Origin of the sequence: Vibrio sp. B172a (assembly GCF_030248355.1) — a bacterium.
Lineage (GTDB): Bacteria > Pseudomonadota > Gammaproteobacteria > Enterobacterales > Vibrionaceae > Vibrio > Vibrio owensii.
In genome coordinates this window covers 1-115,343 of the sequence record NZ_JAHGAC010000015.1, presented here as the reverse complement: position 1 = coordinate 115,343, position 115,343 = coordinate 1, and the positions used below count along the sequence as shown (strand labels likewise).

The 115,343-nt window shown below is 44.7% G+C and carries 97 protein-coding genes (1 of these 97 running past the window's edge); 54 read left to right on the top strand and 43 right to left on the bottom strand.

What is annotated here, in order from left to right:
• On the bottom strand, positions 1-544 hold the 5' portion of the coding sequence (locus KIT90_RS16295; RefSeq protein WP_020196319.1) for a hypothetical protein. The gene continues 95 nt to the left of window position 1, outside the view; only the first 544 of its 639 coding nucleotides appear in the window; its start codon is at positions 542-544; its stop codon lies off the left edge, out of view.
• 290 nt (positions 545-834) lie between these two features.
• Complete coding sequence (locus KIT90_RS16290) at positions 835-1,011, bottom strand: DUF6435 family protein (protein WP_009704518.1); 177 nt, start codon at positions 1,009-1,011, stop codon at positions 835-837.
• Between the two features lie 465 nt (positions 1,012-1,476).
• On the opposite strand from KIT90_RS16290, the gene KIT90_RS16285 reads away from it, so the two are divergent.
• From KIT90_RS16285 to KIT90_RS16240, 10 genes are all read left to right on the top strand, one after another.
• Positions 1,477-2,703, top strand: a complete 1,227-nt coding sequence (locus tag KIT90_RS16285) for a DUF819 domain-containing protein (protein ID WP_285377560.1) — start codon at positions 1,477-1,479, stop codon at positions 2,701-2,703.
• Between the two features lie 248 nt (positions 2,704-2,951).
• Positions 2,952-4,028 (top strand): low specificity L-threonine aldolase, encoded by a 1,077-nt coding sequence (locus KIT90_RS16280; protein ID WP_285377558.1) that lies wholly within the window; start codon positions 2,952-2,954, stop codon positions 4,026-4,028.
• 82 nt (positions 4,029-4,110) lie between these two features.
• Positions 4,111-4,371: a DUF5062 family protein gene (locus KIT90_RS16275; RefSeq protein ID WP_005376453.1), complete on the top strand. Its 261-nt coding sequence runs from the start codon at positions 4,111-4,113 to the stop codon at positions 4,369-4,371.
• A gap of 224 nt (positions 4,372-4,595) precedes the next feature.
• A complete protein-coding gene (locus tag KIT90_RS16270; protein WP_285377556.1) occupies positions 4,596-5,090 on the top strand; it encodes a YcxB family protein in 495 nt (164 codons plus the stop codon).
• Between the two features lie 242 nt (positions 5,091-5,332).
• Positions 5,333-6,529, top strand: a complete 1,197-nt coding sequence (locus tag KIT90_RS16265; protein ID WP_285377555.1) for an MFS transporter — start codon at positions 5,333-5,335, stop codon at positions 6,527-6,529.
• A 144-nt stretch (positions 6,530-6,673) separates the two neighbouring features.
• Positions 6,674-6,967 carry a putative quinol monooxygenase gene (locus tag KIT90_RS16260; RefSeq protein ID WP_285377553.1) on the top strand — a complete coding sequence of 98 codons (294 nt, stop codon included), beginning with the start codon at positions 6,674-6,676 and terminating at the stop codon, positions 6,965-6,967.
• A 29-nt stretch (positions 6,968-6,996) separates the two neighbouring features.
• Positions 6,997-7,698, top strand: coding sequence for an SDR family NAD(P)-dependent oxidoreductase (locus KIT90_RS16255; protein ID WP_285377552.1), 702 nt, complete (start codon positions 6,997-6,999; stop codon positions 7,696-7,698).
• 87 nt (positions 7,699-7,785) lie between these two features.
• Positions 7,786-8,226, top strand: coding sequence for an ankyrin repeat domain-containing protein (locus tag KIT90_RS16250; protein ID WP_285377550.1), 441 nt, complete (start codon positions 7,786-7,788; stop codon positions 8,224-8,226).
• Positions 8,227-8,241: 15 nt separating this feature from the next.
• A complete protein-coding gene (locus KIT90_RS16245; RefSeq protein WP_285377548.1) occupies positions 8,242-8,721 on the top strand; it encodes a hypothetical protein in 480 nt (159 codons plus the stop codon).
• A 284-nt stretch (positions 8,722-9,005) separates the two neighbouring features.
• Positions 9,006-13,709, top strand: a complete 4,704-nt coding sequence (locus KIT90_RS16240) for a DUF3320 domain-containing protein (RefSeq protein ID WP_285377546.1) — start codon at positions 9,006-9,008, stop codon at positions 13,707-13,709.
• 131 nt (positions 13,710-13,840) lie between these two features.
• On the opposite strand, the gene gcvP is transcribed toward KIT90_RS16240, so the two are convergent.
• From gcvP to KIT90_RS16225, 3 genes are all read right to left on the bottom strand, one after another.
• Positions 13,841-16,705: an aminomethyl-transferring glycine dehydrogenase gene (gcvP, locus tag KIT90_RS16235; RefSeq protein ID WP_285377545.1), complete on the bottom strand. Its 2,865-nt coding sequence runs from the start codon at positions 16,703-16,705 to the stop codon at positions 13,841-13,843.
• 129 nt (positions 16,706-16,834) lie between these two features.
• Entirely contained in the window at positions 16,835-17,215 is a 381-nt protein-coding gene (gene gcvH, locus KIT90_RS16230; protein WP_005451648.1) for a glycine cleavage system protein GcvH, read from the bottom strand.
• A 51-nt stretch (positions 17,216-17,266) separates the two neighbouring features.
• Positions 17,267-18,562, bottom strand: a complete 1,296-nt coding sequence (locus KIT90_RS16225; protein WP_005451650.1) for a serine hydroxymethyltransferase — start codon at positions 18,560-18,562, stop codon at positions 17,267-17,269.
• 379 nt (positions 18,563-18,941) lie between these two features.
• Here KIT90_RS16225 and KIT90_RS16220 point away from each other — a divergent pair, with 379 nt between their 5' ends.
• Both KIT90_RS16220 and gcvT read left to right on the top strand, forming a co-directional pair.
• Positions 18,942-19,565 carry a helix-turn-helix domain-containing protein gene (locus tag KIT90_RS16220; protein WP_005431308.1) on the top strand — a complete coding sequence of 208 codons (624 nt, stop codon included), beginning with the start codon at positions 18,942-18,944 and terminating at the stop codon, positions 19,563-19,565.
• Between the two features lie 267 nt (positions 19,566-19,832).
• Positions 19,833-20,951: a glycine cleavage system aminomethyltransferase GcvT gene (gcvT, locus tag KIT90_RS16215; protein WP_020197065.1), complete on the top strand. Its 1,119-nt coding sequence runs from the start codon at positions 19,833-19,835 to the stop codon at positions 20,949-20,951.
• A 152-nt stretch (positions 20,952-21,103) separates the two neighbouring features.
• Here the strand turns inward: gcvT and KIT90_RS16210 are convergent, their stop codons facing one another.
• Positions 21,104-21,829, bottom strand: coding sequence for a TetR/AcrR family transcriptional regulator (locus KIT90_RS16210; RefSeq protein ID WP_285377529.1), 726 nt, complete (start codon positions 21,827-21,829; stop codon positions 21,104-21,106).
• A gap of 163 nt (positions 21,830-21,992) precedes the next feature.
• Between KIT90_RS16210 and KIT90_RS16205 the strand changes: the two genes are divergently transcribed.
• The 4 genes from KIT90_RS16205 (at position 21,993) to KIT90_RS16190 (ending at position 28,159) form a co-directional block, all read left to right on the top strand.
• Positions 21,993-23,066 (top strand): efflux RND transporter periplasmic adaptor subunit, encoded by a 1,074-nt coding sequence (locus KIT90_RS16205; protein WP_285377528.1) that lies wholly within the window; start codon positions 21,993-21,995, stop codon positions 23,064-23,066.
• Positions 23,066-24,127 carry an efflux RND transporter periplasmic adaptor subunit gene (locus KIT90_RS16200; protein WP_005441949.1) on the top strand — a complete coding sequence of 354 codons (1,062 nt, stop codon included), beginning with the start codon at positions 23,066-23,068 and terminating at the stop codon, positions 24,125-24,127. The genes KIT90_RS16205 and KIT90_RS16200 overlap by 1 nt, the downstream gene beginning before the upstream one ends.
• The gene (locus KIT90_RS16195) at positions 24,127-27,186 is read left to right on the top strand and encodes an efflux RND transporter permease subunit (RefSeq protein WP_285377526.1); all 3,060 of its coding nucleotides are present in this window, start codon (positions 24,127-24,129) and stop codon (positions 27,184-27,186) included. The genes KIT90_RS16200 and KIT90_RS16195 overlap by 1 nt, the downstream gene beginning before the upstream one ends.
• Positions 27,187-27,445: 259 nt before the next feature.
• Positions 27,446-28,159: a hypothetical protein gene (locus KIT90_RS16190; protein ID WP_285377525.1), complete on the top strand. Its 714-nt coding sequence runs from the start codon at positions 27,446-27,448 to the stop codon at positions 28,157-28,159.
• A gap of 138 nt (positions 28,160-28,297) precedes the next feature.
• Here the strand turns inward: KIT90_RS16190 and KIT90_RS16185 are convergent, their stop codons facing one another.
• Complete coding sequence (locus KIT90_RS16185) at positions 28,298-28,855, bottom strand: porin family protein (RefSeq protein ID WP_041053116.1); 558 nt, start codon at positions 28,853-28,855, stop codon at positions 28,298-28,300.
• A 303-nt stretch (positions 28,856-29,158) separates the two neighbouring features.
• On the opposite strand from KIT90_RS16185, the gene KIT90_RS16180 reads away from it, so the two are divergent.
• Both KIT90_RS16180 and KIT90_RS16175 read left to right on the top strand, forming a co-directional pair.
• Entirely contained in the window at positions 29,159-29,992 is an 834-nt protein-coding gene (locus KIT90_RS16180; RefSeq protein ID WP_285377524.1) for a winged helix-turn-helix domain-containing protein, read from the top strand.
• Entirely contained in the window at positions 29,983-30,477 is a 495-nt protein-coding gene (locus KIT90_RS16175) for a hypothetical protein (RefSeq protein WP_285377523.1), read from the top strand. The genes KIT90_RS16180 and KIT90_RS16175 overlap by 10 nt, the downstream gene beginning before the upstream one ends.
• A 133-nt stretch (positions 30,478-30,610) precedes the next feature.
• On the opposite strand, the gene fruA is transcribed toward KIT90_RS16175, so the two are convergent.
• From fruA to fruB, 3 genes are read right to left on the bottom strand one after another with little or no spacing between them, the layout of a single operon-like run.
• The gene (gene fruA / locus KIT90_RS16170; RefSeq protein ID WP_285377522.1) at positions 30,611-32,356 is read right to left on the bottom strand and encodes a PTS fructose transporter subunit IIBC; all 1,746 of its coding nucleotides are present in this window, start codon (positions 32,354-32,356) and stop codon (positions 30,611-30,613) included.
• A gap of 19 nt (positions 32,357-32,375) precedes the next feature.
• Complete coding sequence (pfkB, locus tag KIT90_RS16165) at positions 32,376-33,350, bottom strand: 1-phosphofructokinase (RefSeq protein WP_285377521.1); 975 nt, start codon at positions 33,348-33,350, stop codon at positions 32,376-32,378.
• A gap of 11 nt (positions 33,351-33,361) precedes the next feature.
• Complete coding sequence (gene fruB / locus KIT90_RS16160) at positions 33,362-34,495, bottom strand: fused PTS fructose transporter subunit IIA/HPr protein (RefSeq protein WP_285377520.1); 1,134 nt, start codon at positions 34,493-34,495, stop codon at positions 33,362-33,364.
• 425 nt (positions 34,496-34,920) lie between these two features.
• Between fruB and cra the strand changes: the two genes are divergently transcribed.
• Complete coding sequence (cra, locus tag KIT90_RS16155) at positions 34,921-35,916, top strand: catabolite repressor/activator (RefSeq protein WP_038894853.1); 996 nt, start codon at positions 34,921-34,923, stop codon at positions 35,914-35,916.
• On the opposite strand, the gene KIT90_RS16150 is transcribed toward cra, so the two are convergent.
• Entirely contained in the window at positions 35,906-36,859 is a 954-nt protein-coding gene (locus tag KIT90_RS16150) for an endonuclease/exonuclease/phosphatase family protein (RefSeq protein WP_285377519.1), read from the bottom strand. The two genes, cra and KIT90_RS16150, sit on opposite strands and share 11 nt — an antisense overlap.
• A gap of 126 nt (positions 36,860-36,985) precedes the next feature.
• On the opposite strand from KIT90_RS16150, the gene KIT90_RS16145 reads away from it, so the two are divergent.
• Positions 36,986-37,525, top strand: a complete 540-nt coding sequence (locus tag KIT90_RS16145) for an RNA-binding S4 domain-containing protein (protein ID WP_005441925.1) — start codon at positions 36,986-36,988, stop codon at positions 37,523-37,525.
• A 113-nt stretch (positions 37,526-37,638) separates the two neighbouring features.
• Here the strand turns inward: KIT90_RS16145 and KIT90_RS16140 are convergent, their stop codons facing one another.
• The 7 genes from KIT90_RS16140 to KIT90_RS16110 form a co-directional block, all read right to left on the bottom strand.
• Entirely contained in the window at positions 37,639-38,457 is an 819-nt protein-coding gene (locus tag KIT90_RS16140) for an EAL domain-containing protein (RefSeq protein ID WP_285377518.1), read from the bottom strand.
• 93 nt (positions 38,458-38,550) lie between these two features.
• Entirely contained in the window at positions 38,551-39,471 is a 921-nt protein-coding gene (locus tag KIT90_RS16135) for an amino acid ABC transporter permease (RefSeq protein WP_285377517.1), read from the bottom strand.
• A 76-nt stretch (positions 39,472-39,547) separates the two neighbouring features.
• Positions 39,548-40,366: a transporter substrate-binding domain-containing protein gene (locus KIT90_RS16130; RefSeq protein ID WP_038894847.1), complete on the bottom strand. Its 819-nt coding sequence runs from the start codon at positions 40,364-40,366 to the stop codon at positions 39,548-39,550.
• 9 nt (positions 40,367-40,375) lie between these two features.
• Positions 40,376-41,173, bottom strand: a complete 798-nt coding sequence (locus KIT90_RS16125) for an amino acid ABC transporter permease (protein WP_009704484.1) — start codon at positions 41,171-41,173, stop codon at positions 40,376-40,378.
• 3 nt (positions 41,174-41,176) lie between these two features.
• Entirely contained in the window at positions 41,177-41,911 is a 735-nt protein-coding gene (locus tag KIT90_RS16120; protein WP_009704483.1) for an amino acid ABC transporter ATP-binding protein, read from the bottom strand.
• A 135-nt stretch (positions 41,912-42,046) separates the two neighbouring features.
• A complete protein-coding gene (locus KIT90_RS16115; protein WP_009704482.1) occupies positions 42,047-42,685 on the bottom strand; it encodes a lysoplasmalogenase in 639 nt (212 codons plus the stop codon).
• 267 nt (positions 42,686-42,952) lie between these two features.
• The gene (locus tag KIT90_RS16110; RefSeq protein ID WP_285377516.1) at positions 42,953-44,101 is read right to left on the bottom strand and encodes an iron-containing alcohol dehydrogenase; all 1,149 of its coding nucleotides are present in this window, start codon (positions 44,099-44,101) and stop codon (positions 42,953-42,955) included.
• Positions 44,102-44,282: 181 nt separating this feature from the next.
• Between KIT90_RS16110 and KIT90_RS16105 the strand changes: the two genes are divergently transcribed.
• On the top strand, positions 44,283-45,164 hold the full coding sequence (locus KIT90_RS16105; RefSeq protein WP_020197048.1) for an AraC family transcriptional regulator: 882 nt from the start codon (positions 44,283-44,285) through the stop codon (positions 45,162-45,164).
• 277 nt (positions 45,165-45,441) lie between these two features.
• A complete protein-coding gene (locus tag KIT90_RS16100) occupies positions 45,442-48,606 on the top strand; it encodes a chitinase C-terminal domain-containing protein (protein WP_285377515.1) in 3,165 nt (1,054 codons plus the stop codon).
• 99 nt (positions 48,607-48,705) lie between these two features.
• Here KIT90_RS16100 and glgC read toward each other — a convergent pair whose 3' ends face one another.
• The 4 genes from glgC to KIT90_RS16080 form a co-directional block, all read right to left on the bottom strand.
• Positions 48,706-49,920, bottom strand: a complete 1,215-nt coding sequence (gene glgC / locus KIT90_RS16095; RefSeq protein ID WP_285377514.1) for a glucose-1-phosphate adenylyltransferase — start codon at positions 49,918-49,920, stop codon at positions 48,706-48,708.
• A gap of 381 nt (positions 49,921-50,301) precedes the next feature.
• Positions 50,302-52,050 (bottom strand): formate--tetrahydrofolate ligase, encoded by a 1,749-nt coding sequence (locus KIT90_RS16090; RefSeq protein WP_285377513.1) that lies wholly within the window; start codon positions 52,048-52,050, stop codon positions 50,302-50,304.
• A gap of 237 nt (positions 52,051-52,287) precedes the next feature.
• Positions 52,288-53,592 (bottom strand): inosine/guanosine kinase, encoded by a 1,305-nt coding sequence (locus KIT90_RS16085; protein WP_199483151.1) that lies wholly within the window; start codon positions 53,590-53,592, stop codon positions 52,288-52,290.
• A gap of 129 nt (positions 53,593-53,721) precedes the next feature.
• A complete protein-coding gene (locus KIT90_RS16080) occupies positions 53,722-54,195 on the bottom strand; it encodes a CreA family protein (protein WP_005441905.1) in 474 nt (157 codons plus the stop codon).
• Between the two features lie 213 nt (positions 54,196-54,408).
• Here KIT90_RS16080 and KIT90_RS16075 point away from each other — a divergent pair, with 213 nt between their 5' ends.
• The 3 genes from KIT90_RS16075 to KIT90_RS16065 all read left to right on the top strand — a co-directional run bounded on the left by KIT90_RS16075 (position 54,409) and on the right by KIT90_RS16065 (position 57,657).
• Positions 54,409-54,918: a hypothetical protein gene (locus KIT90_RS16075; protein ID WP_039986342.1), complete on the top strand. Its 510-nt coding sequence runs from the start codon at positions 54,409-54,411 to the stop codon at positions 54,916-54,918.
• 71 nt (positions 54,919-54,989) lie between these two features.
• Entirely contained in the window at positions 54,990-56,744 is a 1,755-nt protein-coding gene (locus tag KIT90_RS16070; RefSeq protein WP_285377570.1) for an HD domain-containing phosphohydrolase, read from the top strand.
• A 244-nt stretch (positions 56,745-56,988) separates the two neighbouring features.
• A complete protein-coding gene (locus KIT90_RS16065; protein ID WP_285377511.1) occupies positions 56,989-57,657 on the top strand; it encodes an HAD-IA family hydrolase in 669 nt (222 codons plus the stop codon).
• Positions 57,658-58,126: 469 nt separating this feature from the next.
• On the opposite strand, the gene KIT90_RS16060 is transcribed toward KIT90_RS16065, so the two are convergent.
• Positions 58,127-59,557, bottom strand: a complete 1,431-nt coding sequence (locus KIT90_RS16060) for a methyl-accepting chemotaxis protein (RefSeq protein ID WP_285377509.1) — start codon at positions 59,555-59,557, stop codon at positions 58,127-58,129.
• Positions 59,558-60,164: 607 nt separating this feature from the next.
• On the opposite strand from KIT90_RS16060, the gene KIT90_RS16055 reads away from it, so the two are divergent.
• Both KIT90_RS16055 and KIT90_RS16050 read left to right on the top strand, forming a co-directional pair.
• Positions 60,165-60,761 (top strand): ACP phosphodiesterase, encoded by a 597-nt coding sequence (locus KIT90_RS16055; RefSeq protein ID WP_285377507.1) that lies wholly within the window; start codon positions 60,165-60,167, stop codon positions 60,759-60,761.
• Positions 60,762-60,836: 75 nt separating this feature from the next.
• Positions 60,837-62,090: a DEAD/DEAH box helicase gene (locus KIT90_RS16050; RefSeq protein WP_285377505.1), complete on the top strand. Its 1,254-nt coding sequence runs from the start codon at positions 60,837-60,839 to the stop codon at positions 62,088-62,090.
• 30 nt (positions 62,091-62,120) lie between these two features.
• Here KIT90_RS16050 and KIT90_RS16045 read toward each other — a convergent pair whose 3' ends face one another.
• Positions 62,121-62,909, bottom strand: coding sequence for an EAL domain-containing protein (locus KIT90_RS16045; protein ID WP_005441895.1), 789 nt, complete (start codon positions 62,907-62,909; stop codon positions 62,121-62,123).
• Positions 62,910-63,103: 194 nt separating this feature from the next.
• Entirely contained in the window at positions 63,104-63,736 is a 633-nt protein-coding gene (locus KIT90_RS16040) for a hypothetical protein (protein WP_285377503.1), read from the bottom strand.
• Between the two features lie 130 nt (positions 63,737-63,866).
• Between KIT90_RS16040 and KIT90_RS16035 the strand changes: the two genes are divergently transcribed.
• The 3 genes from KIT90_RS16035 to KIT90_RS16025 all read left to right on the top strand — a co-directional run bounded on the left by KIT90_RS16035 (position 63,867) and on the right by KIT90_RS16025 (position 65,389).
• Entirely contained in the window at positions 63,867-64,109 is a 243-nt protein-coding gene (locus tag KIT90_RS16035) for a DUF2164 domain-containing protein (RefSeq protein ID WP_005441892.1), read from the top strand.
• A gap of 174 nt (positions 64,110-64,283) precedes the next feature.
• Entirely contained in the window at positions 64,284-64,823 is a 540-nt protein-coding gene (locus tag KIT90_RS16030) for a cytochrome b (protein WP_285377501.1), read from the top strand.
• Positions 64,820-65,389 (top strand): YceI family protein, encoded by a 570-nt coding sequence (locus KIT90_RS16025; RefSeq protein WP_009704468.1) that lies wholly within the window; start codon positions 64,820-64,822, stop codon positions 65,387-65,389. The genes KIT90_RS16030 and KIT90_RS16025 overlap by 4 nt, the downstream gene beginning before the upstream one ends.
• 123 nt (positions 65,390-65,512) lie before the next feature.
• Here KIT90_RS16025 and focA read toward each other — a convergent pair whose 3' ends face one another.
• Entirely contained in the window at positions 65,513-66,964 is a 1,452-nt protein-coding gene (focA, locus tag KIT90_RS16020) for a formate transporter FocA (RefSeq protein ID WP_005441889.1), read from the bottom strand.
• Positions 66,965-67,250: 286 nt separating this feature from the next.
• Here focA and KIT90_RS16015 point away from each other — a divergent pair, with 286 nt between their 5' ends.
• Positions 67,251-68,156 (top strand): LysR substrate-binding domain-containing protein, encoded by a 906-nt coding sequence (locus tag KIT90_RS16015; RefSeq protein WP_005441888.1) that lies wholly within the window; start codon positions 67,251-67,253, stop codon positions 68,154-68,156.
• A 297-nt stretch (positions 68,157-68,453) separates the two neighbouring features.
• Complete coding sequence (locus KIT90_RS16010; protein ID WP_005441887.1) at positions 68,454-68,933, top strand: DUF1097 domain-containing protein; 480 nt, start codon at positions 68,454-68,456, stop codon at positions 68,931-68,933.
• A 126-nt stretch (positions 68,934-69,059) separates the two neighbouring features.
• Here KIT90_RS16010 and KIT90_RS16005 read toward each other — a convergent pair whose 3' ends face one another.
• Positions 69,060-70,694 carry a DUF2813 domain-containing protein gene (locus KIT90_RS16005; protein WP_285377499.1) on the bottom strand — a complete coding sequence of 545 codons (1,635 nt, stop codon included), beginning with the start codon at positions 70,692-70,694 and terminating at the stop codon, positions 69,060-69,062.
• A gap of 273 nt (positions 70,695-70,967) precedes the next feature.
• Here KIT90_RS16005 and KIT90_RS16000 point away from each other — a divergent pair, with 273 nt between their 5' ends.
• The 4 genes from KIT90_RS16000 to KIT90_RS15985 all read left to right on the top strand — a co-directional run bounded on the left by KIT90_RS16000 (position 70,968) and on the right by KIT90_RS15985 (position 75,566).
• The gene (locus tag KIT90_RS16000) at positions 70,968-72,710 is read left to right on the top strand and encodes a bifunctional UDP-sugar hydrolase/5'-nucleotidase (RefSeq protein WP_285377498.1); all 1,743 of its coding nucleotides are present in this window, start codon (positions 70,968-70,970) and stop codon (positions 72,708-72,710) included.
• 529 nt (positions 72,711-73,239) lie between these two features.
• On the top strand, positions 73,240-74,259 hold the full coding sequence (locus tag KIT90_RS15995; RefSeq protein ID WP_285377497.1) for a TerC family protein: 1,020 nt from the start codon (positions 73,240-73,242) through the stop codon (positions 74,257-74,259).
• A 279-nt stretch (positions 74,260-74,538) separates the two neighbouring features.
• Complete coding sequence (locus KIT90_RS15990; RefSeq protein WP_005451745.1) at positions 74,539-74,730, top strand: hypothetical protein; 192 nt, start codon at positions 74,539-74,541, stop codon at positions 74,728-74,730.
• Positions 74,731-74,867: 137 nt separating this feature from the next.
• Entirely contained in the window at positions 74,868-75,566 is a 699-nt protein-coding gene (locus tag KIT90_RS15985; RefSeq protein WP_285377495.1) for a DUF1223 domain-containing protein, read from the top strand.
• Positions 75,567-75,571: 5 nt separating this feature from the next.
• Here the strand turns inward: KIT90_RS15985 and KIT90_RS15980 are convergent, their stop codons facing one another.
• The 5 genes from KIT90_RS15980 to KIT90_RS15960 all read right to left on the bottom strand — a co-directional run bounded on the left by KIT90_RS15980 (position 75,572) and on the right by KIT90_RS15960 (position 81,525).
• Positions 75,572-76,477 carry a homocysteine S-methyltransferase family protein gene (locus KIT90_RS15980; protein ID WP_285377493.1) on the bottom strand — a complete coding sequence of 302 codons (906 nt, stop codon included), beginning with the start codon at positions 76,475-76,477 and terminating at the stop codon, positions 75,572-75,574.
• A gap of 194 nt (positions 76,478-76,671) precedes the next feature.
• Positions 76,672-77,229 carry an alkylphosphonate utilization protein gene (locus KIT90_RS15975; protein WP_285377492.1) on the bottom strand — a complete coding sequence of 186 codons (558 nt, stop codon included), beginning with the start codon at positions 77,227-77,229 and terminating at the stop codon, positions 76,672-76,674.
• A gap of 279 nt (positions 77,230-77,508) precedes the next feature.
• Positions 77,509-77,718: a YgdI/YgdR family lipoprotein gene (locus tag KIT90_RS15970; RefSeq protein WP_005435119.1), complete on the bottom strand. Its 210-nt coding sequence runs from the start codon at positions 77,716-77,718 to the stop codon at positions 77,509-77,511.
• A gap of 134 nt (positions 77,719-77,852) precedes the next feature.
• The gene (locus KIT90_RS15965) at positions 77,853-80,261 is read right to left on the bottom strand and encodes a VolA/Pla-1 family phospholipase (protein ID WP_285377490.1); all 2,409 of its coding nucleotides are present in this window, start codon (positions 80,259-80,261) and stop codon (positions 77,853-77,855) included.
• A gap of 22 nt (positions 80,262-80,283) precedes the next feature.
• Complete coding sequence (locus KIT90_RS15960) at positions 80,284-81,525, bottom strand: outer membrane protein transport protein (protein ID WP_005435122.1); 1,242 nt, start codon at positions 81,523-81,525, stop codon at positions 80,284-80,286.
• A 412-nt stretch (positions 81,526-81,937) separates the two neighbouring features.
• On the opposite strand from KIT90_RS15960, the gene KIT90_RS15955 reads away from it, so the two are divergent.
• A complete protein-coding gene (locus tag KIT90_RS15955) occupies positions 81,938-82,966 on the top strand; it encodes a site-2 protease family protein (protein WP_285377488.1) in 1,029 nt (342 codons plus the stop codon).
• A 105-nt stretch (positions 82,967-83,071) separates the two neighbouring features.
• On the opposite strand, the gene KIT90_RS15950 is transcribed toward KIT90_RS15955, so the two are convergent.
• On the bottom strand, positions 83,072-83,857 hold the full coding sequence (locus KIT90_RS15950; RefSeq protein ID WP_285377487.1) for a M48 family metallopeptidase: 786 nt from the start codon (positions 83,855-83,857) through the stop codon (positions 83,072-83,074).
• Positions 83,858-84,049: 192 nt separating this feature from the next.
• Here KIT90_RS15950 and KIT90_RS15945 point away from each other — a divergent pair, with 192 nt between their 5' ends.
• From KIT90_RS15945 to cutA, 5 genes are all read left to right on the top strand, one after another.
• Entirely contained in the window at positions 84,050-84,487 is a 438-nt protein-coding gene (locus KIT90_RS15945) for a hotdog fold thioesterase (protein ID WP_199458408.1), read from the top strand.
• 12 nt (positions 84,488-84,499) lie between these two features.
• Positions 84,500-84,733, top strand: coding sequence for a DUF3389 domain-containing protein (locus KIT90_RS15940; protein WP_020196912.1), 234 nt, complete (start codon positions 84,500-84,502; stop codon positions 84,731-84,733).
• A 79-nt stretch (positions 84,734-84,812) separates the two neighbouring features.
• Entirely contained in the window at positions 84,813-86,519 is a 1,707-nt protein-coding gene (locus KIT90_RS15935; RefSeq protein ID WP_285377484.1) for an SgrR family transcriptional regulator, read from the top strand.
• Positions 86,503-86,754 (top strand): hypothetical protein, encoded by a 252-nt coding sequence (locus KIT90_RS15930; protein WP_009704455.1) that lies wholly within the window; start codon positions 86,503-86,505, stop codon positions 86,752-86,754. Before KIT90_RS15935 ends, KIT90_RS15930 begins: the two co-directional genes overlap by 17 nt.
• A 9-nt stretch (positions 86,755-86,763) precedes the next feature.
• Complete coding sequence (gene cutA / locus KIT90_RS15925; RefSeq protein WP_009704454.1) at positions 86,764-87,096, top strand: divalent-cation tolerance protein CutA; 333 nt, start codon at positions 86,764-86,766, stop codon at positions 87,094-87,096.
• On the opposite strand, the gene KIT90_RS15920 is transcribed toward cutA, so the two are convergent.
• Positions 87,058-87,654 carry a DUF2238 domain-containing protein gene (locus tag KIT90_RS15920; protein ID WP_005435133.1) on the bottom strand — a complete coding sequence of 199 codons (597 nt, stop codon included), beginning with the start codon at positions 87,652-87,654 and terminating at the stop codon, positions 87,058-87,060. The genes cutA and KIT90_RS15920 overlap by 39 nt on opposite strands.
• Positions 87,655-87,876: 222 nt before the next feature.
• On the opposite strand from KIT90_RS15920, the gene KIT90_RS15915 reads away from it, so the two are divergent.
• Complete coding sequence (locus KIT90_RS15915) at positions 87,877-88,716, top strand: isopenicillin N synthase family oxygenase (RefSeq protein ID WP_009704452.1); 840 nt, start codon at positions 87,877-87,879, stop codon at positions 88,714-88,716.
• A gap of 113 nt (positions 88,717-88,829) precedes the next feature.
• Positions 88,830-89,450, top strand: a complete 621-nt coding sequence (locus tag KIT90_RS15910; protein WP_041053053.1) for a DNA-J related domain-containing protein — start codon at positions 88,830-88,832, stop codon at positions 89,448-89,450.
• Positions 89,451-89,555: 105 nt separating this feature from the next.
• Here KIT90_RS15910 and KIT90_RS15905 read toward each other — a convergent pair whose 3' ends face one another.
• The 4 genes from KIT90_RS15905 to tesA all read right to left on the bottom strand — a co-directional run bounded on the left by KIT90_RS15905 (position 89,556) and on the right by tesA (position 95,269).
• On the bottom strand, positions 89,556-91,211 hold the full coding sequence (locus tag KIT90_RS15905) for an ABC-ATPase domain-containing protein (protein WP_285377480.1): 1,656 nt from the start codon (positions 91,209-91,211) through the stop codon (positions 89,556-89,558).
• Between the two features lie 72 nt (positions 91,212-91,283).
• Positions 91,284-93,194, bottom strand: coding sequence for an EAL domain-containing protein (locus KIT90_RS15900; protein WP_285377478.1), 1,911 nt, complete (start codon positions 93,192-93,194; stop codon positions 91,284-91,286).
• A gap of 189 nt (positions 93,195-93,383) precedes the next feature.
• On the bottom strand, positions 93,384-94,583 hold the full coding sequence (fabV, locus tag KIT90_RS15895) for an enoyl-ACP reductase FabV (RefSeq protein WP_285377476.1): 1,200 nt from the start codon (positions 94,581-94,583) through the stop codon (positions 93,384-93,386).
• Positions 94,584-94,666: 83 nt separating this feature from the next.
• A complete protein-coding gene (gene tesA / locus KIT90_RS15890; protein ID WP_285377475.1) occupies positions 94,667-95,269 on the bottom strand; it encodes a multifunctional acyl-CoA thioesterase I/protease I/lysophospholipase L1 in 603 nt (200 codons plus the stop codon).
• On the opposite strand from tesA, the gene KIT90_RS15885 reads away from it, so the two are divergent.
• The 3 genes from KIT90_RS15885 to KIT90_RS15875 all read left to right on the top strand — a co-directional run bounded on the left by KIT90_RS15885 (position 95,268) and on the right by KIT90_RS15875 (position 100,200).
• Positions 95,268-95,969 carry an ABC transporter ATP-binding protein gene (locus KIT90_RS15885; RefSeq protein WP_005435141.1) on the top strand — a complete coding sequence of 234 codons (702 nt, stop codon included), beginning with the start codon at positions 95,268-95,270 and terminating at the stop codon, positions 95,967-95,969. The genes tesA and KIT90_RS15885 overlap by 2 nt on opposite strands.
• Complete coding sequence (locus KIT90_RS15880; protein WP_285377472.1) at positions 95,960-98,413, top strand: ABC transporter permease; 2,454 nt, start codon at positions 95,960-95,962, stop codon at positions 98,411-98,413. The genes KIT90_RS15885 and KIT90_RS15880 overlap by 10 nt, the downstream gene beginning before the upstream one ends.
• Positions 98,414-98,766: 353 nt before the next feature.
• The gene (locus tag KIT90_RS15875) at positions 98,767-100,200 is read left to right on the top strand and encodes an FAD-dependent oxidoreductase (RefSeq protein ID WP_285377470.1); all 1,434 of its coding nucleotides are present in this window, start codon (positions 98,767-98,769) and stop codon (positions 100,198-100,200) included.
• A 32-nt stretch (positions 100,201-100,232) separates the two neighbouring features.
• Here KIT90_RS15875 and KIT90_RS15870 read toward each other — a convergent pair whose 3' ends face one another.
• The 3 genes from KIT90_RS15870 to KIT90_RS15860 are packed head-to-tail and all read right to left on the bottom strand — an operon-like array spanning position 100,233 to position 102,603.
• Positions 100,233-101,168 carry a biotin-dependent carboxyltransferase family protein gene (locus KIT90_RS15870; RefSeq protein WP_285377469.1) on the bottom strand — a complete coding sequence of 312 codons (936 nt, stop codon included), beginning with the start codon at positions 101,166-101,168 and terminating at the stop codon, positions 100,233-100,235.
• Positions 101,165-101,848: an allophanate hydrolase subunit 1 gene (locus tag KIT90_RS15865; RefSeq protein ID WP_285377467.1), complete on the bottom strand. Its 684-nt coding sequence runs from the start codon at positions 101,846-101,848 to the stop codon at positions 101,165-101,167. The genes KIT90_RS15870 and KIT90_RS15865 overlap by 4 nt, the downstream gene beginning before the upstream one ends.
• Complete coding sequence (locus tag KIT90_RS15860) at positions 101,848-102,603, bottom strand: 5-oxoprolinase subunit PxpA (protein WP_009704442.1); 756 nt, start codon at positions 102,601-102,603, stop codon at positions 101,848-101,850. The genes KIT90_RS15865 and KIT90_RS15860 overlap by 1 nt, the downstream gene beginning before the upstream one ends.
• Positions 102,604-102,889: 286 nt before the next feature.
• Between KIT90_RS15860 and KIT90_RS15855 the strand changes: the two genes are divergently transcribed.
• Both KIT90_RS15855 and galE read left to right on the top strand, forming a co-directional pair.
• A complete protein-coding gene (locus tag KIT90_RS15855) occupies positions 102,890-104,848 on the top strand; it encodes a diguanylate cyclase domain-containing protein (RefSeq protein WP_285377568.1) in 1,959 nt (652 codons plus the stop codon).
• Between the two features lie 54 nt (positions 104,849-104,902).
• Positions 104,903-105,919, top strand: coding sequence for a UDP-glucose 4-epimerase GalE (gene galE / locus KIT90_RS15850; protein WP_045414118.1), 1,017 nt, complete (start codon positions 104,903-104,905; stop codon positions 105,917-105,919).
• A gap of 342 nt (positions 105,920-106,261) precedes the next feature.
• On the opposite strand, the gene KIT90_RS15845 is transcribed toward galE, so the two are convergent.
• A complete protein-coding gene (locus KIT90_RS15845; protein WP_285377465.1) occupies positions 106,262-108,400 on the bottom strand; it encodes a TonB-dependent hemoglobin/transferrin/lactoferrin family receptor in 2,139 nt (712 codons plus the stop codon).
• 236 nt (positions 108,401-108,636) lie between these two features.
• On the opposite strand from KIT90_RS15845, the gene KIT90_RS15840 reads away from it, so the two are divergent.
• Complete coding sequence (locus KIT90_RS15840; RefSeq protein ID WP_005435159.1) at positions 108,637-109,524, top strand: LysR family transcriptional regulator; 888 nt, start codon at positions 108,637-108,639, stop codon at positions 109,522-109,524.
• Positions 109,525-109,609: 85 nt separating this feature from the next.
• Here KIT90_RS15840 and KIT90_RS15835 read toward each other — a convergent pair whose 3' ends face one another.
• Positions 109,610-112,243, bottom strand: coding sequence for an acetate--CoA ligase family protein (locus tag KIT90_RS15835; RefSeq protein ID WP_285377463.1), 2,634 nt, complete (start codon positions 112,241-112,243; stop codon positions 109,610-109,612).
• Positions 112,244-112,479: 236 nt separating this feature from the next.
• Between KIT90_RS15835 and KIT90_RS15830 the strand changes: the two genes are divergently transcribed.
• The 4 genes from KIT90_RS15830 to yciH all read left to right on the top strand — a co-directional run bounded on the left by KIT90_RS15830 (position 112,480) and on the right by yciH (position 115,017).
• Positions 112,480-113,049 carry an SPOR domain-containing protein gene (locus KIT90_RS15830; RefSeq protein ID WP_009704436.1) on the top strand — a complete coding sequence of 190 codons (570 nt, stop codon included), beginning with the start codon at positions 112,480-112,482 and terminating at the stop codon, positions 113,047-113,049.
• Positions 113,050-113,199: 150 nt separating this feature from the next.
• Entirely contained in the window at positions 113,200-114,189 is a 990-nt protein-coding gene (locus tag KIT90_RS15825) for a D-alanine--D-alanine ligase (RefSeq protein ID WP_009704435.1), read from the top strand.
• Between the two features lie 128 nt (positions 114,190-114,317).
• The gene (locus KIT90_RS15820) at positions 114,318-114,701 is read left to right on the top strand and encodes a DUF3319 domain-containing protein (protein ID WP_020196894.1); all 384 of its coding nucleotides are present in this window, start codon (positions 114,318-114,320) and stop codon (positions 114,699-114,701) included.
• Between the two features lie 4 nt (positions 114,702-114,705).
• Positions 114,706-115,017 (top strand): stress response translation initiation inhibitor YciH, encoded by a 312-nt coding sequence (gene yciH / locus KIT90_RS15815; RefSeq protein ID WP_005435166.1) that lies wholly within the window; start codon positions 114,706-114,708, stop codon positions 115,015-115,017.
• Positions 115,018-115,343: the final 326 nt, after the last annotated feature.

Genomic DNA, 115,343 nt, shown 5'->3' with positions numbered 1-115,343 from the left:
ATAGGCCATTGGTTCGCGCGCCCATTACCGTAACCCGAGTATTTTCACCATAAGTTGTATTGTCCGTGCCAGATCCTCTACCAAAAGAGACTTGGAACTCCTTCTGGACAGCACGTTGTACTTCCATGCCGTTAAAGTCCCCCTTTGGCTGAACATGCAAAAACTCAAGCCCGCCTCCTTTTCCTTTACGGATTGCAAAGGTACAACCGGTCAATTGAGTGGTTACCAAGTAGTCAGCAGCATCATAATGGGTGACTTTAGAAATGGAGTCGGGTTTAAGTTGTTCAAAAGGAGAAACGGGGATATGAATACATTGAAGTGCTTTCGCGTTTTTAACTAACGATTTTGGACCAAGGCGGAAACGCATCTCCTTCATCTTTACCCCCTGATTTATCCCGAAAGCGGTATCGCCATGGCTATACAAGTAAAACCTCATAGCACCTTTCGATTGGCCCGCGCTGGTAATGGATAGTGGGAAGCGAAGTAAAAACTCCTCTAAATCTCGGTCTAAAACCTGAACAGCCTGATCTAACGTTTGTGGCATAACACAGTCCTTTGTTGTTATTTATAGATTGCGTGAAATCTTATTGATTATAGTTCACAGGCATAAGCATATATGAACATATCGAATCCAATGAAATTTCTTCTTCTTTCATCACGAGAACATGATATTGCTCGGAAGTAGGCACTGGTTATGTTGATGAAGTCGCCCGTTAGCAAAAAGAGATTGTCGCTTCGCCATTCAATAACAGAAAGGTGAACCGAACCGTTCACCTTCATCGTTTCATTGCTTAGCGCTTTGACCTAAATCGAGCATCAAACTCAGTTCGCACCTCAACTTTGGGGTTTGTGGGCCGTTTTTATCTGTTCGAAAAGCTCTTCCGCCTCCGCAGTTAATAGAGAGTAGGTACGTATATCGCCTCGTCTTTGGGCTTGCATCGCTTGTTCAAGCAGCATTGAGTGGCGTTTTTTGAGCTTCTTGACTGAATTGTTTTTGAAGAAAGAAAACATAAATAAATCCTTTACTTAGAACCTCCCTTTATTACGCGTTTTGTTTGCTTTTGGTTCAAACCATTAACACCACACTATTGTTTTGTTACGTCTTTCTTTTGTTCAATCTGCCGCCAAAAATGACGGTTTTCGGCTCATTGATGAGAGGGCTCTTGGGACAATTTTGACTCACTTTGCCATACAAAAACTTATCTGAATTCATGTGGCTAATTGTTTGTTATTTATATCGCTATTTCACATATGAACTACAGGGCATTATTGGCGAAATGAGGAGCGATCTTTTTTGAGTCAATAGTAAATAACGGTCAGGTCATGAAAATAAAGGCTTCAAAGATGAAGGATGTGATGTTGTAAGAGTATTTCAAAATGTTTCCGTTGTTACACCTTGTAACATTGGGGCGTTATCGGTATGGTTCGTCCCCTCAAAAAATAGACTTTTACGCTCAACTTAAAGGAAGAACTATAATGATTTCTAATGATGCGGTAATCATGGGCATGCTCGCTGTCATTCTCGGCGCTATCTTTATCACGGAAAGCAGCCAAAACAGCGCACTAAAAAGATTCTATTCGATCATTCCGGGTCTTTTACTCTGTTACTTCGTTCCTTCATTGCTAAACAGTTTCGGTATCATTGATGCGTCGAACTCTAAACTGTACTTCGTAGCAAGCCGCTACCTATTGCCAGCAGCGTTGGTGCTTTTGATCATCTCTGCTGATCTTCGCAAAATCATTGGTCTTGGCCCGAAAGCAGTCATCATGTTCTTGACCGGTACGGCAGGGATTATCATCGGTGGTCCTTTGGCGATCCTGATTATCGACCAAGTTTCTCCGGATCTCGTTTCCGGTGATGTATGGCGTGGCCTAACCACGGTTGCTGGTTCTTGGATCGGTGGCGGTGCAAACCAAGCCGCGATGAAAGAAGTCTTCGAGGTGAACGACGAGCTGTTCTCGGCGATGATTACGGTCGACGTTATTTGTGCCAACGTTTGGATGGCAATCTTATTGATTATGGTTGGCCGTCAGAAGAAGTTAGACGCATGGCTTAAAGCGGATACATCGTCAATCGAAGAGCTAAAAGAAACCGTTTCTAAGTACCAAGAAGAAAACGATCGCCCAACCACAACAACTGACCTCGTTAAGATTGCTTCGATTGCGTTTGGTCTAACCGGTCTTGCGCATTACTTTGCCGATATGATTGCACCGTGGATTTCGACTAACGCCCCAGAACTGGCGAAATACAGCCTGACTTCGGGGTTCTTCTGGCTAATCGTATTGGTAACAACATTTGCGCTTGTTGCTTCTTGCTTTAAATCAACACGCAGTCTTGAGCACGGTGGGGCATCGAAAGTAGGTTCAACCTTCATCTACATCCTTGTTGCAACAATTGGTATGCAGATGGACGTCACGGCAATCTTCGATAACCCAGGTTACTTCTTTATCGGCATCGTTTGGTTAACCATCCATGCTGTATTAATGATTGCTGTTGCGAAGCTGATTCGTGCGCCACTGTTCTTTATGGCGGTAGGTAGCCAAGCGAACGTTGGTGGTGCGGCATCTGCCCCTGTTGTTGCGGCAGCATTCCACCCAGCACTAGCACCAGTTGGTATTCTAATGGCCGTTCTTGGTTATGCATTAGGTACATACGGCGCCTACATCAGTGGTCTACTAATGCAGTTGGCTGCAGGTCAATAATTTAACCTCACAATTAAATCTAACGATACTTAAAGAAAAGTCCGGCATAGGAGCAACCATGCCGGACTTTTTGTATCTAGTTTGCTTGGATTAATTAGTAATGGTATCGGCGATTTAGCGATATTTATTTGCGTCGGTTATAGAAATAAACCTCTGAGGCATACGCAGAAAATACATCGCGAAAATGCAGTTTACGCCTCCGTTTTAACAAGTTACATTGTTGAAACTTTGATTCAAAGGACAGAACAATGAGTGCCCACCTAAAACAGCTTTGTCATACCCATCTCCCTGGTAATAAAGAAGATTCTCCAGCCGAACACTTTGCGAAAATGGCGAAGTGGTGCGAAGAAAACAACGTGAATCACGATGTCTACGGCGATGGAGAAACGATTCAAGCGTTCGAGCAAAAGGTTGCCGATATGCTGGGTTACGAGGCGGGGCTTTTTGTTGTAACAGGGACGATGACACAGCCAACAGTGCTTGAAATTGTCACAAGACAAAAGCGTAATCCTATTGTCGCCATGCACGCATCTAGCCATATTCCGGTGCATGAAAAACAAGGCTATCAGCTTCAACATCGTTTTAGTATTTTGCCAGTCGGGAACCCTTATCAAACATGGAAGCTTGAGGATCTCACTGCGTGGCCGGATGAAATCGCAGCCGTTCTATATGAGCTCCCGATGCGTGAAATTGGCGGTCAGTTACCTTCATGGCAAGAACTGGAAGAAATCAAAGCGTACTGCGCCGAAAATGACATTCATCTTCACATGGATGGCGCAAGACTGTGGGAAACTGCAGCTTACTATCAGAAAGAATACTGCGAGATCGCCGCTGGTTTTGATACGACCTATGTTTCACTTTACAAAGGCATCAACGGCATGGGTGGATCCATGCTACTTGGCTCAAAGGCGTTCATTGAACTAGCTTCAATGTGGATGAAGCGACAAGGTGGCAACCTGTATCACAGAACACCTTATGTGGTGTCTGCGGCAATGCAGTTTGATGAAAGGTTGGCACAAATGCCAGCTCTATTTGAACGAACAAAGCAGATCTACAAGATCATTGAAGAGTTCCCATCTTTGGCGGTAAGACCTACTCAGGCTCAAGCAAACATGTTGCACCTTATCCTGCCATTTAGCTGCGAAGAATTGAAAGAACTCCAACACACGTTTGCCACAGAAAAGGGCATTTGGTTTGGTAACCTGCAAGTCACGGCACATCCAAATCAATCCATTGTTGAATGGTATGTTGGCGACTACCTGCTAAACCTTGATGATGACGAATTAAGGTCATTTTTCAATCAGTTACTCGGTAATAAGGCATAAACTTATCAATATGCGAGCTTACTAACACGCCATACGTGACACTTCATGTATTCTTAATTGAAGCGAAGAAGAGGATTTATCAATGTCAAAAAGCTCCAAGCTTCACAATGAAGACAAACTGGTTAAGAAGGCACTAGAGATTGGTGGGAAGATGGCGAAGCTACAAGGTTTTGACCTTCCACAGTCACCACAACCTCTGAGAGTAAAAGCGATTTACCTATTCTTGGTCGATGCCAAACAGATCACGCCATTGCCGGAAAGCAAGCTAGATGGCGCAAGCATCAAACACCGACTGGCAGTCTGGATACACAGTGCATTGCCAGACAACGACCCTCTAAAGTAGAAAACCTCAAGAAGTCACATAGGTCATTAATTAACAAGGCGAGCTAAATGGTTCGCCTTGTTTGATCTTGGCAAGTGCACCAAGGTCTTTTAGCGTGGCGGTATCATTGATTTACAAAACAGAATCAAAAGGACTAAAGATAAATCGAGAGAAGCGCTACAATGCAGGCGTTGCGAGAGTGCAACCAAGATTACTCATTTACAGAAGCCTTGAAGTAACCATACATGTCTAAAGATTTCGAATTCACTACAGAATACATACTCGACAAACCTTTCTTTGCTGAGTGTTATGATCAAACTAGCAAGCCAACGAAGTTCCCACAAGCATACCTAAAAGGGATACTGTTTCTTATCTTTGGTGTGGTCTTATTGGAGTTTGAACTGCTACCTAACGGTTATGTCGGTTGGTTCTTTCTCGTATTGAGTGTGATTGAAGCGTGTAGCGTTTACTTCAAAAGAACTTGGTGGTTGTGGCGTCAAACCATCAGCTCAAGCCGTGGCAGCAAAGTGGTGTTTGATGTAAATGCAGAGGGCGTGCGCTACAAAAGCGGTAAAGTTGACCGCAGCCTCGCTTGGAATGAAATCGACCAACTCGAACAAACTGACTTGGGCTTTATCCTTCATCTTGGTAAACAACGCCAATACATCAGCAAATCTTGTTTAAACGAAGAAGTCATCGCGTTTATGGTAGAGCAGCACGCGGCATCAAAAGCGAGCTAACAAATCCCTACTAACAAAAAAGGCGAGCCAAGTGGTTCGCCTTTTTTGATCTTGGTTTTGAATAGCTAGATTGTTAGTTTTTGCCTAATAATAATTTAGCTATTCATCATCTAGTTCTAACTCATCTTATCTATATCATTTATTCCATAGACGCAGAGTGCGTAACTTATTGGAAAAGCACCTTGAAAAGTTCAGGGTGTAGATAGGACAGTTATTATGACGACAGCAACAAAACAGCCCCAATGACAAACAGTGTCGGGCTGACTCTTCTTGCAGGTTTACCTCTTTTCACTCTACTGCCACTTGGCTTAGACATCTTCTTACCTGCGGTATATCAAATCGGAGAGTTCTTCTCTGACCAAGGCGTGCCTTCAATGGCGATCAGCATCTACATGTTGTTCTGGGGGCTTGGCCAATTGTTCTGGGGCGGTATGGCTGACACCATAGGCAAAAAGAACATTGCGCTGATTGGTCTCGCTTTGTTTGCTTTCAGTTCTTTTATGATTTCAACCATTGATCGCGACCAAGCAATGCAGTTCTTGGCGTTTCGTGCGCTACAAAGCTTTGCTGGCAGCGCGTGCTTTACCGCGATCTTTGCTCTGATCCGCATGCGATTTGAAGGCGAGCACCTGAATAAAGCCTACAGCTACCTGAATGGTATTCTCGCTTTTGTTCCGGTTAGTGCTCCGCTGGCTGGTGCGTACATTGTCGAGACGAATTCTTGGTTTACGCTGTTCACGATCATGTCGGTACTTAGTGTCGTTAGCATTGTTTGGATATTCCTGACTCTACCAAATGACAAAAATGCGCAGCAATCATCGGTAGTAGAAGCATCGAACGTAACGAACACTAGCTTTATTCGTCGCTACGCAGCCGTTATTGTGAATACGCGCTTTAAGACATTCCTATTCTTTGCGCTGGTGGCTCAGAGTTTGTTCATCTACTTACTGACCGTTGCGCCAATGTACCTGATGGGCAAACTTGAAGTATCACAAGTCGCGTTTGGTCAAATGTTTATGGCAATCGCAATTGTCTTCATGCTTGGTAGCTTCTTATCGCCAGCCATTAACGCACGCTTAAGCATTAAATCTTTAATCGCACTTTCACTCGGATTGATTGTGACGGGCGGCGTACTCATGTTTGTTATGAGCGGCATTCAAGCTTGGTATTCTCTCATTGGCCCTATGGTGATTATTGCTATCGGTTGCACCATGCTTCTGTGCAGCTGTCCGGCAAATGCACTGGCAGATTTCAAAGAAAACGCAGGTGTAGCAAGCGGTTTATACACGGCGACAACATTCGGTGCTGGTGCGCTAATCTCAGCCTTGTTTACTCATCTGATTGATAGCACCGACCTTAGCCAAGTTTCTCTGGTTTACGCGTTGTTCGCACTGTTTGCCTTGGCGGTATTCTCAATAAATAAAACAGTGAAAGCATGAGTCTCTGAGCCAAGCCCATCTGTGCACAGAGTTACTAGCAATAAAGTACAAAAAACGAAGCAGGATTCTTCAATCTATTGCGACTCACACTAAGTAATCTAGAACCTATCGAAGCGCAGATTACACTAAGTAAGAGAGAAAATTATGATCATCGTTACTGTAGCAGGCAAAGTAAAACCTCAATTCAAATCGCTTTTCATCGAGCACATGGCGGAGCTGGCAAAAGTGGTTCGTGCGGAAGATGGTTGCATCACCTATCAACAAAACATCAGTGCTGACGACGAAAGTACGCTATTCCTTTATGAAGAATGGCAGTCAGAGCAACAATTACAGGCACATTTGGCTACAGCGCACATGATAGAGCACTTTGAGCTCGCTCGACCATGGTTTGATTCAGTTGAGATGAAAACCTTCGAAGCAACTGAAACCCAAGCTTAACCAGATAAAAAACTGACGAGGAACTCGACATGAAAAACACAACCCAGCGAGTCGCGATTGTAACCGGCGCAAACCGTGGTCTTGGTAAAGAAGTCAGTCGTCAATTGGCAGAGCAAGGCGACATAGTCATTGTTACGGCTCGTCAGTTGAGTAGCGCACAGCAAACAGTAGAAGAGTTGGGTTTGGACAACTTACTAGCGGCGCAACTTGATATTACTAACCAAGAGAGCGTTGACCAATTGGTTGAGTTTGTTCAGCAACGATTTTCTGCTGTCGATTTGTTAATCAACAATGCCGCCATTCACTATGACACTTGGCAAAACGTCGTGAACGCAGACCTCAATACAGTTCAAGAAGCGATGGACACCAATGTTTATGGAGCATGGCGGATGACACAAGCCTTCTTACCTTTGCTACAAAACAGCCAACAAGCTCGAATCGTTAACGTCAGCAGTGGTGCGGGTGCGATTAAAAACCAGACTGGCAGCACTCCTGCGTACAGTATGTCAAAGATCGCCCTTAACTCATTGACCTTAATGTTGGCCAATCAACTCAAAAGCAGTGGCATTTTGGTTAACGCTGTTTGTCCGGGTTGGGTCGCGACAGACATGGGCGGAAGCGGTGGTAGACCTGTAGAGCAGGGGGCAAGTGGCATAACTTGGGCTGCAAACTTGCCAGCAAATGGACCAACTGGTGGCTTTTTCCGAGATGGTGAAGAAATCGAACTCTAGTCGTTAATGGGTATAAGCTTTAATCAAGGTTACGGCTTCTCTGATGCATGGAAGCTGATAAAACAAGAAACCAAAATAGTGGGTAATATGAAAAAATTAATTGTCATTTTCTCGTTGGCAGCCGTTGTCATCACCGCAGCATTTCAAGCGTTTTGTGCAGATACCATTCACCTTGCTTCTTACAACGGTAATGAAGTTCAAGTGATTGAATTATTGAAAACCAATCCCGATCCGGATGAAAGAGATTCTTACGGCGGCACCGCGCTGCATGCCGCGATGTTCCAAGACAATACACGAATCGTCGAACTGCTGATTGAAGCAGGCTATGACGTCAACGCTGTTGGTCCTAGAAATGGTTATACACCACTGCATGATGCGGTATGGGCTAACAACCTGCCTGCACTAAAAATCTTGGTTGCCAATGGTGGTGATATCACGATTAAAGGCAAAGATGGTAATACGCCACTTGAAAAGGCAATCGCTGAAGACAAACCAGAAATCGTGGCTTACTTACAAAGCCTTAAATAGGGAGTAGGTGCCACAATGAAATATCAAAAGGCGGATTACGATAAGCTGATTCAGCAGTATGCACAGCACAAGTTTACCAAGAATGACATCAAGAGCTTTGTATATCGCGTGTTCTCAATGTATGAGCGTGCAACCGTAGGAAAGGTGCGAGTGCCAGCAGAAGCATTTGCCGATCTCGTCGATGAAAATGTCCAAGTCGACTTTCCCGACTACAAAATCCATTCTCGCCAAGAGTTTATGGAATGGCACCATTGGATACATGACTTATTGCTATCTGACGACCACGATATCGAGAGTATTGAAGTCTCTTACCTAGGCGAAGGTAAGTATGCTGCTGAGTTTGATGTCCGTTGGCGCGGTGACTTTAAGGATGGTTCGTTTACTGACCTCACCGTAGCCCAACGTTGGGTGATGTACGAATCGGAACAGTTCGCCCACCCAGTGATTGAGAGCTACCTTGCGGTGGTAAAGAGCAATAACCTGATTAGCGGCTAGGGGGAAATAGGAAGAACTTAGCAGAGATTAGCTTTGGTTAACACGCGAAACGTCTCCGTCCCAAATCAGTTATCTCATCCCGTACAAAAAAGGCGAACCACGCGCGCGGTTCGCCTTTTTTGTAGATGTAGTCTTTACATAAGCTAATTTCTTTAGACATAGTATCATTTTTGTTTCATACATTTAATGTTGGATTTGCTTCAGATCATTGATCTATTTTATGCTGCGTGAGCTAATTGTTGGTATAGAATGCGGTTAATCGAATGTAGGGTTGTTATTAAAAGATGAATTCAAATCTTAAAGATATTTTTGATAAAAGCCGCCAAGAACTCCTTGATATGGGGCTTAGAGGGAACACGCTACTTAATGTTGGCAAGGGAGCTAAAATTCTAGACATCGTTGATGAACGAGCTGAACAGGTTTTTGAACACTTGGTTGAAGACTCAAAAACGATGTCATTCCTTCCTGCACCAGACTCTCTTGATACAGAGGACAGCAAATCAATATCTTTAACTGATTTGACGGCTCATCTTGAAGAAGCCAATGGGGACAAGAGGCACGCTGATAATGCGCTGCAAACTCAGCTGTTTCGAAAGTCTCTTGATACTCGTCTGTTAAAACTCAGCACAGAAGCAACGACATTTGTCCAAGAACAGGGTGTTGACCTTCTTTATCTAGCTCTTGGTTTCGTGAAATGGTTTGAAGACGAAAACTCTGATAAACCAAGACACGCTCCACTAGTACTTATCCCTGTCGAAATCTTTCGAGCAGATGCTAGTGATGCATATAAAATTCGCTACACTGAGTCAGAATTAGGAACAAACCTGACGCTTGCTGCCAAACTAAAGATGGAGTTTGGTATTACTTTACCTGAATTTGAAGAGGGTGAGGACGGCTATGATCTCCAAGGGTACTTAGACTCAGTGGCAACTGCGATTGTCGGCGAAAAACGTTGGTCAGTCGAGAGTAATAAAATCGTTTTGAGTTTCTTTTCGTTTGGTAAGTTTCAGATGTATCAGGACTTATCTGATGATGTCTGGCCTAAGGGCAAGAAACCGTCGGAAAATAGCATAATTCAAAAGCTTTTCACCGAAGGGTTTGAACGTGATGCCACTTTACTAGAATCAAAACCAATGGACGTGAACCGTGTTGAAGAAGTCCAGTTGGTTTTAGACTCCGATTCAAGTCAGACAGAGGCCGTTCTTGCTGCAAAGTCTGGAGCAAACCTTGTGATACAAGGTCCACCAGGTACAGGTAAGTCTCAAACCATCACAAACATCATCTCTCAGGCTTTATCTGATAATAAAAAGGTACTGTTTGTTGCTGAAAAAATGGCAGCGCTTGATGTTGTTAAACGCCGATTGGATAACTGCCATATTGGTGATTCAGTGTTAGAGCTGCACTCACATAAGGCGAACAAAAAGTCTGTACTTTCTTCACTAGAGCACACACTGATGCAGCATGCTCCCATTACTCCTGAGAGAAGTGAAGATATTGATCGTTTAGTTTTCCTTCGTAACAAGTTGGACGATTACTGTCTCTCAGTGAATGAAAGCATCGCCAATACTGATGTTAGTTACCATGATGCTTTAGGTTATAGCTCTCAGCTAGAACGAACCATTACTGACGCTTCAATCGAGCTAGATGAACTACCGAAAATCGACTTTGACCTAAACGTATGGAGCAAGAGCTACTATGTAGCAGCCCTCGCTAAGATAAATGAAGTTGTTGATTATTTGACTGAGCACGCTGCACCAAACGTGAATCTATTTTCATCTACTCATCTCCAAGATTACTCACCATCAGATGACAAGGCTGCACAAAAACTTGTCACTGACGTAGTGCAAACACAGCAAGCGATCATTGACCAAGTTAAAGCCCTTCATGTTTGTGCTGGATACGTCTCACCGATAGCTACCTATACAGATTGTATTTCAGTGCTTGATGGTCTGTTTCTTATTGCAGATAGACCAGATATTCAGAGTGTCGATGCAATCTCATCTGCTTGGGAGTCAAAAGGCGATGCGATACTCGACTTCGCGCTTCAAGGTGCAACGTTGCAGGACCAAAAGTCAGAGCTATCAGAACACTTTGTCGATAACGCATTAGAATATGATTGGATGCCAACTCGTGGCTCGTTGCTTACAACGGGTCAAAAGTGGTGGCGATTCTTATCTGGTGATTACCGTAAAGCAAAAAGCACTTATGCAAGTATGTGTAAGAAAGGGCTTGTTGGTGGAGCAAGTGAATGGATTGAAAAGATTGACTCGGTAGTTGAATATCGTTCAGCTCAAAAACGTTTTATCGATTCTGCACAACTGGCAATCGATACCATCGGCAGTCACTTTAAAAATGAAAGTACTGATTGGAAAGCTGTGCTGAAACCACTTCAGTGGGTGCAACAATGTCATTCAGGTATTAAGTCTGGAGCACTGGATCATAGCGCCGCCCAGTACCTAAACCCATCAAAGGAAATTGCATTTGATACTGTAGAGCTTGATAAGGTTACGGCGCTTATCGAAAGACGCACGAAAGTAATCAATGAACTCGCATTACTGCTGCAACTAGATTCCAGCTCTTTTGTTGAACGATGTGACGCTCTTAAATGTGATGAAGTTGAAACGCTCGAAAGTGATATTCAGAAATTTTATCCATTAACACGTTTTAATCGTTTAGGGTCAGATCTAGATTCCATCGGGCTATCTGCATGGAGAGAGCAGGCATTTACTTGGACGAAAGAGTCCACGCTTATTCGAGATTGTTTTAAGTACACATTCTACAGTTCACTTGTTGATCACCAATATGATTCACGGGATGAAATCCGTTACTTTGATCGTGTTGAACATGAAAAACAGATTGAACAGTTCAGCTCTATTGACGGTCAATTGTTCCACTTTGCTCAAGAGTCGTTAGTAAAACTGCTTTACGATAATCTACCGAATCCATCAGCAAGAGGTGAGGTAGAAACGCTAAGACGTGAGTTTAATAAGAAGCGTCGTCAAATGCCGATTCGACGTCTGCTGAACAAATCGGGTCGAGTGATTCAACAGATCAAACCTGTCTTTATGATGAGTCCAATGTCGATTGCTACCTATTTAGAACCAGGTGTTGTTGACTTCGATTTGGTTATCTTCGATGAAGCATCACAGGTAAAAGTTGCCGATGCTCTCGGAGCCATTATGCGTGGTAAACAGGTCATCGTTGTTGGTGATACGAAACAGATGCCTCCGACAAGCTTCTTTGGTAAGCAGCTAGTCTTAGATGATGAAGAGGCAGAAGAGAGCCTAACTGCGGATATGGAAAGTATCTTAGGTATGTTCTTAGCGTCAGGTACCCCCGAGAAAATGCTTAAATGGCACTACCGTAGCCGTCACGAGTCGTTAATTGCAGTCTCTAACCAAGAATTTTATGACAACAAGTTAATGATTTTCCCATCATCAGGCATTAACCCTCATGCCAAGGGCTTAAGTTTCAATTACTTGCCGAACACGACGTATGACCGCGGTGGTTCAAGATGCAATATGGGTGAAGCTGCCGCAGTTGCTGAAGCCGTCATTAAACATGCTAAAACCACTCCAAAACAAACACTAGGTGTGGTCGCATTTAGTACGGCCCAACGTGATGCCATTCTCCTTGAGGTTGAACGTTTAAGAAAGGCGAACCCAGATCTCGAGCACTTCTTTGGAGAGCATGACGAGGGGGAAGACTTCTTCGTTAAAAATCTAGAGAACGTACAGGGTGATGAGCGTGACACCATCTATATCAGTATCGGTTATGGTAAGACTAGTGAAGGGCGTTTACCAATGAGCTTTGGTCCGCTAAATATCGATGGCGGTGAACGAAGACTTAACGTTCTTATCTCTCGTGCTCGTATGTGTATGGAAGTATTCAGTAACTTTAAGGGGGACGAGATGCCAACGACTGCTGCATCTCCATTCGGTGTTCGAGCGCTTAAGAACTTCTTACATTACGCTGAAACAGGTGACTTGGTTAAGAGGGAAGAGACAGGCAAAGGTCCTGATTCACCATTCGAAGAAGAAGTGATTTCTTCAATTCGTTCGCTAGGTTATCAAGTTCAACCACAGGTGGGGTGTGCAGGCTTCTATATTGATATTGCTGTGAGAGACCCCAATAAACCGGGACGATACATGCTGGCAGTGGAGTGTGATGGTGCAACCTATCATAGTTCCAAGAGTGCTCGTGACCGAGACCGTATACGCCAGAGTGTCCTTGAAGGACTTGGGTGGCGCTTTCACCGTATCTGGAGTACTGACTGGTTCCGTAATCGCCATAAAGAATCAGAAAGGCTCGATGATGCGATTAAATCAGCAATTGCATACTACGAAGCCTATGATTCAGAGTCATTAGCTGAAGAGGTGGTGAAATCAAAGTCCAAAGCAAAAGCTGCGATAGAAAGAGTAGAGGTTGAATATGAATCGTCTGCTGCAATCTATCAGGTCTACCCTACGGATCAGCTATACCTTGGGCTAGGTGATACAATTCCTGATGTAAGTACAGCAACTTTAGCTGAAGATATTCTTAAAGTTGTGGAGCGTGAGTCTCCTATACATGTGAAACAGCTTAGCATCCGTTTGTTATCAGCGGTGGGTAGTTCTCGAAGTGGTGCTCGAATCAACCGAGCAATTCAGGATGCTATTGGCTTACTTAATAGACAAGGTAAAGTCGAACTTGATGGTGAGTTCATTATTATTAGTCAAGGTGAGATCACAATTCGTAACCGAGCTGAACTGCCATCTAATGAGCGCAAGTATGACCTGATTTATGATGGTGAAATTGCAAAAGCCGCAATAGAGACTGTTAAGGATAGTTTTACTATATCAATTGGTGACCTAGTTAAGTCTATTACGGAAGTTGTGGGCTTTTCTAGTACAAGCAAAGCGATGAAAGATAGAACTGAAGCAATACTTTTTCAACAAGTTCAATTAGGTTATCTGCAAGTAAAAGGTGACACTTTCCAACTACCTTAAATGGGTGTGCAGGTAGGCGAAAAACTATTGTTTAGTTATTCAAATTGTTTGTAGTTATCTCAAGTTACTTAGTGAGTTCTTAAAAAGGCGAACCAATCGGTTCGCCTTTGTCTATTTAGATTCTACAAAAATTAATCTTCGTAGTTATCAATGCTTGGGCACGAGCAGATTAGGTTACGGTCGCCGTATACGTTATCTACGCGGTTTACTGTTGGCCAGTACTTCCAAGATTTGGTTGCTTTAGAAGGGAAGCAGCCAAGCTCACGAGAGTATGGGCGATCCCATTCATCTTTCGCTAGGTCAACTTGAGTGTGTGGCGCGTTAACAAGTGGGTTGTTATCTAGCGGCCATTCACCGTTCTTAACCTTCGTCATCTCTTCACGGATTGCGATCATCGCATCACAGAAGCGGTCTAGCTCTTCTAGGTCTTCCGATTCTGTTGGTTCAACCATGAGCGTGCCCGCTACAGGGAACGACATAGTTGGTGCATGGAAACCGTAGTCCATTAGACGCTTCGCGATGTCTTCTTCGCTGATGCCTGTTTCTTCTTTTAGTGGACGAATGTCGATAATACATTCGTGCGCTACACGGCCGTTTGAGCCACGGTAAAGAACAGGGTAGTGAGGGCGCAATTGCTCCATCACGTAGTTCGCGTTCAGAATCGCTACTTTCGTTGCGTCTGTTAGGCCAGCTTCGCCCATCATTGCGATGTAAGCCCAAGAGATAGGCAGGATAGACGCGCTACCCATATCCGCTGCGGATACTGCGAAGTTTTCGCCGTCTGCACCGTTTTCAATGTGACCCGGTAGGAAAGGCGCTAGGTGCGATTTCACACCGATAGGACCCATACCCGGACCGCCACCACCGTGTGGGATACAGAAGGTTTTGTGTAGATTTAGGTGAGAAACGTCAGAGCCAATAAAGCCTGGCGTTGTTAGACCAACCTGTGCGTTCATGTTTGCGCCGTCTAGGTAAACCTGACCGCCCGCTGCATGAACCATTTCACACACTTCTTTCACTTGCTCTTCGTATACGCCGTGCGTAGAAGGGTAAGTGATCATGATGCTTGATAGGTTGTCTTTGTGCTTCTCGATTTTTGCTGCTAGGTCGTCGATGTCGATGTTGCCTTCTTCATCACACTTAACCACAACCACTTTCATTGACACCATAGACGCTGTCGCAGGGTTAGTACCGTGCGCAGAGCTTGGGATCAAACATACGTTGCGGTGACCTTCGCCACGGCTTTCGTGGTAGCGTTGAATCGCGATAAGACCTGCGTACTCACCTGATGCACCAGAGTTTGGTTGTAGTGAGAATGCGTCGTAGCCTGTGATTTCACATAGCTTCTCTTTAAGATCTTTTGCTAGTGCTGCGTAACCGGCTGCTTGTTCTGCTGGTGCGAACGGGTGGATCGAACCAAACTCAGGCCATGTTACTGGAATCATCTCTGCTGCTGCGTTCAGCTTCATCGTACAGCTGCCCAGTGGGATCATGCCGTGCGTTAACGAGAAGTCTTTGTTCTCTAGCTGTTTTAGGTAACGCATCATCTGTGTTTCGCTGTGGTGCGTGTTAAACACAGGGTGCGTTAGGTATTCTGTTGTGCGGCGCAGTGCTTCTGGAATCGCTGCAAACTCGTTACCTGCGATTTCCGTTGATAGGGCTGCGACTTCTTCTTTCACACCGAATACTGCGAATAGGGCTTCTACGTCTGCCACGGTTGTGGTTTCGTCGAAGCTTACACCTAGCTGAGTACCCAACTTACGTAGGTTGATGTCTGCTGCTAGCGCTTTCGCGTATAGATCTTCGGTTTGTGCACCAGTATTGATGGTGATGGTGTCGAAGAAGCTGTTGTGAGCAAGCTCGAAGCCGCCTTTCGTTAGGCCAGCAGCTAGGATCGCTGTCATGTGGTGCGTACGACGAGCAATCGTGCGTAGACCTTCGGCGCCGTGGTAAACCGCGTAGAAAGACGCCATGTTCGCTAGTAGAGCTTGAGCGGTACAGATGTTTGATGTCGCTTTTTCACGACGGATGTGCTGCTCACGCGTTTGCATTGCCATGCGCAGTGCTTGGTTGCTGTTGGTATCGATAGAAACACCGATAACACGACCTGGCATTGTACGCTTGTGCTTGTCACGTGTTGCCATGAAGGCAGCGTGTGGACCGCCGTAACCCATAGGAACGCCGAAACGTTGTGCTGAGCCGATTGCAACGTCTGCGCCCATTTCACCTGCAGGTTTCAGTAGGGCAGAAGCCAATAGGTCAGTCGCTACGGTTACTAGCGTTTTGTTCGCTTGTGCTTTTGCGATGATGTCCGTTAGGTCACGAACTTCACCCGTTGTGCCTGGGTATTGAACTAGCGCGCCGAATACGTCTTGCTCTGGTAGTGATTCTAGAGAACCAACTAGGACTTCAAAGCCGATGAATTTCGCACGAGTTTTTACTACTTCGATGGTTTGTGGGTGAACGTCGTCAGCAACGAAGAATACGTTACTCTTGCTCTTACCCGCACGCTTACAAAGTGTCATCGCTTCTGCGGCTGCCGTTGCTTCATCGAGCAAGGACGCGTTCGCGATTTCCATACCAGTAAGATCCATCACCATTTGTTGGTAGTTTAGAAGTGCTTCTAGACGACCTTGTGAGATCTCTGGTTGGTAAGGGGTGTAAGCGGTGTACCAGCCCGGGTTTTCCATCACGTTACGTAGAATTACGTTTGGCGTGAAGGTGTTGTAGTAACCCTGACCAATGAATGTACGTTTAACTTGGTTCTGATCGGCGAACTTACGCATTGCTGCCAGCATGTCTGCTTCGCTTTTCGCTTCTGCCAAGCTCATTGGCTGCTCTAGGCGAATTTGCGCTGGTACAGTTTCGTCGATAAGTGCATCAAGGCTTACTGCGTTGATCGCTTCCAACATTTTTTGTTGGTCAGATTTGTTTGGTCCATTGTGGCGAGCAACGAACTCATTCTGTGTGCTGAGGCTTTGAAGTAATTCAGTCATTGTCCTTTACCTACTCCTTGGTTCGGGTAACGGATTTACGCTACTGATAATCTAAATTATACGTCCGAACCTAGAAAAAAAGCTGTCCACTAATCGTTATGCTAGGGGACAGCTTTCGTCTCATCCTAATTACTCTTCTTCGATAGAGCTTAGGTATTCTTCCGCATCTTTTAAGTCATCCAACTCAGATGGGTTTGAAAGCTTCACTTTCACAATCCAACCACCTTCGTATGGTTCTTCGTTGATTAGCTCTGGGCTGTCTTCTAGCTCTTCGTTGATTTCAACTACTTCGCCAGTGATTGGTGAGTAGATGTCTGAAGCGGCTTTTACTGACTCAACCAAAGAAAAGCTTTCGCCCGCTTCGACTTCATCTTCCACGTCTGGTAGGTCAACGAAAACTACGTCACCTAGCATCTCTTGAGCGTGCTCTGAAATACCGATAGTTACTGTGCCGTCACCGTTGTCACGTACCCACTCGTGGCTATCTGTAAACTTCAGTGTTTTGTCCATTGCTTAATCTCCAAATAACTTGTCAGGATAGTTTCTGATTTAATAAATCTTTTATTGGTAAAGAGGGTAACGACTGCAAAGCTCTTTCACTTGCTTGCGTACGCGTTTTTCTACTTCTGCGTCACCTTCAGGGTTGTTCACCAAACCGTCCAGTACGTCACCAATCCAATTACCGATGAGTTTGAATTCTTCAGCGCCAAAGCCGCGGCTTGTACCCGCAGGCGTTCCTAAACGGATGCCCGATGTAATCATAGGCTTCTCTGTGTCGAATGGGATGCCATTTTTGTTACACGTGATACCTGCACGCTCTAGTGCTTCTTCTGCTTTGTTACCTTTCAAGCCTTTAGGGCGAAGGTCAACCAGCATCAGGTGCGTGTCTGTACCACCGGTTACGATGTCGCAACCGCGAGTTTGCAATACTTCCGCCAGAACTTTTGCGTTGTTGATCACTGAATCAATATAAGTTTTGAATTCAGGACCAAGCGCCTCACCGAACGCCACTGCTTTAGAAGCAATCACGTGCATCAGTGGGCCGCCTTGTAGACCTGGGAATACCGCTGAGTTGATTTTCTTAATGATGTCTTCGTGGTTGGTCAGAATCATACCGCCACGTGGGCCACGCAGTGTTTTGTGCGTTGTAGTCGTAACAACGTGTGCGTGAGGAAGCGGGCTAGGGTGCGCGCCTGTTGCGATAAGACCGGCGATGTGTGCCATGTCGACCATAAGAATCGCGTTTACTTCGTCTGCGATTTCACGGAATTTTGCGAAGTCGATAGTACGTGGAATAGCACTACCACCTGCGATGATCATTTTTGGTTGGTGCTCAAGTGCCAGTTGGCGTACGTCTTCGTAGTTGATTTCTAGTGTTTCGCGGTCAACGCCGTATTGAACTGCGTTAAACCATTTACCAGAAAGTGCAGGGCGTGCACCGTGTGTTAGGTGGCCACCTGCGTCTAGAGACATACCAAGAATGGTGTCGCCAGGCTGAAGTAGTGCCAGTTTTACTGCGCCGTTTGCTTGTGCGCCTGAGTGTGGTTGAACGTTTGCGTATTCACAATTGAAAAGTTTTTTCGCGCGTTCGATAGCAATGGCTTCCACTGTATCTACGTGCTCACAACCACCATAGTAACGGCGACCTGGGTAACCTTCAGCGTATTTGTTTGTTAGGCATGTGCCTTGAGCTTGCATTACCGCTTTAGAAACGATGTTCTCAGAAGCGATAAGTTCGATTTGTTCGTTTTGGCGAGCGAATTCTGCCTGAATTCCAGCAAAGACAGCGTCATCTGTCGCAGAGAGGTTGGTAGAGAAAAAGTTTTCCAAGCTGTGGTTAGGGTAACTCTTGTTCATGGTAGTTGACCTTCCAAATCTGAAAATGAACCCGCAGTAGAAATAGTTGTTTGATTGCGATGGTGGCTCATTTGTCCTCAAAACAGCTGAACTGCATAGCAGAACAGAGTGAACTTTCGGCCCGAATAAGTGGGCAAAACTCCGTCGGATTGTGGTTTCTCTTGTCCAATCTCTTACGGAAATGTGCATCTCTACATCTAACAAGTTGGTAACATAGCGCTTGCGGCACGAACAATCAACCAAAAATTTCCTATAGGAAACGAGATTTCTGGTTTTGTTAACAAGAGCACGCTTTAATTAACTCGGTGGACTTTTATCCACTATAGGCTTCATGCACAATGCTAATAGGAAGGAATAAAGGATATTTACAGAGGGATTTATGGCAGAAAGTATTTACGATGAATACCCGTCAATGACGTTGGCGAAAGAGCAGCAAGACCAAAATATTGAACCGCTTAAGCTCGGTCAGCGCATTAAAGATATCCGCTCTAAACTTGGTATTACGTTAGAAGAGGCGAGCCAACGAACTGGCCTTGCGCGTTCTACGCTAAGTAAGATCGAGAATGAACAGATTTCTCCAACGTTCCAAGCGATGCAAAAATTAGCGCATGGCTTACAAATTGACATGCCGCAACTGTTTGAACCGCCAAGAAAAAAGGTCGCGACAGGGCGCAGGGATGTAACCAAGAAAAAAGAGGGTAAACCACACCCAACCCAAACCTACGAACACGAGCTGTTGGCGACTCAACTTTCCAATAAGAAAATGATGCCTTTTAAGAGCCAAATTCGTGCCCGTAGTTTTGACGAATACAAAGACTGGGTTCGCCATGATGGGGAAGAATTTTTACTCATCTTATCAGGTGAGGTGATGTTTTATTCTGAGTTCTATGAGCCTGTTGTATTAAGCGAAGGCGACAGTGTGTATTACGATGCGAACATGGGTCATATGTTGACCAGTGTGAGCGAGGAAGATGCGCACATTTTGTGGGTGACTGCCAAATAGTGATAAATAGTTGTAAATTTCCTATAGTGAAAGCAAACGTTTGCTATTGGTTTTGAATGCGTTATGATGGCGCTCTGTTGATGATATCTCACTCAACAGAGCGCCTTTTTTGTGCGTTTTGTTGTGATTAAAATGTTAAAAGTCACACTTTTGAAAGTCGAGCGATGTCTTGTTCGTGCAAAATTGAATCAAGCGTGTTTATTATTGGAAACATTATTCGATGCGAATGCCGACAGCATTCTCGGGTCTATCTAAATGGAGACGAAAATGACTCAAGAACTTCTGAAAACACCACTGCATGCACTTCATGTTGAAGTAGGCGCAAAGATGGTCCCGTTCGCGGGTTACGACATGCCAGTTCAATACCCACTAGGCGTAAAGAAAGAACACTTACACACTCGTGATGCAGCAGGTCTGTTCGATGTTTCTCACATGGGTCAACTTCGTTTGATTGGTGATGGCGCAGCAGCGTTCTTAGAGACACTGGTTCCGGTTGATATTGTTGACCTAGGTGCGGGCAAGCAACGTTATGCTTTCTTTACTAATGAGCAGGGCGGCATTATGGACGACTTGATGGTGGCTAACCTTGGCGACCATCTGTTTGTTGTTGTGAACGCAGCATGTAAAGAGCAAGATATTGCACACCTTCAGGCGCATCTTCCTTCTGGCATCGAGCTAGAGATCATTGATGATCGCGCACTGCTTGCGATTCAAGGTCCTAAAGCGGCAGAAGTACTAGCGCGTTTCGCACCAGAAGTAGCAGAGATGCTGTTTATGGATGTTCGCAAAGTTGAGCTACTAGGCGTTGAGTGCATTGTTTCTCGTAGTGGTTACACAGGTGAAGACGGTTACGAAATCTCGGTTCCTGCGGACAAAGCAGAAGAGCTTGCTCGTAAACTCACAGGTGAAGAAGAAGTAGAGTGGATTGGTCTTGGTGCTCGTGACTCACTTCGTCTTGAATGTGGTCTGTGTCTGTACGGTCATGACCTAGACACAACAACAACGCCGGTTGAAGCAAGCCTACTATGGGGCATCCAGAAAGTACGTCGTGCTGATGGCGAGCGTGCAGGTGGTTTCCCTGGTGCTGACATCATTCTTAAGCAAATCGAAACGAAAGACGTTGCACGTAAGCGTATTGGCTTGGTTGGTCAAACTAAAGCACCAGTTCGTGAAGGCGCTGAGCTGTTCGATGCAGACGGCAACAAGATTGGCGTGGTAACCAGTGGTACAGCAGGCCCTAACGCAGGTAAACCAGTATCAATGGGTTACGTACGTGCCGATCTAGCGGCTATCGGTACAGAGCTGTTTGCAGAAGTACGTGGCAAGATGCTACCAATGACGGTAGAAAAAATGCCGTTCGTACCACAACGCTACTACCGTGGTTAATTAAAGCTCGTCATTCCAGCGAGCCAAAGCGAGACTAGGAATCTAACCATCAGAACGTAGGTTCCATTTCGTTTCCTCTCTGAATCGATAAACACAAACAAAAATGCCGAGCAAATTGCTCGGCATTTTTTATGTTCTTTTGAAAGCTCAACTTATGCGGTGAGCTCCTCGATAGGGCAACACATTTCAATCACAACTTCACTCAGTCTGCTTGGGTGAATCATGTCTTCTTTGTTCACGCTAAACTGGCTTGCCATGATGGTGTTGAACAATTCCCAGTGGTTGATCAGCATTTTCTCGCGATTGTCTGCATCTTCTGGCCACGTCTCTTGCATCATAGGCGCTAGGCTAATCGCACCATGTGCAAACACCAGCATTTGCCACTTTGATTCCCATTGATCAATACGATGCTCTGGATATTCAACGTTGTAGTCAGCAAATAGGTCGGTAAAGATCGCCGCGAACTCATCTTTTGATCTTAAGAAGTATTGCAGCAATGCATCGTCGCCTTGGCGAATCGCATCGGCAATCATTTGAACTGGGTGCGGGTTAACGAGTGCAAACGCCAGCATTCTTACCATGAACAGGTAGATTTTTTGATTCGATGGCGTATTCGCTGGCATTTCGCTTACCAACTGCGCCATGTAGCTTTGCATGAATTCGTCCATGCCATCGCTGACGGCTTGCCAGATTTTCTCTTTGCTGCCGAAGTGATGGCGAATCAAACTATGAGACACACCAGCCTTCTCACTGATGTTTCGAAGCGAGACACGTTCGTACCCTAACTCACAGAACATATCTGCCGCGACTCTTAGAATCAGGCACTTAGTTTGCTCAGCGGCTTCAGCACTTCTACGGCCTTGCTTTCTTTCTGTCATAGTTCGAATTTTCCCGAATATTAATCAACGCGCCTATTTTTACCAGAAACCGGACAGTTTGCCTAATTATTTTATTATCCACGTGGAAAATATGTTGATCATTTTTTTGTTATACATATACTGCACACCTGTGTAGTAAATATAAAGTCGATGGAGAAAGCCAGTGCGAAAACAATACTTAAAGCGCACATTTGTCGGAGCCGCGGTGGCATTGAGCCTCGCCACGATGCTGACAGGGTGTAACAAAGCCGTATCAGAACCGTCTGAGCCATTAATCAAACCTGTAAAATTACTTGCTGTTAATGATCTGACTGTTGCCGATTCCGATGCATTCCTTGCACGAATAGATGCAACGTACAGAGCCCAACTTTCATTTCAGGTAGGTGGCGAAATTGAGAAGTTGATCGTGAGAATGGGTGAAGAGGTGAAGCAGGGCGATGTACTTGCAACGCTAGACCCAAAAGACTTGCAGTTAGCTCTTGATGCATCACAAGCGCAGTACGCATTAGCGAAAACCCAATGGGAACGCTCGAAAAGTTTGTACAACAAGAAGCTGATCAGTACAGACAGTTACGACCAACAAGAAACGCAATACAAAGCGGCACTGGCAAACTTAGAGCAAGCGAAAACCGATTTGAGCTACACAGAGATTCACGCGCCGTTTGATGGTGTGGTGTCTTATACCTACGTGAAGCCATACCAAGTGGTTGCTGCTAAGCAAGAAATCCTAAACCTAATCGACAACACCACTTTGGATGTGTCGTTTACTTTACCTGTGACTTACGCCGAAGCGGTGTCATTGAACTCACTTAAAGATGCAGAGATGTGGGTGACGATGGACAGCGAACCAAACAACCGCATCCAAGGCAAATTCAAAGAAATCTCTACTCAACCCAATGCCGACACCAACAGCTACGAAGCGATCGTGACGATTACTCGTCCTTCTGATCGTAACTTGCTAACGGGCATGACAGGCCAAGTACACATTGCGAAGCAAAACGTATCGAACGCGATGATGCTGCCAAATGCGGCTTGGGTGTCGAAAAACGGCGCTCATGGTGAGGTTTGGGTAATGGACAGCGATACACAGCAAGTGAATAAAGTGACCTTGTCACTAAATGCGAACGGCGCTGTGGAGTCGGGTCTGGATAAGAATGATTACGTTGTTATTGCAGGTGTTGAACGCCTAGTGGAAGGCCAAGTCGTGAAAGCTTGGGTTCGTGAGGAAGGTATCTAATGAAACGTTCATTATTCACAGTATCGGCTATCGCACTGGCGGTACTCACCGGTTGTAACAGCACAGACGAAGTCACCGCAGAGCAGCCTTTGTATGTTTCTACGGTTGCTGTCGATGTTCCAGTAAAAAGCCAATACCGCACATTCAAAGGCCAAGTTGTGCCTGCGGAACAAACGCCAATTGCATTCCGTCGCGCAGGCGAAGTTCAGCATGTGCTAGTCAAAGCGGGTGACACGGTTAAAGAAGGCCAGATGATCGCTAAGCTGGACGACAGTAAAGAAAAGCAAGCAGTAAACGATGCAGAAGCACAATACACGCTAGCGATTCGTCAGCTTAAACGTGGTGAAGAGCTGCATAACCGCCAAATGATTTCAAAAGCGGAATTGGATGAGCTAACAGCAAACAAAGAACTGGCGGAAGCAAACTTCTACAACGCAACAAACCAATTGAACTACACACGTTTATTTGCACCGTTTGCGGGCAAGGTTTCTGATGTATTCAAAGAGCGATTTGAGCGTGTTGCGATTGGTGAGCCGGTTCTTAACCTGTATCAAAGCGACAAAGTTTACGTTCGTATCGAACTGTCAGACAACGTGCTTGCGATGGTAAACCCAAATACACAAAGCATGAGCTACCAACCTCAAGCAACGTTCTCGGGTGACGCGAAATCTTATGCGTTGGATTATTTGGAGCACACCAGTGAGCCAAATGCTCAAACGCAAACCTACCAGATGTATTTAACCATGCCACAACCTGAGGAAGAGATTCTGCCGGGTACTAGCGTAAGCGTTGCAGTAGACATGGTGGCTGCGGGCATTACTTCTATTGATGGCTACAACATCCCAATGACTGCATTACAAGCGGGCAATCAAGATGGTGAGTTTTTCGTCTGGAAATTAAATGGTGACGCTGTCACTAAAGTGGAAGTAACTATCGACCAAGTTAATGGTGAAGGTGCGATTGTGTCATCAGGTGTTGCTCAAGGCGATGTATTAGTGAATTCCAGCTTACGCAAACTGCGCGAAGGTAAGCATGTGGATGTGGTGGAGAAACAACAATAATGAGCATTGCTGAATACTCAATTAAGAACAAAGTCATCAGCTGGCTGTTCATCGTTATTCTAGCGATCGGCGGTGTGACGTCGTTCCTAGAACTTGGTCGATTGGAAGACCCAGCATTTACCATCAAAGATGCGATGGTAATTGCGACTTATCCTGGTGCGACTTCTAAAGAAGTAGAAGAAGAGCTGACGTATCCGCTTGAGAAAGAGATTCGTAAGCTGCCTTATATCGATAAGATTACGTCGACGTCCTCAAGTGGTATGTCACAGATTATGGTGAGCATGAAGATGGACTACGGTCCGGATGAATTGCCGCAAATCTGGGATGAAATGCGCCGTAAAATCAACGATCTGCAACCAACTTTGCCGCAAGGCGTTCAATCTCTGCAAATCATTGATGACTTTGGTGACGTGTACGGCGTAATGCTGATGTTAACGGGTGACGACTACGATTACGTAGAACTGAAACGTTACGCAGACCAACTTACGCGTGAACTCGAACTGATCGATGGCGTGGGTAAAGTTGACATCGCTGGCGACCAACAAGAGATGCTGTTTGTTGAGATTTCATTGGATCGCTTAGCGGCTCTGAACCTCGACATGAATGTAATCTCTGGCTTACTGAACCAACAGAACAATGTGGTCTCTGCAGGTGAAGTAATGGTAAACGGCGAGAGCCTTATTATTCGCCCAAGCGGTACGTTAAACACCGTAGAAGCACTAGAAAACCTGATTATTCATGGTCGCGATACGGGTAACCTGATTCGCTTGAAAGACGTTGCAACCATCAGCCGTGGCATTCAAGAAAAGCCGGGCAATGTGCTGCTGTACAACGGTAAGAAAGCAATCAACATCGGTATTTCGTTTGCCTCTGGCGTAAACGTAGTAGAAGTTGGTCAACGTATTGAAGCTGAACTAGCAAGCCTTGAGACCATCAAGCCAGCTGGTATCGATATGAACTACTTCTACAACCAATCGCAAGAAGTTGACGATTCAGTAAAAGCGTTTGTTATTAGTTTGGCAGAAGCTGTTGCTATCGTAATCATCGTACTGCTGTTCACCATGGGTTTACGCAGTGGTGTGATCATCGGTTTGGTGCTGTTGTTGACGGTATTCGGTACCTTCATCTTGATGAACTACAACAACATTGAACTACACCGTATCTCACTTGGCGCGCTGATCATTGCACTCGGTATGCTGGTGGATAATGCCATCGTGGTGGTCGAGGGGATATTGGTTGGCCTGAAGAAAGGGCGAACCAAAGTTCAAGCCGCAACAGACATTGTGAAACAAACTCAGTGGCCGCTGCTTGGTGCGACAGTCATTGCTATTACCGCGTTTGCGCCTATCGGTCTGTCACAAGATGCGACTGGTGAGTTCATGGGCTCTCTGTTCTGGGTTCTGTGTTTCTCGCTATTCTTGAGCTGGATTACGGCGATTACGCTAACGCCATTCCTAGCTGATCTTCTATTGAAAGAAGAAGACAAGAGCGCAGATGCTGAAGATGAAGACCCGTACAAAGGTTGGTTGTTCGTCGCGTTTGGTGCATCTCTTAAACTGGCGCTTCGTTTCCGTTGGTTAACGGTAGCAGGCATGGTGGCGCTGTTAGTTGGTGCTGTGGTTGCGTTTGGTAGTGTGAAACAACAGTTCTTCCCGCCGTCAAATACGCCTATGTTCTACGTTGATATGTGGATGCCAGAAGGCACAGACATTCGCGAGACCATCAAGAAAGCGGAAGAAGTTGAAAGCTACATCCGTACTCAAGACAACATTGATTTTGTTTCAGCGTCGATTGGTCAAGGTTTGCAGCGTTTTGCTCTGACTTACCAACCAGAGAAGAGTTACGAAGCCTACGCACAGTTCCAAGTTCGTACTACAGACCGTGAGAACATGTTTGAGCTGCTGCACAAGCTGGACGACAACCTAGCGAAGACGTTCGACAAGCCAACGTTCCAGTTCAAGTTGATGGAATTTGGCCCGTCACCAGCGTCTAAGATTGAAGCGCGTATTACGGGCCCAGATCCACAAGTGCTACGTGAGCTTGCGGTACAAGTAGAAGATATTCTTCATACTGACCCGGGGGCTCGTAACATCCGTCACGACTGGCGTGAGCGTACTAAAGAGCTAGTGCCTGTATTCAACGAATCTAAAGCACGTCGCCTTGGTATCTCGAAAGAAGATCTTTCAAGCACACTGCAAATGGCGTTTGGTGGTAGCACACTTGGCTTCCTACGCGATGGTACGCACATTCTGCCTATCATGACGCGTTTGCCAGAAGCAGAGCGTGTGGACTTTGAATCACTGCAAAACGTGAACATCTGGAGTCCATCGCTCCAAAGCTACATCCCAGTTGATCAAGTGATTGATGGCGTGAAACTGGATTGGGATGAGCCACTGATTCAGCGTCGTGACCGCAAACGTACTCTAACGGTGCTGGCTGACCACGATGTATTGAGCGATGACACCGCAGCAAGCTTGTTTGCTCGTGTTCAACCAAAAGTGATGGCACTGCATATCCCAGAAGGTTACGAAATCACGTGGGGTGGTGAGTACGAATCATCGAAAGATGCACAAGAAGGTCTGTTTGGCTCGCTGCCAATGGGTTACTTGTTGATGTTCATCATTACGATGCTGCTGTTTAACTCACTGAAGAAGCCATTGGTTATTTGGTTCACAGTACCGCTGTCTATCATCGGTGTGGCATTTGGCCTTCTGACGACAAACATGCCATTTAGCTTTACCGCGTTCCTTGGTCTATTGAGCTTGAGCGGTATGATCTTGAAGAACGGTATCGTACTTCTCGACCAAATTAACCTAGAGCTAGCATCAGGTAAGGATCCTTACTTAGCGATTGTCGACAGTGCGATTAGCCGTGTTCGACCAGTAAGTATGGCGGCGCTGACCACCATCCTAGGTATGATTCCATTGGTGTTTGATGCGTTCTTCGGCTCAATGGCAATTACGATTATGGCAGGCCTTGGTTTTGCTACAGTTTTGACTCTGATTGTTGTACCAGTCATGTTTGCAATTCTGTTTAAGATCAAACCAACCACTGCATAAGGGACTTCCTGGCTTTATTTATTGTCAGATTCCTGCCAAGCCCTGAGGGTATTCCTCAGGGCTTTTTTGATCTGAGAGAATTAAGATGCGAGATGGAGAAAATAATGGAGGCGAGAATCTAGAAGCGGGAAGAAGATGAAGGTGCAAAGAAGGGCTGGTGGTTTCGTGTACACCTAACTGATTTTTATGATTTTCTTACAAGCGATTGATAAATCATGCGTATACTAAGAACACATCATCATTAAAAGAGCGAACGCAAATGAACAATCGCGGATTACACGGACTCTTCCTATTAGGTTCTCTAACGCTTATTGGCTGTTCTACAACGGACGGCGTTTCTTCAAATACCACGGAAGCGCAAGCGCCAGTGGAAGTGAAAAGTGCCGATGCAACAACAATCGCAACTTGGATTGACCAAAGCATTCTGAACCCAGAAGGGCTTTCTTTAGCAAACGACAAGATCAACTACCAAGTGGGTTCTGCTGACTTAAACAGTGACGGTATGGCAGAACACTTTGTGTTGTTCCAAGATCGTTACTTCTGCGGTAGTGGTGGCTGTACTGGGTACATATTCGATAACAGCGGCAAAGTGCTTAGCCGCATGTCAGTAACCAGAACGCCGATTGCACTTATCGACAGCTACAGTAACGGTTGGCAAGATTTTGTTGTGTGGAGCAATGGCGCATGCCGTCAGATGAGCTTTAATGGTGACTCTTACCCAAGCAACCCATCTGTCCAGCCAAAATACGACCATAACACCCAAGTGCAAACAGCAATCGCGTATGTGATGGCAACCGAGCTTTACCAACAAGACGGTTACGACATTCTGCCTGTCGACGATAAAGAGATCTGGACGCCAGCGAACGTTTATCACTTTACCTTTAAGCATCATGGCGACCCGCACAGTGTGTACAATGCAACGGTGAACTTGAGCAGCGGCGATGTGGATATCGAATCTGAACCCATGCAATAAATTGTCGGTTTAAACACTGCCAACATAAATAAGAAAAGGGCGAACACTTATCATAAGAGTTCGCCCTTTGTGGTTTCTATGTGTTTGCTTTTATTTCTATTGCTTTTAGAGCTTAGGCTGCTTTAGAACCTAGCCAGTTTAGAACTTATAGGTAGCGCCCGCATAGAAAGAGCCAATCTGTACGTCTGTATCCAGACTTGAACCTTTCGGTTTTACTGTGAAATGGTCCATCTCATACGCCGCGCGAAAGGTGATGTTTCCAAATTGAATTGGCGTGTATTCCAGACCTGCACCGATACGTAGGGATAAATCATCTTCATTGTCTGTCGTCGGAATATCAACAGACATATAACCCAAACCAAAGGTTGCGAAAGGGCGTAGGCCATTATTGAACGAGTAACCAATATTCGCCGCTACCGAGACGTTGCTCGCGCCTAAATCATAAGCCGTATCTACGATCTTAAAATCGCCATAATTGGTGTACTGCGCTTCAACCGCAACGATACGGTTGAACTGATAACCGCCAATGATTTTGAATGCGGTGCCGTTGTCATCCACTTTTGTAAACGGGTTATCGTCACTAAACGTGTTGTTACCCACACCGCCGCCAAGATAAAAACCTGAGACATCTTGTGAACCATTTGCTTGAGCACAAACGCTAAAAAGAGCGGATAAAAGGATGATTGTGTTTTTCATAGTTACCTCTGTATGACTGTCTGTCTTTTTATATTTAAAACGGTGTTCATTATCTAAATGAGGCGCTGAAAAACTAAACAAAAAGCAAACAAAAACCAAATAATTCCCATTGATTTAGTCACTTAGGCAATTGTGTGTTTTTTGTGTGATTGGAAGGTATGCATAACAAGAAATCGATGTTTGAATCCTTGATTACGTCCAAACTGGACGCTTTATGCTGGTGTGATGAGGTTAATTTGGTTTTTCGAGTGGTTTGAGAAACCTAACCTATAATTCAAGGAGTTGAGAAAATAGTGAGCCTGTATGCATAGAATCTATTTCGCCAATCTAATCCTCGATCCGACGACAAGGAAACTGTCCAATTCAGACGGCGATGATGTTCCCCTAAGACCGCTGCCATACCAAGTATTGAACTTGCTGATAGAAAAGCAGGGCGTGCATGTGACTCGTGAGGCGTTGTTCGAAATCTGCTGGGATGGCTCAGTCGTTACCGATCAAGCTTTGACCAATGTGATTTCCGGTTTAAGAAAGAAACTGGCTCAGTTGAACGCACAAGGCGTACAGATTAAAACGGTGAGTAAAATTGGCTATTTACTGGAAGTTGATGCGGATGTAAAACCCATCAAACAGAAAGTTGAGATACCGGAACTTCAAACGCTCGAAATTGATGATGTTGAGTCTCAAGTCAAAGCAGCGCCCAAACAAGAAGCTGAATCGCGAGATAAGGCATTTAGCGTAACTCCGATACTGATGACGGGTTTCCTGCTTTTCGCGATTGTCTCTGTGCTTTATTTTCGTCCGTTTGTGCCACATCCTGATTTTCTTAATGATTCGGATTACCAACACTTTTCTGTGTCTGAAACGGACTTCTACTTTTACGATCAAAATCATGACGAGTTAGATCTTTCTGCTTTGGCGAAGAGCCTCAATGATGAAGTATTTCCGGTGTGTCCAGCCATAGTATATTTGCGCGTGTCTGAATCGGCTTATCAAGAAGGGGCGCATATCCTGCGTGCTTTTGCTTTTGCCAAAAACAGCAATAAGAACGTCAACTACATTAAGTTTTCTCTCGATATCGACACCTTGAAAGAAACGGTCTTAGAGAGCATGAGCAGGGCGGATGCAATATGCAGATAAACAAACTCCTCGTACTCAATATTGCATTGGTAACTGGCCTAGTGGGCGTGGTTGTTCACCAAAAGTATTTCCAATCTGATGAAATTACTGGTTCGCGCTGGGCGTGTGCAACGTTTGAAGAAGACTTTATTACCAGAGGTTACCGACGTTATGAAAACATCAGTGATCGTTCTGTCGTGGTGTTTAGCTCGGATAGAGACATGTACATTTTTCAGAAAGGGTCGCTGCTGACAAAAAAGGGCGAAAGCAAAGAATATGAACTGGTTTACAACGGCAAGTATCAAGTGGATGGTCATGCGCTGACAGTGGATTATCAGAAAGTCAGTTGGAATGAACAGCCAACGGAGAGTGAGGTTTTCGTAAGAGACATGAACTCATACGTGGGCACAAAAACGGACTTCATCTACAAAGTGGAAGACGAGCAGCTGTTCTTTTTCAATCAGAGCGAAACAGAAGAGAGTAACTTTATCTGCTATCGGATTTAGCGCCGATTAGATTCCGCTTATTGCTCAATAAAAAACACCTCCCAATGCCGAGGCTAGAGGGAGGTGTCGAATGCCAAATCGAGGGAGGCATTGTTAATCGTTGCTTAGAACCATCTAAGCGAGTTAGTCACGATTAAGCAGCTGCTTCTTGTTTCGCTTCTGCTTTATTCTTTAGGAACGCGTAAGTGAAACCTGTTACCGCTGTACCCGCTGCGATTGCTACCAAGTACATTAGCACTGGTGAGATTGCGTTAGGGATAAGCAGTACGAACAAACCACCGTGTGGTGCCATCAGTTTTGCACCGAACAGCATTGATAGAGCACCTGTTAGTGCGCCACCTGCCATACATGATGGGATTACACGCATTGGATCTTTCGCTGCGAATGGGATTGCACCTTCAGAGATGAAGCACAGGCCAAGAACGAATGATGCTTTACCTGCTTCACGCTCGCTTTGCTCGAACTTGTTCTTAGCAATGAACGTAGCAAGACCCATACCTAGTGCCGGTGTCATACCTGCTGCCATGATTGCAGCCATTGGTGCGTAAGTTTGTGAAGCCAATAGACCTACACCGAATGCGTAAGCGGCTTTGTTTACTGGACCACCTAGGTCGAAACACATCATCGCACCAAGGATAATACCCAGTAGAACCGCGCTGTCTGAACCCATGTTGTTTAGGAAATCAGTTAGGCCGCTCATGATGCCAGATACTGGACCACCCACGATGTAAATCATCACAAGACCCGTGAACAATGTCGCCACGAACGGGATGATAAGGATAGGTTTAAGTGCTTCCATTGATTGTGGAAGTTTTACTTTGTCAGCAAGGAACTTAGCAGCGTAACCTGCGATGAAACCTGCTGCGATACCACCAAGGAAACCTGCGCCAGTTGAGCTTGCTAGCATACCGCCAACTAGACCCGGAGCCAGACCCGGACGGTCAGCAATAGAGAACGCGATGTAACCAGCAAGAACTGGAATCATCAATGCGAATGCAGAGCCACCACCGATGTTCATTAGCGCTGCTGCTAGCGTGCCTTCTTCTTTAAACGCTTCGATACCAAATACGAAGGATAGGGCGATGATCAAACCACCGGCAACCACAACTGGAAGCATGTGAGATACACCTGTCATTAGGTGTTTGTACGCGCCTTTCTTCTCTTCTGTCGCTGATGATGCGCTAGAAGAGCCAGAGTGTTGGTATACGCTTGCTTGTTCAAACGCTTTGTCCATTTCTTCCGCTGTTTTCTTCAGCGCTGGACCTGTTTTGGTGCGATACATCTTTTTGCCGTTGAAGCGGTCAAGAGGTACTTCGATGTCTGCTGCGATGATAACCAAATCTGCGTCTGCGATTTCTTGGTCAGTCAGTTGGTTTTTCGCACCTACTGAGCCACGCGTTTCCACTTTGATTTGGTGACCACGACGTTTGCCTTCTTCTTCTAGCGCTTCTGCTGCCATGAAGGTGTGTGCAACGCCGGTTGGGCATGCTGTGATAGCAACAATCTTCTTCGTTGCAGATGCGCTTTCTGCTGGTGCTGCTACTTGTGCCGCCACTGTAGTTGCTTGCTCTAGTGTTGCTGCACTTTCAACCGCAGTTTGTAAGAATGCGGATGCGTCTTTCGCTACAGTGCTGATATCTGCTTGGTAGACTTTTTTACCTACGAAACGAGAAGTATCAACTGGAGTGTTAGCCGCAATTACGATCGTTTCTGCTTGTTCAATGTCAGCGTCTGTCAGCAGTGTTGGTTCAACTACGCTTGATTGGCATTCAATCTTTGCGTTCCAACCCAGCTTCGCCGCTGCTTGTTCTAGTAGACCTGCCGCAATGATGCTGTTTGCAACACCACTTGGACAAGCTGTAATAATGGCAATATTCATACTGATAACCTTCTGTTCCTTAGTTTTTGTCTAAGTTCGTATTAGGGTAAAGCTCGGTTACTTGCGTTTGGAGCTTGATGTTCTCCAGTTCTTCCTGACTGGTTAGGCCAACGCCAACTTGGCTCACTGCTAGGGCAGAAAGCGCAGTAGCGAAGCGCAGTAAATCGTTTTTCGGCATCACTTGCATGTGACCCCAGCACAAGCCAGCAACAAGCGTATCGCCAGCGCCAACAGTGCTTACTACATTCATTCGTGGTGGTTGAGCACGTAACCATTCGCCTTGGTTAAGCCACATCACGCCGTCTGCACCCATAGAAACTACGATGCTCTCGATACCTTTATCGCTTAGCGTTTGCGCTGCTTCTTGGCATTGTTCTGGCGTTGAAAGGTGCTCGCCGACAAAGTCACTTAGCTCTTCGTCGTTTGGTTTGATCAACCAAGGATGAGCGTCGATGCCTGCGCGTAGTGCTGCTTTGCTGCTATCGAACAAGACTTTCTTGCCTTGCTGATGCAGTTTTTCAATCCATGCCGCGCATTGCTCTGCAGTAACACCGCCCGGTAGGCTGCCTGCCAATACAAAGTAATCGTGTGTTTCTGCAAGGCGGAATAGGGTTTCTTCAAAGCGCGCGATTTCTTCTGCCGTAACTTGAACGCCAGGGAAGTTGATGTCGCTCACTTGGCCATCTGCTTCGACCAATTTCACGTTGATACGAGTTGCGCCTTCGACTTCAACGAACTCATTTTTAACCTTGATATCGCTAAATAGCTGGTGGAAGAGCTCTGGGTTGTCTTTGCCAAGAAAGCCCGTCACTGTTACGTCTGCACCTAGGTCACTAAGCACTTTCGCTACGTTTACGCCTTTACCTGCCGCGTGTAGGTTGCTCTTTTCAACTAGGCTGACAGAACCCACTTTAATTGAGTCCAGCGAACCTGTTAGGTCAAGGGCAGGGTTAAGCGTGATGGTAACGACTTTGTTTGTTTTCAATACTGTCATTCTCTCGCCCCTTAACCTTCGCCAAGACCAGATGCGATTGCTTTGCCGATTGATTCAAGTGCTTGTGCAGCATCTGGACCTTCAGCAGAGAATTGAAGCTGGTGGCCGTGTTTCACACCTAGTGCGATAACTTTCATTAGGCTCTTCGCGTTTACTGCTTTGCCGTCGCCATCTAGGTTTGCTACACGAATGGTAGATTCGAACTTCTTCGCTTCAGCAACTAGCATTGCGCCAGGACGAGCGTGTAGGCCGTGAGCGTTTTTGATTTTGAAGATTGCTGTGTTGCCATCTTCAGCCGCTTCAGTTGCCATTTCTTCGCCTTTGAACAATGCAAGGATCTGTTCAGCAGAAGCATCAAGTAATTTGCTGTGTTCGTTGTTAAACACAAGCTTTGAAATCGTGCTTAGGATAGATTGGTGAGCGTTGTTGCAAGCTGCGAACGCAACTAGAGCACGCACTTTCTCGCCTTCGAATTCACAATCATTGGCTGTTGATACAAAAGAAACACCAGTACGAGTTACTTGTTTATCACTACCAACAAGCCATAGACCTTGGCCTAGATGCGTTGGCGTTTTTGTTACTAGGTCTGCAACGAACTCTGTACCTGCACAACCTGTGTTTTTAAGTAGGCCGCCAGCTACCGCGCTCATTTGAATCATGTCGCTTGCTGGGAATAGAAGTTGAATGAGAGAAGCATCGAAATCCGCTTCTAGCTGAACGTCGCCGTGAAGTAGGGCAATGATGTCGTCTTCGTTTTTCGCCTTGCGTAGACGCTCTTCAACGCCGTCCGCACCCAATACTTTTGTTAGCTGCTTTAGAATGCCCAAGTGCTCGTCTGATTTCGCTGCAATACCGATAGCAACGTAAACTGTGTTGCCGTCGCCCCATTCAACGCCTTCTGGGAAGTGGTGAACAGCAACGCCCGTGGTTTTCACCATTGAGCGCGTGTCAGTCGTGCCGTGTGGAATCGCGATACCGTTACCTAGAAACGTAGAGTTCTGGTTTTCACGATTTAGCATGCCTTCTACATAACCTTGTTCGACCAGACCTTTGTCTGTCAGGCTCTGTGCGATGCTTTTGATCGCTTCAAACTTATCTGTAGCGGATTGAGATAGGGTAATGTCGTTCTTACTTAGCTTAAGCATGGTGCTTCTCCAGCCTTAAGGTATCTATTTCTAATTCATCTTGGCTACGCAGTACTTTGTTTGCGTAACGCCGTTTATCTATGGTTGCTGAACGTGTCTTTGTTCGTCATTTCTCTATTCGAGACGGTTTTGCTTAACAACAATTTGCTGAATAAAAGAAACTGAATCGATTCAGCATTTGGTCAAATTTTTAAAACACTCAGCGAAACTGTTTTTAAAATCGAAACTTAACCACTCAGTGTCTCAGTGCTTTTAAAGCCTAGCAAAGGGAGACGCTATTGCTTGATTTTGGTGATTCTCGTCAATTTTTGAGTTTTGCTGAATCCTTTCAGCTTTTATACTGAATCGGTTCAGCATATAATTCAACTTATCGAAGGATCGTTGATGTATTAATATGATCCCGCGCACAGAATAGGGCTTAGAATATGACACTGGATGAAATAGCGAAATTAGCTGGGGTTTCAAAGACCACGGCAAGCTATGTGATTAACGGAAAAGCGCAGAAATACCGCATCAGCGAAAAGACTCAAAAGAAAGTCATGGCGGTGGTTGAGCAGTACAATTACAAACCGGATCACGCAGCATCTTCTTTAAGGGCGGGCAACTCACGTTCGTTCGGTTTGATCATTCCAGATTTAGAGAACACCAGTTACGCACGTTTAGCAAAACTGATTGAACAGAACTCGCGTAAAGCGGGCTACCAAATTTTGATTGGCTGTTCTGATGATGATCCGCAAACGGAGCAAAAGGTTGCAGAGGCGCTTGTGAGTCGTCGTATTGATGCACTATTCGTTGCGAGCAGTATGCCGGCAGCGAGCGAGTATTACCTCAAGCTTCAAAACTCAGGTACGCCCGTTATCGCACTTGACCGTCCTATGGATGATGAGCACTTTTGTTGTGTGATCAGTGAAGATTTTGATGCGGCGTTTGAGTTAACCGAATCGGTATTGTCTTCAGAGATTGATTCGATTGGTTTGATTGGTGCGTTAGAAGAACTGCAAGTCTCTAAAGAGCGTGAACTTGGTTTCCGTTCGGCTTGTCAGCAGGGTAGTACTGGTGTTTTGGTTGGCTATGGTCAGCACTTCTCCCGTGAAGAAGGCAAGAAGGTGCTCGAAGGTTGGATCGAAAAGGGCAAGCTGCCGGATGCTGTGGTGACCATGTCTTACACCTTATTAGAAGGCGTATTGGATGTGATGTTAGAAAAGCCAGAGTTGATGGGCAAAGTACGTTTGGCCACCTTCGGTGATAACCGCTTGCTCGACTTTCTTCCAATAAAAATCAACTCACTTCCGCAGCAGTTTGAGCTGATTGCCGACAGCGCAATGGAGTTGGCGCTTAATGCCTCAGCTAAACGTTATAAAGCGGGTGTAGAGTTGATTCCGCGTAAGATTGTAAAGCGCCACACCGACGCTAAAGCTTAATTTCTACCGTCAGCGCCACAAATGCGTGGTCGCTGGCGTTTTTATCTCTCTCAAAAGACGGATTGATTAAGTGCGCATCCAGCACTTGGTAGTTCGTGACTTCTGCTATTGATACATCGGCGTGCGCATCAAACTCTTGCGACAACAAGATGTAATCCAACACGTTTCCTTTCGCAAAGTGGTAGTGCGTTGCTGGTCGTGACTCCAATGAGGGCGTTACTTGCAATTCCCATCCGTCATTGAGTTGTAAATCAGTGACGCTGTCACCGTAATGCTCAGTCAAAACATTGTTAACGCTGGTTGAAGTAATGCCTTGGTTCATATCACCCATTAATACTGTTGGCATTGGGTTCAAAGCGTATTGCCTTTGCATTGCGTCACGAAGCATTGCCGCTTCCCAACCACGCTGTTGCGTAGATAGCCAACGGGCAATCGGTCTGCTTGCTTCTTCTGGAGTGGTTGAATCCGCAGGGCGCTGTGACTTCAAATGTGTGACGTATACAGAGAGATGACCAATAATTGGGTGAACAACACAGGCACGAACGGGTTTGCGGCTAAAAGGTGGCGCGTCGATATCACCAAAGGCATTGAGTGTGTCTTTATCGAACGTGACCGCTTCAAAGCTTTCAATCGGAAAGCGCGAGGCCACTGCAACCACTGGGCGAGAATAAATGTAATCGCCTTCAATATGCGGCGTATCGACACAGGCAAAGTGTTCATAACCTATTTCAGCAAAGAAGGTTTTGGTTTCTTCGATGCTGAACACTTCTTGCAAGCCGATGATGTCGGGATTCAGTTGTTCGAACTGCGATTTGGTCCAAGCGAGTTTGTCCTGCCAATCGTCGCGAGAATATATGTTCTCGAAGTCGTAATACGCGCCAGGTGGTGCAACAAAGTTAAACAGGTTGGCGGTGGCAAAGGTAATGTGGTTCTTTTTAGACAAAATATCGCTCGTTCAAGGAGTTATTGGGTGAGTATATACCCAATTGGACAAGATGAGTGAAGATCACGTTTCTATTTGTACGCATTCCGTTTAAACTCCGTTCATCAAGAAAAATGAGTAACGAACATGACCCAAGATTACGAACACGAAGAGTATTTAGAAGGCGAAGAGATTGAGATCGAAGCGATCGGTATCGACGTTGACGCACACCCAATTGAGCTGTACAAGCTTTTCAAAATCGCGAACTTGGTGAGTGGTGGTGGTGAAGCAAAACACATCATCGAAGAAGGTTACGTTGCCGTAAACGGTGAGCTAGAAACTCGTAAACGTCGCAAAATGTACGACGGCGATTTCTTCGAGTTTAACCAAGAGTACTACGTTGTTGTATGTGACGCGCCAGTAACCGAACCTGAAACTGCTGAAGAAAAAGCAGAGAAGAAGGCGAAGAAAGAAGCGCAAGCGGCACGTAAAGAAAAGTCTCGCTCGAAAAAGAACGACAAGCCAAGTGCTAAAGGCCCTAAATCTACCGGCCGTAAAGCAGCGCACAAAGAGCGTAAAGCACAAAAAGAAGCATTGTCTCAATCTGCTAAGAAAGGCAAGAAAGAAGAAAAGCCGCAGGTTGCACGCGATCCTAAGAGTGGTCGTAACTCTATCGATTTCTTCTAAGCGATTTGTTTCGATATTAAAATCGACGTAAACAGAAAAGCGCCGCCGTGGTGAGTAACCTTGGCGGCGCTTTTGTATCTAAAGCAGTTTAATCTGTATCTATGGTAACGCGTTTAATGTAGCACTTTGGCTGTTTCTTTTTGCTCAGTCCAATGATGAATCGAGTTTGGTTTCGCCAGATAAAAACCTTGGTAGTAATCCAAGTTTAGTGCTTGCATGGCTGAAAGCTGTGTATTTTCTTCGACACCTTCTATGACCACTTTTGCGTTCATCTCTTCAGCAAGGTCTACTGCATTGGCGATCGCTAATGTGTCACCAGAGCAATAATCGAGTAGGTAAGAGCGATCTATTTTGATGATGTCTGGGCAAAGCTGCTTAACACGTGACATATCTGAATGGTGAGAGCCAAAATCATCAATCGCAAACAAGAAGCCGTTTGCTCTCATGAGTTGCACTGCTTGAATCAAAAGCTCTGTATCGCCGCAAGATTCCTCAACGACTTCAAAGACAACATCAGAAGGTTCCATACCTAACTCAAACAATCGTTTGTAGAGCAGGCCATTGTCTTTAAAGCCCATGTCTTTGGTCAGCGTCAGCAAGGTTTGTGGCATGACGTTAAGAAACAGTTTGATTGGTGAACCTGCAAAGTGACGAGCAAAGTTACGGATATGAATCGCACGGGAGAGAAATTCAATACAAAGTCGGAAGTAAGTATCGATGCTGGCATCAGCAAAGAAGAGGTCCGGTCGAATATTCCTGCCATCTGCACCACGAATACGCAGCAGGGCTTCCATCCCGATCATTTGTTGGTGTTTATCAAAAATAGGCTGATAAACACTGTGGAAAGTGTATTGATTGAGCACAACGTAGTATTCGCCAAGGCTGTCCTGCCTTATGTACTGCTCGTAATCGGACTGCTTCTTTAACTCCATGAAAAACGCCAAAAAATTAGCATGAAAACGACTGTAACAGGATGGAATTCCGATTTGAAGCGCTACGCTGTCTTATTTTTGAAGCCTATTGAGTTAATTTGAAATAGATTCCGATTTTTTCTCGATGTATCTAAAAAACATTGATAGACCGAAACAAATCAGGAAGTAAACGAAGCCGACAATTAGCCAGATTTCGAAAATATAGCCTGATGAGTTCGCCATCTCTGTGCCGACAAAGGTCATTTCTTGAATTGAGATCAGCGAAACGATAGAGGTGTCTTTAACCAGTGAAATGGTTTGTCCTGCAAGTGCCGGTGTAATCGCTTTAAGCACTTGTGGTGCGATGATGAAACGGTATTTCACCCAACGAGATAAACCAAGTGAGTCTGCCGCTTCCCACTGGCCTTTATCGACGCTTTGCAAGCCCGCACGAACCACTTCAGCAATGTAGGCAGAAGAGAGTAAACCCACACAAAGCACGCCGGACGCAAGGTTTTCCCATAGGTTAGCAGGGCCAAAGAAGAAGTGCTGAAGCGCGTTAGGTTCGCCGCGATAGTTACGGAGAAGATCTTCCAAACCAAGTAATGGGATTAACTGGTTAGAGATGAAAAAGTAGAAGATGAATACGAACACCAAAGGTGGAATGTTTCGTACCAATTGAATAAATGCGTTGGCAGGCGTGCGCAACCAAACAGAATCTGAAAAACGTGCTAACCCAAGCAATGTTCCTAATACCAGAGCAAAGATGATGCCCCAAAGGCTTAAACGCAGCGTTGAGATTAGACCTTGGAAGAAATACGGCAAACCGCCATCTGCTCTTGGGGTGAACAATAGGTCGATTGCTTCTTTCCAATGCCAGATGTAGTTTACGCCGACGGTAGAACGATGATAGAGCCAAACCCCAGCCAACGCGCAGATGGCAAGCAGTACCCAATCGAGTAGGTTAAAACGACTTAAGAAAAAGCCTGACTTTGCTTTGGTTGGTGCAACGCGAGTGGTGGTTTGTCCGCTCAAGGTTTAACTCCGATAGTAGAGAAGAAAACCGACCCGCAGTACGAGTCGGTGTTATTAATTATTGTGACGATTAAGGCTATTGACCTTGTGCAACTTGGTCTTGCCAATCTAGCGTTGAGAACCAGTATTCGTAACGCTCATCTAGCCAACCGTCTTGGGTACGAGCTTCAATCCACTCGTTGAAGAAGGCTTTTTTATCTTCTTCGCCTAGGCGAACTGCGAATGCCTCATTACCTTTGGATAGTCGCTCAGTAAATGGAATGAACAGTTTGTCAGCATGCTTGATCGCTTCATGTTCCGGTTTCGGGCTTGATGCAATAACAGCGTGTGCGTTGCCGTTCAATACTTCTTGGAATGCTTGTGCATCGTCATCAAACTGAAGGATCTTCGCTTTAGGGAAAGTCTCACGCGCTACTTGCACAGTGAACGCACCACGACGAGCAGCAATTTTCACGCGACGAGAATCAAAGTCTGAAAACTCACTAAAGCCAGCCGCTAGCTCTTTGTTTGCTGCTACTTGAACGCCTGAGTGCGAGTAAGGTTCAGTAAACAATACACTCTTTGAACGTTCTGGCGTAATTGACATGCCGCCAATGATTACGTCGAATTTCTTCGCAAGAAGAGCAGGGATGATGCCGTCCCACGCTGTCGGTACAAACTCAACTTTTAAGCCTGTATCCGCTGCGAGGCGCTTCGCCACATCGATTTCAAAACCAATCAACTCACCTTGTTTATTACGCATTGCCCAAGGTACAAATGTCGACATACCAACGCGCAGCGTGCCACGCTCTTTGATTTGATCAACGTTTGGTGTCGCTGCTTCTTCATTGGCTAATGAAGGTAAAGCAATTGCAAGCCCTAATAATGCAGTAATGGTCGCTTTGAATAACTTCATGTTATCTCCTTATAATTTGCGCCAACTGGCTCCTAGTTTGTGTTCTAGCCAAGCGGATAAGCCAGAAAGTGATAATGTGAGAGCAAGGTAGATTGCTGCCACAGTAAACCAAATCTCAAACGGCATCGCCGTCTCAGATACGATGTTTCTCGCCTCGGTTGTCAGGTCGAATATCGCCATCACACTGACGATTGAAGAGTTCTTAATCAGTGACACCACTTCGTTAGTTAACGGTGGTAGAGTGCGTTGAAGTACCTGCGGAAGAATCACGTCTTTGTAGGCAAACAAAGGTGATAAGCCTAAGGTTTTGGCTGCTTCAAACTGACCTTTTGGAATGCTGTTTAAGCCTGCACGGAAGATCTCTGCGGTATAAGCACCTTGGAATAGTGACAGTGCTAAAACAGCGGTACTGAATCTATCTAACCCAATAACCGGGCCAAACACGAAATAGAGTAGGTAGATTTGCACCAGCAATGGGGTATTGCGAATCAACTCGACATAAGCGGTACCGATCGCGTTACCAACTTTGGAGTTACTGAGTCGCAAGAGTGCGGTGACGAAACCTATCACTAATGTGAAGAAAAGACTGATCGCCGAAATTTTTAAGGTGACGATAAGACCATCGACCAATTCTGCTGGCCACCACTCACCATCTTCGTAAAAGGCGATGTAATCGGGTACGCGTTCCCACTGCCATTGGTACCCCATTGCTTGTGCGCCGGAATCAAGAACCCACACGATCGCTATCAAAAGAATGGCGATTTGTAATATGGCTTGTAAAACAGGTTTTAGGATTCGAATTACCATAGGCTAGTAGCTCAGAATCTGATTCAAAAACGCTTGGGTTCGTGGATGCTGCGGTGTTTCGAAAAGGGCTACTGGGGAGTTCATCTCGATGATTTCACCTTCGTCCATAAACACCACTCGATTCGCCACTTTCTTAGCAAAGCCCATTTCGTGCGTCACACAAATCATGGTCATGCCGCTTTGTGCGAGTTCCACCATCACGTCTAGCACTTCGTTGATCATCTCAGGGTCGAGCGCCGAAGTCGGTTCATCAAACAGCAGTAAATCGGGTTCCATGCAAAGGGAACGCGCGATAGCAACACGTTGCTGCTGACCCCCAGAAAGTTGAATTGGATACTTATTGGCTTGCTCTTCGATGTTCACGCGCTTGAGATAATGCATTGCACGTTCTTCGGCTTCTTGTTTGGATAGCTTTAACGTGCGGATAGGAGCAAGAGTGAGGTTTTCTAACACGGTAAGATGTGGAAACAGATGAAAGTGCTGGAACACCATGCCGACTTTGCCAGGTTTTTGAGCTTTAGAATCGGCTGGTTGTTCGAAGACGCTGAGTTCACCTTCTTGGATGGATTCTAAGTGGTTGATACAACGAATGAGTGTTGATTTACCTGAACCGGAAGGGCCACAAACAACAACGATTTCACCGGTATGTACTGAAAAATTAATGTCTTTGAGGGCGTGATATTCACCATACCACTTGTTTACGCCGCTGAACTCAACAACGATATTTTTCTCTTTCAAGGCTGCCAACTTTTAGAATAAATTTCTTTCTACAATAACAAGTTATTAACCGTATTGCACCTGTTAATCAAGCATAAACTGTCCAACTGGTGAGCAAATAACTCGTGATAAAACTAACCGATAATATAGTCAGTTTTAGAGGAAACGGATCACTATGGCGAACACGGACATCGTGATTAAATATTGGGCGGAATAGTAGGTGGTCATGACAACTTGTCGAGAGAAAATCGACGTGCCACCGAAGCGTTCAAACGCCAAAACCGCACCGGATAAAGTAAAGACAAAGCTGCCTAAAACTGCAAATGCGGAAGATTGGGTTTTACCACTGGCATAGTATTCCATCGACATCCACAACATGGCCATGAGGACGAAGATGTAACTGGCAACTGACCATTTCTCTTTCCCCAAATCGGGTTTAAAGAAGAAATAAGCGCAGAGGCCGACGCCGAACACGGCAAAAGGCAACCAAGGTGTAAAGTGCCAAGCTGCCATATTAATGAAGCCTAAGGCGTAACAAATTAATGCTAGGCAAAATAGCTTAATACCGAGAATGAACTTGTCTTTCGGGTGCATCATGACTAAGTCACCGATAAGCGAAATTGACAGACCGGCGATGATCCACTGAGTGTAGGGAAGATGATTTGAAGGTGATAGGAGTAGCATTCCAATCATGGCGACGATTGGAAGCGGTTTGGTCAAAAAGAACAGCCACTTTGGGCCAGTCTTAATACTGATAATATGTATGAACGCACAAGCTATGACAATCAGCCACATACGAATAACTCTTGAATAGACGACTAAACGCTCATCTTTTTATGAGCAAGCTAAAAAATGACACTTCGAATAGTAAGCACTTGGTTTGTTTTTGGTCATCGGCTTACATAACAACATCGAACCATCGCTTATTTGTTAGTTTTCTAGCAGAAAAGTTCAATATTTATCGAGTTGTCAATGTTGCGCTAAATTAACATAAAAAAACGGCATTGTGTCCGCGTAGACACAATGCCGTCAAAAAAGGCAATAATCTAATAGATCGAGTCGTTATGCAACGGCAAGTTCTAGAATTTTACGGCTGTTTTCTAGGTCGATTGCTTGGTTTTCGCCAAGAACCGTCATGCCGTGTTTGTTCAGTTGATCAATCACAGCATCGATAGCTGCTTGACGGTCATCACCGTAACCTTCAAGTTGAGTCGCGACTTCTAGCTGATGGTAGAAAGCTTCAATCGATTGGATTGTGCGTTCTGCCAAATCTTCACCTTCTGCTAAGCCAAATACGTTACGACCCATTTGCTCAAGCTTAGGACGTTTGAATTCCATTTGGTTACGAAGTAGAGATGGTTGAATGATCGCTAGTGAACGAGCGTGGTCTACGTGCCATAGTGCAGTCAGCTCGTGGCCAATCATGTGCGTTGCCCAATCTTGAGGAACGCCGCTACCGATTAGACCGTTCAATGCTTGGTTTGCTGTCCACATTAGGTTCGCACGCCATTGGTCGTTATCACGTTCTGCGAACTGATCACCCAATACTTTTAGGTTTTTAAGTAGCGCTTCTGCGTAACCGTCTTGAACCATTGCACCAGTTGGCAGTGTTAGGTACTGCTCACATACGTGTACCCATGCATCAACTAGGCCGTTGATAAGCTGACGCTCAGGTAGAGTCTTCATTACGTCTGGATCAAGCACGGCAAATTTTGGTTGAACTGCAGGCGCTAGAAATGCCAACTTGTCTTGGGTTTCTTTCTTAGTGATTACTGCGCCCATGTTTGACTCAGAACCTGTTGCAGGCAAAGTAAGAATCGCAGCAAGCGGTGTTGCTTCTGTTACTTGATGTTTGCCTACCATGATGTCCCAACCGTCACCGTCGTATTTTGCAGATGCTGCAACGTATTTAGAACCATCGATAACTGAACCACCACCAACAGCTAGGATAAAATCAACGTTTTGCTCTTTTACGATAGCAACCGCTTTATCTAGCGTCTCTTTTGTTGGGTTTGGCTCTACACCTGAAAACTCAAGCCATTCACGGCCTTCTAATGCTTGTGCTACTTGGTCGTATACACCGTTCTTTTTAATAGAACCACCACCGTAGATAACGAGCACTTTTTGATCGGCAGGGATCGCTTCTTTGATTGCTGCGATTTGGCTTTGGCCGAAGAAGATTTGAGTTGGGTTGACGTATGAAAAGTTCATTATTAGACCTCTTGCTTCCAATGTGAGGAGAGTGAATACATGCATATTAGTACGCGTTTGTGAGAACGAGTAGGCCGATTTCTGCAAATTTATTGCCTATTTCTACAAATATGCGTTTCTTATGCTGGAACTGTAATCAGAACTCCAAGTATAGTGCGTGCATAACTATTGGAGTGACAAGATGAAGACACTTGCTGAGATCATGCAGCAATACGCCACTAAATTTGGTTTAGACGATTTAGAGGGCATCAAAGAAACCGCCATTGACGGGGTATGGTTCTACCGCAGTAGCAAAGGGAACAATCGCCAACCGTTTGTGTACCAGTCTGGCATCATCGTTTTGGGGCAAGGCTACAAGAACATTCACATTGGCCAAACACCGGTACGTTATGGCCCAGATGACTATTTGGTTGTCGGTGTACCCATGCCACTTGAGTGTGAAGCGATTGCTGTTGACGATGAGCCTTTATTGGGCATCTCAATCGACATTTCTCCCGCCATGCTGCAAAAGCTGGTCAAGAAGTTAGAATCACAACGATTCAGTAATGTTTGTGAGGATGACACTCGCTGTGGGTTGAAATCGGTACGCATGAACGACCAAATGTTGGATGCGTGCAAGCGTCTTATGACGGCATTATGCAGCGATCTTGAAGTCGCAATGCTCGGTGACATGCTGTTAGAAGAAATTGTGTATCGTACGCTGGTGAGCGAATCCGGTCATGTACTGTTTGAGCTCGCACACCAGGAAGGTTCTTACGCGAGGGTGGCAAAAGCACTAAACCGCGTTCATCAGGAATACCACGAACAACTCAATGTACAAACCTTGGCGGAAGAAGCGAACATGAGTGTCTCTGCATTCCACCAAGCGTTTAGGAGTGTGACTCTAGAGTCGCCTTTGCAATACATCAAAAAGGTGCGTTTAAACAAGGCACGTGAATTGATTCAGTTAGAAGGTCGCCGAGTGAACGATGCTGCGCGCCTTGTGGGTTACAGCAGCCCATCACAGTTCAGCCGAGAGTACAAGCGACACTTCAACGAAACACCCAGATCAACAAAGGCTTAGTGATCTTTATTTCAAAAGTAGGACTTTTTTTGTCTTTTTTAATAAATTGCGATCGACATATTTATTTGGGTAATGAAATTAGTTGTTGGTGCAAAATAAGGTGTTAATTGTTGCAATCATTTAGTGGATTCTTGAGAGGTGCTGCTGAAAATTTATAAATACATAGTGTGAAATGCTGCACTTGTACTTAAGTTATTTTACGTCGAAACAAAAGTAACTATACGTGTTAGTTAAGCGTATTTTGTATTGTATTAACAATAACTTAAGGAAGAGCAATATGCACCTTAGAAGTGGGAAAGCAGTGAAGAGTGCCTTTACACTCAGTACATTAACTGCGTCTTGTCTAATGGCCTTCAACAGCTATGCAGCGGTTGATTGTGCACCTCTAGAAGTTTGGGATTCGTCGAAGGTTTATAACGGCGGTGACCAAGTTCAGCACGAAGGTAACGCTTATAAAGCGCGCTACTGGACTCAAAACAATAATCCAGCGCAAGCAGGTGAATGGGGTGAGTGGGAAAATCTAGGTGCTTGTAGTGGCACTGGTCCAGTAGATCCTCCAGTTAATGAAGTACCGACTGTGACATTAACATCGCCTAGTGCATCGGCTTCTATCACTGCTGGAGATGTTGTAAATCTTGCTGCAGACGCTGCTGACACGGATGGTTCAATTAGTAAGGTTGAATTCTTTGTTGATGGCGCATTGGTCGGTACCTCTACCGCAGCACCTTTTACTGCTTCATGGACGGCGACTGAAGGTGCGCACGAATTCTCGACTAAAGCGTACGATGATAAAAACGCTGTGAGTGTTGCGAGTGCCGTAACGCTAACAGTAAACGCGGGTCAACCGGGTAATGAAGCGCCGACTGTAGATGTTGCTCTTTCAGCGACTTCTGTTGAACTAGGCGCGACGGTTACCGTTACAGCAAATGCCGCTGATGCGGATGGTACCGTGGCGAAAGTTGAATTCTTTGCTGCCGGTTCTCTTGTTGGTACAGCAACAACAGCCCCTTACGCGGTAGATTTCACGCCAGCACAAGCGGGCAGTGTTTCTATTTACGCGAAAGCGACAGACGACGCAGGCGCAACAACAGATTCTTCTCTTGTATCTCTAACAGTAAATGGCGGTGCAATTACATCGAACTGTCGTCCTGACGGCCTATACCAAACGGCTGGTGTCGATGTTCCTTACTGTACAATTTACGATGAAGAAGGTCGTGAGTTAATGGGTGCAGATCACCCACGTCGTGTGATTGGTTACTTCACTAGCTGGCGAAGTGGTGATGACCCACAAGCCGCTTACTTAGTAAAAGACATTCCATGGGATCAACTTACACACATTAACTACGCGTTCGTCAGTATTGGTTCAGACGGCAAAGTAAACGTAGGTGATGTGACAGACCCAACGAACCCTGCAACAGGTAAAACTTGGCCGGGCGTAGAAGTAGATCCAGCTCTTGGCTTTAAAGGTCACTTCGGTGCACTAGCAACTTACAAGCAAAAACATGACGTTAAAACACTGATTTCAATTGGTGGTTGGGCAGAAACAGGCGGTCACTTCGGTGCTGATGGCAACCGCGTTGCTGACGGTGGTTTCTATACCATGACGACCAACGCGGATGGTTCTATTAACCATGCGGGTATCGAGAAGTTTGCTACGTCTGCTGTTGAAATGATGCGTACTTACAAGTTCGACGGCCTAGACATCGACTACGAGTACCCAACATCAATGGCGGGTGCTGGTAACCCTTACGATAAAGACTTTATGGAACCGCGTCGTCCATACCTATGGGCTTCTTACCAAGAGCTAATGAAAGTTCTGCGTGAGAAATTGGATGCGGCGTCTGCACAAGATGGCATCCACTACATGCTGACTATCGCAGCGCCTTCTTCAGGTTACCTATTGCGTGGTATGGAAACGTTCGACGTCACTAAGTACCTCGATTACGTGAACATCATGACTTACGATTTGCATGGTGCTTGGAACGACCACGTTGGTCACAACGCGGCATTGTTCGATACGGGTAAAGACTCTGAGCTTGCTCAATGGAACGTGTACGGCACGACTGCTTACGGCGGTATTGGTTACTTGAACACTGACTGGGCTTACCATTACTTCCGTGGTTCTATGCCGGCAGGTCGTATTAACATTGGTGTTCCATACTATACTCGTGGTTGGCAAGGTGTAACTGGTGGTGATAACGGTCTATGGGGTCGCGCGGCACTTCCTAATCAATCAGAGTGTGCACCGGGTACTGGTGAAGGTGAGAAGAACAACTGTGGTCACGGCGCTATCGGTATCGATAACATGTGGCATGATACTGACCCTAAAGGCAACGAAATGGGCGCAGGTTCAAACCCAATGTGGCACGCGAAGAACCTAGAAAAGGGCATTTGGGGTTCTTACGCTCAAGCTTACGGTCTTGACCCTGTAAATGATCCTTCCGATAAGTTTGTCGGTTCTTACACGCGTCATTACGATGATGTTGCTGTAGCCCCTTGGCTATGGAATGCAGAGAAGAGCGTATTCTTATCAACAGAAGACAAAGCATCTGTTGAAGTGAAAGCGGACTATGTTATCGACAAAGAAATCGGCGGCATCATGTTCTGGGAGCTAGCAGGTGACTATAACTGTTACGTACTAGACGCGAACGGCAACCGTACGACGATTGATGCAACAGAACAAGCTTGTGCTGCGGGTAATGGTGAATACCACATGGGTAACACTATGACTAAAGCGATTTACGACAAGTTTAAGTCTGCAACGCCTTACGGTAACAAGATCGCAACTGGTGCTATTCCAACGGAAGCAGTAGACATTGCAGTGAGTGTTGGTGGCTTCAAAGTCGGTGACCAAAACTACCCAATCAACCCTAAGATCACGTTCACAAACAACACGGGTCAAGCGATTCCTGGTGGTACAGAATTCCAGTTTGATATTCCAGTATCTGCACCAGATAACGCGAAAGATCAGTCTGGCGGCGGTCTAAGTGTGATTGCTTCTGGTCATACTCGTGCGAACAACATTGGTGGTTTGGATGGCGTAATGCACCGCGTATCTTTCTCGCTACCAGCATGGAAAGACCTACCTGCGGGCGGCACTTACGAACTTGATATGGTTTACTACCTACCAATCTCTGGCCCAGCTAACTACACGGTAATTTCTGGCGGTAAAGAGTTTGCGTTCAAGTTTGAACAACCAGACCTGCCAATTGGTGACCTAAACTCTGGTACTGGCGGCGGCGGTGGTACTGAGCCGGGTACATGTGATACTACGGGTCTAGTTACTTACCCAGATCTTCCGCAAACAGATTGGCAAGGTAACCCAAGCCACGCTAATCAAGGTGATAAAGTGATTCACAATGGTGTGGTATATCAAGCAAACTGGTGGACTGCATCAGAGCCGGGTAGTGATGGTAGCTGGTCTACAGTATGTAATGTCTAATCCAGATTAGTTGGACATTAAAAGCGCGCGATTCAAATCGCGCGCTTTTTATTTGGTGGGGTGTTGGGTGTTGTTATGACGAATAGCTAAGTGCAAAGGTTAGAACTCGTAGCCTTCTGGAATCACGACAATGCCTTTTTCTGACACATGGAATCGTTTTGCATCTTCAATTTTGTTCATGCCGATTTGAGTGTGCGGCGGGATGCGAACATGTTTATCGATGATACAACTTATCAGCTGACAACCTTCACCAACTTCGACATCGTCAAAGATAATACTGTCGACTACTGTCGCGCTATCATGGATACGCACATTCGATGCAATAACCGAGTGCTGAACTGAACCGCCTGAGTTGATTACGCCGTTTGCAATGATGGAATTAATGAAAATCCCTTCATTACCAGTCGCAGAAGATACCGTTCTTGCTGGTGGAAACTGAGCTTCATAAGTACGAATCGCCCAGTTTGGTTGGTATAAGTTCATTGGTGGGACGGGTTCTAACAAGTCCATATTGGCTTCATAGAAAGAATCTATGGTACCGACATCGCGCCAGTAACAGTCTTTGTCTACACGTCCTTTACTACCACAGAATTTGTAAGCATAAACCGATTGAGAATCGATGAGTTTTGGAATGATGTCTTTGCCAAAGTCGTGACTTGAATCTTCGAGTTTTGCGTCCTCTTCGAGCGCTTCTTGCAAAACGTCCATATCGAAGATGTAAATCCCCATAGACGCTAGACTCTGCGTTGGGTCGTTAGGAAGAGTAGGTGGGTTCTTAGGCTTCTCTACAAAGGACTCGACTAAACCGTTCTCTTTAATCCCCATTACGCCAAACGTAGTTGCTTCTTCGACAGGCACATCCATACATGCGACCGTTAACTTCGCGCCGTTTTCTTTGTGCTCTTCCAGCATTGCTGCGTAGTCCATGCGATAAATGTGGTCACCGGACAGAACGACGACATACTTGGCGTCGTTTCGAGATAATAGCCACATGTTGTGGTAAATGGCATCTGCTGTGCCTTCATACCATGCACCACCTTTGCGCATTTGAGGTGGAACTGCAGTGATGTATTCACCAAGTTCGGGATTGAAGATCGACCAACCATCTCGCAAGTGCTTTTGTAGCGAGTGCGATTTGTATTGAGTTAACACTAATATCTTTCTTAAACCTGAATGAAGACAATTAGTTAGCGTGAAATCAATGATGCGATATTTACCGCCAAATGGGACGGCTGGTTTGGCTCTATCATCGGTAAGAGGGGTCAACCTTGATCCCATACCGCCAGCTAAGATTACTGCGAGTGCGTCTTGCATAATGTTCCCTTTCCCTTATGTTACGTACATCGAAAGCAACTTAAAGCCTGAGGAGTTAGCCAACTGCTGGTGGCTTTCGAGTGACGTTGTTGAGTGTCCTTTGAACTTATAAATGGTAGTGCTATATAACGTAGTACAAGATTCGAGCCATTGGATTTTGTTAATAAAATCAATGCCCTTTAGAGGTGGGGTATTATTTATTGCACTATATTAGGGAGTGAGGAAATTGTTGCTGCACCGAATTGGTGAAATAAAGTAAATACTTTAATTTTGTGGTTTCAGTTTACAGTGTAAAGGGTTATAAAAACAATAAATTAGCGGTTATTTAAAATGAAAACAGGAGCACGATGGCTCCTGTTTGTTTGATATAAACGTTTAACGCTATGAAAGGCCGATAATATTGCCTTGATCGTCTAGATCGAGATTCATGAATGCGGGTTTATCCGGTAAACCAGGCATGGTCATAACATTACCTGAAAGCGCGTAAACAAAACCCGCACCTGCACATAAACGTAGCTCACGGATAGGAACGCTAAAGCCACTTGGCGCTCCTTTTACAGCTGAATCAGTGGTTATGGAGAGCGGCGTTTTCGCAATGCATACCGCTAGTTCATCAAAGCCCAATTGTTCAAAGTGCTTTAGCTGTTGTGTCGCGAGTTCACTCATTTCAATGTTTGCAGCGCCGTAACCCGCTTCGCAAACGGCCATGAGTTTCTCTTTTAGAGTTTGCTCTTTGCGGTAAAGAGGGCGGAAATCAGAAGCTTGTTCACACGTTTCAACAACGTGTTGCGCTAGTTCTACGGCTCCTTCACCACCTTGACCAAATGCTGTACTGACGGCCACCTTCACTTCTGGGTTAAATTCGTGAATCAAAGCCTTAAGCGCTGCCAATTCTTTCTGAGAATCTTGCGGGAACTGGTTAATAGCAACCACGGCTGGGATACCGTACTTATGGACATTGTTAATGTGCCACTTTAAGTTTTCAAACCCTGCTTCAAGTGCCGCTTGGTCTGGATTAAAAATTGAATCCGGAATGGCCATACCTGGGCGCAGATCATAGTGACCTGAGTTTGCTTTTAAACCACGTAACGTAGCGACAATCACCACACAATCTGGTGCACGACCCGCTGCAGACGCTTTGATGTTACACGCTTTCTCGAATCCCATGTCTGAGCCAAAACCCGCTTCAGTGACAACGTAACTAGAGAGTTTTAGTGCAATTTGGTCTGCGATGATAGAAGAGTTACCGTGAGCGATGTTCGCAAATGGACCCGCGTGGATAAGGGTTGGCACACCTTCTAGTGTTTGCATCAAAGTAGGGGCAATGGTTTCTTTTAGGGTGACAGCCATTGCTCCGGCAACTTGTAAGTCTTCAGTTGTCACTGGAAGGCCGTCTAAGTTGTAAGCCACGACGATACGGCCAATGCGTTGACGCAGATCTTTTAAGTCTTTAGCTAAAGCGAGGATCGCCATTAGCTCAGAAGCGGCAGATATATCAAAACCTTCTTCGCGCTCAAAGCCGTTGATGGTTTTGCCTTCCTCATTTAGACCAATCTTAACCATGCGTAGTGCACGGTCGTTATGGTCCATCACGCGTTTCCAAGTGATTTTTTCGACGTCGATCTTTAGCGCTTTTAAGCCAGTGCGAGTTTCGAATGCCTCGTAGCCCTCACGTTGTTCATGATAAAGGCGAGCATCTAATGCGGCAGAGGCCAAGTTATGTGCCGCTGTTACCGCATGAATATCACCAGTGAGATGTAAGTTTAACTCATCCATTGGTGCAACTTGGGAATAACCACCACCTGCAGCGCCACCTTTGACACCAAAGACTGGCCCCATTGATGGTTGACGGATACACGCCATTACAGATTGGTTGATCTTAGATAAACCTTGAGAAAGGCCGATTGTGGTTACGGTTTTACCTTCACCCAGAGGGGTAGGTGTAATTGCAGTGACCAACACCAACTTGCCGTCTTGATTTGCGTTTAAGCGATCAAGACATTGGGGATGAACTTTAGCTTTGTGTTTTCCGTGTGTATCGAACTCTTGTGGCAAAAGACCGGCATTGGCAGCAACGGTAGCGATAGAAGACAACGGTGTGTTTCGGCAAATTTCAATATCAGACTGCATGGATACTCCAAAAAAATGGCTAACACGTGGCGTTCAACATCAAGCAAGCAAAAGACTTAGCAGGTGTTGCGCAAACGTTTGCGCGAGAATAATACTGGTAAAAAACGAGGTGTAAAGCAGTTCGTGCGCCTTAGCGTGCTACATCATAACAAAAACCACTAATTACTGCGCTAGATCAAAACAAAAAGGCCACCAAATGGTGACCTTCGCATATTTATTGCTCTAAGTACTTGGTTCTTAGCGATCCCAGTAGGTTTCTTCTAGGCTATCTTCACGCTCTGGTAGTGCACGTGATAGGCGAGGAGAGTGCTGAGTTAACACCTCGTAGCTTACACGGTTTGCGTACTTACAGATCTGAGATAGAGAAGAGTAAGTTAGGCAGCGTACTTCGTGTTTTTCAGAGTTTGGCACTTCTTTATGGTGGAACGAGTTCGCTGCCATGTCGTGTAGAAGCGCTGACAATGCTGCATCACCTGCACCGTTGGTGTTCTTGATCTCAAGTGGACCACCAAGGTAAGGGCCAATGTGTGAGTACACTTTCATTGGGTTCTGGCAATCGTCTTTACGCATTGCACGGCTGAACTCAAACTTGTTGAACTCTTCAATCGAGCCTTCAAGAATATCGTGCGTCGTTTCGCGTTTCACTTTCTCATCAGTGTACCCCGCCATGTAAAGACCGTCGGGACCTGCAGTACAAAGAACTAGGTCTACCCATTCCAGCGCTTTATTCGCTGCTGCAAGTGGATCGCCTTCGCCAGTCAGTGCTGCGCCTTCTTCTTCGTTCATTGCAACAACAGATACGTTATCGCGAATGTACTCTTGCCACCATTCAGCGTTGCCTTCGATCACATACTTAGTACCAAGTGTCAGTACTACAGGGACCTCGTGCTTCTTAGCAAACTCAATCGCACGTTGAACGGCTTGAGGCATTTGATCTTCTTCTTTACCACGCATTAGGTAAGAAGATACAACCAGAGCAGATGCTTTGGTAAATACTTCTTCTGGAATGCTCTCTGGAGAGAGTTTGTTCATGTGACCTTCGTTGATCGCGAAAGTACGTTCGCCATCGTGAGTGATCAGCGTGTAACAGCGACCAATTGGACCATCTACGGTTTGTAGGTGGTTTAGGTTCATACGAGAAGAGGTACGGCATAGGTAACGGTAAGCGAAAGAACCAACTTGAATGTTCTTTGACATAACACCAAGTAGCACTGATTTGCTGTCCGCAAGTACGGAGTAGTTATGAAGTGTGTTACCGATAGTGTCACCTGGGTACTGGTGAGTAATCAGACCTTGTTCTACTAGCTCTTCGTACAGTGCGTCCGCTTTGCTCTCTTCAAGAACGAGAGAATGTCCTTTACTTAGGTTGTATTTTTCTAAAAACGCATCATCTACGCGCGCTTCGATATCTACGATGGTTTGACCCACACCAACGACCGTCGGGCGGTACAATTTCGGTGCTTGTCGAATTTGGTTTACTAATGGATCTCGAGCGTGAGTTGGAAAGTAGTGTTTAGATTTTCGCTGACCAGGAAACTTCATGCTTGTTCTTGAGTGAGAAAAAAGAGGCGGGATTGTATCACAAAATTTTGAAAATCGTTCCGTTTTCTTGCAAAGAAATTTGCCCGCTGAAAAATTCAACGGGCTGCTGTTTTTACACACAAATTGGGGTTAATTTGTAGGAGTTACAGTCGGTTCTACATAAGCTTTTGTGCCATATAGAGGAACAGTCGATAAGCTATGTTTGAAACTGCCTTCCGTCTCTTTGGTTGTGTAAGACAAGTAAAGTAGCGTTTGGTTTTCTGGATCGTAGATGCGACGTACTTTCATGGTCTTGAAGAAGATGCTTTTTGACTTCTTGAAGACGACTTCACCAGATTTGCTTTTATCAATCTTAGCAATCATCTCTGGCGTGATGTCACCTGTTTGACGACATGAAATAGAACTGTCACTTGGATCAGACAGGCTTAAATTCGCCTCGATAGAAGCAATATGACAGGTTACACCCGTCACGACTTCGTCTTGTAGGTGGCCGATTTTGATGTCTTTCATTGTGAACATGCCCAGTGATACGTCACCCACTTCATTATCACTACACCCAGCCAGAACGGTTACCAAACCCAAAGCAAGCAAGCTTTTCTTCATTTTTCATCCCTTAATTAGGCTAATTTATTAGTTCAATTTATCAGACGCACACACTTAAAACAAAATTTGGCGTTACCTCAGGAGTTTAGCTAGGTTTGTAAGAGGCTTCATGCTAATGTACCGCTCCAGAACAGATGACGCCTACATTTCTAATCAAAGTCCTGTTTTTCATTCGCTGTAAAACACTAGGCTTGCAGCGCTTAAGGTAAGAAAATGAACCAACAACAATTAGAAAGCATCAACAGAAAAAATGCGTGGTTGCATGATTTAGTAGAAGTCGAATTTCCTACTAAAGAAAGCATTGAAGGGCGAGCCATCTATACTCGAATGCTCGACGCTTTAACCTACGATGCTGTCGATAAAACTACGCTTTTAGAAAACGGGCAAGAGTTAACAGGGGATGACATCTTCCTTGTTGATTTTCATAGGCTTACCGTGATGTTTTCGATTCTACAGTCACAACGTTGGTCGGATAAGCACGAGCAAGAAATGATCGTCGAATACTTAACTCAGATCATTTTGACGCCTGAGTTTGAGCTTTATGTCGGTTTTAAAGAAGGCGAGGCTGTAGCTGCTGCAATTGTTAGCCAATATGAAGGCAACACACTTGTTTCTGACATTACCGTTTCTCAAAACTTGGATAAATCGCAGTTTGTGTGTGATTTGGCGAAAAAATTGAACGACGATCAAAAGTTGTGTGAAACAATAGTCGTAGAAAATTGATCAATGTCGGTCCCAGTTGGGGATTTGGCATTTAATATGTGCAACAACATTCTTTCTCGGCTGGGCGACACATGGTTATGCGTTTGACGCGTTTATTGGCTCTATTTTTATGCCTAGGGACGGCCGCAGTCAATGCTGACCAAACGGATTGGGAAATCAAAAAAGTACTGGTTTTACATTCGTATGAGCCTTCATACCAATGGACCAATGACATTCAACGTGGTGTCGAAGAGGGCTTTGAGCAAACCAACAGCGAAGTCAAACTATCGATCGAATACCTAGACGCTAAGCGCGTGCATTCAGATGGCTATTTTCAAAACATGGCCAACTATCTGCAGCTCAAATATCAAAACTACAAGTTTGACGGCATCATCATCTCGGATGACGCAGCATTAGAATTTTCTAAACGTTATTTACCAAACGACGAGCGCGCTGTGCCTTTGGTGGCCGTTGGCATCAATAACACACAAGCGACGTTAGACTCTTTAAGCACTTCCGGTAGTATCTTGTATGAACAAGATAAAGTTACCGAAAACATTAAACTTATCATTAAGCTACGTCCTCAGATAAAGAACTTGTATTATCTCGCCGACAGAAGCATGACATCGGAACTGGTTCATGCTCGTGTTGTAGAAGAGATGAAGAAGTTTCCTCAAATCAATTTGATTGAGCTTCGGGATGAACCTTTGGCTGAAGCTGCAGATAGGCTCTCGAAAATCAACCCAAATGATGCCGTGCTGCTGACTCATTTCAACACAGAAGCGGAACAAGGCCATTACCATTCTTACCAAGAAGTGGCACACGTTATTGGCGCTAAAAGTGTTGCGCCTGTGTTTGTTTTGTGGGAAATGTACTTAGAAGAACCGGGTATCTTGGGGGGATTCTTAAATCGTTCGAAGCAATATGGTCACGAAGCCGCAGAGCTAATGGCTGCTAAGTTGGGGCTATCGATGACCAAAACCGAGAATGAATTGATTTCAGAAGCCGTTTTAGATTTCGTGGCCATTCAGAAATATGGTATCAGTCGCTACGACATTCCAAAGTCAGCCCACATTATCAATGCACCACCTCCTGCAGTAAAAGTTAATATCAAACTGTTGCTCTTTGCTTGTGCGCTGATAGTTCTGCTTTCTTTGGTGATTGTTAGCCAGTTTATGACCATTCGCCAGCGTAAGGTGATCGATCAGAAAAACCGCAAGATAGTGACCTTACAAAAGCGCACCTTGAGCGTTCAAAAGGAGATGATTCACGTTCTTGGCGAGGCGATTGAATCGCGCTCTGGTGAGACAGGACAGCACGTTAAACGTGTTGCTAGATTGTCTGCGACCTTGGCTGAGTTTTGCGGGTTAAGCCATCGTGAAGTTGAGATGATTGAAGTCATCAGCCCAATGCATGACGTTGGTAAGATTTCGGTTCCTGAATCTATCTTGGACAAAAGTGGCAAGTTAGATGAGGCTGAATGGGAAATCATGAAGCGCCATACGGTGAAAGGTTATGAATTGCTGAACAACCGTGAAGGCGAAATCACTAAGTTAGCCGCCATTGTTGCTCATGAACACCATGAGCGTTGGGACGGTACTGGTTATCCGAATGGCCTAAAAGGAGAGGAGATTCATCTCTTTGCACGCATTGTGGCGATTGCCGATGTGTTTGACGCCTTACTGAGTGAACGCTGTTATAAGCGTGCTTGGAGGGTTGAAGAAGTTGTGGATCTGTTTACGCGTGAAAAAGGCAAACACTTTGATCCAACGCTGAGCCAACTTCTATTGGATAATTTGGACGACTTTATAGAAGTGCGTTATTTATATCCAGATTCCGAAGTTTAACCCTTTCCTTTTGTATCGAGTGAAGTTTCATATTTCTTAATTTAGGGGCTTCATTCGGTGATCTCGCTTAGAAAATCATTAATTCCTCTTTCTCATTTCTACGAAATGCCAAGTCTGTCGTTTAAACATTTCTAAACTTACCTATCATGTTGATACATATTTAGTACAAATAAATAAGTCAATAAGGCCAAATAAATTGGTCAGCTAAAGTCTTTAAGATATTCAGCGTCGGGGGGAAGGGCGTATGGCTATTAACAATATTAAATGTGTCATCTTTGATTGTGATGGCACGCTAGTAGACAGTGAACGCCTGTGTTGTCAGGCCTTAGTGAACGTCTTTGGCCAATACGGTGCAGAGATGAGTTTTAGTGAATGCGTAGAGCACTTCAGAGGCGGTAAGCTTGCGGATATCCTTCGCGATGCTAAAGAGTTGATGAACTTAAATGTTCCGATTGATGTGCTAGAGCCACAATACCGTGACGAGTTACAGAAACTGTTTGTCCGTCATTTAAAGCCAATGGACGGTGCGAAACGACTTATCCACTTTTTAGATTCGCACAATATTGAGTATTGCGTGGCGTCTAATGGACCAAAAGACAAAATCGAATACTCACTTGAGTTGACGGGGTTGCTTGATGCGTTCAAAGGCAAAGTGTTTTCTGCATTTGACGCGAACAGCTGGAAGCCCGAACCAGACTTGATCATGTACAGCGCGATGAATATGGGCTTTTTACCAAGTGATTGCTTGTACATTGATGATACACCTAAAGGCGTTGAAGCAGGGCTTAACGCTGGCATAAAAACCGTACAACTATACAACGGCGCACCGATTAACTTAGTCGATGACGAGCGTGTTATTCAAATTACCCATCTAGATGAACTAAAAGAGCAGCTCTTAGGCTGCTCAGTTTAGTGACAAATATTACTCAAACTATGGATGTGTTTAAATTTAGTTTGTAGGTAAGGAGTTTGATGTAAGCACTGGATGGAAGAAAAGTTTTTTGTATGAAACCCGCAAGAGGCGCATGTGAATTTTTCACCATCGGATGAAATCAGATATTCATCGCATTGGCAGAGTGGACACTGGAGATCTTCAGTGTCTTTTGTTTTGTTGTAATTATTCATATTGTTCACCAGCAGCAAAATTAAATTGGCAAGATCTAGAATAGCCGAACACCTAACCTTTGAACATTCTTTAGTCGAATTCAGAGAATTATTTCGATTCACTTCAAAGTAAATTAAACAAGCACTCATTGAACGCTTGATTTAATTATTTTTCCGCTCGCTTTCCCTCGGCAATCTAATGGTTGCTTTTTGCCCGTTGCCGTTGATCGAGCATAAAAAAAGCTCCACATTGGGAGCTTTTTTAGCGTGTTCGTGTTTTAGGCTGTTCGGTATCGCTTCAATACTTCGCCAAGGGATTGAGAAGCTTTGGTTAAGTTTGCCACACCAGTTGTCGATTGTTCGGCGACTTCACGAATAGTATTGGATTGCGAACGAATGTCAGACAGCTCAGAAGCGATGTCATTCGCGACGGCACTTTGTTCTTCTGCAGATGTTGAAATCTGGATACTCATGTCCATTAATGAACGTGCAGAGTCGGCAATTGCAGTGACGTCACCACCAATTTCGTCAATTAACTGACTGCTTGTTTGTGCTTGTTGAACTGTACGGTCAGTGATAGACGCAATGTTCTGGCTTTCCGTTTGCAATTTCTCGATCATCGCTTGGATTTCGACTGTTGCCTGTTGTGTGCGGCTAGCAAGGGTACGAACTTCATCTGCGACAACTGCAAAACCACGACCTTGTTCACCAGCGCGCGCCGCTTCAATAGCTGCATTTAGCGCGAGAAGGTTGGTCTGTTCTGAAATCGCGTTAATCGTGGTAATCACATCGTTAATCTGTGTCGTGTTTTCGTTCAAACTGCTAACAGATGCGGATGCTTGTTCGATGTAACTCGATAGTGTTTCGATTTCCGAAATGACGCTTTGAACTCGATTGCGGCTATTTTCGATTTGCTGAGCATCTTGATCTGATTGCAAAGTAGCTTGCTGAGAGATACTTGAGACTTCTTTTGCTGAAGCCGTCATCTCTTCCATCGCTGTCGCAACAGAATCTAGCGTCTGGTATTGATGTGCGATTTGCGTTTCACTGAGCTTCATGTCTTGCTCAAACGCAGCGGATGTCTCACTTAACGTGTTGGCATTGTCTTTTACATTGTTGACAAGTTCTGTCAGCGTATCCATTGATTTATCTAGTGCGCAACCAATCGTACCAAACTCATCACGACCCGGATGAAAACCTAGGCGAGAAGTTAAGTCACCTTCACCAATTTTCTGTGTAGTGGTGTATAGCACCCAAAGCGCACCACCAAGGAAAGTCGCAACCCAATAGGTGAAAAGGGCGAATGGTACCATCCAAAGCAAGCTAAGAAGGAAAGAGGTTAAAGCGTCAGATTTTGCTTGCTCAAATTGGCGTGAAAGGTTTTCTGTCAGTTGGATTGCCTGACCGGAATTCAGCTTCGCATAAACCGTAACGGTGCCGTTGTTGAATTTGGCATCATTAACGTTGCTTACGTTTACCACGCCATTCACGCTGGCTACGTTTTGTACTTGAGCTTGAACTATGCCTGAGAGCTTCGCTTCTGCCGCAAGGATAGATTGCTGCTCAAACTGTTGAATATCATTGAAATAACGGCTTCCCGCCACTGAAGTTAAAGTCACTAGGAATAGAAGGAAAATGACCCACATTTTGTCGTTGATAGACATCTTTATAAATAACTTGTCTATCGTTCTAAACTCAACTTCTCTCATTTATAGCTCCATTTGAGATGAAAAGGGGATGAACAAACTTAGAGATATATCGAAACAAAATATGCGATGGTTATCAGCAAAATATGTAACGAGACGTTGATAGATTTCAAAATATGAGATCTATGATCGCTTATAACGGTACGTTGTCTCCATAAATGACAAAAAACTAAATAAAAATTGACAGTTTGTTAAAGAAAGACTGAGTGCAATTTAATGCAATTGGTGAACGAGGACGGGTTATTAGAGCAAACGTTTACTTATGATTTCTGTCATAGCTTTCTAAAACTTTACTTCTCGCTGTCATGAATGTGTCATATAAAGGCTATAAAAAGGAGTTGCTGTCATCGATGAAGAAAAGAAATGGCAGTAAAGATTGAAGCAAGCAGCTTCAGGAGATGTAAAACAAAAGGAGGTCACAGTGAGCGACCAATATCAAAACGACGAATGCCTAGAGATGCTAGATGCTCTTGAAATTGGTATTATCCTGTCGGACTACATTGGCTCAGAAGACGAAGCCGAATAAGTACAATTAGTACTCTCATCGCGTCACAACAGACGTTATACTAAGTTCATGTAAGACGAGCCAAAAGGCCACTCACAGCGTCTAATGAACTTTCTAGCCCACCTGCATATTGCAGATAACTGTAATAGCCATTTAATGGGAAACTTGCTTGGAGATTTCGTAAAGGGAGATCCAAGCAAGCAATATCAGACTGATATTTCCAATGGCATCAAACTCCACCGTTTCGTTGATCGTATTACCGACCATCATGCTCTTGTTGAAGAATGTAAACCGCACTTCACAGGTGTTGCTCGACGTTTCGCACCCATTGCACTTGATATGTTTTGGGACCATTGTTTAGCGAAACACTGGCGCACATTCAGCCCTCAATCTTTAGATTCCTTCGTTCGTTATGCGTATTGCGAAGTGAATAAACAAATCTCTGACGACCTTCCTCCGCGATTTTTAATGCTTCACAGCCGAATGTGGAGTGGTGGTTGGCTACAGTCATATCAAGACTTAGAAAACATCGAGTTTGCCCTTCATCGGATGTCCCAAAGAAGCCCAAGAATGGCTGACTTAACGACAACGTTCGAAGTTTTGGACAATGAATATGAGCAATTGGAAGCGAAATTTGCTGCGCTATATCAAGATGTGTTGAGTCAATCCGCTGAGTATCATCAACAGTTAATTAATTCATAACGTCTTGACTGCTAAAGGTAGTATGACCAAAGGGGCTCTGGTAAACTCTGCGCTCCAAAAATTATGAGGTTTATCATGTCCGTTAATTTCGCTGATCTTGGCATTGAACAACAGTTGGTTGATACCCTAAGCGGTATGAATATCATTACCCCGACTCCTGTTCAGGAAAAGTCGATTCCACATGTGTTGGAAGGTAAAGATCTACTGGCTGCCGCTCAAACCGGTACAGGTAAAACGGCTGCATTTGGTTTGCCGATCATTCAAACGGTTCAGCAAAAGAAACGAAACGGAACACCGCAAGCACTGATTCTTGTGCCAACGCGTGAACTTGCTCAACAAGTGATGGATAACCTGACGCAGTACTCAGCAAACACTGACCTTAAAATTGTTTGTGTTTATGGTGGTACGAGCATTGGTGTACAAAAGAGAAAGCTGGAAGAGGGCGTAGACATTCTGATCGCGACGCCTGGTCGCTTGCTTGATCACTTGTTTAACGGCAATGTAAACATCTCTAAAACAGGCGTTCTCGTGCTTGATGAAGCAGACCGCATGTTAGACATGGGCTTCTGGCCAGATCTGCAACGCATTCTTCGTCGTCTACCTCAAGATAAACAGATCATGTTGTTCTCAGCAACATTTGAAAAGCGCATCAAAACCATCGCGTACAAACTGATGGACTCTCCGGTTGAAGTGGAAGTGTCGCCAGCAAACACGACAGCAGAAACTGTTAAGCAGATGGTTTATCCAGTCGATAAAAAGCGCAAGCGTGAGCTACTTGCTTACTTAATTGGTTCTCGTAACTGGCAGCAAGTGTTGGTGTTTACAAAAACCAAACAAGGCAGTGATGAGTTGGCCAAAGAGCTTAAACTGGATGGCATCAAAGCGGTTTCTATTAACGGTGATAAATCACAAGGTGCTCGTCAACGTGCACTTGATGAATTCAAAGAAGGCAAAGTACGTGCGCTGATCGCGACAGATGTGGCGGCTCGTGGTTTGGACATTCAAGAGTTAGAGCAAGTGGTGAACTTCGACATGCCGTTCAAAGCCGAAGATTATGTTCACCGCATCGGTCGTACTGGTCGCGCAGGTAAATCTGGTTTGGCTGTTTCTTTGATGAGCCGCGATGAAGAGTATCTATTGCATGCTATCGAAAACCTGCTTGACCAACGTTTGCCGCAAGAATGGTTGGAAGGTTTTGAACCGAGTTTAATTGAAGAGGTTGAACCGGAGCGCAATGGCGGTGGTCGTCGTAAGAGTCGTTCATCAGAAAAACGTAAGATGAAGGCGAAACTGGCGATTCATAAAAACCGTGGTAAGAACCGAAAATAAAAAGATGATGGCATTCATCAGTAACTCTGATTACGCCGTCTTTGCTTCCCGGTAGGCTTCAAGCGTTTGTGGCATTGCCAATAAGTAGCCTTGATACATATCGAAACCGAGCTTTTTCATTAAGTTAAGTTGATGCTCGGTTTCAATTCCTTCTATAACGGTTTTTGAGCGAATATCTTTTGCCAAAGACAACGCTTCCATCAAACAAGAAAAATCACCATTCTCATATCTCAATAACAGCGAACGATCGATTTTAATGATGTTGGGTTTTACACATCTAACGCGTTCTATTGTTGAAGCATCAATGCCGTAATCGTCTATTGCCAATAAATAGCCGTTATCGCTTAGCTCTTTTGTTGCTTTGTATAAGAAGTTTTCGTCGCTCGCATCGAGCTCTACCAATTCCATCACAATCTGTTCACGGCACAAATCCGCTTCAATAATGGACTGCTTTAATAAGTTGCTATAGGAAATGTCTTTTGCGAGCATTTCTGCTGCTTTTGGTAGAACGTTGAGAAAGAGCTTTTTATTGCGAAACTTGGATTGACCAAAGTTACTGATGTGAATGAGACGGCTTAGTCGCTCAACGTTGATTTGATCTTCTGTAGGAATCGTAGTGGATTGAAAGAACTGGTCAGGTCGAATCATTAAGCCATCTTGGTTACTAATACGAACCAAGGCTTCTAGACCGATAATGGAAAGATCTTTTTGATAAATAGGTTGAAACACGCTTCGCAATGTCAGCTGTTTATATTGCGCGATGTACTGACCATCTACTTGTTTTAAAATGCAGCTAAGCAGCTGCGAGATACTCATCATTATTGTTGTAACCTAGACCAAGACACTGTATTGATGCTTAACTGATTGTTGTGCATCTAGTTTTACTTTAGTTTCTTGAATCTAAGCGGGGAGCGTAGGCAAGGCAAGCGAGATAGCTCAACACACTCAGAAATATCGACCCGCCTCAAACAAATCGCTGAATGAACTGATAATCTACCCGTTGCTATTTGATGCTACCACTGTAAAACCGCATACAGCTGAATGTACTTTCTTACCTGTTGTTGTTTATTGGAACGTCGTAAAGGGTGGCCGAATTTGATGTAACAAGGGCTGATCCCAAAACGTGTATCTAATGAATGAGTCAGCTGTGATTCGCTGGTAAACAGGGTAATACCTTGCTCTGTATACTCGTTAATCGGTTCTGGTAATTCTCCCATCCACCAGTGCAACAGCTCACGGCTGGTTTTGCTGCGACTGATCCAATGATCGCTGACTAAAAACAATAGGTCGTTAGGCTGCAGCGCATAACCATATTCACTTTGCCATTCCGTTATCGAAGAGAGCAGGTTCTCTCGGCATGAGTTACCAGCACTGACTAAATGGTGGCTCAATACCCAAACCGTTCCAATTTCAGATGAGATTCGGTAGTGGTGAGGCAGGTCGGGGGCATCAAGTACTTCAATAGGTTTAATGGCACTGCTATGACCAAAGTGACGAAAAGTGTGCTCCATGCGTCGAGCAAATGCGAGGCCGAGGTGGTGTTCACTCATACCTTGGTTATGCACCGCAGGATAATGCTTCTCACACAGTTTGAGACAATCGTCCTGAAAATCATTGACACTTTGGATGACTAAGTCGAGTAGCAAAGAATATCCCTTAACGGTTAACAAATAGAACGGCGAAAGGTTAGCATAGTCCTTTTAGGATAGACTAATTTAGATAGGCAACTTCTTGATCTAAACATCAAAATTGAGAATAGAGTTCCGCAGGTAAAATATGATCAAACTAGAAAGAGCACAAAAAGAAGCATTGGCGACAGCTATACAAGATTACATGCAAGACGAGTTGGAAGTGGAAATAGGCCAGTTCGACAGTGAGTTTTTGATTGACTTCATCACTGAAAAACTAGCGCCTATCTACTACAACAAGGGCATCGAAGACGCCAAAACCGTGATCGAACGACGCATGTTAGAAATGACGGATGAACTGTATGAGATAGAGCAAGAAGTTCAACTCTAAGTGTCCGATTTTTAAATGGTTTGAAGTTCCTTCTAATTTTTCGAACAAGTTGTTTAAAAAGGTATTATTGGTTTGATGTAAAGGATGGTAAATAATCTGTTGCATACAAGGCAAATAAGTTAATGTTGTGTTTCTTGCTCAACATCAACTTAGGAAGATATCTAGGAACGTGAGATGGAAACACTGGTAAAGAACTACAACGTGCCGGCGAGAGCGATGCATTGGATTTCAGCGCTTTGCATTATCGGCTTGTTTGCTGTGGGTCTGTGGATGGTCGATTTAAGCTACTACAGTGAATGGTACCAAACCGCACCACATTATCACCGCTCTGTGGGCATTTTACTGGCAATACTCACTTTAGGTCGCATCGTATGGAAACATGTGACGGCGTCACCAAAAGTAGAAGGTAAACCTTACGAGGTATTTGCAGCAAAAGCCGCACATGGGGTTATGTACCTGTTGCTTATTACTATCTTTGTTTCAGGTTACCTCATTTCAACATCTGATGGTCGCGGTATCGAAGTATTTAACTGGTTTACCGTACCAAGCGCAGGGGAGTTATTCCCTGGTCAATCAGACATTGCAGGTGAAATCCACTTTTATGCAGCTTGGGCTGTGATCCTAATGGCTGGATTGCATGCTGCTGCTGCACTCAAACATCACTTTATCGATAAAGACAACACATTAAGAAAAATGTTAGGAGCTTCAAAATGAAAAAGTCACTTTTCGCTACAGGATTAGCAATCGCTATGGCACTACCATTTGGTGCTAACGCTGCAGATTATGTTATCGATACTAAAGGTGCTCACGCATCAATCAACTTCAAAGTTAGCCACCTAGGTTACAGTTTCATCAAAGGTCGTTTTAATACATTTTCTGGTGACTTTTCTTTTGATGAAAACAACATCGCTGACTCTAAAGTAAACGTAGTGGTTGATACGACAAGCCTTGACTCAAACCATGCTGAGCGTGACAAGCACATCCGTAGCGGTGATTTCATCGACGCAGGTAAATACAGCGAAGCGACGTTCAAGAGTACAAAAGTTGTAGACAAAGGTGACGGTAAACTAGACGTAACGGGTGACCTTACTCTTCATGGTGTAACGAAACCAATCACAATCGAAGCGGAATTTGTTGGTGCAGGTAACGACCCATGGGGTGGTGAGCGTGCAGGCTTCATTGGTCAAACTCGTCTTGAGCTTGCTGATTTTGAAATCCCAGTAATGGGTTCTTCAAGCTACGTTGATATGGAACTGCACATCGAAGGTGTTAAGAAGTAACTTCTAGCTCCTCTCGCTATACCTCGTTCTTAACGACATAAATGAAGAAAGCGCTCTAAATAGAGCGCTTTTTTATTGGTGCCAACTTGTCTTGCTAGTTGCTGGTTATTCGTTGTAATAGTCTTATGCAGTTTCTAGTACTTTGTCTTCAACTAGGTTTAGACGTTCGCCGTAAACTGGACGTAGTGCTTTTAGTACTTCGTTACGTGTTACTACACCAACCATCAAACCGTTTTCTAATACAGGAAGCACTTGTGGCTTGCTTACTTTGATGCTCTTAGCACGCTCTTCAAGAGAAAGAGAAGTAAAGCGCGTCGCCATGCCCATACTTGTTGTTGGGTAAAGTTGTTCTTTATCGATACATAGGAACTCAACTACATCCACCAAACGGTCACCAGCGTCAATCGCTACAACGTCACGGCTCATCAAATCTACCACTTTCTGTTCTTGAGCTGGGATGTAATCTTGGCACCACAATTCAACCATTACGTCGTGTGCTGAGAAGAAACCAACCAAACGATTGTCGATGTCAACAACAGGAGCACTGATTAGATTGTTGTCCAATAGGGTATCTAGTGCAGTTGAAACTGGCATTTCTACGCTCAGAGTAACTGGGCTCGGGTTCATGATTTCTTTTACAATTGATGCGTTTTTCATAGTGCTTTCCTTAACTGACGTTAGTGTTGTAGTGTTTGTAATGGATGAAATTTTTGCTGCTTTTAGTTCTGGTCGGCGGTAGATACACCAGTTAGCTAAGCCAACTAACACAGCGCCGCCAACAATGTTGCCCAGAGTCACTGGAATTAAGTTTGCAGTGATAAAATGGCCAACATTTAGGTCTGCGTATTGAGAAGCTGATACGCCAACCGAAGTCCAGAAAGTTTCTGGTGCGAAATTCGCGATTACAATGCCTAGCGGTACCATGAACATGTTTGCTACACAGTGCTCAAAGCCACTGCTGACGAACATTGCCACTGGCATGATGGTCATCGCTGCTTTTGTCATTGCATTTGCAGAACTGAACGTTAGCCAAATAGCAAGACAAACCAATAAGTTACATAGAATGCCCAGTGCAAATGCTTGTACCAATGTGTGGTGTAGCTTGTGCTGTGCAATGTTTAGTGCGTTTAAACCCCATTGACCCGCATCCATCTGGTACAAGCCAGCAGCGCTTACCAATGCAAGTAGGAACATCGCACCGATGAAGTTACCTACATAAACTTTGCCCCAAATCGACAACATTTTGCCGAATGAGATTTGTTTGTTTGCCCATGAGATGCTCGAAAGCACTGAGCTGGTAAACAACTCACCACCACAAATGACGATGAGTATCAAACCCATACTGAATGCTAAACCACCTGCAAGACGGCTAAGCCCCCAACCAGCGTCCGCACTACCTGTTGTCACTGTGATGTAAAACAAGAATGCTAAACCGATGAATGCGCCTGCCATAATTGCCAAACCCAGTGTCATGCCGCTGGTTTTGTTTGCTTTGCTAAGGGCAAACTTCTCAGCTTCAGCCATCATTTCTTTTGGTGAGAAATACTGATGATTTTGAGAGCTGGTCACCGCCATATTGACTCCTTAGTTTGTGGTTCCATAGAAACTCCTTGGTTAATGAAATCGAGGCATTTACTGCGCTCGAAAGAGAAGGTGTTATTGTTTTTTGTTGCGGTGTTCCCGAACCGCATATCCAGATTAAGCGGACGAGTGGTACAGGTAAAATTGATAATATTTAGAATCCTCATCAAATTATTTGATAAGTTTTTCAAGGCAGGTAAAATGAACTTCATTGCGTATTAACGCAGTATTTTTGGGGTTGCGAGAGTATGGTGAATACTCGCCAATTAGGGAGGAAACTTTGCGCTACTCACTTAAGCAATTAGCGGTTTTTGACGCAGTTGCAGATACCGGCAGTGTAAGCCAGGCCGCAGATAAACTGGCTCTGACACAATCAGCGACGAGTATGTCGCTCGCTCAGTTAGAAAAAATGCTTGGCAGACCTTTATTTGAAAGGCAAGGCAAGCAAATGGCGTTAACGCATTGGGGGATGTGGTTAAGGCCGAAAGCAAAGCGTTTGTTACAAGACGCACTGCAAATCGAAATGGGATTTTATGAGCAACATTTGCTGAGTGGACACATTCGATTAGGTGCGAGTCAAACGCCGGCAGAACACTTGGTTCCTGACCTTATCAGTATCATTGATAACGACTTTCCAGAGATGCGAATTTCGTTAGGCGTGCAAAGTACGCAAGCAGTCATTGATGGTGTTCTAGATTACAAATACGACCTAGGCGTTATTGAAGGTCGCTGCGATGACAACCGTTTACACCAAGAGATTTGGTGTCGTGACCATCTTACCGTAGTTGCAGCGTCTCACCATCCATTTGCACGTAACTCGTCTGTGAGCCTAGCGCAACTAGAGCAAGCAAAATGGGTATTGCGTGAACACGGCTCTGGAACTCGCAAGATTTTTGATAGTTCAATTCACCATCTTATTGAAGATTTGGATGTATGGCGTGAATATGAACACGTGCCAGTACTTAGAAGTTTAGTGTCGAATGGCCAATACTTAACGTGTCTGCCATACCTTGATGTAGAGCGTTACATCGAAGCCGGTGATTTGGTTGCATTGAACGTACCTGATTTAAAGATGGATCGAACGTTGTCATTTATCTGGCGTGCCGATATGGCGGAAAACCCGCTGGTTGATTGCATTAAGCGTGAAGGCTTACGCATGATGAAGGGTAAACCTTCAGTGCTTTAAAGCGATATTCGAAACAAAATAATCGTATCTTAGAAAAGGCTCTGCATATCGCAGGGCCTTTTTTGTCATTTATTGCTCGTTTTGCCCAATTTATTGTGACTTTGTTATTTTCGAAATCTGTTGATTTATCGGTTGCGTCAAATTTAAAGTGTAAAAAATGAAACGATATGAACTTTAATGTGATCGTAATCACCGAAGTATTCGATCTATATGCCTAGTATTGACTGCCTGATTTCAATGTATGAAGGCAGTTTTCGAACCATAACGGTACGAAACTAGCAAGCGGGTAAGAATACCATGACAACACTTTTAGCAATCTCTATTACCACTGGCATTCTCTCTGGCGTGTGGGGCTGGATCGCGATCTCCCTAGGCCTATTATCTTGGGCTGGCTTTCTTGGTTGTACAAGTTACTTTGCATCCCCGACAAGTGGCTTGAAAGGCTTAGGAATTAGCTTAATCACCAACATGAGTGGTGTTTTCTGGGCGATGGTGATCATCTACGGTTCGACTTATGCAGGGCTAGAGATTCTTGGCTATGTAATTACTGCTGTGGTTGCGTTTTTCATGTGTATTCAAGCTAAGCAAGCTTGGTTGGCGTACATCCCTGGTACTTTCATTGGCTCATGCGCGACTTTTGCTGCAGACGGCAATTGGCAACTTGTAGTGCCATCGCTGATTTTAGGTGGCGTGTTTGGTTACCTAATGAAAGCAACAGGACTTTGGTTACATGCGAAATCAGCCGCTACTTCTTCGCTTGCTGAGCAAGTACAGTAGTGAACCCCCGATCTTATTTGTATCCGCTGTGTGTTGAGACTTATCCCGCTCAATACCGTTAATCAAAATTACTGATTCTTGATACAAGCACACCCAATTGGTGTGCTTTTTTTTGTCTTCGAGTTGTCACGTGTTGCCATTTGCCATGGTTACCACGCGTTTAAGCGTCCAGCGAAGGAGTACAGGAATGCATTCCATGCCTCTCTCTTCACAGTTTGCGACTATCGCTAAGGCTAAATCTGGCTTAGCCTGTTTTTTCAAAACACGACTCACGACTTTCTTGGCGGGCATGGGATGATCATGAGGAACTTTGATAATGTCCTTAAAGAATAATTCAAAGCCATTGTTGTAAAGGAAGTGCTCAATGTCTCTGTCTGGAAGTTCTGTTAATCGATGACGTTCTTGGTCATTTTCCAGGTGTGCGCGAACAGTATGGGCGTATTTCTTACCTGCAGGGTCTCCATCTGTCACCACGTGCCAATCAATGCCGAATTCCTTCGCAACTTTGACCAGTGATTTCAATCCCGATTGAGCAAACTCAACAATCTGCACGCCCTCTGCGGCCAAATCATACCCGCATTGACGTGCTAATTCGTTGAACAACCAAACCTCGGTTTCGCCCTCGACTAAAAGCCAGCAGCGTGCAAATAAAGCACCAGCACGGTGAAAACGGATATGGAAGCCAATGCGACGCAATTGATCGACACTGAATCGATTCGTGTTGAGTGATTTTGCAATGGTACGGTCAGACAGACGCATTAAACGACGTATAGAGGCGAGAGGAACCGACCCAAGCAATCGTGCACTGTTTGTCGTTAGAATCTTCTGCATCGGAAGAAGTTGCAACAAGCTCCAAGCACGAGAGAGATGGGTAGGGTGCAAACGTCCTTCTGGATCTTCGATGATCAAAATCGGTCGAGCACAACGTCTTAAATCGGTCGGTCCTTTTGCTTGAAGGTAAGCATTAAGCAAGCCCATTAACAATAGACGTGATTGTTTGTTGTTTGTCTCTTTCAAAAACTGTGGTAAGCCTTTGTCTGAAGAAGGGCTGGCGTAAAAAAGTCCATCGCGTGGTTTTCGAGGGTTGCCTTTTTTTACGCTTCTGAAAGCGAAGTAATGCTCCACTAAGGTTTGCATTGAATCTAAGCTGCTTCGTACTTCACCTTTATTTACATGGCCAGGCATGGCAAACAAGCGACGGCATGTATTGTTAATGCGCTTCTCAATGCGGGCGTTTTTATTTTCACCGTTAATGTGGTTGGGCTGAGGGAATCGACGCGAATCGCGTAATCGGATCACTGGGTGTAACGTCATCAACTCAATTGCGAGCTTTTCTGAATGATGAAGCTGCTTAGGTTCACCATCACAGTCTAAAAATGCATATTTGGTGGTAATATGGTGCCCATCGCGCGTCGCACTTAAGCGATAGTAAATGACGTTCTCGTTATCAGCATTTACACACCAAGTTGGTTTGATCCGGCGATAGCGCCCGGCGTTAACCTCTTGCTTATCTTGAGCTTTGAAACACAAGACGATTTGAAGGTGTTGCGTCTGTGGATGAGAAATGGCGTAATCGACGTGAAAATCCGTCATTTCAAATTGATAAAGCGAGCCATTAGCTGGCAGTGCGAGGGATAGGGCATCAAGAAGGGAAGACTTACCCCAAGTGTTTTCGCCGATCAGAGTTGTCAGCTCGTCAAAAGAGAGTGAAAGGCGTTTGATGCCTCTAAACCCAGAGATTTCGATGCGTTCTAGTCTCATCTCACTCCTCCTTGCAATTATTTGAATTATCGAGGGTTCTTTTGCTTCTCCTAAGCATATATGAAATTGATTTAGGCAAGTTAAGCTCAGTTCACAAATTTAAGAGCAATCAACCTATGAATACAGACCGTTGAGGCGTACAGTCACTTTCAAATTCGTACGTAAGATGAATCTTGATCACGTTAAAATGAAATGACAATTTCTCTGTTTCATAAAATTCATGATTCTGTCATGATTCAGTTCTAATAATTAAAAGGAATGAAAAGAGAGAAGATGACAATGAATAAAAATCATAAGCCAGTCAGAATCAAACTGGCACACATCAATGACACTCATTCCTACTTTGAGCCAACGTCATTACAGCTAAAACTCAATATTGATAACGAACGTACACTAGAGCCTTACGTGAGCGCTGGTGGATTTTCACGTATTGCAACGCGCGTAGAGCAGCTTCGCGATGATGCTCTACGCCAAGGTCAGGGCATGTTGTTTCTTCATGCTGGCGACTGTTTCCAAGGCACGTTGTATTTTTCGTTATTTAAAGGCAAAGCAAACGCCGACTTATTAAACGCGCTAAACATCGATGCGATGGCTTTAGGTAATCATGAGCTGGATATGGGTAATGAGCCCGTTGCTTTGTTTTGTCAGCGTACCAACTTCCCGTTGCTTGCCGGTAACTGGGACCTATCAAATGAATTGCCAACAAAAGATCACCGCATGGGCGATTGCAATAACGTATTGAGCTTCGATACGACAACTCAAAGCGCGCAATATCTGGTGAAAGAGTTTCACGGAGAGAAAGTTGCCATCTTTGGTCTGTCTATCGACAAGATGAGTGACATTGCCAACCCAGATGCCGATACGCCATTCATCTCTGCTATTGAAACGGCAAGACATACTGTTGAGCAAATTCATCAAACGGGCATCAAAAACATCATCCTTTTGAGTCACTTAGGTTATGAAGGGGATTTAGAGCTCGCAGCGCAAGTGGATGGCATTGGTATTATTGTGGGAGGCCATAGCCATAGGTTACAAGGTAACTTTGCGGCAATCGGTTTGGGCGAAGACGACCCTTATGGTGTTAAAGTCAACGATACTTATGTTGTCCAAGCCGGTTATCACGCATTGACCATGGGGCATTGTGTCCTTGAATTTGATGAAAACGGCAAAGCGAACATGTTAAGTGGTCAAAATGAGTTGCTACTCGGAAGACGAATTTTCTGGGACTCGACACTAAATGAGCAGCTTGACCAAGGTGTGTTCGAAGAAGCATGTGACTTTATTCATGGTCAACCAAACGTGGTCGTTTGTAAAAAGCACCCAGAGACACAAGCGATCTTAAGCGATAAGTACATCCCGAGAGTACGTAAGCTTCAGTCACAAGTGATTGCCAATGTGACAGAGAAGAAACGTCATGTGCGTGTTCCTGATGAATTTGGTGGAAGCGAACTTGCTCCGGCAGTCGCACACTCTTTCTTGTATGCGCTTAACAAGCGTGGCCACAACGTTCAATTTGCAATTCATAATGCGGGAGGCGTGCGTACTTCTCTCAATCCGGGAAATATTACTGTGGCAGATGTTGCCGGACGATTGTTGCCATTTGCCGTTCCAATCGGTTGTTATGACGTGCAGGGTAAAGTGGTTCGCCTAGCATTAGAAGGCGCGATCAATAATGCACTGAACAACGGCGTTGAAGGTACCGGTTCTGGCAGCTACCCATACACACATAACTTGAATTTTGAATACCAAGCAGACGCTCCAAAAGGCCAACGTATTAAAAACCTGCAAATTTTTGATGGTAAGCGTTGGTGTCAGATTGACGATGAGGCTTGGTATCGTGGTGCTTCGTCTGCTTATACCATGAAAGGCAAAGAGGGCTATGAGGCGCTGCTGGATATGAAAGGCGAAGGCTTCGTCAGCAACCTTTCTATGGCGGATTGCTTTATTGAATTACTTACGGATGAACCAAACTGTTTGAACCAAGGTCACAAACTTTACTCGCAGAAGAATCAATAACCGTTATTGGTATCCTTTTTGCTCTTTTCCTGATGCACATGCGATTAAGAGGGAAGAGAGTATGTGGAAAAAAGATTGGGCTGACGCAGCGGTTGTCGTTGCTTGGGTCGCAGTTTGGTCAACACTGGTTTACTTTGTACCGTTAACTGGTTTTTAAAGACCGACTATTCAACAAATGAGGGGCGCATAAGTGCTCCTTTTTTGTATCTGAACCGCTTCAAATTCATGACGTTGATAAACATTCTTCACAAAATTCTTTGTTGTTATCGATAACGATTTTTTGTTGGATATCGACGTAAGCAGGGGTATGATGGCGGCGTTTGGGGAGTAGTTAGCGCAAGTTTATTTATCGTCATCTCGTTAAGCATCAGCTTATCCGGTAAATAAAGGTGTCACTTGATTCGTCATGTGATCACTTCAACGAGACCAACGCATTCATTGACTAGCAGACACATGGGTAATGTGACTGTTGGTTTGTATTGTTTGCGGAAGGTCAGCCCGAATAATGTCCTTCCGCATGGGAGGAAGCATGTCTCTTATCGAAAATACCACCCAATTATCCCAGTCTGTTCCACTGCAAGAATCACTGACAATGTACGGTGTATTCGGCCTATTTACTTTGGTTTTAGTCGCTCTCGATATCTATCAGACTCGTGGCGGCGTGATTACCATGAAAAAAGCAATTGGTTGGAGCGTATTCTGGTTCTTATTAGCGTTTGTCTTTGCAGGCTCTATCTATTTCTTTTGGGATTATTACGCGCCTCATAGCGTTTATACGCACGAAAAAGCGACCATATCATTCTTAACCGGTTACTTGCTTGAGAAATCGTTAAGTGTCGATAACTTGTTTGTGTTCGCAATCATCTTTGCGCAATACAAGGTGCCTGAGCATTTGCGTCCACGCGCTCTATTGTGGGGTGTGATTGGTGCATTGGTTCTGCGTGCAATCATGATCGCAGTAGGTGCTCAATTACTTGCTCAATACCATTGGGTACTTTACCTATTCGCAGCATTCCTAATTTGGACAGGTATTAAACTGGCGCGAGATAAAGGCGAAGAAGAAGAGGTGAACCCATACCCAGAGCAGTTCATTCGTAAATTCTTACCGGTGACAGAAGAGTATCAAGGTAACCACTTGATCTTGAAACAAGCAGGTAAGTGGGTTGCAACGCCAATGTTGATCGTTGTTGGTGTGATTGCGGTGATGGACGTGATGTTCGCACTAGATTCGATTCCTGCAATCTTTGCAGTAACGCGTGAACCATTCTTGGTATTAGCGGCTAACGTGTTTGCTCTGCTTGGCTTACGTTCTCTGTACTTTGTACTGCAAGCAATGTTGGACAAGTTTGTGTACCTAAAACCAGCGTTGTCAGTGATCATGATGTTCATTGGTGTGAAGATGCTACTGGTTGGCACGCAATACGAAATCCCAACGGTTTGGTCATTAACTTTCCTAGTGACAGTGATGACGACAGCGGTTATTGCTTCTATCTATAGGAACAAAGAAACCAATAGCTCTAGCGTTAAAATTACTAATCAAAACTCTTAAGTATTTTGTAAATTCAAAATCCTTCAAAAGATTATTTGGTTAATTAAATGTTGCAAATAAACTTGGATTTACCTGTGTAAATCCAAGTTATTCAACTAAAGATTCGCTTTATTGAATAAATATGCGGTTAGTTGGATTTTGTATTCTTATGGTTTGTAACGGAATTGTTTTATAAGAAAAACTAATCTGAATAACCAAATTTTGTCATTTTTTGCTCAGAGAAAAAATGACTAATATACAACCAACAAAACAATTTACTGCTTTTAAAGAGAGGCAATCATGGCACAAGCAATGCAAATGACAAATGTAGCTTTACCAACCTCTATGGATAAGAAGACCTACGCGGTTAACTTCAAAGGATTGATTGCTCACTTACTAGATATTCTTTTCGTAGACAACTCTGCACCTCGCAGCTACTACGCAGAAGACCTATCTGCACACATTCAGAAAGACATCGGTATGTACCGTTAATCTGAATGGAAAGCGAATTCGAAATGCCGGCTTAATCGCCGGCATTTTTGTATCTGAAATCGCCACATCTAAAACCGCATTGAAAGCTATCTGTCGCTAGCACGGTCATAGTCAGTATCAAAGAAAAGGAGCTGTCTATGATTAACGCGATTGCACTTGTTGCTATTACCAGTCTTTCAGCATCACAAAGTTGGGTTCATGAAGGACAGCCCGCACAAGTGATAGAACTGTTTACCTCCGAAGGTTGCTCAAGTTGTCCACCAGCGGACAAATACCTTTCTACGTTTGAATCCAACCCTGATTTGTGGGGAAAGTACATTCCCGTTGCCTACCACGTTGACTATTGGGACTATCTTGGCTGGAAAGACAAATTCGCAAAGCCTGAATTCTCGCAACTGCAACGTTTGTATCGTGCTTATGGTGCGGTAGGGAGTGTCTATACTCCGGCATTTGTCGTTGATAGTGAAGAATGGCGCGGATTCTTCAATTGGCGCAAGCGCGTATTACCCAGCAACGACAACGAGAAAGCCCAATCACTAGCACTAGAGCGCTCTGGCAACCAATTCACTCTACGATTTGAAGAGAATGGCACGTATGACGCAACGATTGTGTTTCTCTCAAGTAATGAAACCACACCGGTTAAGCGCGGTGAAAACAGAGGTAAAGTACTAGAACATGATTTTGTCGCATTAGAGAAGCAACAAGGTCGCTCAAAGAACGGAGAGTGGATGTTCAAGCTCAATCAACCCATCAAGAACATTGATGCTGTTGCTGCGTGGGTGACTGAGCCGGGGACCTTTAATCGTGTTCAGACTGTCGCGGGTGAGATTCGATAAGCGAACTAGAGGGACGCCTTCCAATCCGAAAGCGCTTTGATGTGTTCTGGTCCAATACCGCAGCATCCACCTATAATGGTAGCCCCGCGCTGATGCCATTCTTGCGCAAAAGTTAGATATTCCTCTGGTGAGAGTTCACGCATCGATTGTAATGCGCTGTTGGCTTCGTGGTTAGATTTGATTGCGGTGAAGTTGTTCGCGTATACCCCAATTTCAATATCGAGCTTATGTTGGTTTAAAACTGCTTTGGTATCACTGACAGCTTTTGCCATTACTTCAGGTACTGAACAGTTAAAGTAAACACTGATGGTATTGGTGTTATCTGCACTTTGTGCAACATGCTCAATGGCTTGGATCACGGTTTCCCCAGAACGCAACAGCGCGGTTTCCAATGAGTCATCATTTAAAGAAAAGGCATACGCAGTAGGTTTGGTGCTACTTGTGAAGACTCTTTGTAAACACTTTAGCTCTTCTAGGCTGCAAATGGTTTCCGCTAACCAAAGATCAACGTAATCCTCTTGAGCTTCAAACAAAGTCCTGAAAATGATTTCACCTAATTTGGGTTCGAACAGATCTGGTCGATAACTACCAAACGCTGGTGGAATACAACCTGCTACTTGAACGAGTGTCGATGACTTATCTGCACATTCACGAGCAATTTGGGCTGCAAAGCGTGCTAGGTCACTGCCTTTCTGGTCGTAAAGTGCTTGTCCAAGGTGGAATGGCACACAGGCATAACTGTTGGCGATGATGATCTCTGCGCCAGCGTGGATAAAATTGTTATGCGCTTGGTAAACGAATTCTGGCGATTCAATCAGAGCTTGTGCGCTCCAAAGTGGTTGAGAGAATGGGGCTCCCATGCGTTTCAGTTCTCTTCCCATACCGCCGTCAAGGATGGTTAACTTCTTCATACTACAATCCATCTAAATTCTTCCTGGTTGAACCTTAAATGAAAATAGCGATGAGCGAAAGTGACGAACGGAAAAGGATAGGCCGAGTAAGTGGGCAGATAAGTAGCGAGTTAGCTAACCGAAAGGTGCGGAACATCAGAAACGAAAACGGGGTCCTGATTGGAACCCCGTTTAATTCGAAAGTAATGTTGAGATTACTTCTTACGGCAGTACTCAGCGATCACGTACATTGACTGACCACCGTTTGCCTTACCTGAAACAAGTTTAGGGTCATCACCAAGGCTGATACCGCGAATAACAGTACCTTGTTTGATTACTTGGTTTGTACCTTTAACTGGTAGGTCTTTGATTACTGTTACATCGTCACCTTTCTTAAGTTCAGTGCCGTTGCAGTCAACAGTTTTATCGTCAGCAGACATACCTTTCATAGCCCAGTTCATTTGCTCTTCTTCCATGTACATCATGTCAAGAGCGTCTTGAGCCCAGCTTTCTGTGTTTAGGCGAGTAAGTTGGCGCCATGCAGTTACTTGTACCGCAGGAACCTGACTCCACATGCTGTCGTTCAAGCAGCGCCAGTGGTTAATGTCTTTAGGATCTTCGATCTCACCAAGACACTTATCACAAACCATGATAGCAGTATCAACCGTCACGTTACCGTGTGGTGGAACAGCAAATGCTGTTAGTTGAGATTTAGAAGAACACAGTTCACATTTTGACTCGCAGCGAGCAAGCAGAGTAGCTTCGATAGACATAAGGACTCACCTTAGTAATGTTTTTTGGTGGCGGTATTATCCACTTTATCCTGAGAAATAAAAGGGTGTTAGAGAATTAAAGGCGAGATTTTACAATATTCCAACCTGAAAGAGGTGAAGATGTAAAATATTGGCTAAACAAATAATATCTAGAATATAAATAAGGGTGTTGATTGTTTTGAATGATGAATCAGTTGCATTGATGAATATTATTGCTGAAGGGTAAAGTTATTCAAAATGAATGGAAAGTGCCCCCTGATTTTCAGAGGGCATGTCGTTTTATCGTTCAATAATCTGCACGACTTGGTCTTTCGAAATGCTCATTTCTTTGCCATCCACGTCCTCATATTCGTACATGCCAGTATCTTCATTTAAGTCCGGCTTGCCGTAAGAGGTAATGATTTTCCCTTCATTCGTTGACATTAGGTATTGGCTGCTGCCGCAAGCGGCAAGAAGCAGTGCAGTGGCAATAACGGTCAATACGCGCATAAAGTTTTCCTTTTTAAACAAGTAAGTTAGACAAAGACAACGTTTTAACTATAGCAGAGGAAATATGAGTGGGTTTGAATAGAACAGAAACGAAAAAGCCCAGTCGAAACTGGGCTTTGGTTTAGTAACGATGCTTACTTAAGTACAGCAGTATTAGTTACACCCGTTAGCATATCGTCCATTAGGAAGTCAGCATTTTCCATCTGCATCTCTACATGATGATCTAGGTCCGCTAACGTACCGCCAGGAGAAGCGAATGTACTGTGTGTCGCAGTTGCATTGAACTGTACAAAGCTCGCAGAAGGAGCCACGGTCGTGCTCGAACTGTTCACAGTTGTTAGTCCTAGTTTCGCTGCTAGAGGTTCAGTACCCGCAAACGGTGCATTGGCTACGTTGTTTGGCACAGTATCGTCACCATCGACTTCTGTCATAAAGAATGGTGTTGATAGCGAACCTGAAGCCATTAGGTCACTTGCGTTAGTAAATGGATCAACCGTATCTAGCGTCGTCTGTGCAGCGTAGATAAAGCTAGAGAAGCCAGACTCAAGTGCCGCTAACTGTGCTTCTGTTGCTACTTGCTCAAATGCTTCGTAACACGCTTTATCTGATAGCTCTGCACAAGATGCATCAGCATATCTCGCGTACTCAGTTGATGCTGCATAAGCCAAGTTGTGTTTGATCTGTGGACCAAAGTTAGACGAACCAAGCAGTAGGTTACCAATTTGGCCACCTGCGTTTTGAATTGATGCGCCGCTGAATGTGTACAGTGCGTCTGCCGTTGGGCTACCTAATGTGTTGTTCGCCGCTGCTACAGCAGAAGTACCAACGATGCCACCCAATGAGTGACCAAGCATCTTGACTTTTGAACCCATCATTGGGTTAAAACCTTGAAGCGGACTGCTTGCTAGGAGGCCAGCTTGCGCTGAAACAACTAAGCTTGCACGTAGACCAAGAACATCAAGTACGCTTTGGCGAAGGTTGTCACGCGCTACCGCTAGGTTAGACAGGTTTAGGTAAGCCAGTACATCCGCATTTGCTGAGCGTTGGTCATCTAGGCTACGAGTACCGTGGATAGGCAGGTCAATTGCGATAACAGCAACACCGGCTTTCACCATGTTGAACGCAAAAGAGTAAGCATTTTCTTTGGCTGACGTAATACCGTGTTGGTAAATCACAACATCTGTAGGAGTACCAGTTTCTGGCGTAAAGAGTAGGAACTCAACGTCTTCTAGTGACTTAACCACTGGTACTGGAGAGTAGCGAGTAATAATGCGGTCGCTATCGAGTTGAGTGCCGTCTGAAAGGAACAGCGTAGAGCCAACCAGTTTCAGCTGTTCGGTTGGATCGGTTGCTAGCTTAGTCACATCAACAGGATCATCAGCAAAGACACCAGTAGAGAGCTGTTGAACCATGTTCGCTTGCTCAGCAGGATCTGCCAAGGCAGCACTTAGCTTCGCTAGGCTAGGCATTGCAGAAACCATAGGCTGCATGTTCCAGTCTGCGCCTTTCTCTAGGTAATGCGGTAGTCGCACCACACCCTGAGTAACATTCACATCGACAGCTGCGCCAGCGTACAAACCTTTGATTGCCGTCTTAGCGGCATCCAGATCGCTGATGTATTTGTTGAAGTCTTCATCGGCATCTAGTGCAGTAACAAAGTCTTGCGTTGTACCCAATGTCATTGTGTATGCTGTTGCTAAATCTACAGAACCTTCATTCGCATCGTTCTTGTAAACCGTGTTTAGTGTATTTGCACCTGTAGCAAAGCCTGTTGCTGTCACGCCTTTTACTGCAGCAAGCGTATCGCCGACAGACTGGGTGCTAAACCATGAAGAGTAAACGATGTCCGCTGGGTTCACGCTTGCTAGACCGAAAATGCCTTCTACAGCGGTTGTTGCCGCTTGTACTGAAGCTAGGTCACCAGTCTCGTAGACAATCTCTTTTGATTTACCTGTCGCGTAGCTGCCTGAAGTGCCGATAGGGTTGCCGTTAACATCCTGAATCGCTTGAGTCACTGCGAAAATGTATTCACCAGATTCATCAAGAGAATTTATGAATTGGATGTAAAGCGAGTTGCCGCTTGCTTGCACAATGAAATCTTTGCCAAGTGTTAGCACTTTTTCAATTGGGTTTGAAGCACCATCCCAGTCAGTCAAGCGTTGGTTGATCTTAATAACGCTAACGCCAGACGTCACAAGACCATCTGAGAAGCCGTCGCCATTAAAGTTAAGCACGATTGGCATTGATGTTGACCAACCATCCATCGTGTTCATTGCCGCTAACGGGTTAGTTAGAGCATCATCACCACCGGTAGGAAGACCAAGTGTTCCGTCTGTTGTATCCATCAATAGGTAAGATGGCGCAGGAACATCTGCGTTGGCACCTTGAAGTGTAAAGCTGATAGAAGTGTTACGGTCAAGAAGCGCTTGAACTGCCGGCTCAAACGTGACGGTATCAGATGTGCCTGAGCTAGAGGTATCGTCACCACAACCTGCAAGTAGGATTGCAGAACAAAGCAGTGATAGTTTAAACGTGTGTTTCATTGGTTTACTCCGTTAATCCTGATTATTTGAAGGTGTAGTTCACTTGAACAGCACTGATGTAAGCAGTACCTTCTGAGTCGAATGTGATCTCTTGATCCGCTGCGTTGGTTTCAGTGAACGAGCCAGACTTACTCTTAACAAAAGCAAAACCTGCATCGAAGGTTAGGTTCTCTTTCATTGCATAAGTCACGCCTGCGCTGTACCAGAAACGGTCGCTATCAGGGATACTCAATGTTGCTTCACCTGCTTGCTCGTCGTATGCGATACCAGCGCGAAGTGTCCATTGATTGTTTAGTGTGTATGTACCACCGAAGGAGTAACGGTTGTTGTCTTCATATTTCTCAGGTTTAAAGAAGCACACGCCGTCAACACAGTCTTTGCTGGTTGCTTTTAGCTCTTTAAATGTGCTCCAGTCTGTCTGTTGCCATCCGTAGTGGATAGCCCATTTATCATTTAATTGATGGAATGCAGACAATTCAATAATGGATGGAAGAGAGATTTGTAAGCGTCCATCGACTTTTGACGCATTAGCGATGCCAGAGTCATAGCTGCTGAATTCACCCTCATCGAAGTCTAGATCCACTTTGGAACGGTAGCCGAATCCAAAACGGTTGTTTTCATTCAATTCGTAAAGGGCACCAATGTTCCAACCGAAAGCGAAAGTATCGCCTTCCATGCCGATTAGGTTGTCAGATTTTTTGCTTCCTGGGCCAAATAACGGCGCCAATGAGCCTTTGTGGCGAGTAAGCTCTGCGTGTGCGTAAACAATGTTAATACCACCACCAACGCTAAATTGTTCGTTGATGCGGTAAGCAATATTCGGGTTAATGTTAACCGAAAGTAGGGAAGTATCACCCGCCATGTCACCCGCAGAAATGTCATCTGGGTAATCGGTCGCGACGCCGTAGGTGGTGAACATGCCAATACCCCAAGCCCATTTGTCGTTGATTGGGCTGATGTAGTAGCCAGCCGGAACGATTTGTAGTGGGGCAACGTCATTCGCGTGTTCTTTATGGAAAGTGTCATAGACGTTAACTTCAGGATCGACGACAGATAGCGCGCCTGAAAATTGAGCTTCTTTAAAAAGTGTCATCGCAGCTGGGTTACGTGCTAATACGCTCGCATTGTCGGCTACTGCGCCTTCACCTGAAAATGCTCTACCAAGACCAGAAGCCGAGTGTTCGGCCACCTGAAAGCCCGCAGACTGGGCATTACACGCAAACAATATTGAAATTGTAAGCAGAGAGCAGTGCTTCTTGTTCATCCTTGACCCTCCTAGGGTGTCATTATATTAGACCGAAGTCTTTGTATTTGTTGTGTGCCTTTTACACCAGTTGCTGTCGGTTCGATTTACAACTGCAATGTAAATATAATGTTAATTGTATGTTTATTAACTTGTCAAAGATCAGACGTATATTGCGTTTTAAATTTGATGCATAGGTCAAACCGCAATTAATAAGGCCATGTATTATGGTGATATTTTTGTAAAGAATGGTATGACCAGAGTTGTTTTGTAAATCTTATGGTTAAAAGCTAATCAAATACGTGTTGTTAACATGCTTTTCGTTCGATGCCATTGCAGGCATAATTCGCACTTTGTGTTTATCGCATTGGAAATCGCGTTGGAATTACTACACATTGAATTTTTAGGAAGGTCGCTCAGGCTTGAAGGCTCTATGGCAGGTTGGCAACAACTGTATTGGGATAACACGTTAGTATCGCAGATTGCTGCGAGTGATGATGACTCAGGCAAGACACAGCATGAGTTCAAGCTCACTGCTGGAGAGGACGTTTTACATTGCCAATTGAGCTGTGAACTAAACTGGCAACCATTTGATTTTAAGTATCAAGCGACAGTAAATGACTCACTGGTTGTCGAAGGGACTCGTGACGAAAAAGACATCGAACGCCAAGTACCGGTCGAACCGCCACCGACAGAAAAGCGTTTTAGTCTAATTGGTATTGTGTCGCTCGGCATGAAAGCGTTGAAAAGCGCGAAGGTCATTAAGGTGGCGTTAGCCTCTGCAAGTCTTGCGGCATACTCATGGCTGTTTTCGATTGAGTTCGCCCTTGCATTGGTGGCCTGTTTGGTTTTCCATGAATATGGCCATATCCGAGCAATGAAGTACTTTGGTATGAAGACCAAAGGCATCTATCTTATCCCATTTTTGGGGGGCTTAGCGCTAAGCGATGAAAAGATAAACACACGTTGGCAAGATGTGGTTATCTCCATCATGGGACCGTTCTTTGGGTTAGTCCTCAGCATTCTATTCACCGTCTTATATTGGATGACAGGGGAGATGATCTTTGCGGGCCTTGCTGTGTTTAACGCCTTGCTAAACCTCTTCAATTTGCTGCCAATTCTGCCATTAGACGGTGGACATGTTCTTAAAAGTATTACCTTTTCAATGAATACATGGATTGGTTTGGCGGGGAGTATTGTCACGGCTTTGCTCGGCATCTACATCAGTTATACGTTCGGCTTAACGTTGCTTGGTTTCTTGCTATTGATGGGGATGCTAGAAGTGGTGATGGAATGGCGAACTCGACACCACAGCCATTTACTGCCATTAACCCGATATGGGCAACTGTTCTCGTTTGCTTGGTACTTGGTTTCCATTGGTGGCTTTATTGCCATCATTTGGTACTTTGCTGGGTTAGGAGACAGCTTGTTAAGCTTGCCTTTGCAGATCTTAGGTACGTAGACGTAATAAGTAAAAACAGATACGAATAAAAAGAGCTCCGAAAATGGAGCTCTTCTTGTTTGCAGTTTAAGGACAGTTCTTAGCTAGAATGCCTTGGGTTTTGAATCAACCACACTTAGGAGCTTTAACGTTAGACGCTGGCAGCGTTTTAATGGTTGCTTGTAGATCTCTAATACGAGTGCTGTGCGATGGGTGAGTTGAGAAAAACTCTGGTGGTTGAGCACCACCTGCAACGCTCATGTTTTTCCAAAGATCGACACTCTGGTTAGGATCGAAGCCGGCCTTTGCCATAAATCCAAGACCAACAATATCGGCTTCAGATTCTTGCGTTCGTCCATAAGGAAGAATCACACCGTATTGAACACCGACACCGAGCGCCGCCATTGTCATCTGTTGGTATTGTTTGTATTCAGACGCACCGATTGCAACATTAGCAAGCGATAGCCCTGCATTAGCTAACTGGCTTTGAGACAAACGCTCATTACTGTGATCAGCTAAAACGTGTGCGACTTCGTGACCGATTACCGTTGCAAGTTGATCTTGGTTTTTCGCTACTTTCAATAAGCCGGTATAAACACCAATTTTACCACCCGGTAAAGCAAAGGCGTTCACTTGAGGGCTGTCAAACACAACCACTTCCCATTCTTTGAAGCCTGCTTGAGGCGGAATCGTGTCGGTGATTTGTTTCGCAACACATTGAACGTAGGCATTGGTCTTTTTGTCTTTACTAATTGGTATCTCTTTCTTCATTTGATCGAATGACTTTGCGCCGAGCAATGACATCTCTTGGTCGGAAAACATCAAAATTTGGTTACGGCCAGTGGGCGAAGAGCTACACGCTGTTAGACCTGCAACGGTCAAAAGTACTGAGGCTTTAATCCATGTTCTCATAGCGGGGTCCATATAAATATTTTTTGTTTTGTACCAATAGTATAACGCTTAGTAAAGAAACGTTAAGTCATTATGTTGATCACGTTGAGACTTGCGTTTGACCTTGAAGTCGCGATGCGATCAGGACTATGCTAGGCGCACTTTTCATAGATAAATCGTCATGTGTGATACAGGACGAGATAAGAGCGAAAAATGAGTATTTGGAAAAAGCCAATTAACTTAGACATTCTTAACGCCACGTCAAAAAATACCATGATGGAGCATCTGCAAATCGTCTATACCGATTTCACTGATGATTCGCTAAGCGCGACCATGCCGGTGTGCAGCTTTACGCACCAACCATTGGGTATGTTGCATGGTGGTGCGTCTGTTGTACTTGCGGAAACACTCGGTTCACTAGCTGCGAATTTCTGTGTGGAGGAAGGCAGTTACTGTGTTGGTTTGGACATCAATGCAAACCATGTTCGTGCGATGCGCAGTGGCCATGTTATTGGTACCGCAAAACCTGTTCATTTGGGCGTTTCTACTCAAGTGTGGCAAATCGAAATCACCGATGAACGCGAACGTTTGGTTTGTACGAGCCGTTTGACGATCGCAGTAAAACATCCGAAAGAAAAACAAGTTCAGTAAGAGAATACTCATATGGTCATTGAATTCTCTTTAGGAAAAATCATAGCAACGCAGCGTGAAATTGTTATCAAACTTACGGGTAGCGCGATGGTTACTTTGCAAGCACAAACTGATGCAATTCAGCTACTTGGACGTGGAGCGAATGTTGTTTTGGCTCACGGTGCGGAAACGAAATGGTCGATCAAACTCGACGATGAAGATCAATTACGCCAACTGGCGCAAGAAATTGGCATCGACATTCAATAATTTGCACGTCTGAGTTTGCACTTTTCACAAAAAATGAGGAAACTTAGTTTATCGTTATGAAAACTAAAATTTCCTCTTTATGAGTAGCCCTCGTTTACGCGTTCAGTTCGAAACGCTGTTTGAAAAATTTTCTGGTAATGATACCGATGTTCAACTCGAAGACATTACCGAAGCACTCTTTTGTACTCGTCGAAACGCTCGAATCGTCCTCAATAAACTAGAGGAAGAAGGGTGGATCGAATGGCATCCTGCCGCAGGTCGAGGCAAGCTTTCTAAACTGATCTTCAAGCGCAACCGTAGCGATGTAAGTGAGAATCTTGCACGTCGTTACTTAGACGAAGGGAAAATAGGTCAAGCCCTTGAAGCGCTCGACAACGATGCAGCTAAGCTCACTCAGGTTATTCAGGGCTATTTAGGTCTGCAACATCGACAAGGTGAGCAGGTCGTTCGCTTGCCTTACTACAGACCGCTTTCTATGTTGAACCCGCAAAAGCCAATGCGCCGCTCAGAGCAGCATATCGCGCGTCAGGTGTTCAGTGGCCTTACAAAACTCGACGACAACGAGCAGCTTCAACCCGATTTAGCGCATTACTGGGAAGCACTTTCAGATACACATTGGCGCTTCTATCTACGTCGTGGGGTTCGTTTTCATAATGGTGAACTCCTGACAACAGATTGCGTTATCGAAAGTATTGGGGCGTTAAGCGAACTCAATTTATTCTCTCATATAGAAAAGGTTATCTCTCCAGAGCCTTGGACGGTAGATATCCACTTAGTACGCCCTGATAAGTACCTGCCACTCGCATTGAGTGAGTCACAAGCCAAAGTCTTACTGCCAAGCAACTTACGTTCAGAAGAATTCGATAGAAAGCCAATCGGCACAGGGCCATTCCAAGTTAAAGTCAATGATGACAAACGCTTAATTCTCACGGCGTTTGATGGCTACTTTGCTCTGCGTCCACTCTTGGATCAAGTTGAAGTGTGGGTGATCGACGAAGCTTACTCGTCGATGGTGTACCCAAGTTTGACTAAGCCACAAATGGACAAACAAGCGTCGACGGATGAAGTCGAGCTCGATCCCGGCTGCACGTTCCTCCTACTGAATAAAAATACAGGTATAGCAAAAGACCCAAGATGGGCGGAGTTTTTGAGTCAAACCTTAAATAGCTACCAAGTGTATTCCCATGTTCCTCAAGACAAGGTCATTGAACTAGGAGTGCTGCAAGCATTTGGATTAAAGCCTGGTTGGATTGATCTTAAACCGACAATGTCCGGTGACGCGCCCCAGAAAGAGAAAACCATTTGTGTCGCTTACCAAAAGAAACACCCTATGTTTCCTGTTATCGCTAAAGCGATCAAAACCTTGCTCAAGCCTCATGGAATTGATGTGGAGTTCATTCGTTACGATACTCAGCCGCCTTCACCAGAAGAAGTGGATATTTGGATCAAAGCAATGGGTATTGCGACCAACCGTAACGATGCACTTGCTGGCTGGCTGTTGGATTACAGCGATATTGATAAATTTAGTGCGGGTTATGATTTCTCTGGTTGGTCAACGCTGGTGGATCAATGGAGAGCAGGGCAACACACGGATTTTCCTGCCCGAGAGTTAGGCAGACAACTGGTAAAGAGCTGCCAAGTGATCCCGATGTTCCACTGTTGGTTAGGCGTGAACAAAGACCACAGCGGTGCGCTGCAAAACGCCAAATGTAACGCCTTAGGTTGGTTTGATTTCAGTACCGTGTGGGTAAAACCGAAGATAGAGAAAGATGGCGAAACCGAATAAGAAGCAACCGACCAAAACAGTCGAGATATTTTGTGCAAAATGTAAAACGCAGCTGTTTAAATATCGCAAAGGCGGTAAAGGGGCATTAGTGAAGTGCTTTAAAGAACGCATTGTTGAAGACTTCACCAACACACCTTGCATTTGCCCAGGTTGTGAACAAGAGTTTGCAAGAGACACATTAGTAAGAGGAACACCTGCCTACAAGATGATTGGCGGCAAGGTGACGATGAAATAAGAGTCAGTTATGAGTGAACAACATGAATACTGCATGGTATTGAGTACCGCAGGCACGCAGAAGAACCGAGACGAGATCATCAAAGGTTTGTTGGAAGGGCAACTTGCTGCTTGTATACAGACCATGGCAATAGAGAGCCACTATGTATGGAAAGGGGAAGTGTGTAGCGATAATGAGTGGTTGTTGATCATTAAGACACGCAAAGACTTATACGCATTGGTCGAAGACAAAATAAAAGACCTGCACGAATATGAGGTGGCTCAGATCGTACAGGTCCCAATTGTAGAGGGTTTTAACCCTTATCTAGAGTGGCTTCGCCAGTCGACGTTGAGTTGTCAGTAGAAGCAACGACAGTATCGCCCCCATGGTGTCACATAACATGTCTTTCTGGGCATCCCAAATATCGCCTTGCGATCCCAGAAAGGCAATTCCCTCATCACCGCCTGCAATTTCCGCATACCACCACTCGATGATCTCGTAGCCAGCTGCCAAAGACATAATGGCAAACAAAGCAAACCAACAAGCAAATCCAACACTGATCTTTTTCTTATTAATTAGATATTCAGCAATCGGGTAAGCGTATAAGCCAATCGAGAAGTGAGCTACACGGTCAAAGTTATTGCGCTCCGAGCCAATTAAGTTGTTGAACCAATCAAACGGAACCTCTGCAAACGTGTATTTGGCACCAATGGTGTGAAGACAAAGCCAGATAAACATCAGTACATAAGCGGTATTGCTGAATTGGTAACGAATGGAAAGCGCCCAAATGGCAATGAGAATACCGATGGCAGGAACGATCTCTGCAAACCACACCGCACGAGAGCTTGGCTCTAAGGCAGAAAACAAAAATACAACGGCGTAGAAAATCGTTAAACCCAATAAGGTAGAAGTACTTTTCATAGAGAAATTGATCCTTCAATTGAAATCTGTGGTTATGATTACACTTAATTGTACAGTGTGCAATTGTTTATTTTGTCGGGGAGATGCTTACTTTTTATGTTGATATATTGCCAAACTGCTCAACAATAAAACGTTTGCGCGTAAACATTTCATTAAAGTTTGATTTACAACATGGCCATCCATAGAATTCATCGCTCAGTCTAATAAAAAAGAAGTAAAGTCATGAAACTGGAAACTGTCGATTATCTTGCTGACGATGCTGCTCAACAGTTCGTCACCTCACTGCGCGAAACGGGCTTTGGTGTTCTCAAGAACCATCCAATTCCACAAGAGCTCGTCGAGTCTATTTACAAAAATTGGTACGAGTTTTTCTGTTCTGAACAAAAAAACGACTTCCAATTTAATGTTGAAACACAAGACGGTTATTTTCCACCATCAGTTTCTGAAGTCGCGAAGGGGCACTCAGTTAAAGACATTAAAGAGTACTTCCATGTTTACCCTTGGGGTCAAATGCCAGAGCAGCTTAGAGAAGAAATTCTTGAGTACTACGAGCGCGCAAATGCTTTTGCTCAAGAGCTTCTTGGATGGGTTGAAGAGTACGCACCAAAAGAGGTTCAAGAGAAATTCTCTATCGCTTTGTCTGAAATGATCAACAACAGCGACAAAACACTACTGCGCGTTCTGCATTACCCACCAATGACGGGTGAAGAAGAACCAGGTGCGATTCGTGCGGCAGCACATGAAGACATTAACTTGCTGACTGTTCTGCCAGCAGCAAACGAACCAGGCCTTCAGGTAAAGAGTAAAGAAGGTGATTGGTTAGATGTGCCATGTGACTTTGGTAACTTGATCATTAACATCGGTGACATGTTGCAAGAAGCATCTGGTGGTTACTTCCCATCTACGACTCACCGAGTGATTAACCCAACGGGTGGCCGTCAAGAGAAGTCTCGCATCTCGCTTCCATTGTTCCTACACCCGAAGCCAGATACGGTTCTGTCTGAGCGTTACACAGCGCATAGCTACCTAATGGAGCGCCTAAGAGAGCTTGGCGTAATTTAAGCTAACGAGATCCTCCTTCAAAAGGCTGACGGTTTATGACTGTCAGCCTTTTTGTCTTTATGGTACAAATTGACTAGCTTTAATAACAGGTACTTAAAACGGTTAGGGGATACATGGACGAACAATTCGACGTTTGCCAAAACGGACAGCAATACATGGAAAACCCATTGTTGTGGCCGATTCTAGAAATTCTCCGCAAACAACCAACGAGCTGGAAGGTGCACACACTTGCGCAAGAGCTCAGTGAGCACGATTATATTCCTCAGTTAGATCCATCTCCGGATAAAGACCTCTTTAAGCGCAATTTCTTGTTGATGAACGCGCTCTATCAACTGCAAGAAACGCTTTATCCTGACGGTTGGCTACAAGTTGAAGCGATGAACATTGTGCTAATGTCTGCAATTGAAGCTTCCCGTCACAGCATCGACATCAATGACCCACTCAGAGAATACTACCTTGATTGGAAAAATTACGAAGCCGATGAAGGCGAGGTACGTAGACTGCTCAATGACTTTTGGAGTCGATATCAACGCTACATTGGTGGAAACACTTCTAGCGATTTGGACCGAGCGAAGGCGTTGAGTTTATTTGAGTTGGGGTCGGAGGCGACTCGGACAGATATTCGTAAGCAGTGGAGAAAGCTTGCATTAAGGTGGCACCCAGATCGAGAGAACGGTGATGCAGATAGGTTTCGAATTCTCTGCGATGCTTGGAATGTACTACGTAGCGGATAAAGCAAATATTAGTCACAGTGTAACGTTATTTATCCTTTTACCTATCAGCTAGATACAAAAAAGGCAGCGTTCATCGCTGCCTTTTGCTATTTATCTTGTTCAGTATTAACGAGAAGGTTTGAACTGAGACTTGCGCATGCGGTTTAGGGCTGCCATTACATCTAATGTGCGTGGTTTTGCTAAGTCACCTTGTTTAGGTAGTGTCGCGTGCCATTCGCCAGAAAGCATGTCTTCGATTTCTTTTGCTGGGTGGTTACACCAACCCGAAAGTTGGGCAATTTGGAACCACAACCAACCAATCGTGTTTACTTCATCCGCAGATTCTAGTTGCTCAAGTGCACTTAGGTCTGCGAACTCTTTACCAAAGCGAAGAGAATCTTTGCCTTTCGCGTTAACGCGGAACTTACCGTCTGTCAGAATGCTCATCAGTGCTACTCGGTTCAACGCACGAGGGCGGAACGTTTGCAGACTTTCTTCAGATTCGTTATGACGCTGAGTAGGGTGCTGAGCAATCACTTGTTTTGCTTTTTCAGTTACATCAACCGCTTGGTAGTCGTGCATTTGGATTACGGTATCTGCAACGTCTAGGTAATCGCCAGAACCACCCATAACGATGATGGTCGAGATCTCTAGCTCATCACGTAACTGGCCGATACGGTCAACTAATGGTGTAATTGGCTCATCACCTTTTGCTACCAACGCCTGCATGCGCTCATCACGGATCATAAAGTTGGTTGCAGAGGTATCTTCATCGATAAGTAACGAACTTGCACCTGCTTCAATAGACTCTTGTAGCCAAGCCGCTTGAGAGGTAGAACCTGATGCGTCTTGTGTAGAGAAATCAGCCGTGTCTTTGTCCATTGGCAAGTGATTGATGTAGTTCGATAGGTTCAAGTGATGAACACAACGACCATCTTCCGCACGAATCTTCATTGCATTCCCATCTGTCACGATGTATTCGCGGCCATCGCCTGGAATGTGATCGTAGATAGAGCGTTCAACGGCATTCAACAACGTCGATTTACCATGGAAACCACCACCAACAATCAAAGTAATGCCTTTAGGGATACCCAAACCCGTTACGTAGCCTTTGTTAGGCGCATGTAGCGTAACTTGAAGGGATTCTGGCGCTTTGAACTCAACCGCGTCTTTCATCGGCAAGTCACAGTTACCTGCGATACGTGGAAGGATGCTACCATTCGCCACAAAAGCAACCAAGTTGTTTGCTTCTAGCTGTTCACGTAGAGATGCTTGGTCTTCAATCACTTTACAGTGCTCAATCAACGCATCTTTGTTCAGTTCACGCTCTAGCGTTGCGCGACGGATAAACTTCGGCAAGTAGAAAGTAAGGATGTTGTTGGCTTTCTTACCAAGAACAGAACGACCTTCTGCAGGCAAGTTAACGCGGAAGCGAAGTTCAATGCCTTCTTCAGTGAATAGCACTGCTGTGTTGTCTAGAACGGTTTGGCCGCTTAAAGAGATTGATACTGCGTTCTCTTGTTTCGCAAACTCATCAAAGCTTCGAGCAATAAAGTCACGAGCCGCACGCTGAAATGCAGGTGATTCGTCTTTTAGCCACTCAAGACCGGTTAAAGACCACGCGCGAGTTGCACGTAGGCGAGAAGCAGATGCGTATGGGTCGCCTTGAACGTAATCAATGTACAAGTCGAAATCACCGAAGTCGTATTGACCCTTGATTTGTTGGTATGCGCGGTAGTTCTGCTTTTCGATTTTCTTAAGCGTGGCAGTCAACTGATCCATGAAGATAATGGCCTTTTTATTGGAAGCGGGCGGCGATTATAGAAACCACCGCCTGCAGAGTAAAGGAAATGCTTAGGAAGAATAGGTGTATTGACCACCTAAAAGGTTTTGATTAAACAAACTTTGTTCAAATTCATTGCACGGCATAGGTTTACCATACAAAAAGCCTTGTCCAATATCGCAGCCTTCATTGATCAAAAACTGCTCTTGTTGGGCTGATTCAATGCCTTCTATGACCACTTGTAGATCGAGCTTTTTCGCAATATGTATGATTGAACAAATGATGGCTCTGTCGTCATCAGATTTCTCCATTTGCTGGACAAAGCTTTTATCGATCTTAATCGCGTCAAAAGGGTATTTCTTCAAATAACTGAATGATGCGTATCCTGTGCCAAAGTCATCTAGTGACAGTGTCACCCCGAGGTTGTGCAATTTATTCAATGTGTTACGAGCCACGACTTCATCTGCAATCAACGCACTCTCAGTCACCTCTAACTCTAGGAAGTGTGCCGGTAAGTGGAAGGTTTCAAGTAGATGTTCTATTTGCTCAGCGAAATTAACGTTTTGTAATTGGATAGGAGACACGTTCACGGCAATCTTGAAATTGTCCACCAGCTCAGACCACTGTTTGGCTTTATCAATCGCGGTTCTCAAGACAAAAGAGCCGACTTCAAAAATCAATCCGTTTTGTTCTGCCATGTGAATTAATGCTTCGTTGGATACATCACCCAAGACAGGATGACGCCATCGCAATAGTGCTTCGGCACCTATCCATTTGTGCGTATGTGGAAGTACCTTAGGTTGGAAGTAAAGCATTAAGTCATCGTTGCGAACGGCTTGTAATAGGTAGCTTTCAAGCTGATTGTGATTGTTCAGTTCTTGAGTGTGGCTCTCACAGAAGTAGTTGTACGATTCACCAGACTCTTTACACAGCAACATGGCATAGCAGGCGTTTTGCAGCAGTTGTTTGGCGTGACTGCTTCTGTGTGCTTGAACGACGCCAATATAAGAGTGAAGGTGGACTTCGTTTTCATCAATGTGGAAGTTGCCGACGCTGACATGGGTGATGTCTTCAAGTAAGTGTTGGACTTTTGATTCGATATCTTCACCAGAGACAACAATCACCAAGTCGTTTGAACTTGGACGACCAGTCACAAAATAACTGGATTCGTTGTGGCCTAGGCGGAAACGAAACTCTTTCAATACCTGGTCAAAGGCTTCAAATCCGTATTTTGTTTCGATACTGCGCGCGTTACTAAAACCGACGTTAATCACCACCAAAGATTGTTGGTCATGGTTCATGGTTTCTAAGATGTGGTCTAACACTTCTTCAAGTGCTACGCGGTTTAAAAAGCCCGTCCCATGATCGTGGGTTTGCTGGTAGCTTACTTGCTTTTCTGCGGCCTTACGTCGGTCGATTTCTTTTGTTAGCGAGTAGCTAAGTTGGGCGAGGTCAGTCGTTCTATTCTCGACTCTATTTTTCAGTTCGTTATTTAAGCGCAGTAACTTATGTTGTTGGAAAACGACGGCTAGCTGCGCCTCTATGGATTCTTTAAATGTGCTCAATAGTTCTCGGTAGGTGTCATTGTACTGATTCTCTTTGGTATCCAGCATACAGATGGTGCCGAACGTTTCCCCGTTTGGCCAATAGAGTGGTAAGCCACAATACGAAATCATGCCGAGCTTAATATCAGGATTGTCTTTCCACTCTTCATCAATGAGCGCGTTAGGAACGATGAGTTCGCGTTTGTTTTTAATGACGTGCTCACAGTAAAGGCCATGACCAAGCTCTTCTTTGTCGCCGACTTTATAAGGGTTGTTATCAGTCTCGCTGGAGGTATTTACTTCAATGTGGTTTGGGTGGATACGCATGATCAGCGTAGTTGGGACATCCGCGATGCGCGCGAGCAGGTTGACGATATTTTGCCAGCTTTTCCGCATGGATTCGGGTATTTCATAATCTAATGTTTGCAATGTACCCATATAGGTCATCCTTTCCCGTAATTTCACGTCCTGTGAATGAATATCGTTTTTGTTTTTACGCGAGCTTGTTATTTAACCACTCGTTTATTTAAAGTATAGGGGGGGCGGATTCGGAAACAAAAAAAAGTCCCGAAAACCTTTCAGGACTTTGAATTACTTGGCACTATCTCAATAGTGAGACGCTTTAAATTAAGGCTTTAATGCTTTCAGAGTCTTCATTGAGATGTCTTGAGCATAATCGACACCCTCAAAGTTGAAGCCGTTCAGTTTCATAAACTCGTCTTTAAAGCCGTCGTAATCACCGATATCTGCGAAGTTGTCTGCGTTCATTTGCTCTAAAAGTGCAGAAACTTCTTCTTGCACTTGAGGATCTAACTCAAGATCATCGATACGAATCAAGCGTTCGCCATCAACGGGTACTTTGCTTTGGTCGTAAAGCTTTGTCGTGAACAGACGTTGCATTTGCTCAATACAACGCTCGTGAGTACCTTTCTCTTTCATTACACGGTATAGCGCAAGTAGATAAGGGCTCAGGGCAGGGATGAACACGCTTGCCTTGGTGACGAGCGCTTTACACACTGTTGCGTAGGCTGCGCCACCAAAGTTCGCCATCTTCATGTTCAATGCATGGCTGGTTTGGTGAAGGTCAACTTTTGCACGGCCTAACGTACCGTCTAGGTAAATTGGGTGGGTAACTTCTGGGCCCATGTAAGAAAAGGCAATCGTCTTACAGCCCTTGGCAACAGATTCTGAGTTGATCAGTGTGTCTATCCAACTTTCCCAGTCTTCACCACCCATTACTTTAATCGTGGCTTCTGCTTCTGCTTCTGTTGCTGGCGCCAATGTAGACTCTACCCATTGATCGTTTTCCAGCATGATTGAAGCGCCCGTTACCGATTCTCCAATTGGCTTAATGACACTACGCCAAAATTCTTCAGATTCAGGCTTAGGGCGAACGCCTGTTGCTAAGCTGTAAATCACTAAATCTACTTCACCCTCAAAGTAGGTTTCAATGGCTTCAATAACTTGGCTACGAACTGAGTCTGAGAAAGCATCACCAACGATGTTTACTGCAGTGCGACCATGATGAATGGCTTCTTCTTTAAAAAAGATGTTGTTGTACCAACCAGCACTACCGACACCTTTGTCTGATGGGCCACGTTCAAATGACACGCCAATGGTGTCCGCTTCAGCACCACCAAATGTAAGGGCGATACGGGCGGCCAAGCCAAAACCTGAAGAAGCACCGATGATCAAAACACGCTTGGGGCCATTTTTGATCTGCGGTGCTTGTTTAACGTATTCAATTTGCTCTTTGATGGAAGCGCGGCACCCATACGGATGTGCCGAACGAGCTACAACACCTTGAATCAACGGTTCTATTTGCATTTTTATTATCTAACCTTGGTGAATAATACTTTCGACAGGGTAACGTAAAGTTAGGTAAAACTTATTGAGCTAGACCAGTAAAATTAGAGATGTTTAACCAATTCTTCGGCGACGAAGTCGGCAATGAAAGGTTGAGCTTCCGGTTTAGGGTGCAGGCCATCGTCCATCATCCATTCTGGTTTGACGATGACGTGCTCTAAAAAGAATGGCATTAACGCGACTTGTTGATGCTCGGCGAGTTTCGGGTAGATGTCGTAGAACATATCACTGTATCGCTTACCATAGTTCGGCGGGACGCGGATTTGCATCATGACAACATCCGCACCAGAATCTTTGATCATGGTAATCATTTTCGATAAGTTCGACGTAATAACATTAGGTGGAAAACCACGAAGGCCATCGTTAGCGCCGAGTTCAATAAGAACAAGGTCTGGCGTATGTTGCTCAAGAAGAGAGGGTAAACGAGCCAAGCCATTGCCAGTGGTGTCTCCGGAGATGCTGCCGTTTACAACTTTTACATTTTGGCCGTGTTCTAATAAGGCATCAGGAAGTAAGCTAGGCCAGCTCTTCTCAATCGGCATCTGATAACCAGCGCTCAAGCTGTCGCCTAAAACAAGTACCTTTTCGCTCGCATGTGCGGTGGCGGAAAGGCAGAAAAAGAGAACTAAGGAAAGTATACGAATCATGCAAACACCTGTACTTAAAGCACCTATTGTTCAAGCTAATTTAGTTTCTAAACAAGTCTCTACTAATCAAGAACAATTAACAATCCTTAAAAATGTAAATGTTGACATTAGAAAGGGTGAGAAGATTGCTATCGTTGGCACCTCTGGTGCCGGTAAATCGACGCTCATGACGCTGCTTGCTGGGCTAGATACGCCGACGTCTGGTGAAATCACGTTACTAGGACAAGAGCTATCTAAACTGGACGATGAAGCTCGCGCTAAAATCCGCGCAGATTCACTGGGATTTGTGTTTCAAAGTTTCTTGTTGATCCCGAGTTTGAGCGCACTGCGTAACGTTACTCTTCCTTGTCTTTTACGTGGTGAATCTGAAGATGATGCACGAGCGACAGAACTACTGACAGCGGTGGGGCTTGAAAAGCGTCTTGACCATTTACCAAGCCAGTTATCCGGTGGTGAACAACAACGAGTTGCTCTAGCTCGTGCATTCATGACTCAGCCAGAACTGTTATTCGCCGATGAGCCAACGGGCAACCTTGATCATCAAACGGCAGAGAAAGTCATTGAGCTTCTGTTCGACCTTAATGAGCAGCATGGCACGACGCTGATCTTAGTTACGCATGACAGCCATTTAGCGAGTCGCTGTGACCGTGTCTATCGCATGGAAGCGGGTGAACTAAAAGAGGAGGTGCTATGTCCGTGATCTCCTCGAGTGAACAAAGCTCTGCATCAAACAAAAAAACTCATCAGTCGCCGAATAAAAGCTTGGTTCGTTGGAGCTTTGGGGAAATACGTCAAGGTAACTTGTGGCCGATAAGTGTCGCACTCATTCTTGTTATAGCCAGTATTTTTGCTTTGTCTGCGTTGGCAGAACGAATGGAGCAGGTCATCGTTAAGCAAGGCAAGGACGCATTAACAGCCGATGCTGTGTTTGTTTCAGCAAACCCCATTCCGGATACACTTCTCAATTCAACTAAAGAGCTTGAGCGCTCGACCATGACCCGTTTTGCAACCATGGCGTTCAGCGATAATGGTATGCAGCTTATCTCGGTGCGCGGAGTCGATGAGCAATACCCATTGATGGGTGACTTAGTTTTGGACAATGACTCATCAGGGCACATCAAGCCGAATCAGTTATGGTTGGATGAGCGAATCATGGCACAATTGGATGTTGATAAGGGTGACGTTGTCACTATAGGCGATGCCGATTTCACGGTTTCCGGTGCCGTTTTGATGGAGCCAGGATTGAGTTTCAACCCTTTCCAACAAATGCCTTCGGCTTACATCCACAACAGCGACGTTGATAAAACAGGCGCGATTCAAGTAGGTAGCCGAGTTCAGTATCGTTTATTCCTTAAAGGGGATGATGCAACACTGACGCAACTGCAAGACAGCACTGAGCTTTCGCCAAGTGATCGTTGGCGTACTCAGGATACGGCAAGTCGAAGCAATGAGGTGTTTGAACGTACAACGCAATACCTTTCTTTGACCGTAGCGATTGTCATCATTATGGCGGCAACCACGTTGGTTTTGACGTGTCAAAGCTACGTAAACAGCCGGACACAAACCATCGCGATGTTGAAAAGCTTAGGTGCGAGTCGCCGTTGGATTGAAAAGTGGTTGTTGATTCAAGTTACCATTTTGCTGGTCAGTGCAAGCATTGTGGGCTTGCTACTGGGCAGTGGCTTGGAGTATTTGTTACGAATCCCACTCAAGGACTTGCTGCCAAATCCATTACCTAGTTACGGTGTCACTCCATTTTTAGTTTCTGTTGTTTCAGCGGTTCTGATTACGGTTCCTGCGCTGGGGATTCCGTTACTTGGTTTGATCAAAACGCCGGCTTTAGAAGTTCTGCAGCAAGGTTCAGGTAAACGTTCATGGAAGCGTATGTGGTTAGTGTTGGTTCCTGTGGTGCCATTGCTTATCCTTTACGCGAACAACACACTCGTTTGGATTGTACTTGCGGGAATCGCCGCATTGTTTGTTGTACTCGCCATGATGAGTGTCATGTTGACCAAGTTGTTCGCTCGCGTGTCAACTCGACCTGCAATGAAACTGGCCTTAAGTCGCATCAACCGTACGCCCGTGACAAGTGGATTGCAGTTTGGTGCGTTGTCACTGTCCTTGATGTTGCTTTCAATTATCTGGCTTGTACGGAGTGACATACTTGCCGATTGGGCAAGAACACTCCCTGCGGATGCACCTAACGTCTTTGCATTGAACATTGCTGATTACGAACTTGATAGCTACGTGGAAACGTTAGATAAAAATGGCGTGACGCGGTCACAAGCTTTCCCGATTATTCGAGGACGCTTGGCTGAGATTAATGACGTGAGCGTCAAAGAGATCAAATCTGAAGGTCAGGGCTCTGATGCGGTGAGTCGTGAACTCAACCTTACTTGGGGAGATTCTCTACCAGAGTACAATGACATTCTTTCCGGAGAGTGGACCAACAAAGGTAGCGTATCGGTAGAAGCAGAAGTGGCCAGTGAGCTTGGCATTGAGTTGGGCGACAAATTACGATTTGTGATCAACAGTCAGAACTTCGATGCGACAGTAGACAGCATTCGTCATGTTGAATGGCGAGATATGAAGCCAAACTTCTACTTTATCTTCTCTTCGGATGTTATGGCGAGCTTGCCAGGTTCTTACCTGATTAGTTACCGCATTGGCGAAGAGAATGAAGCGCTCTTAGCATCTATGTCACGTGAGCACCCAACTGTTTCAGTGTTAGATATACGAACGATGGGCGATAAAATCCAAGAGCTTATTCAGCAGATTGTGTCAGCCATTACCATCTTGGCGTTGTTAGGTGTTGTCGCTGGCTTATTGTTGATATTCACATTGCTTCGATTGAGCTTGTCTCAACGTCAGCAAGAGATTCGACTTTATCGAACTCTCGGGTCTAGCAAAAAACGGATTAACACAACATTGTGGGCGGAATACGGAATTATGGCTCTCGTCGCGAGTGGTGTGGCGGTATTTGCAGCCGAGGTTTGTGTCGCTGCGGTGATGAAGTATGGCTTCGAGTTGAATGCGCAAATCCACCCAGAACTGTGGATAGCTTTACCATTTGCTACGTTTGCCGTTCTCGCCTTGGTCGTTATGAGCCTTTTGAAAAGATTGTTAACGCCAGTAAACACTTAATTAGCTTGTAATAAGCCAAAACGGAAGCACTCCATGACAGTTTTATTTTAGTTATCCACAAAAACAGTGGATAACTTTTGGGATAACTGAAGTGTTAATAAAGTGGGGTGTTTCCGCAGGCTTTACGCCATGGGTGTTAGCGTTAAATTATTATTCACAAAGGGTCAAAGTCGGGCTTTCCCAACAACCTCGTCAAGCACTTTTTTCGGAAATTTTTTGCTCTCGAAAGTAACTTTTCGCGTATACCTTTAACAAATGCAAACCCATGAACTTTTTGTGATTTTAATCATAGTCAAACCCGAGTAGAATCCACATTAAGTAAAGATTTCTCCTTATAAAATTTCAGTGAAGCAATGAAGTCTGAGTTTCCAAATCGTAAAGATAAACACATCGCTATTGTTGGTGGCGGTGTCGCTGGCTCTACCGCGGCAATCCATTTTGCCGAGTTAGGTTTTAAAGTCTCTATTCTCGAGAAAGGGGTCTCATTAGTAAACGGACCTCCGATCTGCCACCTACACGCAGGCGGAAACCTTTATCGTGAGATTTCCGAACAACAATGTTTGGATCTTCTGACTCAATCGATCGACACAATTCGTTTGTATCCGCATTCACTGAACATTCGTCCTACCATCATTGCTGTGCCTCATTCAGATGGAGGGGACCCAGGAGCATTATTGCCTCGATTAGAAGTCATTAAACGTGCTTATCAATCTCTGGTTGAACAAGACACAAGTAATCAGGTGTTGGGAGAACCAGATGAGTATTACAAGTTGTACTCCAAAGAGGCGCTCATAGCGCTTTCTAAGCTTGTACAGCCACAACACCCGCAAAGCATTGACGAGTGGACTATCCCGTTTGCTCAGCACGCAGACCTTGAGGCGCTTAAATATCCAGTAGTCGCTGTTCAGGAATACGGATGGAGCGTATTTAGGCTTGCAGCTGTAGCGAACATGACGCTACAACAACTTCCTAATGTTGATGTACTGACGCAAGCAGAGCTAAAACACACCCATTGGAGTGGCTCTGATTGGGAACTGGCTTACCTTCAAGCTGATGAACAAAAGACACTACGTTGTGATTACTTAGTTAATGCTTGTGGCTTTGAGACCGGCGCAGTTGATGATGCGATTGGTGTAAAGCGCGATCGACTTGTCGAATTCAAAGCGGCGTACGTTACCCGTTGGAATGAATGTACTCAGCAATGGCCAGAGGTGATCTTCCATGGTCCTCGCGGTACAGACAAAGGCATGGCTCAGTTAACGCCATACGGTGATGGCTACTTCCAATTACATGGAATGACAAAAGGCATCACGCTGTTTGATGATGGCTTGGTTGAAAGCTCAAACATTTCTGCACAACCAGAGTTACCAACCAGTTTATTGTCAAAAATACGCAACGGTTGGCGACAAGAGATCCTCGATGAGCGCACTGATAATGCGATTAAGCATATGTCTCAATTCATTCCGGATTATCAAAGTGCAGTGAAAGGCGGGAAAGCACTGTTCGGTGCGCAGCAAATCCCAGGTACTGACCCTGTATTGCGTGCAGCAGACGTGACATTTGAAGAGAACAACTATGCTCGAATTGAAGTAGTTAAAGCTTCTTCAACGCTACTAGCAGCTCAGAAAATGGCGCAATATTGGTTTGATATAGCTCCGAATGCCAATGTGGAAATTGAACATCCTGTAACGGTACATTGGAGTGAAGAAGACGTAGAGCAGTTTGCGGTAAAACTCACTCAAGAGCGCGGTTATCCAAAAGCATTGGCAGAGCGCTACGGGATGTAGCGCTCACAATTTAGTGACGACTTTAGATGGGCTTAGTAACCAAAAAACTGAGCCCATTGACACCACACATCTTGCAGACCTTGTCTGTCTCCTTTGACGAAACTGACTTCTTGCCTGGGTTTAGCTTGCGCCAGACGTGGCAGATCAATTCTTGCGACACAACCAAACTTCGGATAGCCACCAATAGTCTGGTGATCGTTCAATAAGACGATTGGGTTGCCATCGTTTGGAATCTGAATAGAGCCCAGTGCAATACCTTCTGAAAGTACGCCGTCATAGGGCGGCTGTATCGTTTTACCCTCAAGACGATAACCCATACGATTTGAATTGGGTGATATCTTAAAGCTAGCAGAATAGAAATCATCAATAGACTGCTGGGAAAAATCTTCGAACTGGTAGCCTTCGATCACTCTCAGTTTTAATGGCAAGTTGTAATCTGGTTTAAATCGGAACGTCATCTGTTTGGGTTTTGACGTTGGGAGCGAATGTGGCTCAAAGCCAATAATATCTCCGGCTTTCAAAGGATTGCCATCTTTTGTCATACCGCCGAGAGATTCTCTCACAACCGTAGACGTGCTCCCTAGGTGTTTCTCAACACTAAATCCACCTTTAACAGCAAGATACGCACGTAAACCATTCTTTGGCATTCCGAACTTAAGTGTCTGGCCTTTTCTGAGGCAAAAGTCAGACCAATTAGAGATAGGCTCACCGTTTACTGATGCATTAAGATCACCGCCACAAAGCGCCAAATGACAATCGGTTAAGGCTTTAAAGCTTGCATTACCCAATGTGATTTCGATAACAGAGCAGTTAACGGGATTGCCTAGAAGATGATTCGACCAACTGTAAGCATAATCATCGACAGGGCCGCTTTGAGTTATCCCGGTATGAGCAAGGCCAAAACGACCAAAATCTTGAATCAAAGAGAGTGGACCCGGCTTTTCTACTAACAATCCTACGAAGCTCATAAAACGCCTCCTAAACTGACAAACTCTTGTTTGGATATTGAACCAAACGTGACCTTGTCACCAACTTCAAAAGGGATGAAGGGGGGAGTATCAGTGAATAACGAGATTGGCGTACGACCTATGATGTTCCATCCACCAGGGCTGTCGGATGGATAGACTGCGGTTTTACTGTCGGCAATCGCCACACTTCCGGCAGGTACATTGGTACGAGGTGTATGGTGTCTTGGCATGTGAAGTTCTGGACTTACATCCGACAGAAAAGCAAAGCCCGGAGCGAACCCAATGGCTGAAACGGTATAAACAGGCTTGGTATGAAGTTCAATAAGCTTATCCATTGATAGCCCATTTTGTTGAAATCGTTCCAAATCGAGAGCCGTTTCATTCGAATAGTAAACGGGAATAGAAATGTAGTTCGGCTGTTTGTTGTCCATAGACTGAACATCAAAGCGACTTACGATCTCATTGAGCGTTTGTAGTATCGCAGACTCTTGAATTCTAAAGGGCAAGTAGTCAATCAAAATGGTTCGGTAAGAAGGAACCACATTCATTACGATGAGATTGAGTTTATCTACAATTTGATGTGCCAACTGGCCTATGTGCTCAACAGTAATGGTGTCATCAAAGCGAATTAGAATGCTGCATTCAGATATAGGAGAGATCGAAAACTGCCCTTGATTCATTAATTTCCTCCGGTGTAGAGACTCTGACGAATTTTTTGAATCAACGCGATAGATTCATCATTATCGCCATGTACACAAATCGTGTCGGCCTCTAACAAAATATATTGCCCAGATGTCGTTTTTACTCGACCTGATTCTGCCAGCATTCTGACTTGTTCTAGTATTGCATGCTCGCTGTTTAGTACCGCATTAGCTTGTGTTCTTGGCGTTAGCAACCCGTCATCTTGATAAAGGCGGTCTGCGAATGCTTCGAAGAGTAGAGGTACATCAAAATCATCGGCAATTTCTAGGTATTTTTCGTTTTCTTGGGACGCCAATATCATAAGAGGCACTTTAAACAGGGCTGCCGCTTTAACGACCGCTAAGAAAATACCATCACTTAGCATCATATCGTTGTAGAGTGCTCCGTGAGGCTTGATGTAACCAATATCAGTATATTGTGCCTTACACAGAGCTTGGAGTGCGCCAACTTGGTAAATCACCATATTAGTGATTTCTTCATAGGTCATCTTTAAGCTGCGACGTCCAAACCCTTGTAAGTCTGGATAACCGGGATGCGCACCAATTTCAACGTCATGTTGATTAGCGAGGGTAATAGTATCGTGCATGACATTAGGATCAGACGCGTGGAAGCCACAAGCAATGTTCGCCATGTCTATGAAAGGCATTACGCTTTCATCTGCACCCATGGTCCATGCGCCATAGCTTTCGCCCATATCGCAGTTTAGTGTTAGTTGCTGGTTGTTCAATGTCATACGTTTATTGTGTCCAAAGTATGCTTAAAAATGCAGGAAATTACGTTTTGGTTCAGTGACTAACGTCATTTTTCATGCAGGTGTTCGAAAAAATACGCCATAAATGATCGACTGGTTATTTGAAATGATCCGAATTTTCAAGAAAATCATGATTAATCAGTCTAATATCTGAGAATTTCAGGTTCATTTCAGTGCCTGTCGTGTTAGTCTTGGCTCTTCTTTTTGTGTGATAGTTTGCATAGCAACCCTTTTGTTCTTTTGGTTGCTTTCTGCGACAGGAATATATATGTCATTAAGAGCAAAGCTAATATGGCCGATTCTCGTTTTCATCACGGTCATCTTTGTTACATCTCAAAGTTACACATCGTACATCACCTACCAGTCAGCAAAACATGAACTTGTTGAACAAACAAAAGTGCTCATCAATGATGTATCTCACTCAATTAAAGATGCGCTGGCCACAAAGAACAAGCAAAAAGCGCAATCTATTTTGGCTGACTTTCTGAAGGAGCCAAACGTATCACGCGTTAAGCTTTACGACAAAGAAAATCAACCATTTGCGATTTTTGCTCTCGACGGTTTTTCAGCGCCTTCTCCAACAAAGCATGAACGAAGTCATCTTCATGCTATGGGGTATGCGTTATCTGCTCACTTTCTTTATGTACTTGAACCGATAATCCATGACGGACAAGTGATTGGAACGATCAGAGTCACATTGTCTCAACGTCCTTTGATGCAAGTAAGAGATGCGCTATTGCAAGATGGGCTTCTGTTCCTAATCATTCTTCTTGCTGGTGGCGTGACCTTTTATATCGGTGTCGAGCGTCGTGTTCTTCGCCCTCTAGTGGAAGTCAATCAAGTACTCCAAGACTTCGCTAATGGCCATCATTTGAGTGGCCGCATTAGTCACCGTTCAAAAGATGAAGTAGGGCAACTCGTTGCTTCGCTTAATCTGATGGTAGACAAGCAAAAAAGACTAGAGAAACAACGTAAACACAGTTTGGAAGTGCTGGAACGTCGTAAAGCGTTTGCAGAAGAAGTGGTAGATTCGATTCAAGATGCGCTTATCGTTACGGATAACTTAGGTCGCGTAATTCACTGTAATATGGCCACGCAGAGGATTTTTGAAAAGACTTACCATGGATTAGAAACGGCAAATATCTGCGACTTGATCCAAACTAAAGCGCCAAATGAGTTAGGACAAATTTTAAGTCGAGGCTTAGAGTGTGACGACATCCATCTACAAAATGCAGAAGATGAACAGCAATTAAGTTTAACCAGTCGTCGATTGGCAAAACATGGCTATCTTCTTTTTGTGATTCAGGATATCACCGAGATCGAAGAAGCCATGAACCGACAACGAGTTGCTGGACGTGTATTTGAAAGCAGTCAAGACGGCTTAGTGGTTCTCAACCATCTAGGTGTTATTACGATGGTAAACCCAGCGGTGACAAAGTTGATTGGTTTAACCGCTGAACAACTGGTTGGACAGCCGTTTATAAAATCAATTCGTTGGCGGAAACTGCAAGCAATGATGCCAAGTATCATCGAATCGATTGAAAACTATGGAATGTGGCAAGGTGAAGTAATAGAAAAAAACCACCTCGGTCAGCTTATACCAATGTTTGCGAGAGTGAATCGTATCATTAAAAGTGAAGATCAGAACTCGTTCGATATGGTGATAATCCTAACGGATCTCTCAAGTGCTAAAGAGATGGAGCGTTTAGAATATTTAGCGCATCACGACCCGTTGACGGGACTTGCTAACCGTTCAAAGTTCCATTTCGAATTGGAGGAATTAGTACAAAGATCAGGCTATCTGCGTGACGAGTTTGCGGTACTTTATCTCGACTTGGACGGTTTTAAGGGTATCAACGATACTTATGGCCATGATGCTGGGGATGAAGTGCTTAAGATTGTCGCTAAACGTATGACTGGAGCCACAAGACACAGTGATTTGATTGCTCGTTTGTCTGGTGATGAATTTGTCATGTTAGTGAATCCAGCCAATCAAAAAGTGGTGACTAGGATTGCAGAGCAGTTATTAGAAACGATTTGTGCTCCAATAGAATATCGTGGTTCTTTGTTAAAAGTTGGCGTTAGTATCGGTGTGAAATTGGTGGGTGTGAACGAACGTGACGCCACCCGAATTCTTAAAAGTGCAGATACTGCCATGTATCAAGCGAAGAAAGCCGGCAAAGGCCAAGCAATTTTAATGGGTTGCGAATCTCCAGATACAGTTTAAAAACGGGCTAGAAACCTTTAGACTAGCCCGATTCGCGTCAGAAGGAATGATAAAATGAAAGTACTTGTTACGGGTGGTATGGGCTACATTGGCAGCCACACTTGTATTCAAATGATCGAAGCTGGTATGACACCAGTTATCCTCGATAACCTTTACAACAGTAAACCAACTGTGCTTGAGCGCATTGAAAAGGTTTGTGGCGTAAAACCAGTATTCATTGAAGCAGACATTCGCGACAAAGCAGCGCTTGTTGATGCAATGACGACACACAACATTGAAGCAGTTATCCATTTTGCTGGTCTTAAAGCGGTTGGTGAGTCGGTAGAAAAGCCACTTGAATATTACGATAACAACGTGAACGGTACGCTTGTTCTTGTTGATGCTATGCGCGAAGCCGGCGTTAAATCGATCGTATTTAGCTCTTCAGCAACGGTTTACGGTGATCCTGCTTCTGTGCCAATTATGGAAGACTTCCCAACAAGTGCGACCAACCCATACGGTCGCAGTAAGTTGATGGTAGAAGAGTGTCTAACGGATTTCCAAAAAGCGAATCCAGATTGGAGTATCACACTTTTGCGTTACTTCAACCCTGTTGGTTCACACCCAACCGGTGAGCTTGGAGAAGATCCACAAGGCATTCCTAATAACTTGATGCCGTTCGTTTCTCAAGTTGCAGTCGGTCGCCGTGAATTCCTGTCGGTATTTGGTAGTGATTACCCAACTAAAGATGGCACAGGTGTCCGTGATTACATCCACGTAATGGACCTTTCTGATGGCCACGTTGCTGCTCTTGATAAAGTGGGCAACAAAGCAGGCCTACATATCTATAACCTGGGTACAGGTAATGGCTACAGCGTATTGGAAATGGTGAAAGCGTTTGAAGTCGCTTCTGGTAAAGAAGTTCCGTTTAAGCTGGTGGATCGTCGTCCTGGTGATATCGCAGAGTGTTGGGCAGATCCTTCAAAAGCAGCAAACGAACTCGGTTGGAAGGCGACACGTACACTTGAAGAAATGACGAGTGATACTTGGCGCTGGCAGTCAAATAACCCTCAAGGTTATCCAGACGCTTAAAACTTCAAGTTTTACACTTTTATAACAAAAAGGCGCACTTCTGCGCCTTTTTTGATCTAAATCGGAAAAATTCGTAAATTACTGGTTAAAAGGTAGCTTCGATAAATAGAAATGCTAAACTATGTGCGAATCTTAATTTAGGTCGTAAATTTTCATTAAACTATTCGGGGTAGTTCATGGAACTTGGTTTAATCATCGCATTCATCGTTGCAGCAGCAGTAATGGTGAAAAAAGAGATGGCAAAACAATAGTCTTTCATTTTTCATTCTTTTCTTAACATTTTTGAAATGAAAGCACATAAAAAAAGCCAGCATAATGCTGGCTTTTTTGTGTTTGTAACACTTAGAACTCGTATTTGACACTAATGTTGTAGTTACGCTCTGCTTGCGTGATATCACGGCTTAGCTCAGTTTCACCACGTACATCGTTCCACAAGTAGTACTCTTCATTCGTCAAGTTCATCACACCTGCACGAACGGTTAGGTCTTTCATTGGCTTGTAGTAAGCCGTTAGGTCAACAACTGTCGCTGATGGTAGTGCAACTTGGTCTTTAGTTCCGCCATTGTCACCATCTGAGTTGATATCACTGTCAGACTTCTTCGCAGTGTAGTTAACTTTTAAACTTGTACCCCAAAGCGCGTTTGGTGAATCGTAGTTTACCGCAGCAACCGCATTCCAAGGGTTTACACTATTAAGCGGGTTGCCTTCACCATCTTCACCTTCAGTGTACGCTGCAGCTAGACGAGTCGTTACACCTTTAGGAAGGCTAGCAATAGCGTGCCAGTCAAGGCTATTAGACAGCTCGACACCTTTTACTGTAGCTTCATTGATGTTGATGAACGTGTATTCAGTTAGACCACCATTACTCGTTGATGTTTGATCAATGAAGTCGGTGAAATCACTGTAGTAAAGTGCGAACTCTGTTGCTGACGCTGCTGTGTTATGACGGTAACCTAATTCGTAAGACAAGCTCTTTTCAGACTCTAGGTCTGGGTTAGGGCGGTTAGTGTAACCGTGTCCTGGGTTGTCGTACGTGTAGTAAAGCTCATCAAATGATGGTGCACGGAAACCTTGGCTTACTTGAGCGAATACCGTACCTGGTTGAGACAGCTTATATGTTGCACCTAGACGGCCAGTAAACGCAGAGTCACTAAACTTCTTGAATGACTCTTCAGAGGTATCTGATGGATCAGTAGAGAAGTAATCGTAACGTACACCAGGAGTTAAGATTAACTTGTCGTTAAGTAGTGCGATTTCATCTTGCAAGAACAAACCAAAGCTTTGTTCTTTAGCATCTGGCGTGTAAATGTAAACCGTGTCAGGCGTGCCTGGATCAGAGTTAAACTCGCGGTTTGTGTTGCTGATGTCGCTGTGTTTGTAAGACAGGCCGTAAACCAAGTAGTGGTTTTGAATCTCTTTGTCTAACTGAGTTTCAAATTCGATCTTGTCTTCAGTGTATTCGTAGTCTTTTTTCTGCTGGTTATCACCATTAGGCGGAACCCACGGTGGGAAGCCAGGACTTGCTTCTTTAAAGCGGTTTGTTACACCGTTTTCTTCTTTACTTGTCCAAGTTAGCTGAGAAGTGATGGTGTCTGAGATAGCTAAATCAGCAAACCAAATGTGTTTCAAACCAAGACGGTTTTGCTTAGTTTGGTCTTCAGCATTGAAGTTTTTGTATGAAGAACTCGCGATGTCTGAGTCCGTTTGGTTGTAAATTACTTCACCCAAAAACTCAAAACGGTGGTCTTCATTCAGTTGTGACTGCAATTTAACCAACAAGTCGTTCTTGTAGTAATCTTGGTCCGTCACTGAGTAGTCGTCGTAAGGCGCTTTAGAAAAGTTTTGTAGCTCAGAACCGTCACGGCGTGTGTATGCCACCAATGCTTCAAGATTATCAAATCGTTTCGCAACCGCAATGTGCTCTGCAAAAGAGTTATCTTCAGAAGAGTAAGAAAGCTTAGCTTGGCCACCAAAGTCTTTGCCGTCCTTCAAGAAGTCACTTGGATCTTTCGTTTCAAATGCAACAACGCCACCGATAGCATCACTACCGTGCAAACTAGAAGCCGCACCTTTTACAATCTCAACGCTTTTGAGCATGTCAGGGTCGACAGTCACGGCGCTAGAGTTAATGAAAGAGTATGGACCGCCGTCGAATACACCTGGCTGAGACGCTCCGTCTACCAAGATTTTCACTCGCTTGCCTTCCATGCCGCGAATGTTAATGCTTTGAACACCTTGGCGTTGAGTACCGTTAACAGTAACGCCTGGTGTGTATTCGAATACATCATTGAGATCTTTTGCCATGTTTTCTTCGAGATCTTTCTCAGAAACAACGGCAACAGAAGCTGCTACAGTATCCATAGTTTGGTTAGTACGAGTGGCAGAAACAACGACTTCATTGAACGTTGATGTTTCTTCAGCGTAAGCGCCTTGGGAGAGGGCGATGACAATAGAGGCTGATAAAATTGATTTTTTATACATTGGCTTCAATACCTTAGATCCATAATAGGCAATAACAACGTGCGGTATCTTAGTGGATCTAAATGGTAATTACTATCATTACCATTGTTGTTTAATGTTGTTTTTATCAACGGAAATTTGTACTACGCACCGCCTAGTCTTTGATAATCAATGTGTTATATTGTCTAAAGTCGTTTTTTTGAGTGATTTTTCAAATACCACTACTGTGATAGCTATCACATAAATAGGGAGTTATTGTGCAGAGTCCAATCACGTTAGAAGCACTTCATATCTTGGATGCCATTGATAGAAGAGGAAGTTTTGCTGCTGCAGCCAACGAGTTAGACCGCGCACCGTCTTCGTTGAGTTATCAGATTCAGAAGCTAGAGCAAGACCTTGATATCATCATTTTCGACCGTTCTGGTCATAAAGCACATTTCACCGAAGCCGGTAAGTTAATACTTGAGCGTGGCAGGGCAATCCTTCAAGCAAGCGAAAAACTCGTCAATGATGCTACCTTGTTAGCGAACGGTTGGGAGTTGGATATTACTGTTGCGTTCGATGGCATAATTCCTATCGCAAATTTTTTCCCTATGGTTGATGCCTTGTCCAATGTGAGTAGTACACGGATCCGACTTCAAGAAGAGATTCTTGCAGGCAGCTGGGAATCATTGAATACAGGGCGTTCAGATTTATTGGTTTGTCCGGCTTTAGATACACTCCCACAAGATGTAAAAGCAGAAAAAATTGGCAAACTAAGTATGGTTTGGGTAGCGGCGGCTGATCATTACGTTCATAAGCGCAGTGGGGAATTTGATGACGCGGCAAGGGAAAAGTATCGAGTCATCGCGATTGCCGATACTGCGCGAGAACAACCAGCGCTGTCGATCAATGTGATGCAAAAGCAACCCCGCCTGACGGTTACTAATTTTTCAGCAAAGGTTGAAGCTTTATTGTCGGGACTAGGGATCGGAACCTTGCCAACGCAAGTTGCACAGCCTTTGGTAGAAAGCGGACAGCTTAAGTATATTGACGGCGCAGAAAGCAAGCCGATAGATATCATCTTAGCGTGGCGCAGAAACACGATGGGTGAAGCGAAGTCTTGGTGCGTACAATATCTAAAGAAAAACTGGAAGATGAAGTGACATTGTCACTAATTTATACAAGAGTAAAGAAAAGGACGCGTCGATGCGTCCTTTCTTTTGATATTTGATTCGTAGGTGAACAAAATTAATTCAAAGGTAAAACCATATCGGCAGTACCATCTGCAAACTGAACATCCAATTCGAAACCTAAACTTTGCGCAAGTGACAGCATCCCGCGGTTAGTTGGCATAGTCATACCAGACATCTGTTTGGTCCCTTTGATTTGGCAGTAACTGATGATCTTTTGCATCAACAGTTTACCCAATCCTTTTCCTTTCAAATCTGAACGAACTAAAATCGCAAATTCTGCGTCGCTATTGTCCGGTGTTATCAACGCTCTCGCCACACCGATAATTGATGGGCCATTTTCATCGAATGCAACAGCGACAAAAGCCATTTCACGGTCATAATCGATTTGTGTCAGATTCGCGAGGGCCTCATGGTTAAACTCACCAACGTCAGAGAAGAATCGATTATATAGATCTTCCTTAGATACGCTATTGATGAACTGCGCATGGATGGGTTCGTCTTCTGGCAAGATTGGGCGAAGCAAAATAGGTTGGCCATCCCGCAAGGTCACCGTCTCCACGAACTCGGCAGGGAAAGGGCGGATAGCTAATCGTTCTTGCGCGTCGCCTTCGTATTTCTTCAGCGTAACGTCGGCATCGATGATGGTTAAATCGCTACCAGATACCAGCACTGGATGAATATCCAGTCTTTCTATTTCTGGTAGTTCAACGGCCATCTGAGAGATTCGCACCAAGAATTTTGACAGCTCAGTGATGTCTAGAGCGTCTTTGTGTTTTTGCAGTCGCACCTTACCTGATTTGAGCGCTATGACGATCAGGTAGCGCGCCAGATTCATGTTGAGTGGTGGCAGGGCTGCAACAGCATCTTGAGTAATGTTCCAGTCTGAACCACCTTGTCCAAGTAAGATTACAGGGCCAAAAACCTTATCTACTGCAATACTGACTCGCAACTCTTCTGCGCTACCAAGCTTTGCCATCCCTTGTACTAAAAGGCCTTGAAGGTTGGCTGCAGGGTAACTGAGCTTAGCGGTATCTAAAATGGCTTGTGCGGCGCTAGATACTTCTTGGCTATTACGCAGGTTAAGTGCGACACCATGTACATCTGATTTATGAGCAATATCTGGAGAGCGAAGCTTTACCGCAACCGGGTAGCCAATATTCTCTGCCATATGAACGGCTTCTGTGACTTCTGAAGCAATCCAAGTCGGGAGAATATCAAAACCAAACTGCTCAAATAGGGGGCTTGTTTGGTGTGTATCTAAGGTGACTGTATTTTTATCCAGTAATTGTTCATTCACCCATTCGCGAGCAGAACTCACACTGCCGGAATGGAGCGGTTCTGCCGTGGTCGGTGTTTCCATTAGTTGTTTCTGGTTTCGTCTGTACTCGACCAAGTGCATGTAAGCAACGACTGCACTCTCTGGTGTTCGGTAGGTAGGAATGCCCGCTTGAGTGAATGCTAAACGTGCTTCGCGAGAAGTCTGTTCGCCAGACCAATTAGTGAGAATATTAAAATGCTTGTGTCTTGGATGTGCTTGTATGGCTTCGATCACTGCGTTTGCTGTCTCTAAAGAGTCTGAGACGGCTGAAGGGCTGTGCATGATCAAGATCGCGTCAGCACAGTCATTGTTCATTAATGCGTTGATCGTATCGACGTATCGCTTTTTCGTTGCGTCGCCAGCTAAGTCGATTGGATTCACACCTCGCCAACTTTCCGGTAATAGACCACGCAGATTAGCAATAGAATCTTCATCCAATGTTGCGAGCTTGCCACCTCTATCTAATAAGGTATCAACGGCCATCACTGCTGGGCCACCGCCATTGGTTACTATCGCGAGACGTTCACCTCGTAGCGGGACTGAATGCGTGAGCGTTTCTACTGCGGCGAATAATTCGTGTGTGTTACCAACACGCAGCATACCGGTTCTTCTGATTGCTGAATCATAGATAACGTCGAGAGAATCTATATCTTTTTCTCCAAGCGTACGAGCTTGAGTCGAACGTCCTGCTTTAAGCACTAAGATACGTCGATTACGAGAAGCTGCTCGTGCTGCAGACATAAATCGTCGTGCATCTTTAATTGAGTCGACATAAAGCAAAATCGCCTCTGTTTTGCCATCCATACTCAAATAGTCAAGCAGCTCAGCAAAGTCGATATCTTGGCCGTGCCCAATAGAGATGAATGAAGAGAAACCGATGTTTTTATCATTCGCCCAATCCAACACGGTGGTACACACCGCTGCGGACTGCGAAATAAAGGCGATCTTACCTGGTTTCGCCGCAACAGGGGAAAAGGAACAGTTGAAGTGATGCCACGGTAGAATGATGCCGAGGCTGTTAGGGCCAAGAACACGAATGTTCAAGTCTGAGAGATCTAAGCTTTCTGCATCGTCAGAGATAACAATCGCAAACTCAGTCCCACGTTCATCAAGCTCTTTCAACAGTTGTTTGTTGCGAGCAACATTGGTGCAGAGAATCGCAATATCAGGCGTATAGGGCAGGGAAGCCACGTTTGGATAAGCAATCACGCCGGAGACGGATTTGTATTTTGGAGTAACGGGCATGATAGCGCCACCAAAGCCACTCTGTAATAAATTTCGCATCACGATTTGGCCGGCGCGCAGTTCTTTCTGAGAGGCGCCAATCACTGCAACAGAATTCGGTTTAAAGAGTTTTTGTAGTTTGTTCATTGTGACTCCTTGGCCATTGACACCGAGAACGGTTGGTCATTCCTCATACAATCATAAACGAATAAGTCACTGTTGAAATATGAACAGGCCAGACATTGGCTTAAAACTGAGCCAAGCGTACAGAGTTTGTGTCACTCATCACACCAAAATCACAGTTTATTGTGTTTGGTGCTTGATAAAATAGCCTGCTATCGGCATGATTTATCGTAATATTTATCCAGAGCGTTTGTTACTTCATGAAAAAAATCGCAATCATCGGCTTGTCTGTACTGCTTTCTGCTTGTGCATCGGAAACTTACATCACTGACGTAACGTCAGAAAGCTACCGAGAAGACTACCAATCTCAGTCAATTTCTAAACCAATTATGTCGTCTGAGAACGCAGTGGTTGAGAAAGACGTAGAACCAACAGTTGTAAAAATGACTGCGAAGCCTGAAGAGAAAAAGGTGGTGAAACTAACCCCTAAAGATCAGGCGAAACCAGTTAAGATCATTCCGCCTAGCAAGAAGCAAGCGGGTATCCAGCGCTTTGGTTACACCATTCAAGTTGTTGCGGTAGGTAGCCAAGCGAAAGTTGACCAATTTGCACGTCAACTTCCTCAAAACGGCCAGCCAATCTGGGAAAACTACAAAGTGGTAAACGGCACAAAATGGTTCTCAGTGCTTTACGGTGATTACGCAACAAGCGCAGAAGCGAAGAATGCGATTTCAACATTGCCGGGTCATTTCCAGCAACTTAAGCCTTTCGTTAAGAGCATTGATGCCATTAAAAACTCGGCATATCCAACGCTTAACAAGCTAAACTAATTGAACAAGAGAAGGGAGCAAATTGCTCCCTTCTTTCTTTGGTTAATTCCTATTCGAACAGTATTCCTCACAGTAAAATTACTGTACGTTACTACTCAAAGGTTTATCATACTGAATAGTATCTTTTGGAAATCACGGAAAGATTGATTCATGATCAAAAATATCCTTTTACTATGCGGTGGCGGCTCATCTGAGCACGAGATTTCACTGCTTTCTGCAAACTTTGTAGAACAACAGTTAAATCTGATCGAAAACGTAAGCGTGACGCGCGTAGAAATCAAAAACGAAGGTTGGGTGACAAACCAAGGTGAACTGGTTTATTTGGACCTTAATACCAAAAAGCTTTGCTCAGACAACCTTAGCCTAGATATCGATTTCATTGTCCCTTGTATCCACGGTTTCCCGGGTGAAACTGGTGATATCCAATCTATGTTTGAAATCGCGGGCATTCCTTACCTAGGTTGTGGGCCTGAAGCGAGCAGCAACAGCTTCAACAAAATCACATCAAAGCTCTGGTACGATGCGATTGGTATCCCAAACACACCATACCTTTTCTTAACGCGTAATGATGAACAAGCCCATGAACAAGCGTCACAAGCGTTTGATAAGTGGGGTAAAGTGTTTGTCAAAGCGGCTCGTCAAGGATCTTCAGTTGGCTGTTACAGTGTCACTGAAAAGGAAGCTTTATCGCAAGCCGTTAACGATGCATTTGGTTTCTCAGAGCAAGTATTGGTAGAAAAGTCAGTCAAACCTCGTGAACTGGAAGTCGCAGCTTATGAGATGAATGGCCAGTTATTCATTACCAAACCTGGTGAAGTGATTGCGCCGGATGGTGCTTTTTACTCGTACGATGAAAAGTACAGCAGCTCGAGCCATTCATTGACTGAAGTTGAAGCGAAAAACCTAACGGAAGAACAGGTAGAAGCGATTCGCGTGGCTTCAGAAACCGTGTTTAAGCAAATGAATTTACGTCATTTATCGCGCATCGACTTCTTTTTAACAGAAGATGATGAAATCTACCTAAACGAAGTAAACACGTTCCCTGGTATGACGCCGATTTCGATGTTCCCTAAAATGCTGCAAAACAACGGTCACAAATTCCACGAATTCCTAGCAGATTGTATTCATACTGCAATCTAACTAACGTTACCGTCATTCATTTTGTGGTAAACCTAAGCATAACTGAGTAATGTGACAGCGTTAAAGTTTGAATATTACTCAGTTGCATTTATGATTGTATCAAAGCATTAAATAGATGGCTCAGTGGTATGGCAATTTCAAATTATAGAGGTTTTAACCTGCAATCAGGCGGACCTGACGGTAGCGTTTGGAAGGTAAAGATCAAAAACCACGTTTTACAAGGCAGTTTGACGGCGGTAAAAAAGAGCATAGATTGGTGGTGTGACACAGCATCTATCATTGACCCAAAAGAGTTCGCAACTCTGGGGCAAAGAGCGCAAAGCACTAACAATCCTCAATCTGAAGTATTTAACGGCTACACGATAAAGAACGACACAGGCGAGCCCAACGCTTGGTACTGTATGTTCAACGGCAAATTGATCAAGGGCGCGAAGCCTGCGATTCAACGCCATATCGAAGCGTATTTGGTTGCGAAGCAAAAAGCGCTACAAGCACAACAACAAAAGAAATAAGAGTATGACTCTCGTATATTCAACAGAAACTGGTCGAATCAAACCAGAAGAAGAAAAAGTCGAACGTCCTAAAGGCGACGGTATTGTTCGTATCCAAAAGCAAACCAAAGGCCGCAAAGGCAAAGGCGTTTGTATCGTAACTGGTTTGGATATGGATGACGCGCCACTTAAATTACTAGCCGCTGAACTTAAGAAAGTCTGCGGTTGCGGTGGCTCTGTAAAAGATGGCAACATCGAAATTCAAGGTGATGCTCGTGACAAGATCAAAGCACATCTTGAAAAGAAAGGCATGACAGTAAAATTAGCCGGTGGTTAATTCAAACAGTTCAGTAGATTTTAAAGAGCGTCTCAATTGACGCTCTTTTTGTATCTGTAGTTTGTGTAGCTAAACCGAAGGTAACAATCAGTACGAAGCGACAAACACAGAAAGTCTATTGAAGAAACTCAGCTAATAGCAGAGCAAGCAATCGTAGATTGATAGATCCATATTAGCTATTTTATGGTAAATAACGGTTATGTTTAATGACACCAACGAAAAGCGCTGTATTTTAAAATCTGAGAGGGATAGGAGACCAAACTAGAGAAGAATTGGCGTATGTGGATATATCATTTAACATAATATACATAATGCGCACTGAATTG

Bases quoted from the DNA above. Each gene is read 5' to 3' on its own strand.
- KIT90_RS15875 (WP_285377470.1), top strand. From the start codon at position 98,767: ATGAAGTCTGAGTTTCCAAATCGTAAAGATAAACACATCGCTATTGTT.
- KIT90_RS16140 (WP_285377518.1), bottom strand. From the start codon at position 38,457: ATGGAGTTAAAGAAGCAGTCCGATTACGAGCAGTACATAAGGCAGGAC.
- KIT90_RS16270 (WP_285377556.1), top strand. From the start codon at position 4,596: ATGTCTAAAGATTTCGAATTCACTACAGAATACATACTCGACAAACCT.
- KIT90_RS16060 (WP_285377509.1), bottom strand. From the start codon at position 59,557: ATGAGAGAAGTTGAGTTTAGAACGATAGACAAGTTATTTATAAAGATG.
- yciH (WP_005435166.1), top strand. From the start codon at position 114,706: ATGACTCTCGTATATTCAACAGAAACTGGTCGAATCAAACCAGAAGAA.
- KIT90_RS15830 (WP_009704436.1), top strand. From the start codon at position 112,480: ATGAAAAAAATCGCAATCATCGGCTTGTCTGTACTGCTTTCTGCTTGT.
- KIT90_RS15880 (WP_285377472.1), top strand. From the start codon at position 95,960: ATGTCCGTGATCTCCTCGAGTGAACAAAGCTCTGCATCAAACAAAAAA.
- KIT90_RS16250 (WP_285377550.1), top strand. From the start codon at position 7,786: ATGAAAAAATTAATTGTCATTTTCTCGTTGGCAGCCGTTGTCATCACC.
- KIT90_RS15915 (WP_009704452.1), top strand. From the start codon at position 87,877: ATGAAACTGGAAACTGTCGATTATCTTGCTGACGATGCTGCTCAACAG.
- KIT90_RS15905 (WP_285377480.1), bottom strand. From the start codon at position 91,211: ATGGATCAGTTGACTGCCACGCTTAAGAAAATCGAAAAGCAGAACTAC.
- cutA (WP_009704454.1), top strand. From the start codon at position 86,764: ATGAGTGAACAACATGAATACTGCATGGTATTGAGTACCGCAGGCACG.
- KIT90_RS16225 (WP_005451650.1), bottom strand. From the start codon at position 18,562: ATGAACAAGAGTTACCCTAACCACAGCTTGGAAAACTTTTTCTCTACC.
- KIT90_RS16180 (WP_285377524.1), top strand. From the start codon at position 29,159: ATGCATAGAATCTATTTCGCCAATCTAATCCTCGATCCGACGACAAGG.
- KIT90_RS16245 (WP_285377548.1), top strand. From the start codon at position 8,242: ATGAAATATCAAAAGGCGGATTACGATAAGCTGATTCAGCAGTATGCA.
- KIT90_RS16025 (WP_009704468.1), top strand. From the start codon at position 64,820: ATGAAAAAGTCACTTTTCGCTACAGGATTAGCAATCGCTATGGCACTA.
- KIT90_RS15855 (WP_285377568.1), top strand. From the start codon at position 102,890: ATGTCATTAAGAGCAAAGCTAATATGGCCGATTCTCGTTTTCATCACG.
- KIT90_RS16190 (WP_285377525.1), top strand. From the start codon at position 27,446: ATGAACAATCGCGGATTACACGGACTCTTCCTATTAGGTTCTCTAACG.
- KIT90_RS15985 (WP_285377495.1), top strand. From the start codon at position 74,868: ATGATTAACGCGATTGCACTTGTTGCTATTACCAGTCTTTCAGCATCA.
- fruB (WP_285377520.1), bottom strand. From the start codon at position 34,495: ATGCTTAAGCTAAGTAAGAACGACATTACCCTATCTCAATCCGCTACA.
- KIT90_RS15885 (WP_005435141.1), top strand. From the start codon at position 95,268: ATGCAAACACCTGTACTTAAAGCACCTATTGTTCAAGCTAATTTAGTT.
- KIT90_RS16000 (WP_285377498.1), top strand. From the start codon at position 70,968: ATGACAATGAATAAAAATCATAAGCCAGTCAGAATCAAACTGGCACAC.
- tesA (WP_285377475.1), bottom strand. From the start codon at position 95,269: ATGATTCGTATACTTTCCTTAGTTCTCTTTTTCTGCCTTTCCGCCACC.
- KIT90_RS15945 (WP_199458408.1), top strand. From the start codon at position 84,050: ATGAGTATTTGGAAAAAGCCAATTAACTTAGACATTCTTAACGCCACG.
- KIT90_RS15960 (WP_005435122.1), bottom strand. From the start codon at position 81,525: ATGAACAAGAAGCACTGCTCTCTGCTTACAATTTCAATATTGTTTGCG.
- KIT90_RS16285 (WP_285377560.1), top strand. From the start codon at position 1,477: ATGATTTCTAATGATGCGGTAATCATGGGCATGCTCGCTGTCATTCTC.
- KIT90_RS15900 (WP_285377478.1), bottom strand. From the start codon at position 93,194: ATGGGTACATTGCAAACATTAGATTATGAAATACCCGAATCCATGCGG.
- KIT90_RS15975 (WP_285377492.1), bottom strand. From the start codon at position 77,229: ATGTCTATCGAAGCTACTCTGCTTGCTCGCTGCGAGTCAAAATGTGAA.
- KIT90_RS15955 (WP_285377488.1), top strand. From the start codon at position 81,938: ATGGCAGGTTGGCAACAACTGTATTGGGATAACACGTTAGTATCGCAG.
- galE (WP_045414118.1), top strand. From the start codon at position 104,903: ATGAAAGTACTTGTTACGGGTGGTATGGGCTACATTGGCAGCCACACT.
- KIT90_RS16005 (WP_285377499.1), bottom strand. From the start codon at position 70,694: ATGAGACTAGAACGCATCGAAATCTCTGGGTTTAGAGGCATCAAACGC.
- KIT90_RS16195 (WP_285377526.1), top strand. From the start codon at position 24,127: ATGAGCATTGCTGAATACTCAATTAAGAACAAAGTCATCAGCTGGCTG.
- pfkB (WP_285377521.1), bottom strand. From the start codon at position 33,350: ATGACAGTATTGAAAACAAACAAAGTCGTTACCATCACGCTTAACCCT.
- KIT90_RS15930 (WP_009704455.1), top strand. From the start codon at position 86,503: ATGGCGAAACCGAATAAGAAGCAACCGACCAAAACAGTCGAGATATTT.
- KIT90_RS16255 (WP_285377552.1), top strand. From the start codon at position 6,997: ATGAAAAACACAACCCAGCGAGTCGCGATTGTAACCGGCGCAAACCGT.
- KIT90_RS16030 (WP_285377501.1), top strand. From the start codon at position 64,284: ATGGAAACACTGGTAAAGAACTACAACGTGCCGGCGAGAGCGATGCAT.
- KIT90_RS16220 (WP_005431308.1), top strand. From the start codon at position 18,942: ATGGCAGAAAGTATTTACGATGAATACCCGTCAATGACGTTGGCGAAA.
- gcvT (WP_020197065.1), top strand. From the start codon at position 19,833: ATGACTCAAGAACTTCTGAAAACACCACTGCATGCACTTCATGTTGAA.
- KIT90_RS15835 (WP_285377463.1), bottom strand. From the start codon at position 112,243: ATGAACAAACTACAAAAACTCTTTAAACCGAATTCTGTTGCAGTGATT.
- KIT90_RS16210 (WP_285377529.1), bottom strand. From the start codon at position 21,829: ATGACAGAAAGAAAGCAAGGCCGTAGAAGTGCTGAAGCCGCTGAGCAA.
- KIT90_RS16090 (WP_285377513.1), bottom strand. From the start codon at position 52,050: ATGCAGTCTGATATTGAAATTTGCCGAAACACACCGTTGTCTTCTATC.
- KIT90_RS16055 (WP_285377507.1), top strand. From the start codon at position 60,165: ATGAACTTTCTAGCCCACCTGCATATTGCAGATAACTGTAATAGCCAT.
- KIT90_RS16085 (WP_199483151.1), bottom strand. From the start codon at position 53,592: ATGAAGTTTCCTGGTCAGCGAAAATCTAAACACTACTTTCCAACTCAC.
- KIT90_RS16050 (WP_285377505.1), top strand. From the start codon at position 60,837: ATGTCCGTTAATTTCGCTGATCTTGGCATTGAACAACAGTTGGTTGAT.
- KIT90_RS16185 (WP_041053116.1), bottom strand. From the start codon at position 28,855: ATGAAAAACACAATCATCCTTTTATCCGCTCTTTTTAGCGTTTGTGCT.
- KIT90_RS16145 (WP_005441925.1), top strand. From the start codon at position 36,986: ATGACCCAAGATTACGAACACGAAGAGTATTTAGAAGGCGAAGAGATT.
- KIT90_RS16110 (WP_285377516.1), bottom strand. From the start codon at position 44,101: ATGAACTTTTCATACGTCAACCCAACTCAAATCTTCTTCGGCCAAAGC.
- cra (WP_038894853.1), top strand. From the start codon at position 34,921: ATGACACTGGATGAAATAGCGAAATTAGCTGGGGTTTCAAAGACCACG.
- KIT90_RS16045 (WP_005441895.1), bottom strand. From the start codon at position 62,909: ATGATGAGTATCTCGCAGCTGCTTAGCTGCATTTTAAAACAAGTAGAT.
- KIT90_RS16260 (WP_285377553.1), top strand. From the start codon at position 6,674: ATGATCATCGTTACTGTAGCAGGCAAAGTAAAACCTCAATTCAAATCG.
- KIT90_RS15865 (WP_285377467.1), bottom strand. From the start codon at position 101,848: ATGAATCAAGGGCAGTTTTCGATCTCTCCTATATCTGAATGCAGCATT.
- KIT90_RS15860 (WP_009704442.1), bottom strand. From the start codon at position 102,603: ATGACATTGAACAACCAGCAACTAACACTAAACTGCGATATGGGCGAA.
- KIT90_RS15820 (WP_020196894.1), top strand. From the start codon at position 114,318: ATGGCAATTTCAAATTATAGAGGTTTTAACCTGCAATCAGGCGGACCT.
- fruA (WP_285377522.1), bottom strand. From the start codon at position 32,356: ATGAATATTGCCATTATTACAGCTTGTCCAAGTGGTGTTGCAAACAGC.
- KIT90_RS16125 (WP_009704484.1), bottom strand. From the start codon at position 41,173: ATGGTAATTCGAATCCTAAAACCTGTTTTACAAGCCATATTACAAATC.
- KIT90_RS16065 (WP_285377511.1), top strand. From the start codon at position 56,989: ATGGCTATTAACAATATTAAATGTGTCATCTTTGATTGTGATGGCACG.
- KIT90_RS15910 (WP_041053053.1), top strand. From the start codon at position 88,830: ATGGACGAACAATTCGACGTTTGCCAAAACGGACAGCAATACATGGAA.
- KIT90_RS15940 (WP_020196912.1), top strand. From the start codon at position 84,500: ATGGTCATTGAATTCTCTTTAGGAAAAATCATAGCAACGCAGCGTGAA.
- KIT90_RS15995 (WP_285377497.1), top strand. From the start codon at position 73,240: ATGTCTCTTATCGAAAATACCACCCAATTATCCCAGTCTGTTCCACTG.
- KIT90_RS16280 (WP_285377558.1), top strand. From the start codon at position 2,952: ATGAGTGCCCACCTAAAACAGCTTTGTCATACCCATCTCCCTGGTAAT.
- focA (WP_005441889.1), bottom strand. From the start codon at position 66,964: ATGGCGGTGACCAGCTCTCAAAATCATCAGTATTTCTCACCAAAAGAA.
- KIT90_RS15825 (WP_009704435.1), top strand. From the start codon at position 113,200: ATGATCAAAAATATCCTTTTACTATGCGGTGGCGGCTCATCTGAGCAC.
- KIT90_RS15980 (WP_285377493.1), bottom strand. From the start codon at position 76,477: ATGAAGAAGTTAACCATCCTTGACGGCGGTATGGGAAGAGAACTGAAA.
- fabV (WP_285377476.1), bottom strand. From the start codon at position 94,583: ATGCAAATAGAACCGTTGATTCAAGGTGTTGTAGCTCGTTCGGCACAT.
- glgC (WP_285377514.1), bottom strand. From the start codon at position 49,920: ATGCAAGACGCACTCGCAGTAATCTTAGCTGGCGGTATGGGATCAAGG.
- KIT90_RS16080 (WP_005441905.1), bottom strand. From the start codon at position 54,195: ATGAAGAAAAGCTTGCTTGCTTTGGGTTTGGTAACCGTTCTGGCTGGG.
- KIT90_RS15990 (WP_005451745.1), top strand. From the start codon at position 74,539: ATGGCACAAGCAATGCAAATGACAAATGTAGCTTTACCAACCTCTATG.
- KIT90_RS16075 (WP_039986342.1), top strand. From the start codon at position 54,409: ATGAACCAACAACAATTAGAAAGCATCAACAGAAAAAATGCGTGGTTG.
- KIT90_RS15845 (WP_285377465.1), bottom strand. From the start codon at position 108,400: ATGTATAAAAAATCAATTTTATCAGCCTCTATTGTCATCGCCCTCTCC.
- KIT90_RS16130 (WP_038894847.1), bottom strand. From the start codon at position 40,366: ATGAAGTTATTCAAAGCGACCATTACTGCATTATTAGGGCTTGCAATT.
- KIT90_RS15970 (WP_005435119.1), bottom strand. From the start codon at position 77,718: ATGCGCGTATTGACCGTTATTGCCACTGCACTGCTTCTTGCCGCTTGC.
- KIT90_RS16070 (WP_285377570.1), top strand. From the start codon at position 54,990: ATGGTTATGCGTTTGACGCGTTTATTGGCTCTATTTTTATGCCTAGGG.
- KIT90_RS16100 (WP_285377515.1), top strand. From the start codon at position 45,442: ATGCACCTTAGAAGTGGGAAAGCAGTGAAGAGTGCCTTTACACTCAGT.
- KIT90_RS16290 (WP_009704518.1), bottom strand. From the start codon at position 1,011: ATGTTTTCTTTCTTCAAAAACAATTCAGTCAAGAAGCTCAAAAAACGC.
- gcvP (WP_285377545.1), bottom strand. From the start codon at position 16,705: ATGACTGAATTACTTCAAAGCCTCAGCACACAGAATGAGTTCGTTGCT.
- KIT90_RS16175 (WP_285377523.1), top strand. From the start codon at position 29,983: ATGCAGATAAACAAACTCCTCGTACTCAATATTGCATTGGTAACTGGC.
- KIT90_RS16265 (WP_285377555.1), top strand. From the start codon at position 5,333: ATGACAAACAGTGTCGGGCTGACTCTTCTTGCAGGTTTACCTCTTTTC.
- KIT90_RS16240 (WP_285377546.1), top strand. From the start codon at position 9,006: ATGAATTCAAATCTTAAAGATATTTTTGATAAAAGCCGCCAAGAACTC.
- KIT90_RS16200 (WP_005441949.1), top strand. From the start codon at position 23,066: ATGAAACGTTCATTATTCACAGTATCGGCTATCGCACTGGCGGTACTC.
- KIT90_RS16035 (WP_005441892.1), top strand. From the start codon at position 63,867: ATGATCAAACTAGAAAGAGCACAAAAAGAAGCATTGGCGACAGCTATA.
- KIT90_RS16105 (WP_020197048.1), top strand. From the start codon at position 44,283: ATGAAGACACTTGCTGAGATCATGCAGCAATACGCCACTAAATTTGGT.
- KIT90_RS16275 (WP_005376453.1), top strand. From the start codon at position 4,111: ATGTCAAAAAGCTCCAAGCTTCACAATGAAGACAAACTGGTTAAGAAG.
- KIT90_RS15935 (WP_285377484.1), top strand. From the start codon at position 84,813: ATGAGTAGCCCTCGTTTACGCGTTCAGTTCGAAACGCTGTTTGAAAAA.
- gcvH (WP_005451648.1), bottom strand. From the start codon at position 17,215: ATGGACAAAACACTGAAGTTTACAGATAGCCACGAGTGGGTACGTGAC.
- KIT90_RS16010 (WP_005441887.1), top strand. From the start codon at position 68,454: ATGACAACACTTTTAGCAATCTCTATTACCACTGGCATTCTCTCTGGC.
- KIT90_RS15950 (WP_285377487.1), bottom strand. From the start codon at position 83,857: ATGAGAACATGGATTAAAGCCTCAGTACTTTTGACCGTTGCAGGTCTA.
- KIT90_RS15965 (WP_285377490.1), bottom strand. From the start codon at position 80,261: ATGAAACACACGTTTAAACTATCACTGCTTTGTTCTGCAATCCTACTT.
- KIT90_RS16115 (WP_009704482.1), bottom strand. From the start codon at position 42,685: ATGTGGCTGATTGTCATAGCTTGTGCGTTCATACATATTATCAGTATT.
- KIT90_RS15920 (WP_005435133.1), bottom strand. From the start codon at position 87,654: ATGAAAAGTACTTCTACCTTATTGGGTTTAACGATTTTCTACGCCGTT.
- KIT90_RS15870 (WP_285377469.1), bottom strand. From the start codon at position 101,168: ATGAGCTTCGTAGGATTGTTAGTAGAAAAGCCGGGTCCACTCTCTTTG.